The sequence below is a fragment of the Xanthomonas sp. MLO165 genome, assembly GCF_018831305.1.
GTDB classification, from domain to species: domain Bacteria; phylum Pseudomonadota; class Gammaproteobacteria; order Xanthomonadales; family Xanthomonadaceae; genus Xanthomonas; species Xanthomonas arboricola.
In genome coordinates, this window is the sequence record NZ_CP029263.1 from 3,738,567 (window position 1) to 3,853,909 (window position 115,343).

A 115,343-nucleotide genomic window follows, 5' to 3' on the forward strand; every position below is an offset into this window, starting at 1 on the left:
GTCGCCCGGCCGATGTGGTGATCGTCGGTGGCGAGCCGCCGCGGGTGATCTGAGCGATCGCGTGCAAGCACGCGCATACGCAGTTGCGGCCCGCGTTGCGAAGCGACAGCGGGCCGGACTCCTGTCACCTGCGATGACGGTACGACGCACCACAGCGGCTTGACGCACGCGGCCGCTTGGCAGATGGTGCGGCATCCCCACCCACTGGTATGCCGCATGCGCCGTCTTTGCTTCCTCCCCCTTGCGTTGTTGATCCTGCTCAGCGGCTGCGCCAGCAGCGGCGGCAGCTGGGTGGAACTGGCCGGCACGCGCTACCAGGTGGAGCTGGCGCAGAACGATGCCGACCGCGCCAAAGGCCTGATGTTTCGTGATGCCATGGCGGACGATCACGGCATGCTGTTCGTCCACGACCGCCAGGAACCGCTGGCGTACTGGATGAAGAACACCAAGATCGCGCTGGATATCCTGTATTTCGACAATGAGCGCCGGCTGGTGTCGCAGCAGCGCGACGTGCCGCCGTGTTCGGCCGGCGATGCCTGCCCGCCCTACCCCAGCAAGCGCCCGGCGCGTTACGTGCTGGAACTCAATGCCGGCCAGGCCGCCAGGCTCAACCTGCAGGACGGCGCCAGCCTGACCCTGAGCCCGGATATCCCAAAGCTCAAGTGAATCTCACGCGACAGGCCCTTCCTGTCAGGAAGTACCGGACTTGAACCACGCGCCGCTTGCCGACACTCTTGGCAACATGGTCGACATGCTCCCACTTCCCCATTGGACTGCGCTCGCCAGCCTGGACGACGACGCAGTGCCGTTGATGTCCACCGCGCTGCTGATCGCGCGCGACGAGTATCCGCAACTGGACGCCGAGCTGTACGACACGCTGGTGCAAAGCCATGTCGAGCATCTGCGCCGCGAGGTGGAGGCGATCGACCTGTGGCCGCTGAAGATGGCCGCGGTCAATCGCTACCTGTTCGACGAGCTGGGCTATTCGGGCAATCACGACGAGTACTACGACCCGCGCAACAGCTACCTCAACCAGGTCTTCGAACGCCGCCTGGGCAACCCGATCTCGCTGGCGATGGTGCAGATCGAAGTGGCGCGCCGGTTGGGCATTCCGCTGGCGGGCGTGTCGTTTCCCGGGCATTTCCTGGTGCGTTTGCCGGTGGACGACGGCGTGCTGGTCATGGACCCGTTCAACGGCGGCCGCCCGTTGGGCGTGGACGAGCTGCGCGAGCGCGCGCGTCCGCACCTGGGTGGCGAGATCCCCGACGACCGCGCCCTGGCGCAGATCCTCGACCCCGCACCGCATCGCGCGATCCTGATCCGCATCCTGCGCAATCTGCACGGCGTCTACGCCGATGCCGAACACTGGGACCGCGCCGCGCGCAGTGCCGACCGCATCCTGAAGCTGGTGCCGGACCAGCCCGAGGCGCTACGCGATCGCGGCATGGCCTATCTGCACCTGGGCCACCGCAACGGCGCACGCCACGATCTGTCGCGTTATCTGCAGCTCAATCCCAGTGCGCAGGACGCGGCCAATCTGCACGAACATCTGGTCGAACTGAACAGTCAGCGCGCGCGCGCGCACTGAAAACACAGCCTGCAAGGCCCTCGCCAGCACCATGCGAACGTGTGCCGGCGATGTTGTGGCGCGAAAAACGCAGCGACCCAGCCAGGACCTCAGTCGATCTCGACCATCTCGAAGTCGTCCTTGGTCACGCCGCAATCCGGGCAGGTCCAGGTGTCGGGAACGTCCTGCCAGGCGGTGCCCGGGGCGATGCCTTCTTCGGGGATGCCGTCGGCCTCGTGGTAGAGAAACCCGCAGACGACGCACATCCAGGTGCGGTAGGTGGTCGTGGATGTCTCGCTCATCGGATAATCGCGGTCACGCAACGGTGGGGCTGCATTGTCCCATCCCACCCACCGCTTCCGGAAGCGCTGCCATGCCCGACCTGCACAATGCCCGCGGCGTCTACCTCATCACGCCCGACGAACCCGACACCGCGCGCCTGATCGCGCGCACCTTGCCGCTGCTGCCCGCTGTCACCTGGCTGCAGTACCGCAACAAGCAGGCCACTGCGGCGCTGCGCCTGGAACAGGCCAGCGCGCTGCGCGAGGCGTGCGCTGCGCACGATGTGCCGTTGATCATCAACGACGATGCGCAGCTGGCACGACAGGTGGGCGCGCAAGGCGTGCACCTGGGCGAAGACGATGGCGAGGCGGCCGCGGCGCGTGCACTGCTGGGCGAACAGGCCATCATCGGGGTGTCGTGCTACGACGAGATTGCGCGCGCGCGCGCAGCGGTCGCGGCCGGCGCCAGCTACGTGGCCTTCGGCGCGTTCTTCCCGACCACCACCAAGGTGACGACACGTCGCGCCACGCCGGCGTTGCTGCAGCAAGCCGCAGCGCTGGGAGTGCCGCGCGTGGCGATCGGTGGCATCGCGGCTGCGCAGGTGCCCGAATTGGTGGCTGCAGGTGCCGAGTTGATTGCGGTGGTCAGCGGCGTGTACGCCGCGCCGGACTCGCTCGCGGCAGTGCAGGCATATCGGGCCGGGTTTGCACGCTAGCGTGGCTGGCAGACGACAGACGTTACCCGCGACACGCGCAAGCGAAGACTCAAGAGACCGAGACTCGAGTCGAAGCGTTGTTTATTAGATGCAGTCAAAAGTCTCGGTGGGTCGAGGGCGCAGTGCCCTCACCGCTCGCGGGACACGCCGTGAATCCGTCCGTGGAGGCTCCTTGGCGGCATCCATGCCGCCAAGGGTCCCGCAATCGGCAAGGACACCGCACCAGGAAATTTGCCGGCTATTTTCTTGAGAGCTTGTTGCGCGGCTTACAGTGGCAGATGAGGCGCTTGCAGGTCGCGTGTTGAAAGCTTGTCCACTGATCGGCTTGCGATAGGGAGGTGGCGGGAAGCTGGCTGACGCATAGTGATTCGACCAGCGCACGCCATGCCCTGCTTGCAACCACGCACACCGACCATCCCGACAGGTCCTTGCCCGCCCACCATCGCGGGACCTTACGCGGCATGGATGCCGCGTAAGAGCTACACGGACGTACTTGCGGCGTGTCCTGCGGTGGTGGGCGGGCAAGAGCCCCGCAGCCAAACTGCAGATCAACCGCTTTACGACTGATCTATGCGCGCGACCAATCCTCCATCAGCGCATACGAATGGCGACGTGACGTACAGACAACAAGGCAGCGACGCGTGCCATCACGCGTCGCTGCCTGGACCGACCTTACCGCCTGGCGCGATTAGAAGTCGTAGCTCAATGTCACCCGGCCCGAGCGCGGTGCCTGGTAGGCCACGACCTGATCCCAGAGCGGATTGGTGGTGTTGTCGGGCAACTGCGAGAACGGGTAGATGTTGGTTGCGGTCTGCTCGTTGGTGATGTTGAACACGTCAAAGCGCAGTGCCAGCTTGCCGGCGGCAAATGCCGGCTTGTAGGTCACGCCCATGTCGAGCTGCGCGATCCAGCCCAGCCGCCCCTGCGAGCCAGGAGGCGACGCCACGCCGGTGCCGGTCTCCGGGTTGTAGCAGTAGTGGTAAGGACCGCCGGTGATCGCGCTGCCACCGTAGCCGGCCGGGTCGGTGCCGGTGTAGTTGTCGCCGTAGTAGTTGCCCAGGCAATTGTGCGGCGCGCCCGAGATCAGGCTGAAGTTGGCCGACGCACCCCATTGCGGAGTGAACTGGTAGAAACCGAACAGCTTGAGCTGATGACGGTGATCGTTGGATTGATCGCCGTTGAAGTGTTCCATCAGCGCCGCGTGGTCCCAGCTCTGCGTGGTGGAAACCGAGGCCTGGCCCTGGTAGCTGCCCAAAGCGCCGCCGGTGCGCCACAGGTCAGAACGCACCTGACCTTCGGTGGTGCCGTAGCTATGCGACCAGACGTAGTTGACCTTGGCGTACCACTTGCCGTCGAACGGACGTTCCAGATTGAATTCGACCGCCGAGTAATTGCGCTTGAACTTCGGGAAGCCGGCCGCCTCGCGGCTCACCGACACCTCATGGAACTGGCCATCGGTGCCGATCACGCCCCAGGTGTTGGTCTGGCCCGGATTGATCAGCGATGCACCGGCAACCTGCGAGAAGTCGATGGTCACGCCCTGCGCGGCCGCAGCGGCGATCAACGCCGTATTGGAAACGTCGTAGTTCTGATCGTCGATCCCCGCATTGAGGCGGCGATGCGTGCCGCGCACGCCCAGCACCCAGCCGGTGTCCAGCTGCTTGGTGAAACCGAGGATGACCTCGTCCTGGTTCTCGCCCTCGATGTCCTTGACCACCGCGGTGCGCACGTCGGCGATGCGGCCGAAACGCGAGTTGGCCGACACGGCCGACCCCAGCTGCTGCGCCAGGATCGGCGTGCCATCGGCGTTGATGCCGCTGTAGGTGAAGTAGGTATCGGTGGTGGTGGCCGGGGTGAACAGGCTCACTGCCGACAACGGCAGGCCGAGGTAATAACGGCCCACGTTGCCGAACACCTTCAGGCTGGAATCGCCGTTGACGTCCCAGCTGAAGCCCAGCCGCGGCGCCCAGGCGTTATCCACTTCGATGTAGGGGTCGCCGAACGGGGTGTAGTTGGTGAACTCGTCCTTGCGCAGGCCGATGCTCAGCAGCAGGTTGTCGGTGACCTGCCACTTGTCTTCGATGTAATAGGCGCGTTGCTTGGCCTCGTACGAATACAGGCTGGTGTTGATGTTGCGCACCACGTAATAGCCGCTGGACCCGTTGACCGGATCGACCAGGCCCGGGCTAGGTGCGCCGATGCCGCCGGCTTCGTTGGCCGACTGGCTGACCAGCCCGCCCGTCCGCAGGCCATTGGGATCGTTGGTCTGGCCATAGGTCCATGCAAAGCCCGGGCCGGACAGCACCGAGCCCACATCGATACCCTCGGACTTCTGGTTATCGATACCGAAGTTGAGCGTGTGGTGGCCGATGCGCCATTCCAGATTCAGGCGTTGATTGTCTTTCTTGTATTCGCGATCCGGTGAACTGACCGAGGTGACCAGCTGATTGCCGATGCGCGGTGTGCCGCCGGTGTAGGCCGGATTCTGCAGCGCGGCACTGTTGATGACCGGCCCGCCGGCCGCGTTGTAGTTGAAGGGCGTCAGCTCATCGGGCGTTTTCATCTTGCCGTACAGCGCGGTCACGGTGAGGTTGTCGCTGAGGTAGCCGGTGTACTTGCCGGTGAACAGGGTCGGGCCGGTCTTCCAGGTGGACTCGTCGGTGAAATAGCTGCCACGCTGGCGATTGACGTAGTCGTAGCGGTAGATCGAACCGTTGGTCTCTGCCTCGTCGCTGGCGCCGGTCACCTCGATCAGGTGATTGTCGGTGATGTTCCAGTCCACCTTGGCGTACCAGCGCTTCTGCTTGTAGTCGTAGTCGGTGAGACCGCCGGTGCGGCCGTTGTCAGTGTCGCGATTGGTGCCGACGCGTACGCCGTCCGAATCCACCTGTTCGGCGGCCAGGAAGAAGAACAGCTTGTCCTGGATGATCGGCCCGCCGACGTAGGCGCTGTAGGTGGTCTGGTTGGCTTCGGCCTCGCTCGCCGGCTGATACAGGCCATTGGCCGAGCGCGCGTAGCGATAGGCGGCGTTGTTGATCGTGCTGCCCTGGCTGTCCGGGCGCCAATAGATGTCGCGCTGATTGGCCTTGAGACCGTTCGGCTCCCAGATCACCGCCGCGCCGAACTTCCACTCATTGGTGCCGCGCTTGCCGATCTGGTTGATCACGCCGCCATTGGCGCGGCCGTACTGCGCGCCGTAGCCGCCGGTGAAGATTTCCTGCTGGTCGATGGCGCCGTACGGCAGGGTCAGGCCGCCCAGATTGTTGCTGATGGTGGTGGTGTTGAAGCCGTTGAGGTAATAGGCGTTTTCGCTGGCGGCCGAGCCGCCGAAGCTGGGCAGCGAGCCACCGAGCGGGCCATTGTCGAAACCGCCGCTGTTGACCACCACGCCCGGTGCGAGCAGCGCGATTGCCTCGGCGGTGCGGCCCAGCGGCAGCTGCTGCAGCTGCTCGGCGGTGACCACGGTGCGGGTGTCCACGCTGCTGACGTCGATGGTGGTCAGGCCTGCGGCGGTGACGGTCACGCTGTCCAGGGTCTGCATGCCGCTGCCCGACGCGGCAGCGAACGAGACGTCGGTGTTGGCGCCGACGGTGATCGCGACGTTCTCGCGCGTCTCCACCACCGCGCCGTCGCGCTTGACGGTGACCTTGTAGGTGCCCAGCGGCAGGTTGCCGGCGGTGTAACGGCCGCGCGCATCCACCGGTACTTCGCGGCTGAACCCGCTGTTGTTTTCCACCAGCACGCTGGTGCCGCTGCTCTGCCCCACGCTGCCGACGATGCTGCCGCTGGTGGACTGCGCGTGGACGCTCCCCATGGCCATGACCAGCGCCAACGCCAAGGCACGCTTCTGGATACTACGGTTCATGCTGTCTCCCCCAAGTCTGGAACTGTCGGCAACGCGACAAAAATGAACGGCGCCAATGGCTACCGGAATCACACTCTCTGAACATCCGCCGCAGGAGGCCAATGACCGCAGGTCATCTGCTCATGCCAAACCGTCGATACCGTCCCGTTCGATCATAGGCAGCCGGGTTGCCCTACCCGCCCGCTCCGACGGGTAGGCAGGCACCTGGTGGGTAGGCGGACAGGGGCCGCAAGCCTGACAATGGCGAATGCGCTGCCCGCAGTCGGGCTGCGCCGCCCCCACTCGGTACCACTCAAGGATCTGCGCGCATGAACCACACCCGCTCCCACGCCCTGTTCGCCCAGGCGCAGACGCTGCTGCCCGGCGGCGTCAACTCACCGGTGCGTGCATTCAAGTCGGTCGGCGGCGAGCCGTTCTTCGTGGCGCGCGCCGATGGCCCGTATCTGTACGACGTGGACGACAACCGCTACATCGACTACGTGGGCTCGTGGGGGCCGATGATTGCCGGCCACAATCACCCGGCAGTACGCGAAGCGGTGGAGCGCGCGATCCGCGACGGCCTGTCCTTCGGTGCGCCGTGTGCGGCCGAAGTCACCATGGCCGAGACGATCCACCGGCTGGTGCCGTCCTGCGAGATGGTGCGCATGGTCAATTCCGGCACCGAAGCCACGCTGTCGGCGGTGCGCCTGGCGCGCGGCGCCACCGGGCGCAACCGCATCGTCAAGTTCGAAGGCTGCTATCACGGCCATGGCGACTCGTTCCTGGTCAAGGCCGGCAGCGGCATGCTGACCCTGGGCGTGCCGACCTCGCCGGGCGTGCCGTCCGGCCTCAGCGAGTTGACCGCCACCCTCAGCTTCAACGACTTCGAAGGCGCCACCGCCCTGTTCGACGAGATCGGCGCCGACGTGGCGGCAGTGATCATCGAACCGGTGGTCGGCAACGCCAACTGCATTCCGCCGCAGGCCGGCTACCTGCAGCATCTGCGCACGCTGTGCACCCGGCATGGCGCACTGCTGATCTTCGACGAGGTGATGACCGGTTTCCGCGTCGCGCTCGGTGGCGCGCAGGCGCATTACGGGGTCACGCCGGACCTGAGCACCTTCGGCAAGATCATCGGCGGCGGCATGCCGGTGGGTGCGTACGGCGGCCGGCGCGACTTGATGGAGCAGATCGCTCCGGCCGGCCCGATCTACCAGGCCGGCACCTTGTCGGGTAACCCGGTGGCGATGGCGGCCGGCCTGGCGATGCTGGAGCTGGTGCAGGAGCCCGGCTTCCACGCCCGCCTGAGCGAGGCCACCAGCGTGTTGTGCGAGGGACTGGAAGATGCCGCGCGCGCGGCCGGCATTGCCGTCACCACCAATCAGGTCGGCGGCATGTTCGGGCTGTTCTTCACCGACGAGATCGTGGAGAGCTACGCGCAGGCCACTGCCTGCGACATCACCACCTTCAATCGCTTCTTCCACGCGATGCTGCAGCGGGGCGTGTATCTGGCGCCGTCGGCGTACGAGGCCGGCTTCATGTCCAGCGCGCACGACGCGGCAGTGATCGAGGCCACACTGGCCGCCGCGCGCGAGGCGTTTGCGGAAGTGGCGCACTGAGGCGTCTTTAGATGTGGCGTTGCCTGCATGCTGGCACGGGCACGCTGACCTTGTGTGGCGTTGAAAGCCAGGCGTGATCGCGTGCCTCGCGATGCTCACCGATGGCGCTGGCCGCAAGGCTCGCGGCACCGATGATGCCTGATGTGTATCTCGACTCCGCGCCGACGCTGAACAGGCGCGGCGCCGGCGTCGTGTCCGGGCCCATGGCGTCCGGATGGACTCGGCTGTTGCCTGGCGCTTGCACGCACCCTGCGCCATCGCTTGCGCCATTCAGGCGGCGGCGCAACGACAAGCTTTGCTTTTGTCTTGTGGCTGTCATACCTTTCTGAAAGGTGTCCACGGATGGGCATGGGTGGGGACCCTCGAAGCAGCCGATATGACGTTGTCGCCGGTCACGGTGACGCCATCTGCATCGCCGCTGTTTCATCACGATCTGCAGCGTGTCGAGCCGGCGCGCTGCCGACGCTTGCCAGGGCCGCCCTCGCCTCATGCTCAAGCCTGTTGCGTTGCTCACACCGCGCCCCTCACCGTCGCGCGATTCCGCCCTTCCCGATTGGCTGCTTGCCAGCAAGCTGGAGCCGCCGCTGCCGCGTACCGGTGCGGTGGTGCGCGGCGCGTTGCTGGCGGCGCTGGATCAGGCCCAGGCCCGGCCACTCACCCTGCTGCTGGCACCGCCCGGATTCGGCAAGACCACACTGCTGGCGCAGTGGCATGCGCAGCTGCGCGCACGCGAGCACGCGGCCGTGGCCTGGCTGTCGCTGGACGAAGAGGACGCCGATGCCGCGCGCTTCCTTGGCCATCTGGCGTTGGCGATCCAGCACGCAGGTGCCGATCCGGCGCTGTGCGCCGCAGTGCTGCACAACCGCGACCAGGATCCGCGCGAGGCGGTGACGGTGCTGATCCGCGCGCTGCGCACGGCGCCACGGCGCATCAGCGTGATTCTCGACGATTACGACCGGCTCGGCAGCGGCATCGTCGACGAGCTGGTACTGCGCCTGGTCGAACACGGCGGCGGACGCCTGCACCTGTTGCTGGCCACCCGGCGCGTGCCGGCACTGCCGCTGGCGCGGCTGGACCTGCAGGCGCAACTTAGCCGTCTCGGCAGTGCGCAACTGGCGCTGGACGAGCACGAGGCGCAGGCATTGCTGGGGCCCCAGGTCCCGGCGCCGGTGGTGGACGAATTGCTGCGCTACACCGAAGGTTGGCCGGTGGCGCTGCATCTGGCGCGCCTGTGGCTGGAGGGCGGCGTGCAACGTCAACAGGAGGTGGCCGCGCGTTTCTCCGGCCGCAGCGCACAAATTGCCGCGTACCTGGCCGAACAGGTGGTCAACGACCTGGATGCCGACACGCGCGACCTGCTGTTGCGAACCAGTCCATTGGAGCGCGTCAACGCAGCGCTGGCCGATGCGGTGCGCCAGCGCGACGACAGCGGCCGGCTGCTGGCGCGGCTGGAACATTTCCACGGCCTGCTGGTGCCCATGGATGGCGAGCGCGAATGGTTCCGCTATCACCCCTTGTTTGCCGACTTCCTGCAGCAACTGCTCGATCGCGAACATCCCGGCCAGGCCACGCACCTGCATCAACGGGCCGCACGCTGGTTTGGCGAGCATCAGCATCTGGCCGAAGCGGTGCGGCACGCATCGCGTGCCGAGTGCGGCGACCTGGCCGCCAGCTACATCGCGCGCGCCGGCACCTGGCAACTGGTGCTAACCCACGGCACGCACGAGGTGCGCGCACTGCTCCGGCATTTCGAACACCGCACCATCCGCGACACCCCGGCGCTGAATCTCACCCAGGCGCATCTGCACGCAAGGCTCGGCGAATTCAGCCATGCGCGCCTGCTGCTGGAACGCTTCCGCGACTTTCCAGCGGCGCTGCGTGAGCCCTTGCAGCGCGACTACACGGTGGTGGTGGCGCTGTTGCGCGATCGCCTCGACGAAATCTGCGGCAATCCGCATGGCCTGACCCAGATCGCCGCGCAGGCATCCGCGCTGGACGAAGACGATCATCTAGGCCGCGGCATGCTGCTGTGTATCTGCGCCACCACCGCCATTGCGCAGGGCGCCTTTGCATTGGCCGAACGCTACGCCCTGAACGCACGCGACGCGATGCAGCGCGGTGGCAGCCAACCGGGCGCAAGCCAGGCGTTGCTGGCGTTGGGCCAGAGCTTTTTCTACCGCGGCCAACTCGGCGACGCCGAAGCCTGTTACCGGCAGGCCCTGAACTGGTGCGCGCGCACCCCGCAGCTGGATCGCGTGCTGGAGGCCGCCGGCCAGTGCCTGCTCGCGCAACTGCATTACGAACGCGGCCACCACGACGATGCGGCCGACCTGCTGCATCCGGCGCTGGAACTGCTGGAACAGCACGACGGCGGCATGGACGTGCTGGCCTCCGCCTACGACACCGCGCTGGGACTGGAGCGTGTGCGCGACCACAGCGGGCGCAGTGCATTGGCGCTGCTCGAACACGTCGAACAGATCGCACACGGGCGCAAGCTGACACGCCTGTCCGAGCTGGCGGCAGCATGGCGCTTGATGCTGTTGCTGGAACATCCAGGCAATGCCGCCATCGATGTGGTAATCGCCCGTACCGGCGGCGAATCCGGCCTGGCGCATACGTTGCGCTCGCCGCACCGCTGGCGCGATCGCGCGGCGATGGGCTTTGCGCTGGCACGCTGGCACCGGCTGGCCGGACGCAGCAGCGCCGCGCTGACCATCCTGGGCCAGATCGAACAGGCCTGCCTGGCCAATGACAATCTGTGCCACCTCGCGCGTACCCGCGCACGCATCGCCCTGGTGCTGCAGCAGCGTGGCGAACTGGCCGCGGCGCTGCCGCATCTGTACAGCGCGCTCGATCATGTAGCGCTGACGCAGAGCTGGCAGGCGATCGTCGAACTCGGACTGCCGGCCAAGGCGATGCTGCGCTCGCTGCGTCAACACGACCCGCAGACCGTCGGCGGCACCACCCGCGCACTCACCATCCAGGCCCTGCTCGAACGCCTCAGCGGCGACGAGGACCCGGCCGGCGACATCTTCAGCGAGCGCGAGCTGGAAGTGCTCGCGCAGCTGGCACGTGGGTATTCCAACAAGCAGATCGCACGCTGTCTGCACCTGTCGGAAAACACGGTCAAGTTCCACTTGAAGAACCTCTATCGCAAGCTCGATGCACGCAGCCGCGAAAGCGCGTTGGCGCAGGCCTTGCAACGCGGGTTGTTGCGCGCAGCGGCCCCGCCCGGCAGTGCGGAGACGTCGCCAGGCTGACCGCCAGCGCCGGCACTGGCTTCCGTCGATAAAAATACATCATGTATGATGTATTTTTATCGGGAGCTCACAGCATGGCTGCTCGTATCCTTGTCACTGGCGCCAGCGTTGCCGGCACCACCACGGCCTGGTGGCTTGCCAGGTATGGCCGCGATGTTGAAGTCGTGGAGCGCGCGCCGGCGTTCCGCGACGGCGGACAGAACGTGGACGTGCGCGGCACCGCGCGAGACGTGCTGCGCCGGATGGGCCTGGAGGCGTTGCTGCTCGAACGCAGCACCCGGGAGCGCGGCACCGATTGGGTCACCGAAGACAATCACGTGGTCGGCCGTTTCGAAGCGGCGCACTCCGACACCGACGGCGGCCCGACTGCGGAGATGGAAATCCGCCGCGGCGATATTGCCCGGATCATCTACGAGGCCGCAGCGGCGCAAGGAGTGCGCTTCCGCTTCGGTGACAGCATCGAACACGTTGAGCAGCACGACGGCGGCGTCCAGGTCACCTTTGCCGGCGGCCATCAGGAAACCTATGCACTTGTAGTGATCGCCGAGGGCGTCGGCTCGCACACCAGGGAGCTGGTTTTCCCTGCAGAGAATCGGCCGCGCTGGATGGACCTGACGATTGCCTACTTCAGCATTCCGCAGATCGCCAGTGACGGCGTCTATGCGCGGCAATACAACACGCTGGGTGGTCGGGGAGCGGTGGTGAAACCTGCACGCGACGGCAAGTTGGGAGTCTATCTTGGCATCCAGAAGCGACCCGGTCACGAGAACAGCTGGAGCGTGGCGCAACAGCGCGCCTTCATTCGTGCGCAGTTCTCTGCGCTGGGCTGGGAGTTTCCACGCATCCTGGATGCGATGACGGACGTCGACGACTTCTACTTCGATGTGCTGCGCCAGGTACGCATGGACCGCTGGTCCAACGGTCGGGTGGTCCTGACCGGCGATGCGGCATGGTGCCCGACCGCACTGTCCGGCATCGGCACCACGCTTGCGATCGTGGGTGCCTACGTCCTTGCCGGGGAGCTTGCCAGGTCGGACACGCCGGCAACCGCCTTCGCTCACTACGAACGCATCATGCGCCCCTTCGTCAAGCAGGGGCAGAACATTCCCAAGCTGGTCCCTCGCCTGCTGTGGCCGCATACCCGCTTCGGCCTGGCCGTGCTGCGCAACGCCATCCGCCTGGCCAGCCGGCCCGCACTCAGGTCGTTCATCAACAACCATTTTGCACGGGACGCCAATGCCATCGCCTTGCCAAGCTACGAGTAGACCAACCGATTGACCGGGAAAGCCCGTTAAAAACGCAGACTACATCGCGCTCGGCGAAAGACGCTGATGCGCCAACGCCGGAACCAGAAGCAGCGTCCACGACGCTGGTTGGCGCTGCCGTCCGCTCCGCTCACGATTGCCCTGGAGCACGCGGCGTGACCGCGTGCCAGCTCCCTCGCCTATCGCTCCTGCCGCGGCCACGCGCCTGCGGCAGCTGATACCTCATCCAAAACTCAGCGTGCCCTTCATCATCGCCCAGTGGCCGGGGAACGAGCAGAAGAAAGTGTAATCGCCGCCCTTGCTCAACTTGCTGGTGGGAAAGCTCACCGTGGTGCTGTCGCCGCCGCCGATCACCTTGGTGTGCGCGATCACGCGCGCGTCGGCCTTGGGCAGATAGCTGTCGGCAATGGTGGAGCGTATGCCGGCATTGGCCACTGCCTGGAAGTCGGCGGACTTGGTCAGCACCCAGTTGTGCCCCATCACCGTGGCGGCCATCTTGCCGGAGTGCTTGAGCGTGAGGTCCACCTGCGTGCAGTCGGGCGCCAGCTTGATCGCGCTCTGGTCGAACTTCATCTGATCGTTGCCGGTGATGGTGACGGCGCAGGTACGCGCCCATGCCGAAGGCGCCAGCAGCACCAGACCAAGCACGGCAAATGTCGAAAACACTTTCAAGGGAACACTCCTGCATTAAGGGATGCGCGACGCCCAGCGCGCCTGGCCACACCAGCGCGTTCGCATGCGCCGGTGGTGCCAGAGTAACGCCTCATGCGTAACGGAAAAAAGCATCCATCGGATCATGCACCGCTGCCGTGGCGTCCGGCAGCGGCAACGGGCCGCGCTTGCCGGCGATCACCTGCACGAAGGCCTGCTTGAAGCGTGCCATCTCCGCGTCGGTGCCGACGGTGATGCGCGACCAGGTCGGCCATACCGGCCAGCTACGCCCGATGAACACGCCATGGGTGGCCATGTCGTCCTTGAAGCCGGCGGCCGGGCGCTTCACATCGACCATGAAGCAGTTGCTCTCCGAGGCGGTGCAGGCGTAGCCCTGCTTGACAAGAAACTCCATCACGTCCTTGCGTGTGGCCGCGGTACGTGCGCGGCGCTGCGGCACCAGTGCGGGATCGCGCAGGCTGGCCAGGCCTGCGGCGGCGGCGGTCACCGGCAGGCTGTTGACGCTGTAGAACATCAGCTTGGCCAGCAGGTCCGGGCGCGCGGCCGCATAGCCCAGGCGAATGCCGGCCATGCCGTAGAGCTTGGAGAAGGTACGCAACACCACCACGTCCTCGCCCGCTGCGACCATGTCGACCACGCTGCTGGTGCTCTGCGCAAAGTGGATATAGGCCTCGTCCACCACCAGCACGCTGCCCTTGGGCTTGTGCGCCAATGCGTAGTCCAGATCCTTGCGTGCGGTGACCGAGCCGGTGGGATTGTTGGGATTGCAGATGTAGATCACGCCGGGGCTGGCGTCGGCGGCGCACATCGCCTGCACATCGTGCGAGAAGTCCTTGCGCAACGGCACCTTGATCAGTTTTGCGCCATTGCGGGTGGCGGCGCGCCAACCGGATTCGTAGGTGGGGTCGGCAGTGACCAGCGCGGCGCTGGGCGAGGTGAACGCCAGCATCGTGTAGTCCAGCGGCTCGGTGGAGCCGGCGTAGGCCATCAGGTGATTGACCGGCAGCTTGAGCTCGGCGGCCAGGGTATCCATCAGCTCCATCTGCACATCGCGCAGGTAGCGTCCGCCTTGCGGTGCGATCTGCGCGATGGCCTTGACCGCGGCCGCCGACGGGCCATCGGGAAATTCGTTGGAGCCGATCATCACCGGCGACAGCGCACTGGCCGGTGTCGGCGCGACGGCGGCGGAACGTTCGGCAGCGCTGGCCAGCAGCGGCAGCGCACTCGCACCGGCAGCGCCGGCAAACAGCGCGGAATCGCGCAGAAACATGCGGCGCGAAAGAGCAGTTTTCATGACAACCTCCAGCAGGACGGCACGACGGATTCAGGGACGAACGGCGACCACTTCGATTTCCACCCGATATAGCGGATTGCCGAGCGCGGCGATCTGGAAGGCCGAGCGTGCCGGCAGGTTGGGCTGCTCCTTGGTGCCGAAGAACTGGCGGTAACCCTCCATGAATCCGTTGAAATCCATCTTGCCGCCCATGGCCGGATCGCCGACCAGAAACACCTGCATCTTCACCACATCGCCCATCCCCAAGCCGAGCGCTGCGAGTTGCTGCTTGATCTGGTTCAACACGCTCACCGTCTGCGCCTTGGTGTCGCCATAGGCGGCAGCCGAATCCTTGGGCGCACTGGCATCCACCACCGCCGGCACCTTGCCGCTGACATAGACGGTGGCCTTGCCGGCGGGAATTTCCACGGCGGCAGCGATGGGGAAATCGCTGTTGGGGATCTTGTGGCGGATCACCTCGGCGGCGTGCGCAGCGGTGAGGCCCGCAGACCACAACAGGGCAGCGGTGAGGACGGCTGTCACTGGACGGGACATGGCAACTCCTTGCATGAGAGGAAAAGGGGGCATCAGTGGCGCAGCAATTTGACGTCGTCGACGGTGACGCGCTCGGCGTGGTCGTTGCCGAAGTGCGTGCGCACATAACTCACCACTTCGGCCACCTGGCGGTCGTTGAGCATCTCGCCGAAGCCGGGCATGCCGGCGTGGCCATCGAGCACCATCATGGTGACGTAGGGTCCAGCGGCCAGCTTGGGATTGCCGGCAAGTGCCGGGTATTCGCCGGCACCTTGCGCGCCGTGCCCGGCCGGCATGTGGCAGCCCTGGCAGATCGCCTGGTAGACATCCTGGCCGGATGCCTTGGCAAAGCCCTGTTGCGGGAACAGCTGGGTGGCATCGGAACTCTGCGCCCGCGCATCGTATGCGCCAGGCGGCACCAGCAAGGCAGCCATCGCAGCGACGAAGCTGGCCGCGGCCAATCGTGGTAACAGACTCATGCGCGACCTCCTCCGGCCAGCACTTTGCGATGCAGACGGCCGACGACATCGTGCGCGGACAAGATCGCGCCCTCCTGCCAGGCCGGAATATAGGAGACGTGTTCACCGGCCAGCGCCAGGCGCCCGTCGATCTGGCACAGCGGCGTGTAGTGCTCGGCACGCGCCTGCTCGCTCCACATGCCGAAACAGCCATGCGTGAACGGCACGCGGTGCCAACCGACCGAAATGCCGTTCTCGAACTCGCGTGGATACTGCGGATGCAACTGCGTGCCGTATTCGACCGCCTTGCGCACGCGCTGCTCCGGGGGCATCGAGGTGAACTGGTAGGCGTCCAGTCCCCAGACGTAGGCACCGAGCAGCACGCCCTTGCCGGGGCTGTGATAGTTGGTGCTGGGATAGCTGATCAAGGTGATCGGCAGATCGGTATAGCTGATGCCGCCGTAGATGGCCTCGTCCTCTTCCCAGAAGCGGCGCTTGAACTGCAGGCCCACCTTCACCGATGCCGCGTACGGCACCTGGCCGATCGCGGTGGTCATCGCGTCGCCGGCGGTGACCGGAATACGACTGAGCACCGACAGCGGAATCGTGCAGATGCACCAATCGGCGCTGGCGATGCGTTCTTCGCCGCCGTGCGCGGCATCCTGCCAGGACACACGCACGCCGTTGCCGTCCTGATCGATCCTGGTGACCTTGGCGTTGTAGGTGATGGCATCGCCAAGCTGCTTCGCGAACGCCTTGCCGATCTGGTCCATGCCGCCCACCGGCTGGAACATGGTGGTCTGCATTTCGTAGTTGTTGCCGGCCGCCAGCGTGGTCCACAGACGCGAGCGCAACACGTCCTGCACGCTGAAGGGATCGGAGAACTCCGGCTTGCCCGACAGGCCGCCGCCGGGATACCGCGCAAAGCCGCGCCGCTCGCTGCTGTCCTTGCCTTTGACGTAGCCGAACTTGTGGTCGAGCGCGCCCCAGGTGCGCAAGGACTCCAACAGCACCTCCTGGTCTTCGCGGCTCACGCTCTGGTCCAGCGCCTGCTGCTGCGTGCACTTGGCCAGCAACTCGGACACATGGCCCTTGTAATCGGCATCGATGGCGCGAAAGCGCTGCGGTTCGCCGCCAAAGCCTTGCTGGCTGTGCAACAGCGCGTTGTAGTTGACCTGGTTGAACGCCTCCAGGGCCACACCGAATTGCTTGCAGTAACTCAGCACCGCCTTGTGGTGATGCGGAATGCGCCACGGCCCCGGATTGAGGTACAGCCCGTCGTCGAACTGGCAATGCTGGGTCGCCCCGCCGAGTTCGGTATAACGGTCGCCGCCGCGCAGCGTCCAGTTACGCCCACCGGGGCGGTCGTTGTATTCCAGCACCTGCACGCGGTACCCCGCCTTGCGCAGTTCGAAGGCCGCAGCCATGCCGGCCAGCCCTGCCCCCAGGATCAGCACCGAGGCGCCCTTCGGGTCGCCATCCAGTTGCAGCGGCCCCTTGAAATCGGATTCGGCGGCCATGCCCAGGCTGCTCATCGCCTGGTACATCATCGCGCCGCCAGCGGTCATGCCGATGCGCGCCAGCAGTTGCCGCCGCGTCATCGCCCCAGAATGATTGCCTTGCATCAACGCGTAGTCCTTGCATGTCGTGGAACGAGTGCGACTGACAAAACGCATGACGCGGCCGGCAACGCAGCCGGCCGCGTCACCGCCTCAGAACTTGTAGGACAGACTGGCGAACAGCTGGCGCGGTGCGATCAACTGGTACGAGCCGGAACTTTCGTTCGGGAACACCGCACCGATCGCATCGTCCTTGTCGAACAGGTTGTAGACCGACAACTGCAGCCGCCCACCGGCCAGGAACCCGGCATCCTCGCCCTGGTAGCCGACGCTGCCGTTGACGATGAAGGTGGCATCCACCTGGTCGGTATTGAGCGTGTCGCCGTAGCGCTTGCCGGTGTATTTGGTGTCGAGGTTGGCGAAGAAATGCTCGCCCTCCCAACCGCCATTGAGGCTGAACATCACCTTGGGCGAGTCCGGCACTTCGTTGCCTTCCACCTGCACCAGGTTGCCGCTGACCGGGCCGAAATAGTTGTCCTGGAACTCGGATTTGTTCCAGGTCAGCGACGCCCCCAGCCGCCAACCCGGTGCCGGCTTCCACATACCCGACACTTCCGCGCCATAGGTCTGCACGTCGCCGACGTTGGCGTAGATGGTGGGTGCGACCACCAATGGATCCGGATCGGTCAGCGCGATGATGCGGTTCTCGTAATCGATCTTGTAGGCAGCGACGTAGCCGCTCCACTGGCTGGATTCGGCGCGGATGCCGATATCGATATTGGTGGATTCCTCCGGCGCGATATCCGGATTGAATGCGCCCGAGGTCAACGCCAGCCGCGGCGCCGAGCTGAAGTTCTCCGCGTAGTTGGCGAACACCTGCACGCCCTCGGCGAGCTGGAAGCTGGCGCCGACCTGCGGCTGGAACCAGTCGCTGTTCTTGATGGTGACATCGCGGCGCACGCCGACATTAAAGTCATCGAGATTGGCGATGCCGTTGTAGTCGCGTTTGACATCCAGCCCTTTGGCGCCGAACTCCATGGTGAGCCGGTCATCGAGCAGGCGCAGCGTGTCCTTGATGTAGAGCTGCTTCACCTCGGTGGAGAAGTGGTTGTCGTAGTAGATGACGATCGGCAGCGAGCCCTTGAGCAGTGCGCCGGTGGCCGGGTCAAGGTTGTACAGCGGGCGCACCTGATCGAAGTCGTAGTTCTCGTACCACGCACCGACTTCGAGCTTGTTGTGCTCGGTCTCCCACGACACCGCAGTGGTCACGCCGTAGCGATCGCCGCCCATGATTTCCTCGCGTCGCGTCATCGCACCGACGCGGGTGACATTGCCGTTGGCATCGACGATCTGCGGGTCGTTGATGGCGATGTCGGTGCGCCCTGGCGTACCGGCGATGGCATCGTTGTACAGGCCAGTGGCCGTGCTCGGCGGCGTGCCGCCGACGCCGTAACCATGCTTGTTCTCGTAGTAGCCGGTGAAGGTGAAACCGATCGCATCGTTGAACAGGAAATCGCCGTGCAGGCTGAGCAGCGAGTCGCGGCGGCCGTTCTGCCATTCGCTGTAATGCTCGGCATCCACTTCCGGATTGCCGGTGATGCGTTCGTGCAGATCCCACGCGACCGAGCCGTCGGAGTTGTACGACTGCACGTCGTAGTCCTTGCGGTTGTTGTAGATCCAGCCCAGGGTCAGGTGGCCCACGTCCCAGGCCTGGCGGATCTTGGCTTCGAAGTGATCGCTCTTCTGCGTGGCCGGTTCCATGTCCCACACCCCGCCCTGCGTGCGCGAGGCAGACAGGTACGCGCTGGGGCCGCCTTCCCACCAGTCCGGCGTATCCAGCCGCACGAAGCTGCGTACCAGATCGTCCGAGCCGATGGTCTGGGTGAGATTGCCGCTCCAGCTGTCGCCGCCCTTCGGGGGCAGGCTGGTGTAGCGGATCGCACCGCCGAGTGCGTGGTACGACGGCTGGGTGACATCGCCGGAGCCGGCCGACACGGTGACGTCGAGCAGGTTCTCACTGGACACGTAGCGGGTGATCGGGCCGCCTTCGCGGGTGTCGAAGGTTTCGATCGGGATGCCGTCCAGGGTCACGCCGATCTGGTTGGCGGAAAAGCCGCGGATGGTCATCGAGTCGCCGAACTCGTACAGCCCGAATGGATCGGTGGTCTGCACATTCACGCCGGGCAGGCTCGCCAGCAACTGCTGCGGTGCCACGCCGGGCACCTGGGCCTGGATCTCGGCAACGGAGATGGAAGCCGTGGTGCGCGTGGAGCCGGTACCGACCACGCTGACCGCGTCCAGCGTGCGCGCTTCCTGTGCCAGGACGGGCAGGCTGTGTGCACCAGCCAGCACCAAGGTCATCGAAGCCAGCGTGCGACCACGCGTGGCAGTGGTGAGAATGGCGGCGACCGACGCCGCCAGTTGATCGGTGTTCAAGCGCTTGCGCATGCAATCGACCCCCTGGATGGTGTGACGTGCTGAGTGACCGGGCCCGCTCCCCAAGACCGGCTGACACCGCGGATGCGGCATGCATCGACCATACCCAGCACAGTTCCACCGCAAGCGCCGCGCGGAGGGTAGGGGCGGCGCGGGTGGGTAGGTTGCTGCCGAATTCAACGATCTGAATGGGTACCATCCCTACCCACCTGCGTGGATCCGGACATATCAGGTCTTGCACGCTTGCCATCCCGTGGCGAATCGACAACGCTGCCCCGCCACATCCCGAGTCCACCCATGCCGCCTGCAGCACCGTCCCTGTTACTGCTCGATTTCGACGGCGTACTGGCCAGCTATTCGCGGCCGCGCCGTGTGGCGGCCCTTGCCAATGCGGCGGCGTGCACGCCGCAACATGTGCAACAGGTGTTGTTCGAGCAGGGCCTGGAGCGCGCCTACGACGCCGGGGTGATCGACACGCCGGCCTATCTGGCCCAGCTCAGCGACGGCCTTGGCTGTACGATCGATCGCGCCACCTGGATCGCCGCACGCGTGGCGGCATGCCGCGCCGACCCGGCGGTGCTGACGCAGGTGCTGGCGGTGGCGGCAACCACCTCGGTGGCGGTGCTCACCAACAACGGGCCATTGATGGCGGAAGCGATTGAGCGGATCGTGCCGCCGCTGTTTCCGCTATTGCAGGGCCGCGTGCTGTGCAGCGGCGCGCTTGGCGGCCGCAAGCCCGATGTGCAGGTGTATCAGCGCGCGCTTGCACAACTGGATGCTAGTGCTGCGCGCACGTTGTTTGTCGACGATCTATTCGTCAACGTCCGCGGCGCGCGTGCCGCCGGCCTGCATGCGGACACGGTGCGCGATGCGCGGGCGTTGCGGCGGGTGTTGAAACGGTATGGGCTGGGGTGAGGAGCCGGGATTGGGGATTGGGGATTGGGGATTGGGGATTGGGGATTGGGGATTGGGGATTGGGGATTGGGGATTGGGGATTGGGGAGTCGGGAATCGGGAATCGGGAATCGGGAATCGTTGAGCATCGCGAAGCACTGATCACCCTCAAGGATTACGCAAGACGCTGCTCGCAGCGTTGAACGCGTCGGCGTCCACGGTCAGGTACAGCGTTGGCGCTTTGAGTTCGTTTCGGGTTAATGACGAACGCAAAAGCGAGCCCCTCTCCCGCCGGGTGACTTAGCGCCAATCAAGAAACGCAACGACCCGCGCCGCTTACCCCACCGCGCTTACCGTCGCGGCACCCGCCACGACGGCGCAGAAAGCGCAGGACTCCATCACTTCTGCGCCACGTACTCGGCAATGGCCAGGTGCAGGCGTTCCAACCCATCGGCCAGCTCGGCATCGGTCAGATTCAGTGCCGGCACGAAGCGCAACACATCCGGCCCGGCCTGCAGCAACAGCAGGCCATGCTTGGCGGCAAAATCCAGGATCGCCCCGGCCTGCCCGGCATGCGCCGGCGCCAGCACCGCGCCCAGCATCAGGCCACGTCCGCGAATCTGTGCGAACAGGCCGAACTCGGTGTTGAGCGCCTCCAGGCCGGCGCGCAGCGCCGCCGACTGACGCGCTACGTTCTCGGCGATCTGCGGCGAGGCCAGCTTGCGCAGCGCCACGCGCGCCACCGCCGCGGCCAGCGGGTTGCCGCCGAAGGTGGTGCCGTGCGCGCCGAACTGCATGGTTTCGGCCACCTTGGGGCCGGCCAGCGTCGCGCCGATCGGGAAGCCGCCACCCAACGCCTTGGCCAGCGTCACGATGTCCGGCGTCACCTGCTCCTGCCAATGCGCGAACAGCGTGCCGGTCCGGCCCATGCCGCACTGGATTTCGTCCAGCACCAGCAGCGCATCGTGCTGGTCGCACAGCGCACGCACGCGGCTCAGGAAGCCCGGCGCGGCCGGCATCACCCCGCCCTCGCCCTGGATCGGCTCGACCATCACCGCGGCCACATCGCCCGCGGCCATGGCCGCTTCCAGCGCAGCGACATCGTTGAAGTCCACATAGCGAAACCCGCCGGGCAGCGGCTCGTAGCCTTCCTGATACTTGGGCTGCGCGGTGGCGGTGACCGCCGCCAGGGTGCGCCCATGGAAGCTGCCGCGGAAGGTCACGATCACGCGCTTGTCGGCCTGGCGGCCCTGACTGCTGGCCCACTTGCGCACCAGCTTGATCGCCGCTTCGTTGGCCTCGGTACCCGAATTGCACAGGAACACCTTGTGCGCGAAGCGCGAGGCGGTGACCAGCTCTTCGGCCAGCTTCAGCGGCGGTGCGCTGAAGAACACATTGCTGGTGTGCCACAGCTTGCCGGCCTGTTCGGTCAGCGCGGCCATCAGGTCCGGATCGTTATGGCCCAGCCCGCTGACCGCGATGCCGGCGGACAGGTCCACATACGCGCGGCCCTGGTCGTCCCACACGCGACTGCCCTGGCCACGCTCCAGCACCACCTGGCGCGGGCGATACACCGGCAGGTAGTAATGCGCGAGGGACAGGGGCGAATCGGCAGCGGTGCTCATGATGGTGGGTCACAGAAGCGGAGGGAGAACGCGCATTCTCGCGCATTCGCCGGCCTGCGGCACAATGCGCGAATGCGCCCCTTCTCCGATCCCCAGCTCACTCCCGCCACCGATCACGGCTGGCGCCGGCAATGGTTCGACATCATCTACCGGCACGACACCCGCCCATCGCGCAATTTCGACCTGATGCTGGTGGTGGCGATCCTCACCAGCGTGGTGGTGATCATGATCGACAGCGTGCCGCGCATCCATTCGCATTCGGCGCACTGGCTGGTGCCGCTGGAATGGGCGTTCACGGTCCTGTTCACCGTCGAATACGCGTTACGCCTGGCGGTGGTGCGGCGCCCGCTGCATTACGCATTGAGCGTGTGGGGCGTGATCGATCTGCTCTCGATCCTGCCCAGCTATCTGTCGTTCTTCGTGCCCGGTGCGCAGACGCTGCTGGTGGTGCGTGTGCTGCGCATCCTGCGCCTGTTCCGCATCCTCAAGCTCACCCGCTACATCGAAGAAAGCGGGCAACTGGTGGACGCGCTGTGGCGCAGCCGGCGCAAGGTGCTGGTGTTCCTGTTCAGCGTGCTCACCATCACCGTGATCGCCGGCGCCACGATGTATGTGATCGAAGGCCCCCAACATGGGTTCACCAGCATCCCGACCAGCATGTACTGGGCCATCGTGACCATGGCCACCGTGGGGTTTGGCGACCTGGTGCCGCAGACCACGCTGGGCCGCTTCATCACCTCGGCCCTGATCCTGATCGGCTACAGCATCATCGCCGTGCCCACCGGCATCTACACCGCCGAGCTGGCCAGCACGCTGCGCGAAGGTGGCCACACCGGCAAGCGCGATGCGCGCAATTGTCCACGTTGCGGGCTGGAAGGCCACGCGCCCGACGCACGCTATTGCCGCCAGTGTGCCGAGCCGCTGCCGGAGATCTCCAACGGCTGACGCGGTGCTGCCGACGCGACGCAACGCCTGCGCCCGCCGAGAAGCGGAGGCAGCCGGCTTTGCGGTTCCCATCGGCATGCAACAAGGCTGACATGTGCGGTGGTCTTATTGATTTCGGAACCCCTGGCGGCAAGGATGCCGCTACGGAGCCTGCTGGCACGGATTCACGGCATGTCCCGCAAGCGGTGGAGGCATCGCGCCGTCGACTCGCCGAACTTTTGATCTCAGCAGCTGATCGCGCCTAAACACGGTCACGCTTCGAGGTCTCGACTTCTTTATGTGGTGTGTTTCGATGGACCTGGATAGTGCTGATGGATCAACCGTAGAACGAATGATCTGTTGCTTGGCCGCGGGGCCCTTGCCCGCCCACCATCGCAGGACACGCCGCAAGTACGTCCTTGTAGGCTCTTACGCGGCATCCATGCCGCGTAAGGTCCCGCGACGATGGGCGGGCAAGGACCTGTCGAGATAATCGGTGTGCACGGTAAAAGCAGTGCGCGATCCGCTTACACAACGCGACAGGAATGCCTGCACAGCATCAATGCGACATACGGTTGCTCATGTCGATCAGATCGTTGTAGCTGGCCAGCACGGCCTGGCGGGTGCCGCCCGGCGGCATCGAACCGCTTTCCAGCAGCATCTGCTCGCTCTTGTTCAATGGTGTCTTGGTGCGGATACGTTCGACCAATCGTCCCGACTCGCGTGCCAGCTTGTCGGCAGAGCGTTCCATGTGGCCCCACATCGCATCGCCCTGGCCGATCTTGGCTTTCTGCGCCTCTTCCAGAATGCCTTGGTAACGCGCGAGCTGGGACTGCGCTGCGGCAAGATCCGGCGTGTCGCTGTCGAGCACCTGCACCAGCTGCTTGCCTTCGCCGATGATCTTCAGGTGATACCAGGAGGCGCTGCGACCTTCTTCCTTTTCGATCGCATCGATCTGCGCCTGGCGACGCATGTCTTCGTTACGTTCGAGTGCGGCATTCATAGCTTCGCCGGCTTCGAAGAAGGCCTGATAGGCCTGCATCAACGGCGCGTGCAGCGCCTTCATGCCCTTGCCGTCGTCGCGCAGATAATCCTCGCGGTCGTAGTAGCGCACCGCTTCGCCGATACGCTCGTTGAGTGCGGTGAACCGTTCCTGATAGGTCTTGGCCACCGGATCGAGCTCGGGGTTGGCCGGCGTTTGCGCCAGCGCCGCGGTCATCGGCGCACCACATTCGTCCACGTGATGCGACAGTACCGTGCCCGGTGCATGGATACCGCTTTCCTTGCCGGTCGGGCCAGCCTCGGGGTCCTGCATCCACTCGATGTATTGCTGGTAGCTCTCGTGGATCGGCTGCTCAACGCCGTTGAAGCACGTGATGTAGGCATTGATCTTGTCGGCACCTTCCACTGCGGCGGCGGGTGCGTCTTTCTGGCAGCCGGCAAGCATCGCGGCGAAAGTCATCGCCGCGGTGAGCGGCGCATAACGAAGTCGAAGGGTCATCTTGGGTTCCAGTGATGGGTTGAACGAGGTGACTGCCGCAGCGTGCGGCCGAATGACATCTGGCGCGGCGCACCCTCGGTACGCGCGCGGCGGGTGCAGCGCGGCAATTACTGACGATTGCTTTCGAACACCAGCGCGTTGTACGTGTTGAGCAACTTGCGTGGCGAACCCTCCGGCGCCAGCGAGGGGTTGTCCAGCCAGCCCTGTTCCATCTTGCTATAGGGCGTTCGTTCGACCACGCGTTTCACCCGCGCCTTGGCTTGTCTGCGGAAGGTTTCCGCAGCGGTCTCGAAACTATTCCAGTCCAGCCTGCCCGGTTCCTGATCGGCCACCTTGGCATGCGCCTCGTCGGAGAGGCGGTTGAAGCCGTCCAGCAGCGTATTGACCCGTGGCACGTCGAACTGCTGCTCTTCCAGCGCATCGGCGATCTCCTTGGCGTCAAGCATCATCGCCAGCCGGTAGTATTCGCGCGTGCGGCCCTCGCCCTGCTCCAGCATCTTGAGTTTTTCGCGTTGCGCCGCGTCGTTTTGGGTGTCCAGTTCGGCGCTGAAGGCGGTACTGGCATCGGCATAGGTAGCCAGCACCTCCATCAGCTCCGGGTGCAGCTGCTTGCCCTTGGCGAACTGGTCGTCTTCGTAGTCCTGACGCGTGTAGTAGTCGGCTACCGCGTGACTGATCGGCTGCAGCGCCTTCAATGCCGCGCGGTAGTCGCGCGCCGCCTTGTCCAATGCAGGCAGCGACGGGTTCGCCGCAGCGGCGGCGCTGACCGGCGCATCGCACTGCTTCATGTCGTAGGCGTCGATATCGTACGGACCGGTCATGCCGGATTCGCGACCGGTGGGGCCGGCGAACGGGTCCTGCATCCAGCCGGTGTATTGCCTGGCGCCGGCGTGCACCTTCGCGTCGATGCGGTTGAAGCAGTCGATGTAGGCGCCGAGCTTTGCGGTCACGCCTTGCAGGGAGTCCGGCTGTTTTTCACTCGTCTTGGCATCGGTTGCAGGCGGCGACTTGCCGCCGCAAGCGGCCACCAGGACGGACACGGACGCCGCCAAAACGACTACACGGAACATCGAAGACACGCGCTGTACATCCCTGTTGGAAACGGTTTCAGCCGCGCACGATAGCAAACACGACTGTGAACTCCCTGTGCTCACGCCCGGGCGCCGACGGCATGGCTGGCACGCCGGGGCGCGGCCACTGGTCCGCCGCATCGATTTTTTCGAATCGCGCTGGCCGCATGCGCCGCTGACGGCGTAGCCGTATCAGGCCGGCTGCGCGCGCGGGCCGTTGGCCGCGCTCAGTCGAGAAACAGGTCCGGCAACAACGCACGCGACGGGTCGACCGCGTAGCCGCTCAGGTCGGTGACGCCGGCCTCGGCCAGCACCTGGTCGTCGTTCAGGAACTGGCCATGAAATCCGGCCGCCTCGCGCGTCAGCACCGCATGTGCCGCGTCGGCCATGATCTCCGGCCGTCGACACGCGGCTGCGTCCACGCCATCGATCATCTTGATCGCATCGGTGGCGATCACGGTGCGCGGCCATAGCGCATTGATCGCCACGCCTTGCGGGCCGAACTCGGCTGCCAGCCCCAGCGTCACCAGGCTCATACCCATCTTGGCCAGCGTGTAGCCGGTATGCGCGCCCCACCACGCCGGGTTCAAGGACGGTGGCGGCGCCAGCGTGAGGATATGCGGATTGGGCGCCTGCAACAGATGCGGCAGGCACGCCTGCGCGCACAGAAAACTGCCGCGCGCGTTGACCTGCTGCATCAGGTCGAAGCGCTTCATCGGCGTCTCCAGCGCACCACGCAACCAGATCGCACTGGCGTTGTTGACCAGGATATCGATGCCGCCAAACGCATCGACCGTGGCGGCTACCGCGGCACGCACCTGCGCTTCGTCGCGGATATCGCACTTGAGCGCCAGCGCCTGCCCACCGGCCGCAGTCACCGCCGCGGCCGCGCTGTGGATGGTGCCGGGCAACTTGGGATTGGCCACTGCCGATTTGGCCGCGATCGCCACATTGGCCCCATCCCGCGCCGCCCGCAACGCAATCGCCAGGCCGATCCCGCGCGAGGCACCGGTGATGAGGAGGGTTTTGCCGTTTAGGGTCATTGGATTGGGGATTGGGGATTGGGGATTCGCAAAAGCTTACAACCCGAGCAAGAACGGTGCGGGATTCGGGATTCGGGATTCGGGATTCGGGATTCGGGATTCGGGATTCGCAAAAGCGTATCGCCTCCCCCACTTGCATCGACCAACCCGCAGGCCCAAGCCATACGCTCTTACGAATCCCCAATCCCCAATAACCATTCCCCGCCCCTCAGGGCCTCGGCCCCCGCCCCTCGTTGTCTTCCCAATGCAGCACGCGGCGGGTCACGAAGCGGTAGACCGGCTTGCCGGTGGCGAACCACAGCTTGCGGACCCAGGAGGTGCGCTTGAGCACGCGACGTTCCACCGGGGTGATCGCGGCCGGGCAGTACATGCGCTTGTGCTTGAGCAGGTGCCGCAGGTCTTCGCGTGCAAGCAGACGCATCCAGGGCGCGCGCGGATTGCCGCGTACCGCCAGCTGGAAATCGATCACCGCCGGGCTGCCGTCGTCCTGCACCAGCCAGTTGGCTTCCTTGGCCAGATCGTTGTGTGCCACCCCGCGGCGGTGCAACTGCTGCAACAACCTGCGCGCACGGCGGAAGTAGGCCAGATCGCCGCGCGGCGGGCGCTGGTACATCGCGTCGCCGGCCAGATAGCTGCGGTCCAGATGGCGTCCGTCCCAGTGCAACAGACGCGGTGTCCGCGCCAGGCCATCGAGCTGGCGCAGCGCCAGGGCTTCGCGCCGCGCCAGCCACCAGGCCACCCCGCGCAGCAGCCATGGTGCCGCGCTCAGGTCGCGCCGCACGAACAGGCGATCGGCGTTGCGGATCAGCAGGATGCGCCCGAAGGTATCGGACTTCAGCGGCAGGTTGCCGGCGGGTTCGTCACTCATCCCCCATTGTAGGCGGGGCGCCCGCATCGCCACAGCGTGCGTTGCCTGCATGCCACTGCGGCGTGCGGCGTTGCCAGCCCGCAACCTGAGGTGAAGCGGACCGGGCGATGTGACGAGGGCGCAAGTCACCTCATCGCCATGCCCACCTATAATCGCCGGATGAATTCATGGATCGACGCCACGCTGGAGTGGATCGGACACCACCCCACCCTGGCTGGCGTGGTGATCTTTGCCATCGCATTTTCCGATGCGGTGATCGTGCTTGGCGCCATCGTGCCGGCGCTGCCGTTGCTGTTCGCCATCGGTGTGCTGATCGGGCTGGGTCAGATCAACGGGCCGTATGCGGTGGCCTGCGCCACCCTGGGCGCCTTCATCGGCGATGCGCTCAGCTTCTGGGTCGGCCATCGTTGGGGCCATCAGTTGCACACCTACTGGCCGTTTCGCCGCTACCCGCAACTGCTGGAGCGCGGCGAGCTGCTGTTCCGGCGCAATGCCTTCAAGAGCATCCTGATCGCGCGTTACGTGGGCGCGGTGCGGCCGTTCGTGCCGGCCATCGCCGGCATGTCGCACATGCCGTTCAAGCGCTATCTGATCGCCAGCGGCCTGGCCTGCATCTCGTGGGCGCTGCTGTTCCTGGTGCCCGGCTGGGTGCTGGGCACTGCCTACGACGCGGTGGCTGCAGTCGCCGGCCGCCTGTTCGTGGTGGTCGCCTTGCTGGCCGCAGTGATCGGCCTGGCCTGGGCGATGGTGCTGTACTCGTACCGCTGGTCGGCCGGCCACCTGGACGCCTTGCTGGCGCGCCTGCTGGAGTGGTCGCATCGGCATCCGGTGCTGGGCAACTGGTCGGTGAGCGTATTCGACCCGCGCCGTCGCGAGTCGGTACCGCTGGCGATGATGGCGTTGATGCTGTTGCTGCTGGGCTGGGGCTGGTTCGTGTTGCTGATGGTGGTGCTGGCGCACGGTGAGCCGCTGCGCGTGGACCTGGCCGTGCACGATCTGATGCTGGCGCTGCGCAACCCGCTGGCCGACTACCCGATGGTTGCGCTGGCCTCGCTGGGCGACTGGCAGGTGCTGCTGCCGGCGATCGCGGCGGCAATGGGCTATCTGGCCTGGCGGCGCCGCTGGATGGCGGTGGCGCATTGGGTGATCGCACTGGCCTTCGGCCTGGCGTTGACACAACTGCTGGGCGCCACCGTGCAGGTGGTGCGCCCGCCGGCGGCCAGCAGCGGTTTCGGGTTTCCGTCGGTGGCGGTCACCATGGCCACGATCGGCTTTGGCTTCTTCGCGCTGCTGATCGCGCGCGAGCTGCCGGGCCGGCGCCGGGTATGGCCGTATCTGGTCAGTGGCGCGATCGTGTCGCTGATCGGCTTCGCGCGCCTGTATCTGGGCGCGCACTGGCTCAGCGACGTGGTCGGCGGCATGCTGTTCGGCATCTTCTGGCTGCTGGTGCTGGGCATCGCCTATCGCCGTCGTGCCACCCGTGCGTTCTGGGTCAAGCCGGTCTCGTGGATCTTCTACGGCGTGTTCCTGACCTGCGCGATCGTGTTCGCACCGCGCAACCTGGGCACCAAACTGGCCAGGTTCGAACCACCGCCACCGTTGCTGATGGAGTTGCCCGCCAGCGACTGGTGGGATGGCCAGTGGCGCCTGCTGCCGGCACGCCGCAACGAATTCGACGACGACCAGCGCTGGCCGCTGGACGTGCAACTGGCCGGCCCGCTGGCACCGCTGCAGCGCCAGCTGGAAGCACGCGGGTGGCGCATGCAGCCACAAGCCGGCTGGGAGCAGGCGCTGCATCTGCTGGATGTCGGCGGCCGCCCGGACGAGGTGCCGATCCTGCCGGCCACGCTGGACACGCAGGTCGAAGCGCTGCTGATGGTGCGTCACGCTGCGCCCGGCCATGTGCATGTGTTGCGCCTGTGGCCGGCGGCCGCACGCCTGCAGCCCGGCGCGCAACCCTTGTGGGTGGGCAGCACGCAGACGCTGCGCTACAGCCGCCACTTCAGCCTGATCGGCCTGTGGTATCCGCTGCGTGGGGTCGACCCGGCGCTAAGCGCATTACGTGAAGCACTCGGCCCATTGCCGCATCGCGTCGAACAGCGTCGGCGCTCGCAGGTCCCAGTGATATTGATCGACAGCACGTCGGCAAATGCGCTGCAGCGAGAGGACAAAGACAGCGCTGCATCACAAACGGAAACCACCGCGTCCGATCCGGCTGCATCGGATCCGTCACGACAGCGTCCTTGATCAATCGGGCAGCAGCGGCGGCCAGCGAACGCGCCCTTCTGTAGACAGCAGCCGCCAGGAGAACTTCTTGAACGCTGTACCGATGGCGGCAACGCGCTCGCGTCGCGTGGATGCGGCCGAATGTTCAGCTCAACAGCCTGGTTGGTCGAGTGCGCGTTGCCTCACCGCTCGCGGGACCTTACGCGGCATAGGTGCCGCGTCCGCGCAAGAACCTACATGGACGGATTTGCAGCGTGTCCCGTGACGGTAGGCGGGCAAGGCCCCCTGCAGCCAGTCTGCAGATCAGCCGCCCTACAACCGACGCATCCGCAGCGTTCGATCAGCTCTCGAGCTGACCGAGAGCCTGCGCCTCAACGCCGTCTGGATACGCACAAACCGCATTGATGCAGGCGCGATGCACTCACCACAGCACGCCATCCACCGGCTGCATCGGCTCGGGCGCCTGTTCGCCGATCGCCTGCAAGGCGTCGATTTCCACCGTCCGGCACATGCTGTCCAGCGGCAGGTCGTGGATGGCATTGGCGAACGGGTCGACCAGTTCGTCGCCGATCTTGAGTACTGCCAGGAACATCAGACCTGCCACCGTCGACCCCACCGGCGTCGCATATTGCAGCGTCTCCACCAGGCCGATCGGCAGCAGCACGCAGAACAGCCGCGTGAACAGGTTCGGGTAGAAGCGGTATTGGTACGGCAACGGCGTATTCTTCAGCCGTTCCATGCCGCCCTGCGCGTTGGCGATATCCACCAGGATGCGCTCGACACTGGCTTGTTGAATGCTGTCGATCCAGCCATCGCGACGCGCCTGCTCGACGCTGCGTCCGGTGGTGTCGAGCAGGCCATTGGCGACATTGGTGCGGGTGATCACCGCGGCCACTTCGTCGGCATGCAGACGCGGCTCCAGCGCCATTGCCACCGGCAGCCGCCGCAGCTGGCAGCGCAACGCATTGACGTAGGCGATCTGGCGCAGCGCGATGGTGCGGCCCAGTGCTGCCGCTTCCGGCGCGGACAGGATGCTGACGCTCAGGCGGACCAGATTGCGCGATGCATTGATCATCTGGCCCCACAGCACACGCCCTTCCCACCAGCGTTGATAGGTCGAGTTGGCGCGAAAGCCCAGGAACAACGCCAGCGCCGAACCGAAGATGGTCAACGGCAATGCGGGCGCGCGGAACGGCAGCACGTAGTAGATGATCGTGATCAACACGTCCCACACGAACAATACCGCCAGGGTCCGCCAGACCTGACTGAACACATCCGCCACACGCGGTTTGACATCGATGATCAAGGCACACTCCGTGGATCGAAAACGGGTGACGCCCATGCGCGCATCCACTGCATGGATGCCATCGTGAGCGCACTCAAGCGTGGCGAGTGTGCCGTTGCAGGGGTGCAAGCGCGGTGACGGGTTACGCGCGCGCTTGGTTCACCGCGTCACGGCATCCAGGCCAGCAACTGGTCCAGGCGCCGATGCGGATCGTCCAGCTGCAACAGCGACAGACGCTGCTGCTCGGTCAGCGGCAGCAGTTCGGCCAGGCGCCAGCCGACCCATGCCGCCTGGTCCAGCAGTTCCGGCCCGGCAGAGGCGAATTGGCCGCCGACCTGTTCGAGCATGCGCTCGAGCACGGTCGCCAGCAGGCCATGCTCGGGCCGCAGTTCGTCATCGCTGTCGGGCTCGCACCAACTCACCTCGCCAACCACCAACCCGTTGTCGCGGATGCGCGAGCGCTGCACACGGAAGCGACGCGTGCCACGCAGGCGCAGCACCAACACGCCGTCGGCACCGACATCGAAATCCTCGATACGCACTTCGGTACCGAACGCAGCCGGTGTGGCCGGCACGCCGACTTCGCTGCCATCCAGGATCAGGCACACACCGAAGCTGCTGCCGGCGCGGCCGCTCTCGCGCACCAGGTCCAGATAGCGGCGCTCGAACACGCGCAAACCCATTGCCGCACCCGGCAACAGCACGTTGTGCAGCGGAAACAGCGGCAAGGCGCTGGTGTCGGCGGCGGTCGTGAGGCCGGTCATGAGGACAATTGCGTCAGGAAGCGACGCGGCGCGCCATCGAAACCGCCATTGGACATGAACACCACATGGTCGCCCGGCTGCGCAATCGCGCCCAGTGTCTGCAGCAACGCCTCCACGTCATGCGCCACGTGCGCGTCGCCGCGCACCTGCGCGATGATCGGTGCGGCGTCCCAGGCCAGTTCGGGGCGATGCAGAAACACCACCGCATCGGCATCGCGCAACGACGGCGCCAATGCCTGCGCATGTGCGCCCAGCCGCATCGAATTGCTGCGCGGCTCCATTGCCACCAGCACGCGCGCCGCGCCGACCTTCGCACGCAGGCCTTGCAAGGTCGTCGCAATCGCGGTGGGGTGATGGGCGAAGTCGTCGTATACGGTGATCTCGCGTGCCTGCCCCAACCGCTCCAAGCGCCGTTTGACACTTTGAAAGCGCGCCAGCGCCGGCATCACCGTTGCCGGATCCACGCCTACCGCATGCACGGCGGCCAGTGCCGCCAATCCATTGAGCACGTTATGCCGCCCGACCAGCGGCCACTGCACCTGGCCGATCTCCACCCCACGCTGCAGCACCGCGAATGCACTACCGTCGGCGGCGATCAAGCGTGCGCTCCACTCGAGAGAGGCATCGAAACCGAAGCGCTCCACCGGGGTCCAGCAGCCCATCGCCAGCACCTCGGCCAGGCGCGCATCCTCGCCGTTGACGATCAGCCGCCCGCGCGCCGGCACCGTGCGTACCAGATGATGGAACTGGCGCTGGATCGCGGCCACGTCCGGAAAGATGTCGGCGTGGTCGTACTCGAGGTTGTTGAGGATCGCCACCAGCGGCCGGTAATGCACGAACTTGCTGCGCTTGTCGAAGAACGCGGTGTCGTATTCGTCGGCTTCCACCACGAATTCGCGTCCCTGGCCCAGCCGCGCCGAGACCCCGAAGTCTTCGGCCACACCACCGATCAGAAAGCCCGGCGCGCGCCCGGCAGCTTCCAGCAGATAGCTCAGGATGGTGGTGGTGGTGGTCTTGCCGTGGGTGCCGGCGACGGCCAGGGTGTCGCGGCCCGGCAACACCTGCTCGGCCAGCCATTGCGCACCGGAGCTATAGCGACGGCCGGCATCGAGCACTGCTTCGACCGCCGGGTTGCCGCGCGACAAGGCATTGCCGATGACGACGTCGCTGGCATCGGCCGAAATATTGGACGGCGCGTAGCCTTGTGCCAGCGCGATGCCGAGGGTTTCCAACTGGGTGGACATCGGCGGATAGATGGCCTGGTCGCTGCCCTCTACCTGCCAGCCCAGCTCGCGCGCAAGGGCGGCGACACCGCCCATGAAGGTCCCGGCGATGCCGAGGATGTGGAGTTTGGTCATGGGGCGCATTGTCGCCGATCGCCGGAGTTGCCGGCCATTCCGCCTCGTTGCCGAGCGCAGTGTCAGGAAAGACCTACCGTACTGTCGGGAATTTCCCGATATGCGAACTGCGTCACATCCATCACTATGCTGAACGCCAGTCGCAGCACCCCTTTGGTCCTACTCCCCAAGAGGCCAAATCCCCAGGGAGCTCATGCTGTGGAGCTCTGAGCAAGCTCATTGCTGGCGTTATTCTGCCCCGGGCGTCTTGTACGTCCGGGGTTTTTCTTTTGCGCAATCAATGCGTTACGCAAGCCGCGACGGCTTCCAGCGCGGCGGATGGACCGGGCGCACGGCCCGGCCCGAACCGTCTCAGCGACCGAGCGCGGTGCCGATACGTTCCAGCACTTCATCCAGCGAGCCCACGCCGTCCACGCGTGCCAGCTTGCCGCGCTGTTCGTAGAAACCGATCACCGGTGCCGTGGAGTCGGTATAGACCTGCAGGCGCTTGCGCACCGACTCGGGATTGTCGTCCTCGCGGCCCTCGGCCTTGGCGCGGCCGGCGATGCGCTCGACCAGCAATTCGCTGGCCACATCCAGCTGCACCACCGCATCCAGCGGCTGACCGATCTTGCCGAGCAGGTCGTCCAGCGCATTGGCCTGCGCCACGTTGCGCGGATAGCCGTCGAGGATGAAACCCTTGGCGACATCGGCCTGACCGAGCCGCGCCTCCAGCATGCCGAGCAGGATCTCGTCGGAGACCAGATCACCGCGTGCCATCACTTCCTTGGCCTTCAGGCCCAGCGGCGAGCCGGCGGCCACTTCGGCGCGCAGCAGATCGCCGGTGGAAATATGCGGGATCTCAAACTTGTCTTTGAGACGTGTCGCCTGGGTGCCCTTGCCCGAACCGGGCGGTCCCAACAGAACCAATCGCATCAGTGGACTCCACTTTCGAATAAAAACGCGTTGCGGTTGGCGGCGTTAGACTCAGGTCTTCGCCAGCGCTGACCGTATGGTCGTGCAGCTTACCGCATCCGGGGAATGTCCCGGCACTGTCCCCTGCGCCATGTCCCATCGAGGAGCCCGCCCCCCTATGTCTACTGGCAACTTGCTGTATGCCCAATCCGGCGGCGTCACTGCCGTCATCAACGCCACCGCCGCCGGCGTGATCACCGAGGCGCGCGCTCGCAAGATCAAGGTGCTGGCCGCACGCAACGGCATCCTGGGCGCATTGCGCGAGGAGCTAATCGACACCTCAAAGGAGTCCGCCGCCACGATCGCCGCACTGGCGCAGACCCCGGGTGGCGCGTTTGGCTCGTGCCGCTACAAGCTCAAATCGCTGGAAGAAGACAGCGCCAAGTACGAGCGCCTGCTCGATGTGCTGCGTGCGCATGACGTGCGCTGGTTCCTCTACAACGGCGGCAACGACTCGGCCGATACCGCCTGGAAGGTCTCGCAGCTGGCCAAGGCCTATGGCTACCCGCTGCACTGCATCGGCGTGCCCAAGACCATCGACAACGATCTGGCGGTGACCGATACCTGCCCCGGCTTCGGCTCGGCGGCCAAATACACCGCGGTGTCGGTGCGGGAGGCGGCACTGGATGTCGCCGCCATGGCCGACACCTCGACCAAGGTCTTCATCTACGAGGCGATGGGACGCCACGCCGGCTGGTTGGCCGCTGCCGCAGGCCTGGCCGGCCAGGGCCCGGACGACGCACCGCAGATCATCCTGCTGCCCGAGCGGGCCTACGACCAGGCCGCGTTTCTGGCCAAGGTCAAGCAGGTGGTGGAAAAGGTCGGTTGGTGTGTGGTGGTCGCAAGCGAAGGCATCCAGGACGCGCACGGCAGCTTCGTCGCCGATGCTGGCGGCGCGGCCGATTCGTTCGGCCATGCGCAACTGGGCGGCGTGGCTTCGTTCCTGGCCGCGCAGGTCAAGCAGGAACTCGGCTACAAGGTGCACTGGACCCTGCCCGATTACCTGCAGCGTTCCGCACGCCATCTGGCCTCCAAGACCGACTGGGAGCAGGCACAGGCCGTCGGCAAGGCCGCGGTGCAATACGCGCTCAAGGGCATGAACGCGGTGATCCCGGTGATCGAACGCGTCAGCGACGCGCCATACCGCTGGAAGATCGTGCCGGCCCCGCTGCACAAGGTGGCCAACCACGAAAAGAAGATGCCGCCCAGCTTCCTGCGCAAGGACGGCTTCGGCATCACCGAGCGCGCCCGCCGCTACTTCGCCCCGTTGATCAAGGGCGAAGCGCCGCTGGCCTACGGCAGCGATGGGTTGCCGAAGTATGTGACGTTGAAGAATGTGGCGGTGTCGAAAAAACTGCCGACGTGGGCGGGATGAGCGTCGGCGTGGGCGACCGGAAGCGCTAATGGGCGCTGCACGCCCATACACCCACTCGCACCTCTGCCACAGTGCTCATGCACCGCAACACGGCATGCGGTCATCGATACAGCGCCCCGCCTGGTCGTCCAGGTTTTTGACGACATTGACCGACGGATGCGCCGCTGCGACGACGCATGTGACCTTGTGAAGCGTCATGCAGACAACCCCGGCCTTGGCCGGGGTTTGTCGTTGAATAGAATGACTGAAGCGGACGCCTGAGTTACTGACAGTCCTTGCCTTCCACCGTCATCTGCGCAGCAAACATCGGCACCTGCGGAATCTTTCCGGCGGCAGCCTGTTGCTTGGCATCTTCCAGATAGATGCGCGACTGGCCTTGGCCATCGAGCTGCGGCTTGGCATCCACCGGCTTGCGCCAGATGCGCACTACTGCCTGCTGCGCCGGGCAGGCTGCGCTGGGGACGCGGATCACGTCGTTGTAGATCCAGCCCGATGCGACGCTGGGCGTGGCCTTGGCGAAATCCACGAAGCGGGCGCGTGGCTGGCAGGTGGGACTGCTGCGCACCACCGACAACGTATACGGCTGCGCAGCATTGCCGGTGAACACGCCTTCCAGGCGCGCACAGGCTTCTGGAATCTGGCGCAGGGTGTGCACGGCACCGACCGCTTGCGCGGTGCCGGCCGGGCGCTGTTTCAGCTCCGGCGTCGGGTCGGCAGCGAGCGCATGGGCGCTGAGCAGCACTGCAGCGATGGTCACGGCATATGTTGACGCGGCATGGTTGGACATCGTCACTCCTGGATCGGCTCGATCACGTTGGCCGCAGGCTGTCATGCCGCGACTGAACGACGCGCCAAAGCCGCAGTGGTGGCAGCGGCGCAGGCCGCGGCGCATACTCGCCCGCAATCCGGCCACCCGAACATCGCGACGCGCATTGCGGCCTCCATGGCCGTCGAGTCCGTATTCGCCACCCCACTCGCTGCGTGCATCGCCCTTGGTTCGTCCCGACCGGACGACATCCATTCTCTGGGAGGGGTCATGCTGGAACACTACGGGTTACCACTTGCGCTGGGATGTGCGGTCCTGGCAATCGTCTATGGCGGTGTATCGGCACGCTGGGTGATCGCGCAGCCGAGCGGCAACGCACGCATGCAGGAGATCGCCGCCGCGATCCAGGAAGGTGCACGCGCGTATCTCAACCGGCAATACCTCACCATTTCGATTGCCGGCGGCGTGCTGTTCGTCCTGGTCGGGCTGTTTCTGAGTTGGTACACCGCCATCGGGTTTGCGATCGGTGCGGTGCTATCCGGGTTGGCCGGCTATATCGGCATGAACGTGTCGGTACGCGCCAACGTGCGCACGGCCGAGGCCGCACGCCATGGCATCGGCCGTGCGATGGATGTGGCGTTCCGTGGTGGCGCCATCACCGGCATGCTGGTGGTGGGGCTGGGATTGCTCGGGGTAGCAGGCTATTACGCGGTGCTGCAAGCGATGGGCCTGCCGCTGGAGCGCAACCTGCATGCGCTGGTGGGGCTGGCATTCGGTTCGTCGCTGATTTCGATCTTCGCGCGCCTGGGTGGCGGCATTTTCACCAAGGGTGCGGATGTGGGCGCAGACCTGGTCGGCAAGGTGGAAGCGGGCATCCCCGAGGACGACCCGCGCAATCCGGCGGTGATCGCCGACAACGTGGGCGACAACGTTGGCGACTGCGCCGGCATGGCGGCGGATCTGTTCGAAACCTATGCGGTCACCGTGATCGCCACGATGCTGCTCGGCAGCCTGACGTTGAGTGAAACCGGGCCGCACGCGGTGCTGTACCCGCTGGTGCTGGGCGGCGTCTCCATCATCGCGTCGATCGTGGGCGCCTCGTTCGTCAAGGTCAAAGCGGGCGGTTCGATCATGGGCGCGCTCTACAAAGGCGTGGTTGTTTCCGGCGTCTTGGCCGCACTCGCCTACTGGCCGATCACCCAGTCGCTGATGCGCGACAACACGCATGGCGCCACGGCCTTATACGCCTGCGCATTGATCGGCCTGGTGCTTACCGGCCTGATCGTCTGGATCACCGAGTACTACACCGGCACCCAGTACAAGCCGGTGCAGCACGTGGCCGCCGCAAGCACCACCGGCCACGGCACCAACATCATTGCCGGCCTGGGCGTCTCGATGAAATCCACCGCGCTGCCGGTCATCGCGGTGTGCGCGGCAATCTGGGGCGCGTTTCATTTTGGCGGTTTGTACGGCATTGCAACCGCAGCGACGGCAATGCTGTCGATGGCCGGCATGATCGTGGCACTGGATGCGTACGGGCCCATCACCGACAACGCCGGCGGCATCGCCGAGATGGCCGAGCTGCCGCCGGAGGTGCGCAACATCACCGACCCACTGGATGCGGTGGGCAACACCACCAAGGCGGTCACCAAGGGCTATGCGATCGGCTCGGCCGCACTGGCCGCGCTGGTGCTGTTTGCCGACTACACGCACAACCTGCAGGCGGCCAATCCCGGCGAGGTCTTCGCCTTCGACCTGTCCGACCACAGCGTGATCATCGGCTTGTTGATCGGCGGCTTGATCCCGTATCTGTTCGGCGCGATGGCGATGGAAGCAGTGGGGCGCGCGGCAGGCGCCGTGGTCGAAGAAGTGCGTCGCCAGTTCCGCGAGATTCCCGGGATCATGGCCGGCACCGCCAAGCCCCAATACGACCGCGCAGTCGACATGCTGACCCGCTCGGCGATCCGCGAAATGATCCTGCCTTCGCTGCTGCCGGTGGTGGTGCCGGTGGTAGTCGGGCTGCTGCTCGGCCCGCGTGCCCTGGGCGGCCTGTTGATCGGCACGATCGTGACCGGCCTGTTCGTGGCGATTTCGATGACCACCGGCGGCGGGGCCTGGGACAACGCCAAGAAGTACATCGAAGACGGCCATTTCGGCGGCAAGGGCAGCGAGGCGCACAAGGCCGCCATCACCGGTGACACGGTGGGCGACCCGTACAAGGACACCGCCGGACCGGCGATCAATCCGCTGATCAAGATCATCAACATCGTGGCCCTGCTGCTGGTGCCGCTGCTTTGAGACCGACCTTTCGCAAGCCGCGGGTCGATCGAAGCTGATGGAGGCCGGCCCCGGAACGTGCCGACTCACGTTCCGGGGCCCAGGCGCCGTACCCCGGGGCCGTGCGCCGGTGTGCGCCGCGTGCCGGCCTGCTACTGACCCGCGACAGGCCTGCGGTAATGATCCCGCGTGCCGCATCGGCTCGCACGTGCCGACGCCGGGCAGGTCCGGCGCCCGCATGCAATCGCTGCACCGGGCAACACACCGCGCCACGGCTTGCGGTGCAAGCGTTCCTCAGAGGCAGCCGATCAAGCCGTCATAGATCGGTGGCGCCCCACCGGGCAGTGGCTCGAACAGCGGATTGTTCACCGCCAGGGTGCGGTACATCTCGTCCAGACGCGTCCCTGCCTTCAGCGGCGCCGTGCAGCGCCAGACCCGACTGTCCGAGCGCAGGTACCCGCTGCCGGGGTCGACGCTGACCTCGCTGGCCCCGAAGGTCCAGATGCAGCTGCGCACCACGCCGCTAACCCGGTGCACCGAGCAACGCAAGCGCAGCGGGTGGTAGTCGCTGAACTCGCCGCCGCAAAAGGTGTCGCCGCAGATGTTGTCGAAATCCTGCTCCAGCCGCTGCTCCAGATCGACAAAGGCCTCCCAGCCTTCGCCATTGGCGGGCCAGTCCACCGCATCGACGAAGGTCGGCGCCGGCGTCGCCGCAGAGGCGAGCTGGCAGGCACCGGAGAGCAGCAGCACAACGAGCAAACGCACAGGCTTGAACATGGCAGTTCCCGAGCAGTGGATGAGTCTGCAGCGTGCGCCGCGCCGCGGGCCGCAACGATCGGAGAGCTCCCCGGGATGAATGCGGGCTATGCCGCACACGGCGGTCAGAACATTGCCCATTCAGTGTCGCTGCACCGCAACAGCCGAACGCGTAGAATCGCGCTCCACACACTAGATGACGCCTCGGGAGTTACGCGCATGGGTCTTGAACTGGTCACCTCCGGCAAGAATCTGCCGGAAGAAATCAACGTCGTCATCGAAATTCCGAAGGATTCGGAGCCGGTCAAGTACGAGGTGGACAAGGCCAGCGGCGCGATCTTCGTCGACCGCATCCTGTCCACCCCGATGCGTTACCCCTGCAATTACGGCTATGTGCCCAACACCCTGTGCGGCGACGGCGACCCGGCCGACGTGCTGGTGGTGCTGCCGCTGCCGCTGGTGCCTGGCTCGGTGGTGCGTTGCCGTCCGGTGGGCGTACTGCGCATGAGCGATGAGGCCGGCAGCGACGAAAAGATCCTGGCGGTGCCGATCGAGAAGATCTTCTCCGGCTACGCGCATATCGAGGACATCAACCAGGTGTCCAGCCACTGGATGGAGCGCATCGGCCATTTCTTCGAGCATTACAAGGACTTGGAGAAGGGCAAGTGGGTCAAGCTGGATGGCTGGGGCGGCGCGGCAGAGGCCAAGCGCATCCTGGTGGAGTCGGTGGAACGCTATAATTCCGACGCACCCTGATCCAACGACCGTGACGCAGCCCCGCAACCGCGGGGCGATCGGGATCACGCTTCCGGCGTGATCCCGGTGACCGCCGGCGGCAGATTGGGTACATTGCCGACAGCGTTTGGCCGGTGTCTGTCACCGGTGACTCTTGGGGAAGTGTCTTGCGTATTCTGTTTGTTGGGGACGAAGCCAGTCTTCCGTCCGAATTGAGCGACTATGTCGCCGATCTGGGTGATCAGTGGCAGGTGCAGCAGGTGGCCGACGGCAATTCGGCGATCGAGGCGGCCGCGTTATCGCCGTTCGACGCGGTCATCGTCGCCCCCGTCCTGCCCGATCTCACGTCCGCCACGTTGCTGGGGCAGATCCGTACGCTGCGCCCGGACACCATCCGCATCGCCCTGATCGATGCCCAGGATGGTCAGCGCACCCCGCCGGCTCGCATCATTGGCGTGGCGCACCGCTTTCTGCCGGTGCCGCTGGCCCCGGAAGTCCTGCTCGAAGCCATCACCAGCCTGGAAGAACTGCGCGATCTGCTCGGCAATCCGCGCTTGCGCGCCGCCATCGGCCGGATCGAAAAACTGCCGTCGCCGCCGCATCTGTATCTGAGCCTGATGCATGCACTGGAAGAAGACGATGGCGCCGACGCGGCCGATATCGCCAAGCTGATCGCCGGCGATCCGGCGATTGCCGCCAAGGTGCTGCAGCTGTGCAATTCCGCATTCTTCTCCGGCGGCCGCAGCATCACCGATCTGCGCACGGCAGTGACCCGCCTGGGCGTGGCCACGCTGCGCGACCTGGTCCTGGCCAGCGAAGTGTTCTCGGTGCAGACGCTGACCCCGGCCGAGCGCAATGCGATGCAGCGCCGCGCCCTGCTCTCCTCGCGACTGGCCGCCAAGGTGTTGCCGCCGACCAGCGCAGAACTGGGCTCCACCGCCGCGCTGCTGGCCGATATCGGCTTGTTGCTGCCCGGCGTGCGCGACGAGCGCGAACCGCCGCTGGAAGGCGGCGACGACCGCCTGGGCCATACCGAAGCCGGTGCTTACCTGCTCGGCCTGTGGGGCCTGCCGATGCCGATCATCGAAGCGGTGGCCTTCCATCGCCACCCGCAGCGCTCCAGCCTGCGCAGTTTCTGGGTGACCGGCGCGGTGCATGTGGCGACCGCATTGGCCAGCGGCGAAACCGTGGACGAAGAGTACCTGTCCAAGGTCGGCGTGCTCGCCCGCCTGCCAACCTGGCGCGAACAGGCCGATACCTTGCTGGGGCTTGCCGAGGCTTGAGCTGCCTGTGAATGAAAAAAAACGCGGCGAAAGCCGCGTTTTTTTTGCCGCATCACTGCAACAAGGCCGCACTGAAACGCAGCCGCTGAAGTGCAGCCGGCACCTCCTTTCCGATCGGCGGCTCGCCACACCAGTGCAGATGTCATCAGTGATGGCAGTGGCGTCGGCTGACCGTCGCCACGGTCGCTTTGATCATGAGGGCCGCAGAGGCCTGCATCGCATCCACCTCACCATAAAAAAAGGACGGGCCTTGCGGCCCGTCCCTCATGCTACAGCGCGTCGATGGATCAGAAACGCTGGGTGTACTTCATGTACACGAAGCGACCGATTTCGAAGCCGCCGTAATAGGCAAAGCTGCTGTTCGGTGCCGAGTACTGCAGCGGACCGCGGTGATCGAACACGTTGTTCGCGCCGAGTGCGATCGTTGCGTCCCACGGTGCCTTCCAGTTGACCTGCAGGTCGTGGAAGGTGTTGGAACCGGTGTGGCGCAGCGGATCGGATTCGCCGTTGGCGAAATGGTCGGGGGCGTCGCAATAGCCCTCGGCCAGCGTGATGCAGCTTTCCTTCATGCCCGAGTAGTAACGCAGGGTGTAGTTGACGCCGAAATCACCCAGCGCCCAGTTCACGCCAACGTTGGAACGCACGCGGAAGATGCCCGGCTCGCCGACGCGGCCGATCATGATGGCGTTGCCCGCGCTGTCCTGGCCGGCTTCGTCGTACTTGCTGACGTAGCTGGTCTGCCAATCCAGGGTGAAAGAGCCGATTGCAGTTTCCGGCAAACGGTACTTCACGCCCAGGTCGTAGCCTTCGGTTTCCATCTGGCCGAGGTTGGCCACGCCGTAGGTCATCGAGGAGATATGGCCGTCGGCTGCACGCGTCACGCCTGCGCAGCGCTCCGAATTGCCCAGCACGTAGCAGTCGCGCAGGATACGGTCGACGCTATCGGCGATGATCATGTCGTTGATCTCGTAGCGGTACCAATCCAGCGAGATATCCAGGCCCTGCACCCAACGCGGGCTCCACACCAGACCAGCGGTCTTGCTGGTGGAGGTTTCCGGCTTCAGGTTCGGGTTGGCACCGCTGACGAATTCGTCAGGCGTCTGGCACGGGTAGGTCGTGCAAGGCACGAAGCCCTGACCCAGCTGGGTGTAGCCCAACGGTACGCCGGCATTGGTGCAGGCCGCATTGCCGTTGACGCTGTTCGGGGCACCGACGCCGCAGGGGTCGATGTAATCCTCGAAGCTGCTGCTCAGGCCGCCGTACAGATCGCTGATGGTCGGCGCACGGAAGCCTTCCGCATAGGTCGCACGCACCAGCAGGTCTTCCAGCGGACGCCAGGTCAGGCCGAACTTGGAGTTCAGCGTGTCGCCGAAGTTGCTGTAGTCCGAGTAACGCGTCGCAGCGTTGAAGGTCAGTTCCTTGGCGAATGCGACGTCGCTCAGCAGCGGCACATTCAATTCGAGGTAGACCTCGTCCAGCGAGTATTCGCCCTGCGTGGTCTTGGCACCCAGGCCCGTGCTCTCGCCCGACTGCGCGAATGCGTCAGGAGAGAAGCGACCTTCTTCCTTGCGGTGTTCATAGCCGACCGCAATGCCCAGGTCGCCAGCCGGCAGTTCAACGATCGAACCGGACAGGTTGGCAGTGAAGCTGGTGGTCTTGGTCAGGCCGGTGTCGGTGAAGGTGGGGAACAGGAATTCCTGCAACGCCGGATCGGCGAGCGAGCCCTGACCTGCAACGTTGTACGGCAGCAACGGGTTCCACGGACGGCACGCCGACAGCGGGGTCGGGTTGGCAGCGGTACCGCACTGTGCAACGCCCTGGCCGTTGATGAAGGACGGGCCCAGTGCCTGACGCGATGCGATCAGGCTCATGTCGCCACGGCTGCGCTTGGTGTTCTCGTTGCGATTCCACAACGCGCCAACGTCCCAGTCCCAGGTCTTGCCACCGAGATCGAAGTAGCCGCTCAAGGTCGGCGCAAAGCGCAGGGTCTTGAGCTGGTTTTCGGTGGCGCGCGGCACTTCCCAAAGGCGGCGACGGAAATCGACGTCCTGGCCAACCGGATTGAACGCGCTGCCGGCTTCCAGCGGCGTGCCGAACGAACCGGACTGGTACGGATAACCCGCGATCTGTCCGTCGGTCGTGCGCTCGTTGTAAGCGATGTCGGCGTTGAAGGTGATGGCATCGGCAACGTCGTAGTTGACGTTGGCAAACACCGACTTCCGCTCGATACCGGTCTGCACCATCATCTGCTGGTTCGAGTTGGCGTACTCGGCCGGGGTGATGGGGTGATAGTCGGCCGGGTTGTTCGGGTTACCACCGGCATTGAGGGTCTGCCACACCGCGGTGTCCGGATCTGCGCAGTCGACCTGCAGCGGATTGCACCACGAGCCGTTCTGGCTGATCGGGCTCCAGCTGTTCGGGGTGGAGTTGGGACCACGCGAGCCATCGCGGCTGAACCAGCGGTTCTTGGCGAACACCGGATCCTGCTTGGAGTACTCGGCCGACAGCGTCACGCCGCCGCGCTCGCCCTGCGAACCGACAGTGAAGGAGTACTGCGTGGTATCGCCGTCGCCCTGACCGAACTGGCCGAACTGCACACTGGCTTCAGCGCCGTCGAAACGCTTGCGGGTGATGACGTTGACCACACCGGCAATGGCATCGGAACCGTAGATGGACGAGGCGCCATCCTTCAGCACTTCGATACGCTCGATTGCCGACATCGGAATCTGGCTGAGATCCTGCAGACCGGAGGTCGATGCACCCAGACGCTTACCGTTCACCAGCACCAACGTACGCTGCGCGCCGAGGTTACGCAGATCGACGTAGTAACCGCCGACGTCTTCGCCCGACGACAGCGCATCAGCGCGCGAGATCGCCGGCGAACCAGCGGAGGTCAGGTTCTGCAGCACGTCGGCGACGGAGGTCAGACCCTGCTTTTCCAGTGCCTGACGGTCAAGCGTCAAAATCGGCTGCTGGGTCTCGACATCGGCGCTGCGGATGCGCGAGCCGGTGATCTCGATACGGTCCAGCGTGGTGGTCGATTCTTGCGCGACGGCAAATGCCGGCGTCAACGCGATCGCAATACCGGCGGGCAACAGGCCCAGCCGCACTGCGGAGGTGCGAAGGTTCATCAATCTCTCCAGGGTTCGTTAGTGGCGCGTTAAGCGCCCCTGTGCAAATTACGATTGCGTGAACATCGTCGCTTTGCGCGTCACGCTCCGTGGCTGTGCCGAATCTGGCGGATTTGTCGTTTGGTCGCGGTAATGCGATGCGGAGACACCGAAACGCGCACGAAATGCACGCGCAAAGCTGCAGCAATTGTCGAACCCGCTTGCGGCCGCAACCTCACCGATCATCATCGAGGTATCGCGCAGCAGATCGGAGGCGCGTTCCAGGCGCAGGCGCGCCGACAGGGCCTGCGGGCTTTCCTCGTACAGGCTCTGGAACGTCTTGGACACATACCAGCTGGAGAAGTTGGTCAGCTGCGCCAGCTCAGCGATGCGCACCACGCGGTCGCTGTTGCCTTCCAGATACAGCCGCGCGCGTTGCATGCGACCGAAGACCTGACGGCGACGGCTGCGCGAACGCCCAGGGCAGCGCTGCTCCTGCGCGATGAAGTCGCGCTGCATCGCAGCCAGATGCAGCAACAACGGGCGTGCCGATGCACCGCCGCTCTGCGCAGCCGCGTTACGCCACAGACGCAATGCAATGCGCAGATCGCCACGCGACAGCTGGCTGCGTCCCGGATACAACGTGGCGTCGGTCAACTCGGCCAGCGACTGCAGACTGTCGCCATCGAGGCTGACGCCGACACAGAGCGCGCTGCGGTCGGCCTGTACGGTGGGATGCGATTCCTTGTCGAAGGCGATCCAGTCGCCGGCGCGCAGACGGAAGCGCCCTTCCTTTGACTCCACCCAGGCGCGGCCGCGCAACTGCACCCACAGCGTGAACGTGGCCGCGGCGGTCCGGATGCTGCCCAGGCGGGAGACCGCCAGACAGGTCGTCGACGTCGGCTCGCTGGCACCGTCCAAGCAAAGTGCGAGCCCGCGATCTGCGGTGATGACCTGTTGCATGGTGGCAGCCCCCTGTACAAAAGAGGGCGTAGTGTTTTGCCGAATCTGGCGTCAGTCAGGAAGTTCCGACGAAGGTCTGCCGAAATTGCCACGAAGTCTTTCCGAAGAACTTACGAAGCGATTTTCCTCAACACGATCAACAGGTTGGATATCACACCCAACGGCGTGGCCAGGCGCTCCGGCAACGCCATGAAGGCAATCGAGCTGCCGTCTTCTTCTGCCAATGCCACATACAACGCGCCGCTGCGCTGATCCACGCTGAAACCATTGATGGTGGTGTACTTGGCCGCATCCATGCAGCGCCCGACACCGCCGCGCAGGTCGCTGTCATAGGTGGCACAGGCGTCGGTGGACGACAGGTAATGCAATTGCCCGCGCGCGCCGGGAGCCCAGCTGCGATAGCGCCAGCGCGATGGCTGCTGCGGATCGACCGGTCGCAAGGTGTCGGCGGCCAGCGACGGGGCGACCTGCCATAGCCCGCCGCCGGTCAGACGCGTCAGCAATACCTGGCCGCTGGCGCGGTCCAGCCGCAGCTGCGAGACGTCCTGCAGCGACGCCAGCGCGCGCCATGGAGCACTGCGTCTGTCGTAGAGCGTGGCAAAGGTGCGCCCGTCATCGGCGGCAGCCACCACCAACAACTGATCGGGATCGGGAACATGGATCGCCTGCAACGGTCGCGGCTGCGGCACCGGGAGCCGCAGCGCCTTGCCGGTACTCGGGGTCACTTCGAACAGTGCCGCATGCCCGTGCGCATCGCTGCCGCTGACCAGCACGTGTTGCGAGTCGGCCGACCAGTCGGCGGCCTGGCGCGCATCCGGCCGCAGGCCTTCGATCAGGCGCACCGAGCCGGGCTTGCCGACATCGCCCCACCACAGGCCGTACGCACCGGAGCGATTGGAGGCAAAGATCAACTGGCGCCCGTCCGGCGCAATCATCGGCTGATCGTCGCGCCCGCTGGAAGGAAACAGCCGGCGGCGAATGTAGCCGCCATTCATGGGGTCGTGAATGACCTGATACACGCCAAATTGCGGTTTGCGCTGCACGAAGACCAGATGACCATGCGCCACATCCGGTGCCTGCGCATCGTCCACACCGAAGTCATGCAGGCTGCGGTCGACCAGATCGAGCCGGTAGAGCCGCGCTTCGCTGTCCACACGACGCCCGAAGATCAGCCCGCTGCCGTCGGGCAACCAGCTCCAGCCACGGATATCGGCGTTGTCGTGGGTCAGCCGCTCGGCGGTTCCGCCGCTTGCCGGAATGCGCCACAGATCGCCAAGCTGCGGATTGCGCAGAAACACGATCCAGTGCCCGTCGGGCGAATAGCGCGGCGTGTAGTCGAAGTCGCTCGGTTGCGCGCTGTAGCGCAGCGGCTGCCATTGGCCGGTTTCCAGATCCAGCCGCCGCATGCGCGGCGACCCGTGCATGCCGGTCATGCTGCCGAACAGCAGGGCACGGCCGTCCGGCGACCAACTGAAACTCAGCATGTCCGCGCCATCGCAGCGCGCCACCTCGCGTGCGGCAGCCGGGCCGTTGGCAGCAGCGATCATGATGCGGCAGCTGCCATCGGGCGCCTGCCGCGAGAAGGCGATCTCGCGCCCATCCGGTGACCAGGCCGGCAGCCGATCGGAAATACCGGCCGCCGGCGTGTCCAGCACGCGCGGGTAGGCGTTGTTGGTGGTCTTGACCAGGATCGAGGTGCCTGCGCGATCGCTGGTCAGCGAGGCATAGGCCACCATCGCCCCGTCCGGCGACAGGCTGGGCATGAGATCGAATCCGCCGCCCGCGGTGATGATCTGGTACGGGCGCTTGGGGCTGCCGAGCACTGCCGAGGCCGCTGCCGCGTCGCGATCCGGCGCGCGCATCCACAGCGTCCGCGCCGCCAGTCCCAGCACCACCAATAAGGCCACGCTGGCCACTGCCAAGGCCATCCATCGGCGCTGCCGCACTGCAGCCGACGCAGGCGGAACCGATGCTGGAGGCTGCCGGGTGACCGGGCTGCGCTCCACTGCAGCAGTCGCGGTGACGCCGGCGGTGCGGTTGCGCTCGCCGGGCTCCTTGTCCGATGCAGTCACCGCCGTCGCGGGCGCGGCAACATCGGCCGGACCGTCCGACGGCTGCTCCCACGCAACCGGGGCCAGCAGCCGATAGCCGGTCTTGGCAATGGTCTCGATATGCTCGAAGCGCTGGCTGCCGTTGCTGGCCAATGCCTTGCGCAGTTGCGTGACCGCCTGGGTCACCACGTCGTTGGTCGGCAAGGTGTCGGGCCAGACCTCGGCCAGCAGTTGCTCGCGCGTCACCACCTGGCCCGGCTGCCGCGCCAGCGTCAGCAATACCGCCAGGGATTTCGGCGCCAGACGCGCGGCGCGCTTGGCGCCGGGCGCATGCACTTCGCGCGAGGCGACGTCGACCACGCATTGGCCGACACGTAACCGGCCCGATGGCAAGGCATTAGCGGGAGTAACACTCATCGGCAAGAAACACGCATCGGCATGCAAGGACTACAAAGAACGCAACACGCACTTCGCGCGAAACGCCAAATTCAGCAAAGGACCACAACCAACTGTGTCATGCATCCATTTGGTGCAAATTTTACTCTATGCCTCGTTGCTTCCCTACGACAGGTGGCGACGTCAGGCTCTCTCTCTCTCGCCGACGAATTCAAATAATTACGATGTCCCCTTCGCGCCTCTGGCGCGATTTTTTTATCTGCGATTCAGGAAAATGCCGCGAAATGCTTGCGGGCTGTAACCGCTTGCAACGCAGTCACCGCGCGGCACTTGCGTACCGCGCTGCGATCTGACTAAGCCGAAGCTGAATTTTTCCTAAGCAGCCAGTCGGTCTGCTGCAACGTGACGATGCTGCCGCATGTCACGTGGCGCGATACACCTGCGCGCCTTGCGCCAGAAACTGCGCCGACTTCTCTTCCATTCCCGCCGACAAGGCATGCGCCTCGCCCATACCGTGCTCGGCCGCGTAATCGCGCACGTCCTGGGTGATCTTCATCGAGCAAAAATGCGGCCCGCACATCGAGCAGAAGTGCGCCAGCTTGTGCGCCTCCTTGGGCAGGGTTTCGTCGTGAAACTCCCTGGCCTTTTCCGGATCCAGCCCGAGATGGAACTGGTCGTCCCACCGGAATTCGAAACGCGCCTTGCTCAAGGCGTTGTCACGCACCTGCGCACCGGGATGCCCCTTGGCCAGATCCGCAGCATGTGCGGCGATCTTGTAGGCCATGATGCCGTCGCGTACGTCCTGCCGGTTGGGCAGGCCCAGATGTTCCTTGGGCGTGACATAGCAAAGCATCGCAGTACCGAACCAGCCGATCATCGCCGCACCGATGGCGCTGGTGATGTGGTCGTAGCCGGGCGCGATATCGGTGGTCAGCGGCCCCAGGGTATAGAACGGCGCCTCGCCGCATTCGCGCAGCTGCTTGTCCATGTTTTCCTTGATCAGCTGCATCGGCACGTGCCCCGGACCTTCGATCATGGTCTGCACATCGTGCTTCCAGGCGATCCTGGTCAACTCGCCCAGCGTTTCCAGCTCTCCGAACTGGGCTGCATCGTTGGCATCGGCAATGCAGCCCGGGCGCAGGCCATCGCCCAGCGAAAACGCCACGTCATAGGCTTTCATGATCTGGCAGATGTCTTCGAAGTGCGTGTAGAGGAAGTTTTCCTTGTGATGGGCCAGGCACCACTTGGCCAGGATCGAGCCGCCGCGCGAGACGATGCCGGTGACCCGCTTTGCCGTCAGCGGCACATAGCGCAGCAGCACGCCGGCGTGGATGGTGAAGTAATCCACGCCCTGCTCGGCCTGCTCGATCAAGGTGTCGCGAAAGATCTTCCAGGTAAGCTCTTCCGCACGCCCGTCGACCTTTTCCAGCGCCTGATAGATCGGCACCGTGCCGATCGGCACCGGCGAATTGCGGATGATCCATTCGCGCGTTTCGTGGATGTGCTTGCCGGTGGACAGGTCCATCACCGTGTCGCCGCCCCAGCGGATCGACCACACCAGCTTTTCGACCTCTTCCGCAATGCCGGACGACACCGCACTGTTGCCGATGTTGGCGTTGATCTTGGTCAGGAAATTGCGACCGATGATCATCGGCTCGCTTTCCGGGTGATTGATGTTGTTGGGCAGGATCGCGCGGCCGCGTGCGATTTCGTCACGCACGAATTCCGGTGTGATGCGTTGCTGGATCGCGGCACCGAAGGCTTCGCCCGGATGCTGCTTGCGCAGCATCGCGTCGGCCACCGCTTCCAGGCGCTGGTTTTCGCGGATCGCCACGAACTCCATTTCCGGGGTGATGATGCCGCGCCGCGCGTAATGCATCTGGGTGACATTGGCACCCTCGCGCGCCACGCGTGGCAGGCGCCGCGCAGGAAAGCGCACCGCATCCAGGCGCGCATCGTGCTCGCGGCCGCGGCCGAAGCTGGAACTCAGGCCATCCAGTGCCACGGTATCGCCACGCTCGGCGATCCAGCGCGCGCGCAGCGGCGCCAGACCGACGGCAAGATCGATCGCGGCATGCGGGTCGGTATACGGCCCGGAGGTGTCGTAGACGCTGAGCGGCGCATTGTCCTCGCCACCGAACAGGGTTGGTGTGCGGGTCAATGCAATCTCGCGCATCGGCACCTGCAGGTCGGCGCGCGAACCCTGCACGAAGATCTTGCGGGAGCCTGGAATCGGCTGGGTCACAGCCTCGGACAGCGACTGGGCTTGTTGCTGCAAAACGGTCGGCGCGGCATTCATGGCGTTCGTCCTGTGTGCTGGAAGACCAGCACCCACGGCGCTGGCCCTGCGAAGGATTCGCAGGCGGACGAAGCGGCGGCGCTCAATGGCGATGCGCCCGTACAGGCACGGACCATCGCATCTAACGAAGCTTCCCTACGCCGGTATCAGCCGGATCAGGTTCGAAGGGACTATCTCAACCGCAGCGCACTGCGGTACCCCCACTTCGGCGGCGATTAAACCACATCGCACCCTGCGCGGCTGAAAAAAATATCGCGGGGCGTCGGCAACGCGCCCGCACCGACTGCGCCAGCGGCGCATGCCGTTCTGGGCAGCGAACGCTGCCCACCTGGCAGAGCGTGCAGCAGTAGCCTCGCCTTCCACAGCGACATATGTCTCCGCCTGCCACCGCAGGTCGGCGGTGCACATGCACGGCCTCGCCACGGCATTGCATGGCGCGCCCGCGCACTGTGCGCGACGGAGCGCAACAAGGCGCCGATTGGCGAAAAACGGTGGCGACACCCGCTCGTTAAATTCCCGCTAAGCCTGCGTGTCGTGTCGATGAAGACGTACATGCGCAGGTGCCATCCAACGGGGATCGCGCTGTCGTTCCTCCTCTACCGGGAATCGCCGTACACATGACTATGTCCACGCTCCACCCGACCCTGCGTCGGGGCTCGCTCGCGATCGCCATCGGCCTGTGCATCACCACCAGTGCCGTTGCCCAGGAACAGACCGACAAGAGTCCGACCAATCTGGACAAGATCGAAGTCACCGGCTCGCGCATCCGCTCTGTCGATGTGGAAAATTCGCAACCGGTGCTTGTGCTCACGCGTCAGGACATCGAGAAGCAGGGCCTGACCTCGGTGGCCGACGTGCTCAAGCGCATCCCCTCCAATGGCGCAACGATGAACTCCACCGTCAACAACGGCGGCGACGGCTCGGCCACCGTGAGCCTGCGCAACCTGGGTGCCTCGCGCACCCTGGTCCTGGTCAACGGACGGCGCTGGGTGTCGGGCCTGTCCGGCTCGGTGGATCTCAACACCATCCCGTCGGCCATCGTGGAGCGGGTGGAAGTGCTCAAGGACGGCGCCTCGTCGATCTATGGCTCCGATGCCATCGCCGGTGTGGTCAACATCATCACCCGCAGCGATTTCGATGGTGCCGAAGTCAATGCCTACGTCGGCCAGTACGGCCAGGGCGACGGTCAGCGCACCTCGTTCGATGCCACCGTGGGTGCCACCAGCGAGCGTGGCAACCTGGTGATCGGGCTGTCCAGCGTCAAGGAAGATGCGGTGATGGCAGGCGACCGCGAGATCTCGGCCGAGCCGGTGTATGGCGCAGGGTCGTCGGCATACAGCAGCTACTCGGCAAGTGGCCGTCTGCGTGCAGGTGGCAACAGCGGTGCCTGGACCGTGTTGCCCGGCAGCGCAACCGCCAGCGGCGACAGCAATTATCCGCGCTACGGTCTGGACCAGTACACCGCCTTCAATACCTCCGACTACGGCTACAACTACGCCAAGGACAATTACCTGGTCACGCCGCAGAAGCGCGATGCCTTGTACGTGCAAGGCAACTACGCACTCACCGACAACGTGCGCTTCAAGTTCGATGGGCTCTATAACCGCCGCCAATCGTCGCAGCAGCTGGCCGGCTTTCCGCTGGCCTCGGTCAACACCGGCATCCTGATGAGCGGCGACAGCTACTACAACCCGTACAACAGCGTCTACGGCGGCGACGGACGCGATGTGGGCTGGTCGCATCGGTTGACCGAATTCGCGCGCACCTACCAGCAGGACGTCAAGACCTCGCACGTGTATACCGGGCTGGAAGGCGACTTCCAGTTTGCGGACAGGCAGTTCAGTTGGGATGTGGGCTTTGCGCACAATCAGACCGACCAGACCGAAACCCAGTACGGCGACGTCAATCTGCTCAACCTGGGCAATGCGCTCGGCGCATCCGCCATCGTCAATGGCACCCTGTCGTGCCTGGACAGCGGCGGCGCAGTCATTGCCGGCTGCGTGCCATTCAACCCACTGTCGCCGGCCGGTGGCGTGACTCAGGAGATGCTGGACTACATCCTGTTCACCGCGCACAACACCTATCAGTACAAGAACAGCAGTTTCACCGCCAACCTCACCGGCGATCTGTTCGAGCTTCCTGCCGGCTGGATGAGCTTTGCCGCCGGCGTCGAGCATCGCGAGGAAAGCGGCTTCTCCTCGCCGGATGCGTTGATTTCGGCCGGCTACACCTCGGGCAATTCGTTTACGCCCACCTCCGGCTCGTACACGCTCAACGACTACTACACCGAAGTGGCGATTCCGCTGCTGAAGGATGTGGCCGGTGCGCAATTGCTGGAATTGAGCGCAGCCGTGCGTTACTCGGACTACAACACCTTCGGCAGCACCACCAACAGCAAATTCGGTTTCAAGTGGAAGCCGGTCGCCGACCTGTTGATCCGTGGCAACTACGCTACCGGCTTCCGCGCGCCATCGATCGAAAACCTGTACCTGGGCGCATCGGACAGCTTCGATACCTATTCCGATCCCTGCTCGACCAACAGCACCTCCTACACCGGCGCGATTGCCGCCGCGTGCGCGGCCGGCGGCGTACCGGCCAATTACGTGGCCGAGTACAACAGCGCCAGCGGCAACTCCGGCCAGACCATCTATCCGTTCACCTACACCAGCAACGCCAACCTGCAGCCGGAAAAGTCCAAGAACGCCACGCTCGGTTTCGTCTACAGCCCCGCCTCGGTGCAAGGCCTGGATGTGTCGCTGGACTGGTGGAAGATCAGGATCACCGACGCCATCACCGAATTCAGCGCCAACCAGATCCTGTCGCAGTGTTATCAGTTCAATGTCTCGGCGTTCTGCGACCTGGTCACCCGCGATGCCACCGGCGCCATCACCGGCCTGGTGATCCAGCCGGTGAACGTCGGCGAGCAACGCATGCAGGGCTACGATTTCACCGCGCGCTACAAGCTGCCGCAGACCGCGATCGGCCAGTTCATGCTGACGCTGGATTCGACCTACGTGGCCGTCAACGAGCAGAAGCAGGACGACAATTCGGCCTGGGAAAGCTACAACGGCATCTACCACACCGATAACCCGAACTGGCGCACGCGCGGCACGCTCACCCTGGACTGGAGCTACGGCAACCTGGCCGCCAACTGGGCCGTGCGGTACTACTCGGGCATGAAGGACTATGACTCGGAGCTGGACGACACCGGCAACTATCGCCACGTCGCGGCGACTGCGTTCAACGACATGCAGGTGTCTTACCAGCTGCCGTGGAATGCAACCGTGCGCGTGGGTTTGAACAACGTCTTCGACCGCGACCCGCCGGTGGCGCTCAGCGCTTCTGCCAATTCGTTCGATTCGGCCTATGCCATCCCGGGACGCTACAGCTACCTGCAGTACACCCAGCGCTTCTGATCGCGCGCCCTTGGGCCGCCGGGCCCGCTGGCTGGATACGCCGGTTGTCACAACGGCCTCCCTCGGGAGGTCGTTGTGCATGTGCCAGGGCTGACACGCAGGCGGCCGCCTGGCACGCAGCACGCCAGCGGCGCCATGCAGGGACATTTCCACGGCACATCACCCCGCTAGCCTGCAGTCACTACAACAAGAAACCCGCTCTCTCTCCCTGCCGCCGATCTTCGGCGGCTTTTTTTTTGGACCTACTTGCCACAGCCGTCGCCGGTTCGTTATCGTTCTGTGAAACAGGGGATGGACGACGCAGATGCAGGGGATGCACCGGTTTGGCTGGGCGGCAGTGCTGCTGACGGGAATATTTTCAGGGACCGCGCAGGCCGCCTCTGCGCCGCCTGTCGAGGCATTCGTCGAATCCGGTCCGATCACCTCGCCGGCGATGTCACCCGATGGAAAGCATCTGGCGGTCAGTGCGGATCTGGGCGATGGCAACTACGCGCTGGTGGTCTACCGCATCGCCGGCATGCAATCCACCACGATGCTGCGCTTGCCGCGCTATGAATTGCCGGTGCGCATTGCCTGGGTCAGCGACCGGCGGCTGGTGATCGGCAAGGGGCGCAAACTCGGCTCGCTGGAAGAACCCGTGCCGATGGGCGAGATCATCGCCACCGATCTGGATGGCAGCAATCAGCGCTATGTGTACGGCTACCTGCAAAGCACGCGCAATGCGGGCCTGGAGCGCGGATTCGGCTATATCGAGGGCCTGCCGAGTCGCCGCAACGGGCACTTCTACATGCGGCGTCTGTCACTGGACTCGCGCCACTCGATGCTCTACGACGTCGACGCCAACACCACCACCCATCGCCTGATGGCCGACATCGACGTCCCCGATCTGCGGTTCGTGCTCGACCACGATGGCGTGGCGCACTACGCGTACGGCACCGACGACAACGATAACCCGTTGCTGTTCCGCCGCTCGGGCAATGGCTGGTCGCCAATGACCCAGGTCCAGGCCAGCTGGCGACCGATCGCATTCGCGCGGCAGCCGGGCCGCCTCTATGGCTGGTACAGCGACGCGGGTGGCCCTGCAGTCCTGGTGGCCACCGATCCCGATGGCCAGCAGCGCAGCGTGCTTGCGTCGGACCCGTTCTACAGCGTGGATGACCTGCAGTGGGGTTCGGCGCCGCAAACGCCGTTTGCTGCACGGTTGGGGCCAGGACGGCCGACACTGCGCTATTTCGAGCAGGACACCGCCGAAGCGCAACTGCACCGGAGCCTGAGCCAGACCCTGGCCGGCCAGTACGTGGACTTCATCAATTTCACCGAGGACGGCAATGGCCTGCTGCTGAGGGCCTACAGCGACCGCGATGCCGGAGCCTGGTACATCTTCGACCGGCCGAGCAATACGCTCAAACTCGTCATCAAGGCACGCAATGCATTGCAGGCGGCGCAGATGAGCGAGCGGCGCATGGTGACCTTTCAAGCCAGCGACGGCTTGACCCTGGACGGCGTGCTCACCGTTCCCGGCAACGCCGCAAACGGGGTGCGCATGCCGATGGTCCTGCTGCCGCACGGCGGCCCGCACGCAGATGGCGATGGCTGGGCCTTCGATACCGACGCCCAGTTCCTGGCCAGCCGCGGGTATCTGGTGCTGCAGGTCAACTATCGCGGCGGCCTGGGTCGTGGCAACCGGTTCGAGCGCGCCGGGTATCGCCAGTGGGGCGAACGCATCCAGGACGATCTGATCGACGGCGTACGCTGGGCAGTGGGCCAGGGACTGGCCGATCAGACGCGCATCTGCAGCTACGGCGCCAGTTTCGGCGCGTATGCCGCCATGATGGTGCAGGTCAAGGCGCCGGAGTTGTTCCGCTGCGCGGTCGGTGTGGCCGGCATCTACGATCTGCAGATGATGTACAGCAAGGGCGACATCAATCGCAGCGAGTACGGCCTGAATTATCTGGAGCGCGCCATCGGCCGTGATGCCGCCGAACTGGCCGCGCACTCCCCGGTGATGTTGGCCGAGCGCATCAAGGTGCCGGTGCTGCTCGTGCACGGCGAAGAGGACGAACGCGCCCCGTTTGCACAGGCCAAGAGCCTGCGCGCGGCATTGACGCGCAGCGGCAACGCGCCGCAGTGGATGGCCGTTGCCAAGGAAGGCCACGGTTTCTACAAGGAAGCCAATCAGATCACCTTTTACCGCACCCTCGAACGCTTTCTTGCCGAGCAGTTGGGTGACACCACCACAGCGACGACGTCCAGTGCCGTATCCGCCGCGCCGCAGTGACCACGCAAGCTAGTCCAGCGTATAGCCCACCCGCAAACCACCCCAGTGCTTGCGGCCGACGTAGATCGGGGCCGACAGGTCGAACATGATCTGGCCGGTGTCGCGGCGGTAGACCTGCAGGCGATACGGGTCGGTGTGCGCGCCCACGCTGCGGCCGACGCGGTCGGTGAACTTGCGCTTGGTGCGGTTGCCGACCAGATCGCGCTTGGGATCGCCGGTCAGCGGCTGGGTGAAGCGCAGATTATGCGTGGGCACATAGCCGTCGGGATTGGCGCAGATGGCGAACACGATCCACGGATGCGCATCCAGCAGCGGCTCCTGCAAGGCCGGCAATACCTCGTCGCAAAGCGCATCGAAGTCGGTAGTGAACTTGGCCGGCTCCACGCCGGCAATCGGCGTGTAGGTGCGGGCGAACAGCGCCGCTTCGTCGATCTGGCCGCGTGCGATGGCCTGCGCCAGGGCAGTGCCGATACGAGCGGCGGTCGCCACGGCGAGTTCCTTGACGCGCGCGTGCCGAGGCACTGTCAGCGGGTCGGCCGGCAGACGGAACAGGCCCACGCAATCGCGCAGCGTTTCGGTACCGCGCTCCAGCGCCTCGCTGCGTTCGGCCACGTGCGCGGCATGCTGCAGGTTGCTGCGACCCAGCGCCACCACGCCATCGACGGCACGTTCGATGCCGCGAATCTCGCCGTCCTGCGCCTGGATCCGCCCGGCCACCGTGGTCATCGCGCTGCTGGCCTGGCCGAGCACGCGGGTGATGCCGTCGAGTACCGCTTCGGTGCCGCGCGCGGAGGCCGCACCCTCGCCCACCGCGGCGCTGGTTTCGGCCAGGATCGCGCGCACGTCGCGCGCAGCCGCTGCCGCCCGTTCGGCCAGGCGGCGGATCTCGGTGGCGACCACCGCGAACCCGCGCCCCGCATCGCCGGCATGCGCGGCTTCGATGCCGGCGTTGATCGACAGGATATTGGTCTGGAACGCCACCGAGTCGATGACTTCGATGACCTCGCCGGCACGCGCGGCGCGACGTTCCACTTCGTGCATGGCCTGGCCCAGCGCATGTGCGGCGGCGACGCCCTGACGTGCGCTGTCGTCGGCACTGGCGGCCAGCGCAATCACCTGCGTCAGATCGGCGTTGACGTCCTGCAGGCTCGAAGAGAGCCGCTGCACCGCCGTGCGGGCGCCATCCAGTGCATCGGCCTGCGCCTGCGACTGACGCACCATGCCGTCGTTTTCGGCCACCAGCGGCGGCACTTCGGCGGCGATCTGCACCGACAACGCCACGGCCTGGCGGATCGCTTCGGCCAGATTGCCGAAGCCGGCCTGCAGCCGGCGCCCCATGTCGGTCTCCGCCAGACCGGGCGGCAGCAGCAGTTCCAGTTCGCAACCGGCCAACGCGTTGGCGGTGCGCTCCAGCACGGTGCGGTCTTCGTGTTCGGCCTGCAGGCGCGCCACCAGCGGCTGCAGCAGCGGCGAGATCGGCACCGGCCGGCTGTCGTCGGCCAGGCGGGTGGCTTCGCGCAGCAGGATCGCGGTTTCCACATGCGGCAACGACAGCATCCAGCCACCGTGCTCGCGGTCGCGCACATAGCGCACGCGCCGGGCCGGGTCGTCGCCCGGGGCCGCCCAGACGCCGTCTTCGCCGATCAGATCGGCTGCGGACAATCCCCACAACACCGACGCCGGTGCGCCCTGCAGCTCGCCGGCGGTCTTGCCCAGGACATCCAGGCCTGCGCGGTTGCAGGCCACCACGCAGGCCTCGGCCGATAGCCGCAACAGCGCGACCGGTGCATCGGGGAGCAGCGCCGCATGCGTTTGCGACGGCGGATCGGGCTGTTGCATCGAGCTCATGGGCTTTCCTAATCCATCACCATCATTAGCGGCGCACTGCGGTTGCAATTGAGCGGCGCCACGCACCGCAAGCGCCCGCTCAGTAGCCGGCGGCCTGCCCGTCCTTGCGGCTTTCCGAAGCGCCGTAATACACCCCGCTGGCCGGGTCGCGCGCGATCGCCTGGTACCCGCCATACGGGCCATCGGCAAAGATCACCCGGTGGCCTTTGCGCATCAGCGCGCGAATGGTGTCGTAGGAGAAGCCGGTTTCCAGGTTGACCTCGCCGCCGTCGCTCATCGCGGTGGCCTGGCCGGTCGGCTCGGTGGAGCCTTCATGCTGGATGCGTGGCGCGTCGCCGGCCTCCTGCAAATTCATATGGAAGTCCACCAGGTTCATCACGATCTGCACGTGCCCCTGCGGCTGCATCGCCCCGCCCATCACCCCGAAGCTCAGCCACGGCTTGCCGTCCTTGGTGACGAAGGCGGGAATGATGGTCTGGAACGGCCGCTTGCCCGGCGCGTAGCCGTTGGGGTGATCCTTTTTCAGCACGAACATCTCGCCGCGGTCCTGCAGGATGAAGCCCAGCCCGGGCGGGGCCATGCCGCTGCCCATGCCGCGGTAATTGGACTGGATCAGCGACACCATCATGCCGTCGGCATCGGCCACGGTCATGTAGATGGTGTCGCCTTCTTCCAGCTGCTTGGGCGTGCCCGGCTGCACTTCCTTGAGCGCCTTGTCCATGGAGATCAGCGAACGACGCTGCGCGGCGTAGTCCTTGGAAATCAGCCTGGCCAGCGGCGCCGGCTGGAACGCCGGGTCGGCATAGAAGCGCGCGCGGTCGGCGAAGGCCAGCTTCTTGGCTTCGGTGAACAGGTGCACATGCTCGGCCGAGCCATACGGGATCTTGGAGAAATCGTAGCCCTCCAGGATATTGAGCATCTGCAGTGCGGCGATACCCTGGCTGTTGGGCGGCAACTCCCAGACGTCATAACCACGGTAGTTGGTGGACACCGGCTCCACCCACTCGCCGGTGTGGCTGGCCAGATCCTCGTAACTCAGGTAGCCGCCATTGGCCTTGAAATAGGCGCCGATGGTGCGGGCGATGTCGCCCTTGTAGAACGCATCGCGGCCGCCGTCGGCAATCTGCTGCAAGGTGTTGGCCAGGTTCGGGTTCTTCCACAGCTCGCCCTTGCGCGGGGCATGGCCGTCGATGGTGAACTGCTCCTTGAAGCCTGGGTACTGCGACAGCCGCGGCACCGAGCGGTCCCAGTAATAGGCGATGGTCTCTGCTACCGGATGGCCCTCACGGGCGTAGCGGATCGCCGGGGCCAGGTTCTGCGCCATCGGCTTGCGCCCGAAGCGCTCGTGCAGCGCGAACCAGCCATCCACCGCGCCCGGCACCGAGACCGGCAACGGGCCGGTCGGCGGTATGTCCTTCAGCCCACGGCGCTGGAACTCGGCCAGAGTCAGCGACCTGGGCGAGCGGCCCGAGCCGTTGTAGCCGTAGAGCTTGCTGGTCTTGGGGTCCCAGACGATCGCAAACAGATCCCCGCCGACGCCGTTGCCAGTGGGCTCCATCAGGCCCAGCGCGGCATTGGCAGCAATCGCCGCGTCCACCGCCGAGCCGCCCTCCTTCATCACATCCAGCGCGATCTGGGTGGCCAACGGCTGCGAGGTCGCCGCCATCGCATGCGGGGCGATGACTTCCGAGCGGGTGGCGAACGGCTGCCCGGTGATCCGGTCGGCAGCAGTGAGGGGCGGCGCGAGCAGCGCCAAGGCAGACATCAACAACACAGGTACGCGACGCATGACAGAAGATCCCCGGACACCACAGATAAGTGGCCAACCATACCAGCGGGTCGGGCCGCCTCGCTCGACAAGCGCTGCCTGTCAGCACAAATACCGCGCATTTAGTGACTCGCATCGCCCGTCACCACCCTGCAACGATGCGGTTTCAACAGCAACCATGCTGCTGCCACGCGGTTTCGCGCGGCACAGCGCCGATTGATGCGGCCGTTTCATGCGCAAGGGTTGACACCCCACCTGCAGCGATGGTTATCTCAGTCACATGTCGCACCGCCACACCACCTCGAACGCCCCAGTGTCCGCGCCGATCGGCGCGTCGGCAGCGTCGCTTCTCGTGCTCGTACTTATTACCTCGCCAACCGGTGCGGGACGGGACTTCGTGTAGGCAACAGACACACAAGGCTTCGATCAGACCCCGCACCGGCAACGGCGCGGGGTTTCGCGTTTCAGGGACCACCAAAAGTTTCGAATGACATGAACGACATCACCGACATCGCCACCATCTGCCCTACCCGCGCCGACCACTGCGCTGGTGCAGTGCCTGCGTGGCCGGTGCCGTCGTCCATCCCCGCTTTGCTCGGCCGGCCAGCCCCTGACGCTGCCGGCTGATCCTTTTCCCACTGCCAACCCCGCAAGGACTACTCCATGAGCAACGACACCCAACCGAAAATCGCGATCATCGGCTACGGCAGCCAGGGCCGCGCGCATGCGCTGAACCTGCGCGATTCCGGCTTCGACGTCACCGTCGGCCTGCGTGCCGGTGGCCCGACCGAATCCAAGGCTCAGGCCGACGGCTTCACCGTGGTGGCGCCGGCCGAGGCGGTCAAGAGTGCCGACCTGGTCGCGATCCTGACCCCGGACATGGTGCAGAAGAAGCTCTACGAAGAGGTCATCGCCCCGAACATGAAGCAAGGCGCCTGCCTGCTGTTTGCGCATGGCCTGAACGTGCATTTCGACATGATCACCCCGCGCGCCGATCTGGACGTGGTGCTGGTCGCGCCGAAGGGTCCGGGCGCGCTGGTGCGTCGCGAATATGAGATCGGCCGCGGCGTGCCGTGCATCTACGCGGTCTACCAGGACACCAGCGGCAAGGCCGAGCAGTTCGCGCTGACCTATGCCGGCGGCCTGGGCGGCGCGCGCGCCAACATCATCAAGACCACCTTCAAGGAAGAGACCGAAACCGATCTGTTCGGCGAGCAGGCCGTGCTGTGCGGCGGCGCCTCGTCGCTGGTGCAGGCCGGTTTCGAAGTGCTGGTGGAAGCCGGCTACCAGCCGGAGATCGCGTACTACGAAGTGCTGCACGAACTGAAGTTGATCGTGGACCTGTTTTACGAAGGCGGCATCACCCGCATGCTGGAATTCGTGTCCGAAACCGCGCAATACGGCGATTATGTCAGCGGCCCGCGCGTGATCGACGCCAGCACCAAGGCGCGCATGAAGGACGTGCTGACCGATATCCAGAACGGCACCTTCACCAAGAACTGGGTGGCCGAGTACGAAGCCGGCCTGCCGAACTACAACAAGTTCAAGCAGGCCGATCTGGAGCACCCGATCGAGGAAGTGGGCAAGAAGCTGCGCGCCAAGATGGTGTGGCTCAACGGTCAGCAGCAAGCCGCCGCCGCACCAGCGAATCAACAAGCGGCGTAATGGCGCCGCACCCCCACCGCTAACACCGAAGGTCCGCAACGCATGAACACCTCCGCACACAGCACGCCCCGCAACGGCGCGCGCTGGCTGACGCAGGCCCTGGAAGCCGAAGGCGTGGAAACGCTGTTCGGTTATCCGGGCGGCACCATCATGCCGTTCTACGACGCCCTGGTGGATTCCAGGCTCAAGCACATCCTGGTCCGTCACGAACAGGGCGCCGCCCTCGCTGCCAACGGCTACGCCCGTGCCAGCGGCCGGGTCGGCGTGTGCGTGGCCACCTCCGGCCCGGGCGCGTCCAATCTGGTCACCGGCATCGCCGATGCGATGCTCGATTCGGTCCCGATGGTGTGCCTGACCGGCCAGGTCGCCACGCCCCTACTGGGCACCGATGCGTTCCAGGAACTGGACGTGTTCGGCATGACCATGCCGATCGTCAAGCACAGTTTTCTGGTGCGGCGTGTGGAGGATCTTCCGGAGATGGTGCGCGAAGCGTTCCGCATTGCGCGCGAGGGACGCCCCGGGCCGGTGCTGATCGACCTGCCCAAGGACGTGCAGATCGCCGATGCCTCGCATCTGCCCGATCATGTGCCGGCGGCAGTGTTGCCGCCTCCGGCCCCGGAAGATGCGAAATTGGCCGAAGCGCTGGCGGCCATCGCCAGCGCCGAACGCCCGGTGGTGTACGGCGGTGGCGGCATCGCCCTGGCCGGTGCGGTGGAGGCATTTCGGCGCTTTGTCGAAGCCACCGGCATTCCCACCGCGCTGACCTTGCGCGGCCTGGGCGCGCTGCCGCATGCGCATCCGGATTATCTGGGCATGCTGGGCATGCACGGCACCCGCGCGGCCAATATGGCGATCCAGGAATGCGATCTGTTAGTGGTGGTCGGCGCACGCTTCGATGACCGTGCCACCGGCAAGTTGAGCGAGTTCGCACCATTCGCGCGCGTCATCCATCTGGATGCCGATGCGTATGAAATCTCCAAGCTGCGTACGGCCGACATCGCCGTGCCCGGCGATGTGGCGGTCAGCCTGAAAGCACTGAGCGCGGCACGTGGCAATTGCCAGGCATGGCGTACGCGCTGCTTTGCCAACCGCGAAAAATTCGGCGCGCGTTACGACGCGCCCGGCACCGATATCTACGCGCCGGCGCTGCTCAAGCGCCTGAGCGAAGTAGCCCCGGCCGACACCATCATCGCGTGCGATGTAGGTCAGCATCAGATGTGGGTGGCCCAGCATTGCCGCTTCAACGATCCGCGCAATCACCTCACCAGCGGCGCGCTCGGCACGATGGGCTTCGGCCTGCCGGCGGCGATGGGCGCGCAGTTCGCCTGCCCCGACCGCACCGTGGTGCTGGTCTCCGGCGACGGCAGTTTCATGATGAACGTGCAGGAGCTGGTGACGATCGCGCGCTGCAAGCTGCCGGTCAAAATCGTGTTGCTGGACAACAGCTCGCTGGGCATGGTGCGGCAGTGGCAGGAACTGTTCTTTGCCGAGCGTTACAGCGAAATCGATCTGTCCGACAACCCGGATTTTGCCGCCCTGGCGCAGGTCTTCGGCATCCCGGCCAAGCGCATCATCGCGCGCGGCGATGTCGATGCCGCGCTGGCCGAACTGCTGGCGCAACCCGGCCCCGGCCTGCTGCATGTGGCCATCGACGCGCGTGCCAACGTATGGCCGCTGGTGCCGCCCAACAACGCCAACAGCACCATGCTGGACAGCAATCCCGCACACGCGGCCAAGGAGACATCGCATGCGTTACCGGCTTGATCTGGTGCTGAAGCCGGCCGAAGGCGCATTGGTGCGCGTGCTCGGCATGACCGAGCGACGCGGCTTCCGCCCCTGCGCCATCCACGGCGCCAGCGCCCCGGACGATGCCGGCCGCTGGCATCTGCAACTGGACGTGGACAGCACCCGCCCGCCGGAGACGCTGCGCCTGCAGCTGGAGAAGGTGTACGACTGCGAGTCGGTGACGATCACCGCGCTGGACTCGGTCGAGGTCGCGGCGTGAACGCCCGGACCTCGCGCGAGCATGAAACTGCTGTCCGGAGGTGTCTTCTCCCGGATCGGCCGTGCGCGTGCCGCAATGCCTGATTCCGGCCGCCCCTCCCCGCAGGAGCCAGACGTAGGCGACGTGGCGGTCAGCGTGGCCGACGTTCTGGCCGCGCAGGCCCGTCTGCGCAAGTATCTGTCGCCCACGCCGCTGCATTACGCCGAGCGCTTCGGTGTGTGGTTGAAGCTGGAAAATCTGCAGCGCACCGGCTCGTACAAGGTGCGCGGTGCATTGAACGCCTTGCTGGCGGGGCTGGAACGCGGCGACGAGCGCCCGGTGATCTGCGCCTCGGCCGGCAATCATGCGCAAGGCGTAGCGTGGTCGGCGTACCGGCTGGGCGTGCAGGCCATCACGGTGATGCCCTACGGCGCGCCGCAGACCAAGATCGCCGGCGTCGCGCACTGGGGCGCCACCGTCCGCCAGCATGGCAACAGCTACGACGAGGCGTTTGCGTTCGCGCGCGAGCTGGCCGACCAGAACGGCTACCGTTTTCTGTCCGCCTTCGACGACCCGGATGTGATCGCCGGGCAAGGCACGGTCGGCATCGAGCTGGCCGCGCATGCGCCGGACGTGGTGATCGTGCCGATCGGCGGTGGCGGGCTGGCCTCCGGGGTGGCGCTGGCGCTGAAATCGCAAGGCGTGCGCATCGTCGGCGCGCAGGTGGAAGGTGTCGACTCGATGGCGCGCGCCGTACGTGGCGATCTGCGTGAAATCGCTCCCGTCCCCACCCTGGCCGACGGCGTGAAGGTCAAGATTCCCGGCTTTCTGACCCGCCGCCTGTGCGCGAGCCTGCTCGACGATGTGGTGATCGTGCGCGAGGCCGAATTGCGCGAAACGCTGGTGCGCCTGGCCCTGGAAGAACACGTCATCGCCGAGGGCGCTGGCGCGCTGGCCTTGGCCGCCGGTCGCCGCGTTTCAGGGAAACGCAAGTGTGCGGTGGTCTCTGGCGGTAATATCGACGCAACTGTTCTGGCCACACTCTTGTCCGAGGTGCGGCCGCGGCCGCCACGCAAGCCGCGTCGTCGCAACACCGAGCGACTTCGCAACGAACGCAGCGCCAAGTCACTTCCCGAAACACCCGTTCTTTCCCGCCCATCCGCAGTCGCTCCAACGCCTGTCACCGCCATCGCCGTAGAGGAGTCTTCCTGGTGAACACGACCGTATCCAACCAGACCCCGCGTATCCGAATTTTCGACACCACCCTGCGCGACGGCGAGCAATCCCCCGGCTGCAGCATGACGCCCCAGCAAAAGCTGGTAATGGCGCGCGCGCTGGACGAACTCGGCGTGGACATCATCGAAACCGGTTTCCCGGCCAGTTCGCATTCGGACCGCGAGGCCGTCGCGATGATCGGCCGCGAGCTGCGTCGCCCCACGCTGGCGGTGCTGTCGCGCTGCCTGCAGGCCGACATCGAAACCTCCGCACGTGCACTGGAGGCGGCCGCCAATCCGCGCCTGCATGTCTTCCTGTCCACCAGCCCGCTGCACCGCGAGCACAAGCTGCGCATGAGCCGCGAGCAGGTGTTGGAGTCGGTGCACAAGCATGTGACGCTGGCGCGCGGCTATATCGACGACATCGAGTTCTCCGCCGAAGACGCCACCCGCACCGAAGAAGATTTCCTGGCCGAGGTGGCGCGCGTAGCGATCGCCGCCGGTGCCACCACGATCAATCTGCCGGACACGGTGGGCTTTACCACGCCGGAAGAAATCCGCGGCATGTTTTCGCGCCTGATCGCCAGCGTGGAAGGTGCCGACACCGTGATCTTCAGCGCGCACTGCCACAACGATCTGGGCCTGGCGGTGGCCAACTCGCTGGCGGCGATCGAAGGCGGCGCACGGCAGGTCGAGTGCACCATCAACGGCATCGGCGAGCGTGCTGGCAACTGCGCGCTGGAAGAAATCACCATGGCACTGAAGGTGCGCGGTGCGTTCTACAACATCGACACCGACATCAACACCCCTCGCATCGTCTCCACCTCGCAGTTGCTGCAGCGCCTGGTCGGCATGCCGGTGCAGCGCAACAAGGCAGTGGTCGGCGGCAATGCGTTCGCGCACGAGTCGGGCATCCACCAGCACGGCATGCTGCGCCATCGCGGCACCTACGAAATCATGCGTCCGGAAGACGTGGGCTGGGAGTCCTCGCAGATGGTGCTGGGCCGCCACAGCGGCCGCGCGGCGGTGGAACAGCGCCTGCGTGCCTTGGGGTACCTGCTGGAGGAAGAAGAGGTCAAGCTGGTCTTCGAGCAGTTCAAGGCGTTGTGCGAAAAGCAGCGCGTGGTCACCGACGCGGATCTGCAGGCCTTGATGCAGGACGCCACCGTGCAGGAAGGCTATCGCCTGGCGTCGATGACCATCAGCGATGTCGGCAGCCGTGCCAATGCGCTGGTGGAATTGTCCGACCCGGAAGGCAATCGCGTGGCCGAAACCGCACAGGGCAATGGCCCGGTAGACGCGCTCTTCGGCGCGCTGGCGTCGGCCACCGGTGTGAAGCTGGAGCTGGACAGCTACCAGGTACACAGCGTGGGCATCGGCGCAGATGCGCGCGGCGAAGCCAGCCTGAGCGTGCGCCACGACGGTGTGGAATACGAGGGCACCGGCACCAGCAAGGACATCATCGAAGCCAGCGCCCTGGCGTGGCTGGATGTGGCCAACCGCCTGCTGCGTCAGCGCGAGCGCGGCGTGGTTGCCGGCAAGACGGCTGCGGTGGCGTAACACCGCTCATTCGCTGGACGATGCAAACCTGACGGCCGGCAGTGTGATCTGCTGGCCGTTCTGGTTTTGGTGTCCCAGCTTTCTTGCAAGGGCGTCGATTTGCTGCGGGCGCCTGTGCGCCTACCGTCACTGGATACGGCGCCGCGCCACCGATCTTGGGGGCGGCATCTGCGGGTTTTATACGAATGCATCGGGTTGCTGCAGACGCTTGCACGCGTACCGGTGTGGGACACGCCGCAAGTACGTCCATGTAGGCTCTGGCGCGGCATCCATGCCGCTCAAGGTCCCACGCCGGCACCCGCGCAAGCACCACCAATTGCTATCGGGTGCGGAAAGAAATGCAGAGCGCATGCCGGGCTGGAGGTCCTTCGGAGCGTCCATCCTGGCGACGTGAGCAGATAGATGGCTTGCTGATTACATCGGCCAGGAAGTCCGCAGGCATCAACACGTGCTTGACGCATTGCTTGCCGGTCAGCAGTAGCAATCTTGGGAGCGTGGTGCCGCGTCGGGGGGCGGGACCGTGTGGCGGCATGGATGCCGCCACCGAGCCTCCAGGGACGGATTGACGGCGCGTCCCGACATCGGATGCGGCGCCGCGCTACCGACCGACCCTGCATGCCGACCAGTCCTGCGCACGCCATCCGCAGGTTCATGCAGATGCTTCGGTTGAATGATGTGGTCACGGATGAGGCAGCCGCCAAACGAAAGTGGCTATCGTCAGAAGAACGATAGCCACCAGGACGGCCACCACGCATCAAGGAAGCGATCGCTGTTACAGCGCGGCCACCACTGCATCGCCCATTGCCACCGTGCCAACCTTGGTCGTGCCTTCCGACCAGATGTCGGCGGTGCGCAGGCCTTGGTCGAGCACCTTGCCGACCGCTTGCTCGATCGCATCAGCGGCAGCAGATTGCGCAAACGTATAGCGCAACATCATTGCCACCGACAGGATGGTGGCCAGCGGATTGGCGATGCCCTTGCCTGCAATGTCCGGCGCCGAGCCATGGCACGGCTCGTACATGCCCTTGCTGTTGGCATCCAGCGAGGCCGAGGGCAGCATGCCGATCGAGCCGGTGAGCATCGACGCCTGGTCGGACAGGATGTCGCCGAACATGTTGTCGGTCACGATCACGTCGAACTGCTTGGGCGCACGCACCAACTGCATCGCTGCATTGTCCACGTACATGTGCGACAGCGCGATGTCCGGATAGTCCTTGGCCACTTCTTCGACGACGGCACGCCATAGCTGGCTCGATGCCAGCACATTGGCCTTGTCCACCGAACACAGCTTCTTGCCGCGCAAACGTGCCATCTCGAAACCGGCCTTGGCGATGCGGCGGATCTCGCTTTCGCTGTATGGCAGCGTGTCGTAGGCCTGACACTCGCCGTTTTCCAGCGTGCGCGTGCCCCGCGGCTGACCGAAATAAATGCCGCCGGTGAGCTCGCGCAGGATCAGCAGATCCAGCCCGGACACCACCTCCGGCTTGAGCGTGGAGGCCTCCGCCAGCTGCGGATACAGCAGTGCCGGACGCAGATTGGCGAACAACCCAAGCTGCGAGCGGATCTTGAGTAGGCCCCGCTCCGGGCGCAACGATGGGTCGATGGTGTCCCATTGCGGCCCACCGACGGCGCCCAGCAGCACCGCGTCGGCAGCGCGGGCACGCTCCAGCGTTTCGTCGGCCAGCGGGCTGCCGTACTTGTCGTAGGCCGCGCCACCCAGTTCGTCGTACACCACGCTGAAACCCAAATCATGTTGCGCATCGATGCGCGTCAGCACCTTGACCGCTTCGGCCATGATCTCCGGGCCAATGCCGTCGCCAGGAAGAATCAGAATCTGCTTGCTCATGCAATCCTCGTCAGTTGGCGCCGCAGCGCCTTGGAAATCAACATCGCGCCACACACACCTGGCATGACCGGCTCATCGGTGACCGCCGGCGACCTTACTGCAGCGCGCCGAACAGCCACGGTTGACGCGCGCGATGGCCTTGCTCGAAGCGACCGATCGCATCGGCGTCCTGCAGGGTCAGGCCGATGTCGTCCAGGCCGTTGAGCAGGCAGTGCTTGCGGAATGCATCGATGTCGAAGCCGTATTCCACGCCATCGGGGCGGCGCACGCGCTGTGCGGCCAGATCCACAGTGAGTTGATAGCCCTCGGTGGCCAGGCATTGCTCGAACAGGGCGTCCACTTCCGCTTCGGCCAGCACGATCGGCAGCAGGCCGTTCTTGAAGCTGTTGTTGAAGAAGATGTCGGCAAAGCTGGGCGCGATCACGGTGCGGAAGCCGTATTCGTCCAGCGCCCAAGGCGCGTGCTCGCGCGAGGAACCGCAGCCGAAGTTCTCGCGTGCCAGCAGCACGCTGGCGCCCTGATAGCGCGGGAAATTGAGCACGAACTCCGGATTGAGCGGGCGCTGGCTGTTGTCACGGCCGGGCTCGCCGATGTCCAGATACCGCCATTCGTCGAACAGGTTCGGCCCGAAGCCGGTGCGCTTGATCGACTTGAGGAATTGCTTGGGAATGATCTGGTCGGTATCGACATTGGCGCGATCCAGCGGCGCCACCAGTCCGGTGTGTTGGGTGAAAGGGGTCATTGAGAGAGGCCGGGATTGAGGATTGGGGATTGGGGATTCGAAAAGGCTGGGGATGGCGGAGCGCTTTTTACGAATCCCGAATCCCTATTCCCGAATCTCCAAGGTCACGCACATCAACAAAATGCCCGCTGACCGCCGCCGCTGCGGCCATCGCCGGGCTGACCAGATGGGTGCGGCCGCCGGCGCCCTGGCGGCCTTCGAAATTGCGGTTGGAGGTGGAGGCGCAGTGTTCGCCGCTGCCCAGCTTGTCCGGGTTCATCGCCAGACACATCGAGCAACCCGGCTCGCGCCATTCGAAACCGGCGTCCAGAAATACCTTGTCCAGGCCTTCGGCCTCGGCCTGCGCCTTGACCAGGCCCGAGCCGGGGACCACCAACGCCTGCTTGATCGTGGAGGCGACCTTGCGGCCCTTCGCAACCGCAGCGGCCGCACGCAGGTCTTCGATGCGCGAGTTGGTGCACGAGCCGATGAACACCCGGTCCAGGCGGATCTCGGTGATCGGCTGGTTTGCGCGCAAGCCCATGTACTTCAGCGCGCGCTCGATCGAATCGCGCCGGGTCGGATCCTGTTCGGTTGCCGGGTCGGGCACCAGCTGATCCACCGCCAGCACCATTTCCGGCGAGGTGCCCCAGCTGACCTGCGGCTTGATGTCTTCGGCGCGCAGCTCCACCACCGTGTCGAAGTGCGCGTCGGCATCGGAGACCAGCGTGCGCCACAGCGCGACGGCCGCCTCCCAGTCGGCGCCCTTGGGCGCGAACGGGCGACCTTGCACGTAGGCAATCGTCTTTTCGTCCACCGCCACCATGCCCACGCGCGCACCGGCTTCGATGGACATGTTGCAAATGGTCATGCGGCCTTCCATCGACAGGTCGCGGATCGCGCTGCCGGCAAATTCCAGTGCATGGCCGTTGCCGCCAGCGGTGCCGATCCTGCCGATCACCGCCAGCACGATGTCCTTGGCGGTCACGCCGAACGGCAGCGTGCCTTCCACGCGCACCTGCATGTTCTTCATCTTCTTGGCGATCAGGCATTGCGTGGCCAGCACATGCTCGACCTCGGAGGTGCCGATGCCGTGCGCCAGCGCGCCGAACGCGCCATGCGTGGAGGTGTGCGAATCGCCGCAGACCACGGTCATGCCCGGCAGGGTGGCGCCCTGCTCCGGGCCGACCACATGCACGATGCCCTGGCGTGCATCGTTCATCTTGAACTCGAGGATGCCGAAGTCGTCGCAGTTCTCGTCCAGCGTCTGCACCTGCAGGCGCGAGACTTCGTCGGAGATCGACTCCAGCCCGCCCTGGCGCTCGGCACGCGTGGTCGGCACGTTGTGGTCGGGCGTGGCGATGTTGGCGTCGATGCGCCACGGCTTGCGCCCGGCCAGGCGCAGGCCTTCGAACGCCTGCGGCGAGGTCACTTCATGCAGGATGTGGCGGTCGATGTAGATCAGCGACGAACCATCGTCGCGGCGCGTGACCTCGTGCAGGTCCCACAGCTTGTCGTACAGCGTCTTGGCAGTCATTGCGGCGATCCGGTTGGCGGATGGTGGGAGCACCCACCTGGCTGCGTTCGATGCTAGGAGCTTGCCTTGGATAACGCAAATTCATATTGTTTATTCAACAAATGAAATTTGGGAATGGCAATGGATCTGGCAAGCCTCAGCGCCTTCGTGGCGATCGCCGAGAGCGGCAGCTTTTCTGCAGCCGGCGAGGCCTTGCATCTCACCCAGCCGGCGGTGAGCAAACGGATCGCCTTGCTGGAAGCGCAACTGTCGGCGCGGCTGTTCGACCGCCTTGGCCGCCAGGTGGTGCTGACCGAGGCCGGCCAGGCCCTGCTGCCGCGTGCGCAACGCATCCTGGCCGAGCTGCAGGACACCCGCCGCGTACTGGAGCATCTTGGCGCGGCGATCGGCGGGCGCCTGAGCCTGGCCACCAGCCATCATGTCGGCCTGCACCGCCTGCCCGCCCTGCTGCGCGGCTTCGCTGCGCAACACCCGCAGGCCGCGCTGGACATCCAGTTTCTGGACTCGGAACTGGCCTATGCCGCGGTGCTGCGCGGCGAGGTGGAGCTGGCGGTCACCACGCTGGCACCGGATACGCGTGCGCCGCTACGCGCGCAACCGATCTGGCATGACCGCCTGCAGTTCGTGGTGGCGCCGGATCACCCGCTGGCCGCATTGCGCGCGGTGTCGCTGGAAGATGTGGTGGCGCATCCGGCGGTGCTGCCGGACCCGGGCACGTTCACCCATCGCATCGTCGCCGGCCTGTTCGCCGAGCGCGCCCTGGTGCCGAGCCTGCGTATGACCACCAATTATCTGGAGACGATCAAGATGCTGGTGTCGGTGGGCCTTGCGTGGAGCGTGTTGCCGGAGCGCATGATCGACCATCAGATCGTGGCGCTGCCGCTGCCCGACGTGGCGCTGTCGCGCGAGCTGGGCTGCGTGACCCATGGCGGGCGCACCCTGTCGCGCGCCGCGCAGGCATTTGTCGCGTTGCTGCATGCGCAGGCGGACCAGTTGCAGACATGAGCGCGGCAGCTCCACGCAGCCGGCACACAGCAGCCTTATTGATCCACCAGCCGATCGCGCCCCAGCCGCTTGGCGTGGTACAGACGGCGGTCTGCCAGCGCCAGCAATTCGCGCCGGCTCGGTGCCTCATCGCTCATCGCCATGCCCATGCTGGCGGTGCAGCGCACCGTCGTGCCCTGCGTCTGGACAGCGATCGCGGCGAGCCGCTGGCGCATGCGCTCGAACAAGGCGCGCGCCTGTGCCGCGTCCACACCCACTGCCGCGAGCAGAAACTCTTCGCCACCGTGGCGCGCGGCAAAGCACTGCGCCCGATCCTGTTCACTGAGCGCTTCGCCGATCGCGGACAGCACCGCGTCACCGACCTCGTGGCCGTATTCGTCGTTGATGTGCTTGAAGTGGTCGATATCCATCAGCACCAACGCCAACGGGGCGCCACCGGCGTGCGCATCGTCGAACCATTGCTGCAGGACCCGCTCGGCCTCGCGCCGATTCGGCAGGTCGGTCAGCACGTCATGGCTGGCGCGGTATTCGAGCTGGCGCATCAGCGCTTCGCGCTCCTGGCTGGCCTGCTGCAGCGCGAGGTTCTTGTCGCTCAGCTCGCGTGTGCGTGCGTCGATCACCGTATTGAGCTGGCGCTGCCGGCGGCGATAACTGGCGGTACGCCACAGATAAAACCCGTAGATCAGGCTGCCCAGCCCGAGGATGCCCAGGGCGATCACTTCGCCACGCCGCCACCACGGCGGCGCCAGCGCGATCACTAGGCTGGATTCGCCCAACAGCGCGGTCTGTCGCCAGTCCACCGGCAGCGACATCGCCTGGACACGGAAGCGGAAGCGCCCCGGCGGCAGATTGGTGTAGACCGCCTCGCTGGCGCTGTCGGCGTCCACCCAGTCCGGGTCGAAGCCCTCCAGCCGGTAGCGGTAGCGCACCTTGTCCGGGCCACGGAAATTCAACCCGGCATAGCCGATGGCGATGCGCCGGGTCTCCGCACCGAAGCGATGCAGGCCAGTGAGCGGCTGCACCATGCCGTCGACCAGCAGGCGCTCGAACACGATCGGCACGCGATGGCCTTGCAAGGTGCCCACGCGCGCCGGATCGATCACGCCCAGGCCCGCAGCGGTGGGGAACAGCAGCTGCCCGGACTGCGTCATCCAGCCGGCCGGCGCGCTGCTGCCGTTGCCTTGATTGCCGGGCATGCCGTCGCTGCGATCCACCACCTCCACGCTCAACTGCTCGCGCGTCCCGGCATCGAGCTGGTCGAAGTCGCTGCGCGCGATGCGGAACACGCCATGGTTGCTCGACAACCAGAAATAACCGCGGCCGTCATCGATCACCCGGAACACCTTGTCGCGCGGCAGCCCGACCCGGTGGTCGTAGACGCGAAAGGTCTCACCACTCAGCCGCAGCAGGCCACGATCGCTGGCGATCCACAGGTCGCCCTTGGCATCGCGCAGGAAGTCGAAGGCGTTCTGTCCGGGAAAATCCTGCTCGCCCAGCCATGCGCGCGTGCTGCCGTTTGCCGACAGCGCGGTCATGCCGCGATCGGTGCCGATCCACACGGTGCCCAGCGTGTCGCGATACAGCACCTGCACCGAGCCATCGGGTACGCCGTCGGCGGCGGTGTAGCGGCGTGCCTTGCCATCGCGCCAGCGCACCAGCCCGGCCGTGGTGCCGATCCATAGCGTCTGGCCATCCGGCAACACCGCGCGCACCGACAGCGACGGCAGGCCGTCGGCCGCACCGATGCGCGCCACCACGCGACCTTGCGCATCCAGCCGCACCACACCCTGGCTGTAGGTGCCGGCCCAGACGCCGCCATCGCCGGCGTCGGCCAGGGCCAGCACCGACTGCTCCAGCACGCGTCCGCCCTGGTTCGGCACCACCGACACGCGACTGATCTGACGATTGCGCCAGCGGTCCAGGCCCACCGCGCTGCCCACCCACACGGTGCCGTCGCCGGTCTGCAACACCGTGCGCACATAGTCCGAGGCCAGCCCGTCCTCGTGGGTGACGCCGTGCGCGGCGCCCTCGGCAATGCGGAACAGGCCGTGCGTGCTGCCGACCCAGATCAGGCCCTCGGCGTCTTCCAGCAGCGCCGGGCTGGCCACTCCTGAAATGGCGATCTGTTCGTCGGGCGCATTCGCACCGCTGTGGACCACCAGCGTGCCCGAGGGCAGGCTCATCCACAGATGTCCGCGCCGGTCCAGCAGCAATGCATCCACGCGCTGGCCCTGGCGGAACCGCTGCAGGCCGCCGCCGCGGCTCCACCACCACACGCCGTCGTCGCCTGCAACGAGCAGGCCGCCCTGACGATCGCCGGCCAGCCGCCGCACCGGTGCGGCGCGCATCCCATGTGCCTTGCCCCAGGCCTCGGCTGCGCTGCCGTCGCGGGGCAGACGATAGAGCCCGACTTCGGTACCCACCCATAAATCGCCACTGCCCTCGGCCGCCAGCGCGGTGATGCGCGCGCGCGGCAGGCCGGCCTGGCGACCGACGTCCACCACCCGCCCATCCGGCTCGATGCGGTACAGCGTCTGCGGCGTGCCGACCCACAGCGCGCCGTCGGCGCGTCGCAGCAGCGCACTGACCGCCAGGTGCCGCGCCGAAGCGTCGCCCAGTTGCTGCCAGTGGCCGTCCTGGTAGTGATAGACGCCATCGAACGCGGTGCCGAACAGCATTCCGCCGGTGCTGTCGCGTATCACCACGAACACGCCCCCCAGCTCGACGCCCGGTGTGTTCTGGCGGTCATACACGGTGAAGTCGCGGCCGTTGAAGCGCGCCACGCCTTCCCAGGTGCCCAGCCAGATCAGGCCGTCGGCGCCCTGCGCCACCGCATGCACCAGATTGTGCGGCAGGCCGTCGTCCATGCTCCAGCGCGTGACGGTGTGATACGCGGTATGGGTCGGCGGCTGGGCGCCGGCCGGCCACACGCCGAGCAGGATGCAGGCCAGCAATGCCCATCGCCACAGCAGCCCGGTCCGCCGCACGCATGTGCTGCGGACGCAGCCTGTATGCGCATGCGCCCCGACCCTGTCCACGCTCTCCCATCCCCTCGTCGTGCCGGCAAAAGAGGCTGCCGACATGCGCCGACAGACCGTTAGTCAATCTATCACCGGGGGTTTTTCGGCGCCCTAGGTGGATTCCCCACAAGGATGGGACGCACCATGACACCGGGAGGCATTCAGTTGAAACAATTATTGGCCATCACCAAGCGGGGGCGCAGCTAACGCGGGGGCGCGATCTTTCCTGAGTGCTTCAAGGCGCAGCGCGGGCGGCGAGTATAAATATAGAACCCGATGGTCTAGTATTGGCGGCATGTCCAGCTCGCCCCCCCTCAAGTCCAAGGCCAAGAGCAACGGCCCTGGACGGCCCAAGGATCTTGGGAAACGCGCCGCCATCCTGGGCGCTGCCCGCACCATGTTCATGGAGCAGGGGTATGCCGGTGTCAGCATGGATGGCATCGCCGCGCAGGCGGGCGTGTCCAAGCTCACCGTCTACAGTCATTTTGGCGACAAGGAGAGCCTGTTTTCCGAGGCGATCCGTGCGCAATGCCAGCACATGATGCCGGACGACCTGTTCGACCACGCCCCCGAGGGCGCGTTGCGCGATCAGCTGATCGAAATCGCCGACGCATTTTTCGCCATGGTCAGCACCGACTCGGCCATCGCCACCCACCGCATGATGATGGCGCCCGGCACCGGCGACGTACATGTGCGTGAGATGTTCTGGGACGCCGGCCCCAAGCGAACCCAGCAGGCGCTGGCGGATTTCCTGTCCGCGCGCGTGGCCGATGGCCAGCTGAAGATCGACGACGTGGCGCGTGCGGCCTCGCAGTTCTTCTGCCTGCTCAAGGGCGAGCTGTATGCGCTGATGATGTGCGGCCTGCATGGCCAGCCCACCCGCGCGCAGGTGGACGAGCACCTGCAGGCCAGCGTGGATTTTTTCCTGAGGGCGTATGCGCCGCGCTGACCGCCCCCGGCCTTTGGTGGCGATGACTTCCGGCACTGCGCCGTTTGGCGGCGCGCAGCGATGCTAGATGCGCCAGTTGCCCCGTGCACCGGTAAAATGCCTGCCCCACCGCGTTGGATAACCGCACCATGACGATCGATTTCTCCCAGGCCCGCGAAAAGATGGTCGAACAGCAGATCCGGCCGTGGGACGTGCTGGACCTGCGCGTGCTCGAGGTGCTGGCGCGCCTGCCACGCGAAGCCTTCGTGCCCGAGGCCTACAAGACCCTGGCCTATGTCGATGTGGAAATCCCGCTGTCGGCCGGCCACAAGATGATGAAGCCGGTAGTGGAAGGCCGCATGTTGCAGGCGCTGGATCTGCAGCCGGGCGAAGACGTGCTGGAAATCGGCACCGGCAGCGGGTTTTCCACTGCCTGCCTGGCCGCGCTGGCCCGCGAAGTGCTGAGCCTGGAGATCGACCCGGCACTGGCCGCCGCTGCACGCGCCAATCTGGATAGCAGCGGCCTGGGCAGCAATGTGCGGATCGAGACCGCCGACGTGTTCGGCTGGCAGAGCGAGCGTCGCTTCGATGCCATCTGCGTGACCGGCGCGGTCGAGTCGCTGCCGACGCAGTGGCTGCAGTGGCTGCGCCCGAACGGCCGGCTGTTCGTGGTGCGCGGTCACGATCCAGTGATGGAAGCGGTCCTGGTCCGTGGCGACGTCAACGCGCCGCGCATCGAATCGTTGTTCGAAACCGACCTCGCCTATCTCCAGGGCGCCGCACCGACGCCCCGATTCCAATTCTGATTCCCAAGGAAGCTTCCCCGATGATCCGCCGATCCCTCGTCCTGGCGCTGGCCGCCGCCCTGTCTCCGATGGCTGCGAACGCCACCGATCTGCTGCAGGTCTACGAAATGGCCCGCAACGGCGATCCGCAGCTGGCAGTGGCCGAGTCCACTCGCCTGGTCAATCGGGAGGGCGAAGTGCAGGCGCGTGCGGCGTTGTTGCCGCAGCTGGACGGCACCGCCGGTTACACCCAGTCGCACCGCGAGCTGGAAGGCGTGGATGGCCGCTCGACCACCAAGCAGCGTCAGTACGCGATCCAGGGCAACCAGACCATCTTCAACTGGGCGCAGTTCGCCAATCTGCGTGCACAGCGCGAAGTGGCCAAGGCGGCGGACTTCACGCTGGAATCGGCCAACAACGACCTGATCACCCGCACCTCGGCGGCGTATTTCCAGGTACTGGTCGGCATCGAATCGCTGGCGGCGGCAGAGACCAACGAAGCGGCCGCCAAGAAACAGTTCGACTACGCCGACAAACGCCTGGAAGTGGGCCTGGCCCCGATCACCGACGTGCACGAAGCGCGTGCCCAGTACGACCAGGCGCGTGCCGACACGATCAATGCGCGCAACACGCTAAAGGATTACTACCAGGCGTTGACCGAGCTCACCGGCCAGCCGGTGGTCAGCCTGCGTGCACTGCCGGAAGAGTTCCGTCCGGAAGTACCGGCCGCCTATGCCAACGTCGATCAACTGGTGGCCACCGCCATCGCCGACAATCCGGCGTTGAAGGCGCAGCAGTTGCAGGTCAGCGCCGCCGAGGCGCAGGTCAATGCCGCGCGTGCGGGCCACTACCCCACCTTGAACCTTGGCGCCAATATCGGCCGCACCAACAGCTGGGGAGGCGCAGGCACCGTCGACCAGGCGGCCGGCAACTTCACCACCAGCGGCCGCGACATCGATACCGATTCGATCGGCATCACGCTGTCGATTCCGATCTTCGCCGGCGGCGCCACCCAGTCGGCCGTGCGTCAGGCGCTGTCGCGTCGCGATATCCAGCAGGACACCTACGAGCAGCAGAAGCGCGCGCTGGATCGCAACACGCGCAATGCCTACCAGACCGTGGTCGCCGGCATCAGCGAAGTGGAAGCACGCCGCCTGGCCGTGGTCTCCGCACAGGCCGCATACGACGCTTCGCAGGTGGGCCTGGAAGTCGGCACGCGCACCGTGCTGGACGTGGTGCAGAACCAGCGCACCTTGTTCCAGGCGCAGCTGAACTATGCGCAGTCGCGCTACAACTTCCTGCAGAACCGTCTGCTGCTGGGCCAGGCGATCGGCAAGCTCGACATCACCGACCTGCAGGACGTGAACCGCCTGCTGTCGCAGGATGCCGAGTCCAAGCTGCAGGGCAGTGGCTCGCTGCAGTAATGCGGGCCGATAGGTAACTAAAAAGGCGGGCGCAGGCCCGCCTTTTTTATGTCCGATGCACGCGCGTACCTAGCTGCCTGCGATCCCTGCGATGACTGCGGCATTAGCCGCTGATCTGCGACTTGGCTGCAGGGCCCTTGCCCGCCCACCATCACGGGACACGCTGCAAGTACGTCCCAGTAAGCTCTTACGCGGCCTCCATGCCGCGTCAGGTCCCGCGACGGTGAACGGGCAAGGACCAGTCGAGATGGTCGGCGTGCAGGTTTGCAAGCAATTTCGACAAAGCAACCGGCGAACTCTCTGCTGCGGTGTCCTCGCCGGTTGCGGGACCGTATGGCGGCAGGGATGCCGCCACAGAGCCTCCACGGACCGATTCACGGCGTGTCCCGCGAGCGGCGAGGACACCGCACGCTCGACCAATGCGGCTTGAGACTCTCCAGATGACGCCCAAAGCGGCTGATCACACGACTGCGCGATCGCCACGCCCTGTTGGCACTCCAAGGCCGTTGGCTGACGCGCATTAGCGTGACTGCGGCAGGATCACTGCAATGCTGCAGTGCAGGCGCAGTGACATCCTCAGGACGCCGCGCCCTCGCTCACCACCGGCGGCAGGTCCGGCGCGATCTGCACCAGCGTCCGCGCCACCGCGCCCTTGCCATTGGCGACCAAGGCCAGCCCCGCCGCGGCCATCGCCTCGCGTTGGGCAGGGTCGCCGAGCAGGCGCGCAAGATCGTGGTAGACGCTGTCGGCATCGTCGCAGATGGCCACCGCATCGGCCTCGCGCATGCGCCGCGAAATCTCCGAGAAATTGTGCAGATGCGGGCCGGTGACCGCCGGCGTGCCGACCGCCGCCGGTTCGAGCAGATTGTGCCCGCCTATCGGTTGCAGGCTGCCGCCGACGAAGGCGACCTGCGCGCAGGCGTAGAAGCTCATCAGCTCGCCCAGGGTATCGATGACAAACACCTTGTCGCGCGCCTGCGGCCATTGCTGGCTCTTGCGCGTGGACACGGCCCAGCCACGCTCGCGCGCCACGGCCTCGACCTTGGGAAAGCGCTCCGGGTGGCGCGGCGCCCATAACATCAACAAGTCAGGAAACTGCAGCAGCAGGCGCGCATGGATGTCGGCCACGGCCGCTTCCTCGCCTTCGTGCGTGCTGGCGGCAATCCACACCGGCCGCGTTGCCGGCACATGCGTATGGAACTGCGCGACCAGCGCCTGCAACTGCGCAGGCGCGGCGATATCGAATTTGAGATTGCCCAGTGCGATCACCTGGTCGGGCCGCGCACCCAGCGTGATGAAGCGTTCGGCATCGTCGTGCGACTGCGCCGCCACGCAGGTGACGCTGCGCAGCGCGCGGCTGATCAACGGCGCCAGCAGGCGATAGCCGCGTAGCGAGCGCGCCGACAACCGCGCGTTGAGGATGTACACCGGAATTTGGCGATCGCGGCAGCCGAACAACATGTTCGGCCACAGTTCGGTTTCCAGGATCAACGCCAGGCGCGGGCGGAAATGCTCCAGGAACCGGCCAACGCTGCCGGGTACGTCATAGGGCAGATACACGTGGTCCACCGCATCGCCCCAGACCGCGCGCACGCGCTCGGAGCCGGTGGGGGTGATGGTGGTGATGACCCAGCGAATATCCGGACGCTGCGCGCGCAAGGCGTTGACCAGCGGCGCGGCGGCATTGACCTCGCCCACCGACACCGCGTGCACCCATACGCGTGGGCGACCGCAGGCATGCGTGTAGGAGGCATAGCGCTCGTTCCAGCGGTTGAAGTATTCGCGCACGCGAAAACCGCGCCACACCAGGTGGTACACCGTCACCGGCAGCAACAGGTACAACAGCGCCGAGTACAGTCCGCGCAACAGCCATTCGATCGGGTCTTTCCGCATCGCTGCAGGATACGGGAGCGTTGCGGCGTGCGCATGTGCACGCCGACGCGCGCGCGTGATCCCTTAGAATTGACGCATGTCCGAACCCGCCAACGTCGCTGTCCGCCCTTCCCTGCGCAACCCCAGGCACTGGCCGATGTATCTGGCCCTTGCCGTCATGGTGATCGCCGGACGCCTGCCCTGGACGCTGCAGCGCGCGCTCGGCCGTGGCGTGGGCTGGATCGCGATGCGCCTGGCCGGCACGCGCCGGCGCGCTGCCGAGGTCAACCTCAAGCTGTGTTTTCCCGAACAGGACGATGCCTGGCGGGCGCGGCTGTTGCGCGACAGTTTCGATGCGCTGGGCGTGGGCCTATTCGAATTCGCACGTGCCTGGTGGGGCAGCATCGATGCCATCCGTCCGGGCGTGCAGGTCGAAGGGCTGGAACATCTGCAGCGTCTGCAGGAACAAAAGCGCGGCGTGTTGCTGGTGTCCGGCCACTTCATGACGCTGGAGATGTGCGGGCGGCTGCTATGCGATTACGTACCGCTGGCCGGCATGTACCGCAGGCATCGCAACCCGGTGTTCGAGTGGGCGGTCAAGCGCGGGCGGCTGCGCTATGCCACGCACATGTTCGCCAACGAAGATCTGCGCGCCACCATCAAGCACCTCAAGCGCGGCGGTTTCCTGTGGTACGCGCCGGATCAGGACATGCGCGGCAAGGACACGGTGTTCGTGCCGTTCTTCGGGCATCCGGCCTCCACCATCACCGCCACCCACCAGTTGGCGCGGCTGACCGGCTGCGCCGTGGTGCCGTACTTCCATCGGCGCGAAGGTGGCCGCTACATCCTCAAGATCGCACCGCCGCTGGCCGACATCCCCTCCGACGATGTGATCGCCGATACCGCGCAGGTCAATGCGGCGATCGAGGACATGGTGCGCGAGGCGCCGGACCAGTACCTGTGGATCCATCGGCGCTTCAAGCGCCAGCCGGGCGGGCGCAGCGAATTTTATCGCTGATGTCGGCCGGTCTCACGCCTGCGCTGCGTGCAGCCGCAGCAGCGCACGGATGTGCGGCGAGTCAGCGCGGCAGCGGCTGATCTGCGTCGTCGTTGAGCAAGGCACCGGCATACAGGCCGGCCAGCATCAGGCTCAGCCCGCCCCAGAAGCTGGAATAGAACGCCAGATGCGTATTGAGCGGGAACACGGTTGCCACCAGCGCGATCATTGCCGGGCGTGCCTGCGCGCGCGCGGCCAGGCTGGAGTAGCGCCACGCACGCCAGGCCTGGGCCGCACCGGCCAGCCACAGCAGCAAACCGATCACCCCGGTTTCGGCCAGGATTTCCAGCACGATCTGGTGCGCATGGAAGGCCGGCCCGTCGCCCCATGCCGGCGCCTGCGCGGGGGCCGGATTGCAGGCCGGATACGCCTGCCGAAATCCGCGTGCGCCCACGCCATTGAGCGGATGCGCGCGGATCATGCACAGCGCCGCGCCCCAGATCTGCGCACGCCCGGACAGGGCCTGGTCGACGCCCTGCTCGCCATCGCTGAAGGCCAGGGCGGTTCGCTGGATCCGCTCGCGCGCCTGCGGCGCCACCGCCACCACGCCGGCCGCCAGCAGCGCGCCGATCAGCGCCACTCCCAGCAGGCGACGGCCACCCAGCAACTGCCAGCCGGACAGCAGCACGATCACGCCATAGGTGATCCACGACGCCCGCGAACCGGCCAGCACCAACACCACCCCGACCGCCGCCGCAGCGCCTGCCCAGGCCCAGGCATGGCGCCGGCCCACCGCCAGCAACAGGAAGGGCGACAGGCTGGCCAGGGTCTGGCCGAACTTGAGGTTGCACGGCCCCAGCACGCCGCTGAGGCGGTCGACCAGGGCCAGCTCCTGCGGCGTGCACAGGCCATGCCCGCTGATCAGCTGCTTGATCTGATCCAGGCCGAAGAACAACGGGCTGTTGCCGAACGCGGCCTGCAGCAGCGCATCCAGCGTCCACACCGCGCCAATCACTGCCAGGCCGGTGAAGGTGCGCCGACGCCGCTGCGCATTGGCCACCGCGATCGCGCACAACCACATGAAAGGCAGATAGCGCAGATCGGTGGCCGACTTGCGCAGCGCGCGGCCCACGTCCACCGCATCGAACGCCGACAGCATCTGCGGCAACCAGTACGCGAAGAACAACACACTGGTCAGCGCCCAGGCCGCACCGCTGAGCAGCCGGGTGCCGCCGCGGAAGCGCGCATGCAGCAGGCGATACGCCGCAAACAGCGCGCCCAGCGACAACACCGTCTCGGCCAGCCCGGGCGTGGGCCACAGGGCCACGAACAGGATCACCCACAGCGGCGCCCAGCGACCGGCATCGGGCGTCAGCACGGACGCGGGAGGGATGGCCTCAGCGGCGGAGTTCGTCATAGACCTTCAGGGTGGCCGCTTGCATGGCCTGCAACGTGTAGGGAAGCACGGCGGGCGCTGTCGGCGCCTGCTGCAGCAAATGAAGCGCCTGGGTGCGCAAGGCAGCGGCATCGAAGGCCGGCACCGCGCCGCCGGGTTGCAACTCGGCCAGCAGCTCGCCGACGCCGCCATGCGCCCACCCCAGCACTGGCCGGCCTACCGACAAGGCCTCCACCACGGTGCGGCCGAAGGCCTCGGGTTTGCGCGACAGCTGCAGCACCAGATCGCTGGCGGCGTAGGCCTCGGCGATGCGTGCGGTGGGTTCGGTGAAGGCGACCGCCTCGGCCACGCCCAGCCTGGTGGCCTCGGCTTCCAGCTCGCGCAGATAGGTTTCGCGGCCCGGCTCGCGCGCGCCCGGCAGCCACAACCAGGCCGGCACGCCGGCAGCGCGCACGTCGGCGAGCAGTTGCAGACCGTCGGCATGCCCCTTCAGCCGGGTACCGCGCCCGGGCAGCAGCAGCAGTGGCGCATCGGCCGGCAGGCCGGGCAGCATGCTCTGTGCCCAGGTGCGCGCGCGGCGATCCGGATGCGGGCGACGCGGAAACTGCGCGATATCGACACCGCGCGGTATCGTGCGCAAGCGCGCGCTGTCGGTCTGCGGATAGTGCGTGCAGACGTACTCGCGCACCGTCTGCGACACGCAGATCACCCGCTCGCCGTAGGTCATCACCGCGCTGTAGCGGCTGGGCGAGTTGAGCCCGTGCACGGTGGTGACAAAGCGCGGCCGCGTGGCCTGCGGCATGCCGCGCAACGCGTACCAGCCCAGCCAGGCCGGCAGGCGCGAACGCGCATGCACGATGTCGGCGCCCAGTTCGGCGAACAGCCGGCGCAGGCCGACCACATGGCGCAAGGTCAGCAGCGACTTGCGCCCGATATCCAGGGTGAGATGTTCACCACCGGCCTCCAGCAGCGGCTGGACCAGGCGACCGCCGGCCGACACCACCACCGCGCGGTGGCCGGCGCGCACCAGCGCAGCAGCGATTTCCAGGGTGGAGCGCTCGACGCCGCCGGACTGCAGCGCCGGCAGCAGTTGCACCACGGTCAGGCGGTGCATCCGGCCAGGATCAGTCGGCGAGCACGAACAGCGCGCCGCAGTACGGGCACTTGGCTTCGCAGTTGGGCTCGTCTTCGATCGGCAGGTATACGCGCGGATGCGAGTTCCACAACGCCATCTGCGGTGTCGGGCAGCTCAGCGGCAGATCGCTGCGATGCACGGTGTAGCGCGATTCGGCATTGGCGGGCGCGGTGGCGGTCTGGCTCATGGCGGCACGATCGTAGAGGCAAAGGCAGAGCGCGGATTCTAGCAGCCTGCGTGGTGATCGGCCCATTGAGCGGGCGACGCCGGTTCGGGTGGCGATGGTCCCGGCGCCAGCGCGGGCGCCGGCAACCTCGAGAGATGCTAAAGATCCAGCAGAGCCTGGCCCCTACAGGCACGGCAGCGCCACCCCACCCGGACATCGCGCTTATCATCGCCTGACCATGGCGCACCGCCCCGTGCCTGCGCCCCGTGTCCGGATCGCCCGCAGCACTCGGCCGGACCTGCCCTGCGGCATCGCACCCTAAGGAGACATCGCCACGTGACCTCGTCTGTTGTGCTGTTGCACCCGCGTGAGCTGTGGCTCCGGCTGGTTGTCGCCCTGGGCTGCGCTGCGCCGCTGTCGGTGAGCGCGGCGATTGAGTTTTCGAGTTCGTTCGAGCCCGGGCAGCCGTTGCCGGTGAGCGCAGCGGCAGGCGATGTGCAGATTGCCATCGGCACCGGCCCGGCCGCGCCGTATGCGGCCAAGCCCAACGCCGGCTACAGCGGTGCGCATGCATTGCGGTATCAAGGTCATGCTGCAGGTGGGCGGCGCACCCTGTTTACCGCCGATGTCCCGATCGGTGCCGATACGACGCTGTCGTGGCTGGTATTGCCGGAGAGTGTGGGCGGCGAGCATGTGGCATCGACCTACGTGTCACTGGATCTGCTGCTGGACGACGGCACGCGCGTGTCTGCCAGCGCTGCGCGGGATCAGCATGGCGTCGCGCCAGCTGCGCAGGCGCAAGGCGAGTCGAAGACGCTGTATCCGCAGCAATGGGCGCGCAAGGCGGTGCGGCTGGGCGACGTGCCCGGCCTGCGTGGCCGCCGTGTGCGTGCGATCGAGCTGGACGTTGCGCCGCCCGCAGGCGCGACCAGTGCCGGTTGGATCGACGACATCGCGCTTGCCGAGGTGCCGCTGACGCCGGCAACGCGTCCGTCGGATTGGGTGCTGACCACGCGCGGCACGCAGTCCAATGGCACGTTCTCGCGCGGCAATAATTTCCCTGCAACGGCCGTGCCGCATGGCTTCAACTTCTGGACGCCGGTGACCGATGCGGGCACGCTGACATGGCTGTATCGCTGGAACGAACATAACGATGCGGACAATCGCCCGCGCCTGCAGGCGTTGTCGCTCAGCCATCAGCCCAGCCCGTGGATGGGCGACCGCCAGACCTTTCAGGTGATGCCGTCGTTGGCCGCGGGCGTGCCGCCAGCCGATCGCAAACAGCGTGCACTGGCGTTTTCGCACGCCAATGAAACTGCGCGCCCCTATCGCTACGCGCTGCGGTTGGACAACGGGATCCAGGCCGAGATCGCACCGACCGACCATGCCGCGCTGTTCCGCTTTCGCTTCCCGGTGCAGGGCGATGCCAATCTGGTGTTCGACAATGTGGACGCGCGCGGCGCGCTGCGCCTGGATGCGGCAACACAGACGCTCTCCGGCTACACCGATGTGCGTAGCGGGCTATCGACCGGCGCCACGCGCATGTATGTCCATGCCAGCTTCGACACGCCGTGGAAAACCAGCGGCCTGAGCGATACCGGCCGGCCCACCGGCTGGATCAAGTTCGATGCCGGCAGCACCCGGCAGGTGCAGATGCGCATTGCCACCTCGCTGATCTCGCTGGATCAGGCCAGGCACAACCTGGCCCTGGAAATCGCGCCGCAGGCAACATTCGAGCAGGTTGCCGCGCGTGCGCAGGACGCCTGGGATGCGTTGCTGGGACGCCTGGAGGTGCCCGATGCCACCGCCGACCAGAAGACCACGCTGTACTCCAACCTGTACCGCCTGCACCTGTATCCCAACTCCGGCCACGAGAACGTCGGCAGCGCCAGCGCACCGGACTGGCGTTACGCCAGCCAGAGCAGCTGGTCGGACGACAACATCGATGGCAGCGCGGTGCGCAGCTTTGCGCCGATCCGCGATGGCCGGGTCTATGTCAACAACGGCTTGTGGGACACCTTTCGCACCGCGTGGCCGGCGTACGCCTTGTTCGCGCCCGACGATGCCGGTGCGCTGGTGCAAGGCTTTCTGGAGCAGTCGCGCGCGGGCGGCTGGGTGGCGCGCTGGTCGTCGCCCGGCTATGCCGATCTGATGGTCGGCACCAGTTCCGACGTGGCCTTTGCCGATGCCTGGCTCAAGGGCGTGCAGGGCTTCGATCCGCTCGAGGCGTATGTTGCCGCACGCAAGAACGCCACCGTGGTGGCGCCCGACAGGCATGTCGGCCGCAAGGGCATGGCGCGTTCGACCTTTCGCGGTTATGCCGATACCGACACCCACGAAGGCATGTCGTGGTCGATGGAAGGCGCACTCAACGACTTCGGTATCGCCAACATGGCCGATGCGCTGGCCACGCAGGCGAAAACAGCCACGGCGCGCGAGCGTTACGCGACCGAGGCTTTGTATTTCCGTCACCGCGCGGCAGGCTATTCGGCACTGTTCGATCCGGCGATCGGGTTCTTCCAGGGCCGCACCCCGGACGGCACCTGGCGCGTGGACGCGGCACAGTACGATCCGCGCGTCTGGGGCCACGATTACACCGAATCCAGCGGCTGGACGTTTGCGTTCACCGCACCGCACGATGGGCAAGGCCTGGCCGCGTTGTATGGAGGACGCGCCGGTCTGGCAGCGAAGCTGGATACGTTCTTCGCCACCCCCGAGACCGCCGAGGCCAGGTTCGCCGGCTCTTACGGCTCCACCATCCACGAAATGACCGAAGCGCGCGACGTGCGCATGGGCATGTACGCGCACAGCAACCAGACCGCGCACCATATCCCGTGGATGTACCTGTACGCCGGGCAGCCGTGGAAGACGCAACGCCTGACCCGCGAGATCCTGGCGCGCCTGTACCTGGGCAGCGAGATCGGCCAGGGCTACCCCGGCGATGAGGACAATGGCGAAATGTCGGCGTGGTATCTGTTCGCAGCGATGGGCTTGTATCCGTTGCGCATGGGTACGCCGGACTATGTGATCGGCTCACCGCTGTTCACGCACGCCAGCCTGCGTTTGCCCAATGGCGGGACGCTGACGGTCAATGCGCCGCAGAATTCGCCGCAAAACGTGTACGTGCAATCGCTCAAGGTCAACGGCAAGCCCTGGCGCAAGACCTGGTTGCCGCATGCAGACATCGCCAGGGGTGCGACGCTGGACTTCGTCATGGGGCCGACGCCCTCGCGCTGGGGCACCGGGCCGGACGATGCGCCGCCATCGCTGACGCCTGCGGGTGAACGCCCTGCCCCCTTGCGCGATGTGCTCGGAGACACGGCGCGCATCACCCTGGCCGATGGTGGCGATGTCCCGGCACTGCATGACGACGATGCCGGGACGGTCGCTGCAGTTGCATCGGCATCGGCACTGACGTTCAGTGGCATGGCGCGCGGCACGCCGACGCTCTACACGCTGACCAGCGGCAACGCGGCGATTGCGGCAAGCGGATGGACGCTGGAAGCACGGACGGCCGATGGTGCGTGGAAGGTGGTCGATCAGCGCCGCGAGGAAACGTTTGACTGGCCATTGCAGACGCGGCCGTTTCGCATTGCCTCCCCGGGTGCATATGCCGAGTATCGGCTGCGATTCAGCGCACCTGCGAAACTGCAGCTGGCGGAGATCGAGTTGCTGGGGGCTGAGCCCGCGGCGCGTTGAGGCGCCGGTCTCGCATCGCTGATCGCGCTGCTTTCTGCAGGCAGGCGACTGCAGGATGCAGGCACCCGCTCACGCAATCGACGGAGTTACACGGGGGCTGCCGGAGCGGGGGTTTTACTGCAACGTCAGCAGCGCTGGTAACCGTACCCTCACCCCAACCCCCGCTCCGCGCCCCGGCCCGCGCTTGCGGCGCGGGCGCTTCAAGGCACGCGTGCCAGTGGCGCGCAAGCAGTGCCTTGTCGCCCCGATGGGAGAGGGGCGTTGGCGCGGCACGTGGGGTGCCGCTAACGGATCGGTCTTTGATGTTTCCCGGTGGGGGATCTCAATCGCTATTTCTTTCGCTGGCGGTCTTCTCGGCATCGCGCTGCCGGCGGATCTGCGCATCCACCGCCGCGATCGCGGTCATGTTCATCACCCGGCGCGAGGTGGCGCTGGTGGTGAGGATGTGCACCGGCTTGGAGATGCCCATCAGGATCGGGCCGATCGCCACGCCGTCGGTGAACACGCGTACCAGGTTGTAGGCGATGTTGGCCGCTTCCAGGTTCGGCAGCACGAACAGGTTGGCGCGGCCCTTGAGCGTGCTGTTAGGCATGATCTGCTTGCGCAGCGCCTCGTCCCAGGCGGTGTCGCCCTGCATTTCGCCGTCGATGTTGAGCTCGGGCTTGCGCTTGAGCAGGGCTTCGCGCACCTGGCGCATCTTCAGCGCATCGCGCGAGTCGTGGCTGCCGAAGTTGGAGTGCGACAGCAGCGCGATATTGGGCTCGATGCCGAACAGCTTGAGGCGGTACGCGGCCTGCAGCGTGGCTTCGACCACCTGCTCGACGGTGGGGTCTTCCTGCACATGCGTGTCCAGGAAGAAGAACACGCCCAGCTGGTTGATCACGCCGGTCATCGCCGAGGTGGAGCTGACCCGCGGCTCCAGCGGAATCACGCTGCGTGCGTAGCCTAGCTTCTTGTGGAAGCGGCCGACCACGCCGGACAGCATCGCATCGGCTTCGCCACGCGCCACCATTACCGCGGCGATCAGGGTCGGACGCGAGCGCATCAGTTCCTTGGCGGCGGTGACGGTCACGCCGCGACGCTCGGTGAGCGCGTGGTAGTACTGCCAGTATTCGTTGAAGCGGGGATCGTCGAGGATGTTGGTGATCTCGAAATCCACTCCGGCGGTCAGGCGCAGGCCCATGCGCTCGATGCGCGCCTCGATGACGTCCGGGCGGCCGATCAGGATCGGGAACGCCAGGCCTTCGTCGACCACGTTCTGCACCGCGCGCAGCACCACTTCCTCTTCGCCCTCGGCATACACCACGCGTTGCTTGTCGGCGCGCGCGCGGTCATAGACCGGCTTCATCATCAGGCTGGTGCGGTAGACGAACTGGCCGAGCTTGTCGCGGTAGGCCTCCATGTCGGTGATCGGGCGCGTGGCCACGCCCGAATCCATCGCCGCCTGCGCAACGGCGGACGACAGCTCCACCAGCAGACGCGGGTCCAGCGGACGCGGAATCAGGTATTCCGGGCCGAAGCTCGGGGTCTCGCCGCCGTAGGCCGCGCCCAGGTCGGAGGCCTCGCGCCGCGCCATCGCCGCAATCGCCTTGACGCAGGCGATCTTCATTTCCTCGTTGATGCCGGTGGCGCCCACGTCCAGCGCGCCGCGGAACAGATACGGGAAGCACAGCACGTTGTTGATCTGGTTCGGGTAGTCCGAACGGCCGGTGCCGATGATGCAATCCGGACGCACCGCCTTGGCCGCTTCCGGGGTGATTTCCGGGTTGGGATTGGCCAGCGCGAAGATCACCGGCTGGCGCGCCATGCTGGCGACCATCTCCGGCTTGAGGATGCCGGCCGCCGACAGGCCCAGGAAGATGTCCGCACCCTCGACGATCTCGGCCAGGGTGCGCTTGTCGGTGTCGCGCGCGTAGCGCTGCTTGTCCGGGTCCAGGTCGGTGCGGCCGGTGTGGATCACGCCGTCGCGGTCCAGCGCCAGGATGTTCTCCGGCTTCAGGCCCAGCGAGACCAGCATGTTGACGCAGGAGATGCCGGCCGCGCCCATGCCGGTGGTGGCCAGCTTGACCTCTTCGATCTTCTTGCCGGTGACCACCAGCGCGTTGAGCACGGCGGCGCCAACGATGATCGCGGTGCCGTGCTGGTCGTCATGGAACACCGGGATGTTCATGCGCTCGCGCAGCTTGCGCTCGACGATGAAGCACTCCGGCGCCTTGATGTCTTCCAGATTGATGCCGCCGAAGGTCGGCTCCAGGCTGGCGATGATGTCGACCAGCTTGTCCGGGTCGTTCTCGTTGATCTCGATGTCGAACACGTCGATGCCGGCGAACTTCTGGAACAGCACGCCCTTGCCTTCCATCACCGGCTTGGAGGCCAGCGGGCCGATGTTGCCCAGGCCCAGCACCGCGGTGCCGTTGGTGATCACCGCCACCAGATTGCCGCGCGCGGTGAGCTCGCTGGCCTGGGTGGGTTCCTCGACGATCGCTTCGCAGGCGAAGGCCACGCCCGGCGAATACGCCAGCGACAGATCGCGCTGGGTCAGCATCGGCTTGGTCGCGGTGACCTTGATCTTGCCGGCCGGCTGCTGGCGGTGGTAGTCGAGGGCGGCCTGTTTGAAGTCGTCGTTGGACATCGGCTGTGTGGGTCTCGAAGGCGCAGGAGGGCTGAATTCTACCCTCCTGCCTGAACAAGGGCCTGTCGCGCAGCTGTCGGCGCGGCAGGAAGATCGCAGGCTGCAGCGCGTCGTGCGCGGCGGCCAGGGTGGGCTGGAAGCGGAAACGGCCCTGCACCCCGCCGGCAGCGCCGACGGAATACAGGGCCGTAGGAAGCATCAGCGTGCGCTGATCGGGGCGACGACGTCGGTCGAGGCCACCGGTGCCTGCAGCGGCGGCGAGCCGCCATCCAGCACCAGTTTGAGCTGGCCGCGGTCCAGCGCATTTTCCCAGCGCGACACCACCACGGTGGCGACCGCGTTGCCGATGAAGTTGGTCAGCGAGCGGCACTCGCTCATGAAGCGGTCCACGCCCAGGATCAGCGCCATGCCGGCCACCGGCACGTCCGGCACCACCGACAGCGTGGCGGCCAGGGTAATGAAGCCGGCACCGGTCACGCCGGCCGCGCCCTTGGAGCTGAGCATCGCCACCGCCAGCAGGGTGATCTGCTGGCCCAGGCTCAGATCCACATTGGTGGCCTGGGCGATGAACAACGCGGCCAGCGTCATGTAGATGTTGGTGCCATCGAGATTGAACGAGTAGCCGGTCGGCACCACCAGGCCCACCACCGACTTCTCGCAGCCGGCCTTTTCCATCTTTTCCATCAGCGACGGCAGTGCCGACTCCGACGAGGAGGTCCCCAGCACCAGCAGCAGTTCGGCCTTGAGGTAGCGAATCAGCTTGAGCACCGAAAAGCCGCACAACCGGCACACGATGCCCAGGATCACCAGCACGAAGAACAGCGAGGTCAGGTAAAACGACCCCACCAGCCAGGCCAGATTGACCAGCGATTCCACGCCGTACTTGCCGATGGTGAAGGCGATCGCACCGAACGCGCCGATCGGCGCGGCCTTCATCAGCATGTGCACCAGGCGGAACACCGGCGCGGTCAGCGCTTCCAGGAAGCTCAGCACCGGGCGGCCACGCTCGCCGACCAGGGCCAGCGCGATCCCGAACAGCACCGCCACGAACAGCACCTGCAGGATGTTGCCGTCGACGAACGCGCTGACCAGCGTGGCCGGGATGATGTCCATCAGGAAGCCGACCAGGCTCAGCTCGTGCGACTTCTGCACGTAGGTATTGACCGCGCTCTGATCCAGCTCGGCCGGGTTGATGTTCATGCCGGCGCCGGGCTGCACCACGTGCGCCACGATCATGCCCACGATCAACGCCAGCGTGGAGAAGAACAGGAAGTAGGTCATCGACTTGGCGAAGACCCGGCCCACCGTCTTGAGGTGGGTCATGCCGGCGATGCCGGTGACGATGGTCAGGAAGATCACCGGGGCGATGATCATCTTCACCAGTTTGATGAAGGCATCGCCCAGCGGCTTCAGGCTTTCGGCGAAGGCCGGCTCGAAGTGGCCCAGCAGGGCACCCAGGACGATCGCCACCACCACCTGGAAATACAGCTGACGGTAAAACGGGACGGGCGCCGGCAAGGGGCCGGCAGGCTTGCTGATGTGCATGACGCCACTCCGAGGGAACATAGAGGGTGCCTGAGCAGGTACCCGGTGCGGGCATTCTGGCCGTACGTCACAGCCCGAGCCGATAGCCCATTGGTACTACGCACTGTCCCCGGGCTGAACGTCGCCTTACACTTCAGCCGCGCCACCACCGGCCGTTAATTCCGTTTAACGCAGACACCGATTCCTGTGTTGTTGGCCGTCCGGAACCTGCGCGCTTGCTGAAGCTGTTCAGTGCGACCGCCATGGCAGGACGCCCGGCCCCTTCTCCTTGCCGAAGACCACACCTATGCGCCTCAATCCGCTCGTTCTCGCGTTGGCCATCGCCGCCGCGCCCGCTGCCGCCAATGCGGCCACCTCGCTGGAAAACTGGCCCACCAAGTACACCTTCGGGGATGGCACCGAGCTCGGCCTGACCGGCAACTATGCCTACGACGACAACAACTTCTCCGGCGACGACCGCCTGGAAGACCGCACCGACTTCCGCCGCAAGGAATTCGGCGCCACCCTCAAGAAGAAGGGCGTCTACGACGCCATGGTGTATTTCGACTTCGAGTCCAAGCTGTGGCTGGACGTGTTCTTCCGCGTCGAGACCAAGGCGCTGTTCGGCCAGGACTACGGTCGCGTGCGGATGGGCTACATGAAGGTGCCGGTGGGTCTGGAAGCGGTGCAGAGCTCGCGTGCCGGCAGCTTCATGGAACTGGGCCTGCCGATCCAGGCGGTGTTCCAGGGCCGTCGTACCGGCGTGGAATGGACGCTGGAGCGCCAGCAGTACCTGCTGCAGGCCGGCGCCTACGGCGGCAAGGACCTGCAGGGCGACAACCCGGGCACCACCCAGGCCGTGCATGCCGCCTGGACCCCGTTCAAGGCCGAAGGCAACGTGCTGCACCTGGGCCTGGCCGGTTCGGTGGAAAACCCGCGCGGCTTCAGCGACGGCCGCGGCGTGTCGTTCAGCCCGCGCGTGCGCCTGCGTGCCCGCCCGGAAGCCGGCCTGACCGACGTGCGCCTGATCGACACCGGCACCATTCTCGATGTGGACCACGTGATCCGCGCTGGCGTGGAAGCGGTGTGGATCCACGGCCCGTTCTCGCTGCAGAGCGAAGCGCTGCGCGCCGAGGTGGCGCGTAACGACAACCTGCCGCATTACATCGCGCAGGGCCAATACCTCTATGGCACCTGGACGCTGACCGGCGAGTCGCGCAGCTATGCCGGCGGCGTACCGGGCAACATCAAGCCGGCGCACGACTACGGCGCGGTCGAGCTGACCGCCCGCTACAGCCGCCTGGATCTGGAAGACAACCGCGTCAGCGGCGGGCGCCAGCACGACACCACCATCGGCGCCAACTGGTACCTCACCAGCCACTTCAAGATGCAGGCCAACTACAGCTGGGTGGATGCCACGCGCAACGGCGTGCATGAAACCCCGCATGTGATGGAGCTGCGCGCGCAGGTGCAGTTCTAGCCTTATCGCGCAACGCTGACGCGGGTCTGGTCGGCCGCGGCTTGGCTTCGGTTGACCGCTTCAACGCAGTAACCTGGCTATTCAAGCCAGCATGCAGGCCCCTGCGGCCGCTTCCTTCCGGGGATGCGGCCGCAGTCGTTTTCGGGGGCGCCGTGGCCGCGATGGCTGCACGATGCATCGGCGCACCGCCATACTTGTCGGCATGTACGCCTCGCAACGCCGCCGTCTGCTGCTCACCCTGACCATCGTGTTGGGCGGCGTGCTGGTGGCCATGCTGGCGGCCGGGCATTTTGTCGAACAGAACGCCCTGCACGAGGAAAGCGCCACCGTGCGGCGCCAGCTGCGCCTGTACGCGCAGGCCCTGCAGCAACGCATCGATCGCTATCGCACGCTGCCGCAGATCCTGGCGCTGGACCCGGAACTGCGCGCGGCCGTTTCCGGCCCGTTGTCGCCCGCGCAGGTGGAGCGGCTCAATCGCAAACTCGAGCGCGCTAACAATGTCACCCAATCCTCCACGCTGACGCTCATCAACCGCGACGGCATTGCGCTGGCTGCCAGCAACTGGCGCGCGGCGCGCAGCAACGTGGGCGTGGACTACGCCTTCCGCCCGTATTACCAGCAGGCATTGGCCAACGGCAGCGGCAGTTTCTACGGCATCGGCATGACCACCAGCGAACCGGGCTACTTCCTGTCGCAGGCCATCGTCGATGCCGGCGGCCAGGTGCAGGGCGTGGTGGTGATCAAGATCGCGCTGGCCGCGCTGGAACGCGAATGGCTGCAAACCCCGGACATCGTGCTGGCCTCCGACGCGCATGCGGTGGTGTTCCTGGCCAGCCGCCCGCAGTGGCGCTACCGCATGCTGGCCCCGCTGAGCCTGCGCGACCGCAGCGAATTGCGCAGCACCCGCCAGTACGCCGACCAGGGCCTGCTGCCGCTGCGACGCCGGTTGATCGAGCAGACCGGCAACGGTGGCGTGCTGGCCGAGGTCAGCGACCCACCGCTCGCCGGCCAGGTGCTGTGGCAGACACTGGAGGTGCCCGAAAGCGGCTGGCGCCTGCATCTGCTGCACGACACCCGCGCCAGCGCGGCGGCCGGCCGCGCCGCGGCGATTGCCGCGGCCGGTGCGTGGTTGGCACTGGCCTTGCTGTGGTTGTTCGTGCAGCAGCGGCGGCGCCTGTCTGCATTGCGCCAGCGCAGCCGGCACGAACTGGAAACGCTGCTGCAACAACACGCCGAAGAACTGCGTACCGCGCAGGATGGCGTGGTCACCGCCGCGCAACAGGCCAATGCCGGTCTGAGCCGCAGCCTGGAACACCTGCCGCAGGGCGTGGTGGTGATCGACGAGGCGCTCAATCTGGTAGCGTGGAATTCGCGCTATGTGGAGCTGTTCCGCTTCCCGCCAGAACTGCTGAAGATCGGCCGGCCGATCGAAGACCTGTTCCGCTTCAACGCACGCCGCGGCCTGCTCGGACCGGGGCCGATCGAAGCGGCGATCGAACGCCGCCTCAATCATCTGCGCAGCGGCAAACCGCATATGCGCGAGAGCGAGAAGGAGGACGGCACCGTGCTGGAAATCCGCGGCAATCCGCTGCCCGATGGCGGATTCGTCACCAGCTATGCCGACATCACCAGTTACAAGAACGCCGCGCGCGAGCTGCGCTCGCTGGCCGATGCACTGGAACACCGCGTGGCCGAACGGACCCGCGACCTGGCCGCGGCCAAGCGCGAGGCCGAGAGCGCCAATCGCTACAAGACCCGCTTTGTCGCCTCGGCCGTGCACGACCTGCTGCAACCGCTCAACGCCGCGCGCATGTTCGTCTCGGTCCTGCGCGGACAGGTGGGCGAGGCCGGCAGCGCGCGCGTGGTCGACAACATCGAAGGCGCGCTCGCCGCGCAGGACGCCATCCTCAACAGCCTGCTGGATATCTCGCGGCTGGAGGCCGGCAGCCTGAAGACCCAGGTGCGCGATTTCGCCATCGCCCCGCTGCTGGAAACGCTGGCCCGCGAGTTCGGCATCCTGGCCGAAGACCGCGGCCTGCTGCTGGACTGGGTGCCCACGTCCGCGGTGGTGTTGAGCGATGAAAACCTGCTGCGGCGCATCCTGCAGAACTTCCTGTCCAACGCCATCCGTTACACCCCGCGCGGGCGGGTGCTGATCGGTTGCCGTCGTCGCGGCGGCTGGCTGCGCATCGAGGTGCACGACCAGGGGCCCGGCATTCCCGAGGCCTTGCAGGAAGAGATCTTCGAAGAATTCCGGCGCCTGGATGACGGCGTGGCTAACGATCGCGGCGCCGGTCTGGGCCTGGCCATCGTCGAGCGCATCGGCCGGCTGCTCGGCCACCGCATCGGCCTGCGTTCCACGCTGGGCAGCGGCAGCGTGTTTTCGGTAACCGTGCCGCTGGGCGAACGCGCTGCGATCGTCAGGCAATTGCCGCCGCCAACCACCACCACCGCAGAAAACGCCAACGACCCGATCCTGCACGGCTGCCGCGTGTGGTGCGTGGACGACGACCCGCGCGTGTGCGAGGCCAGCCGTGCCCTGCTGGAACGCTGGGAATGCCGCGTGGACTTTGCCGGCGGACCCGACGAGGCATTGGCCGCCGCCAGTCCCGACGAGGTGCCGGAGCTGTTGTTGCTGGATGTGCGCATGGGCGAGCACTACGGCCACATGCTGCTGCCGCAGCTGGTGCAACGCTGGCAACGCGAACCGCGCGTGATCCTGGTCACCGCCGAACCCGACCCGGCGCTGCGCGAACACGCGCTCGACCTGGGCTGGGGATTCCTGACCAAGCCGGTGCGCCCGCCCGCGCTGCGCGCACTGGTCACCCAGATGTTGTTGCGGCGCGGATAGGTTGCCCGGCTGCCGGCACGGCATGCTGCCTAGCGGTTGATGCAGAGCGGAAGCACACGCGCTGCTCAGGACCGATCTGCGCATCGGCAGCTCGAGACAGCGTTCGTTTCTACGCCCTGGATCGATAAACGCCCACGCCTCGCGGACGCCCTGCATGCACCTGCTGCGTGCCACGTTCGTCGCATCGCCGCCAGGTCGAGTCGAGCATTGCTCCGGCGTGGTTGATGTTCAACGCGCATCAGTCGATGAGAAAGCAGCAATTATCAATGCCGGCCCGCTCCACCAGAATCGATCGCCTCACCTATCAGACGCACGTGCATACCTATCGTGGAGGGCGATCTATGCAGACTTCGAACCTTGAGGCAACGCGACAGTCGAAACTGGGGATGGTGCTGAGGGTGACCTCGGGCAACTTCCTCGAGCAGTTCGACTTCTTCCTGTTTGGTTTCTACGCAACCCAGATCGCCGCGGTGTTCTTCCCGGCGAGCAACGAATTCGCCTCGCTGATGATGACCTTCGCAGTGTTTGGCGCAGGCTTTCTGATGCGCCCGCTGGGCGCGGTGATCCTGGGCGCCTACATCGACGATGTCGGGCGCCGCAAGGGCTTGATCGTCACCCTGGCGATCATGGCCAGCGGCACGGTGCTGATCGTGCTGGTGCCGGGCTATGCCAGCATCGGTTTGTGGGCACCGGCACTGGTGCTGCTCGGACGGCTGCTGCAGGGCTTCTCGGCGGGTGCCGAAATGGGCGGTGTGTCGGTGTATCTGGCCGAGATGGCCACGCCGGGGCGGCGCGGCTTCTATGCCAGTTGGCAGTCGGCCAGCCAGCAGGTGGCCATCGTCGCTGCGGCCGCCATCGGCTATGCGCTCAACCAGCTGATGCCGCCGCAGGATCTGGCGCAGTGGGGCTGGCGGATTCCCTTCGCCATCGGTTGCGTCATCATCCCCTTCATCTTTTTGCTGCGGCGGCGCCTGGAAGAGACTGCGGAATTCGCGCAGCGCACCCAGCGGGTGACGATGAAGCAGGTGATGCGCGGGCTGGCGAACAATGCCGGCACCGTGATTGCCGGCGGCTTGATGGTGGCGCTGACGACGACCGCGTTCTATCTGATCACCGTGTACGCACCGACCTTCGGCAAGAGCGTGCTCAAGCTCAGCACCGGCGACGCCTTGATCGTGACGCTGCTGGTGGGCATCTCCAACTTCCTGTGGCTGCCGATCGGCGGCGCGCTCAGCGACCGCTTCGGCCGCAAGCCGTTGCTGGTGACCATGGCGGTGGTGTGCGCACTGAGCGCCTATCCGGTGCTTGCGTTCCTTGCATCCGCACCGAGCTTTGCGCACATGTTGCAGGCGCTGCTGTGGCTATCCTTCCTCTACGGCATCTACAACGGCGCCATGATTCCCGCGCTCACCGAACTGATGCCGGCGCATGTGCGGGTGGCGGGCTTCTCGCTCGCCTACAGCCTGGCCACGGCAGTCTTTGGTGGGTTTACGCCGGTGATGTCGACCTGGCTGATCCATGTCAGCGGCGACAAGGCGGCCCCTGGGTACTGGCTGGTGTTCGCGTCGGTGTGCGCGCTGTTGGCGACGCTGTTCCTGTATCGCCGGCATGGCAACGCAGCGACAGCGACCGGCCTCGATCCGGCTGCGGGAGCGGCGAAATGATGCGAACCCTCTGGAGAAGATTGCTGGCTGCGGTTGTCGCCACGGCCTTGCTGTCGCCGGCCGCAGCCGCGCAGGATCTGACCGTGATGACCTCCGGCGGTTTCACCGCCGCCTTCGAACGTCTGGCGCCGCAGTACAGCAGGCAAGCCGGGGTGACGGTTGTGACACTGCACGGCCCTTCGATGGGGCAGACGCCGCAAGCCATTCCCAACCGGCTTGCGCGTGGCGAGCATGCCGATGTGGTGATCATGGTGGGCAGCGCGCTGCAGAAATTGATCGATGCAGGACTGGTGGATCCGGCATCGCGGGTGGAGCTGGCCGATTCCCGGATCGGCATGGTGGTGCGCAGCGGCGCACCCAAGCCGAAGATCGATACCGTCGAACAGTTCAAACACGCGTTGCTGCAGGCCGATTCCGTTGCCTATTCCGACAGCGCCAGTGGCGTCTACATCGAGACCACGCTGTTCAAGCAGCTGCAGATCCAGGGCCCGATGATGGCCAAGAGCCGCAAGATCGAACGCATCCCGGTGGGCTCGGTGGTGGCCGACGGCAGTTATCAGTTGGGCTTTCAGCAGGTGGCCGAACTGCTGCCGGTGGCAGGCGTGGATGTTGTCGGCAAGATCCCCGAGCAGTTGCAGTCGATCACGCGCTATGCGGCGGGTGTGCCGGTCAGCGCGGATCATCCCGCAGCGGCCAGGCGCCTGCTTGCCTACCTGCAGTCGGGTGACGCGCAGGCGGTTGCGCGCGCGACCGGCCTGGATCCGGTCTCACCGTGAGCGCGCGGGCATCCGTCGCACCAGTTCCGCCAGTTCGAGCGCGGTCGGTGTCAGCGTCCGCCCACGGCGTTTGAGGATCCCCACGTTGCGCAACACCTCCGGTTCGACCAGCGGTACCGCCGCCAGTACCGGATGCGGGCCGGAGGGCATGGCGATCGAAGGAACGGCGGCAATGCCGACGCCGGCCTCCACCAAGCCCAGCAATGTAGTGACGTGGCGGGTTTCGCAGATGCTCGGCTGCTCCGGCGTGAATGCAGACAGCGCCCGGTCCAGCACCAGCCGGTTGCCCGAGGTCTTGTCGAGCGTGATGTAGTCATGGCCATAGGCTTCCTGCCAGCTGACCTGCTCGCGCCCGGACAGGGGATGGTCCCGGCGGCAGGCAATCACATAGCGCTCCTGCAGCAACGGCTCGAACTCGACCTCCGGTGCCAGGTTGCCGCTGAAGCTGACGCCGAAATCCGCCTCGCCGGAGGCCACTGCCGCACTGACGTGACTGGCGCTGCCATCGAACAGCCTGATGCGGATCTTCGGAAACAGCTGATGCAACCCGTGAATCGCCTGGGGCATGAAGTAGTACGCCGCAGACGGCACGCACGCCACGGTGACCGTGCCCATCCGGCTGGATCCGGCATCGCCGATGCTCATCAGCGCCATGTCCAGGTCGTCGAGCATGCGCTCGACCTGCGGCATGAACGCCTGCCCGACTGTGGTGAGCGCGACCTTGCGCGTGGTGCGCTCGAACAGCTTGACGTTCAACGCCGACTCGAGCTTGTCGATCCTGCGGCTGAGCGCCGGCTGGGTGATGCGGATGCGTTCGGCAGCGCGGCGGAAGCTGCCGTTTTCGGCAACGGCACGGAATGCCTGTAGATCGTTGAGGTCGAATTTGATGGTCACGATGCCGCGGCTGCGATGTTCGATGGCGGTCGCCATAGCATAGACAGTTGCCTGCTGCGCTGCGTGCGCAGACGCGTGCAGATGCGGCGCGCGCGGCTTGCAACATTCGTGCAGGCGGTCATCGCCGCAGGAATGCACAGGCCTGTTTCCGACGCAGGTGATACCTGCACGCGCGGCGCATGGCTCGGGCATCGCCGCGATGCTGCCAACGCGCGCATTCGCAGCGCACGACGCTGCGACATGCCCAGCGTGGCGGCGCTCGCGCCTGCTAGAATGGCGATAATGATTCCCATTTAATCTTCACCTTTCGCGTTGCCGTGCACGTGCTGCGTCTGTGCCGACCGCGCCTTGGAGTTCCTTGCCCGATGAAGTCTCCCGTCTCCGGATCGGCCGGCATGCCGTTCGTTGCCACCCTCTGCCTGCTCGCCTCTGCCACCGCGTCCGCGCAATCGGACGTCACCGACACGCTGGACACCGTGGTGGTTGCCGCCTCGCGCTCCAACATGACCGTGGCCGAATCGCCGCAGACGGTGTTGATCATCGACAAGGCGCAGATCCAGCAGCAGCTGACGATCTCCAGCAACTCCTCCGACGTGCTCGCCAACCTGATCCCCTCGTACACGCCCAGCCGCGGCAAGATGAATGGCAGCGGCGAAACCCTGCGCGGGCGCACGCCGCTGATCCTGATCGACGGCGTGCCGCAGTCCAATCCGATCCGCCCCACCGGGCGCGAAGCGCACACCATCGACTATGCGATGGTCGAGCGCATCGAAGTCATCCAGGGCGCCAACGCCATCAACGGCCTGGGCGCCACCGGCGGCACCATCAACATCATCACCCGGCGCCCGCAGGACGGCTCGTTGAACCAGCACATCGACGTGCAGGCCACCGCACCTACCTCCGAAACGCGTGCGGAAACCAGCAGCGTCGAGACCCGCTACCGCGTGGACGGCCGCTCGGACAGGCTGGATTACCTGTTCTCGGCCAGCTACAGCGACCAGGGCCTGTATGTGGATGGACAAGGCCGGCCGATCGGCGCCGACAACACCCAGGGCGACCTGATGACGTCCAAGAGCTACGACGTGCTGGCCAAGCTCGGCTACGCGCTCACCGACACCCAGCGCCTGAGCGTCAGCGTCAACCGCTACCGCATCAAGAACGACAACGACTACATCGGCGTCGCCGGCAACCGCGCGCAAGGCCTGCCCACCAGCTCGGTGCGCGGCACCCCGCAGGGCACCGCGCCCTGGAACGATGTGCTGACCTCCAGCCTGTCGTACACCCATGACGATCTGGCCGGCATGCAGCTGAGCGCGATGGTGTTCAACCAGGAATTCGAAGGGCTGTTCGGTGCCGACAACTCGTCCACGTTTCAGGACCCGCGCATCGCCCCGGTCGGCACCTTGTACGACCAATCGCGTTCGGTCGCCTCCAAGTGGGGCAGCAAGATCAGCCTGACCAGGGACGACCTGCTCGACAGCCGGCTCAAGCTCACCGGCGGCGTCGACCTGCTGGCCGACACCGGCAAGCAGGATCTGTACGGCACCGGGCGCACCTATGTGCCCGAGTCGGACTACCGCAATCTGTCGCTGTTCGTGCAAGGCGAATACAAGCTGCTGCCCACGCTGACCCTGCACGCCGGCGTGCGCCGCGAAGAAGCCGAGTTGCAGATCGACAGCTACCAGACACTGTGGCGCTACAACCGGGTCGCTGTCGAAGGCGGCACGCTCGACTTCAACCAGACCCTCTACAACACCGGCCTGGTCTACACGCCGCTCGAGGGTGTGAGCTTTTTCACCAGCTATTCCGAAGGCTTTGGCATGCCGGACGTGGGCCGCGTGCTACGCGCGATCAACACGCCGGGCACGCGCGTGGCCAGCCTGAGCACGCTGGAGCCGATCCTGACCAAGAGCGTGGAAGCGGGCACCCGCCTCACGCGCGGCGCCTTCGACGCGGACCTGAGCTACTTCCAGTCCAACTCGGACCTGGGCACGCGCGTGGTGCCGATCAACGGCGCCTTCATGATGAGCCGCGAAAAGACCCGCGTGCAGGGCGTGGACGCCAGCCTGGGCTATCGCCTGGATGCGGCACATCGCTTGCGCCTGTCCTACGCCTACACCCGCGGCCGCTACGACAGCAATAACGATGGGCAGTTGGACGCACGCCTGGATGGGCTCAACGTGGCACCCAATCGGGTGATTGCCTCGTGGTCGACGCAGTGGACGCCGAAGCTCTCCTCGTTCGTGCAGGCCCAGCATGCCTTCAGCCAATCCTTCGACGAGGCCGACAAGCGCTTCAGTGGCTACACGCTGGTGGATGCGACCTTCAACTACGCGTTGCCGCATGGTGCAGTGCGCATGGGTGTGTCCAACCTGTTCGACAAGCAGTACATCACCTACTACTCGCAATCGGCCCTGGTCGAACCGCTGCGCTACTTCGCCGGGCGCGGCCGCACCATCACGCTGGGGTATTCGCTGGATTTCTGATGGCGTGGCGTGATTGTCAGCAGCGCGCGGGATACGCCTGTGCACGCGTGCTGCTGCGCATGGATGCCGATTCGTTGCGTCATTTAGATGCAATCAACAGCCTAGGCGGTCGAGGGCGCGGTGCCCTCGCCGCTTGCGGGACACGCCGTGAATCCGTCCGTGGAGGCTCGGTGGCGGCATCCATGCCGCCACACGGTCCCGCAAGCGGCAAGGACACCGCACAAACAGTTTGCTGGCTGTTTTATTGAAAGCCATGCGCACCAATCAACTCGACTGGTCCTTGCCGGCCCCACCGTCGCGGGACCTTACGCGGCATGGATGCCGCGTAAGAGCCTACACGGACGTACTTACGGCGTGTCCCGCGAGGGTGGGCGGGCAAGGGCCCTGCAACGAAGTCGCAGACATCAGCGTCTTGGTCGCTCGATCGCCTCCCAGTAGCGCGCATTCCTGCGTGACGATGCCGAGGTGACGATCCGGACGATCGGGCAAGGATGCCGGATCACCAGGCTCACGCAGGCCCGGCGGCCCGCGGCACAGTGCATCGCAACGCGCACAACGCCACTACCGGGAGACACACCGCATGAGTCAGAAACTGTCGCTGGACCACTATCGCCTGCTTGGCCGCTCCGGCCTGCGCGTCTCGCCGCTGTCGCTGGGCACCATGACCTTCGGCGAAGACTGGGGCTGGGGCGCGGACGCGGACGAAGCCAGGCGCATCTTCGATGCGTATGCAGACCGCGGCGGCAATTTCATCGACACCGCAGTCAACTACACCAACGGCGGCTCCGAGCGCATCCTCGGCGCGCTGCTCAAGCACCGCCGCGAGCGCTTCGTGCTGGCCACCAAGTTCACCATGGCGCGCGATCCGGACAACATCAACGCCGGTGGCAACCATCGTCTCAACCTGATCCGCTCGGTGGAGACCAGCCTTCGCCAGCTCGACACCGACCGCATCGACCTGCTGTACCTGCACGCCTGGGATTTCACCACCTCGCCGGAGGAGGTGATGCGCGGGCTGGAGCATCTGGTGCAATCGGGCAAGGTGCTCTATCTCGGCATCTGCAACACCCCGGCCTGGCGGGTGGCGCAGTTGCAGACACTGGCCGACCTGCGTGGCTGGTCGCCGCTGGTGGCGCTGCAGATCGAATACAGCCTGGTCGAGCGCAGCGTCGAACACGAGCTGCTGCCGATGGCACGCGAGCTGGGCCTGGGCGTGCTGCCATGGTCGCCGCTGGGCGGTGGCATCCTGACCGGCAAGTACAGCCGCGCCGATCTCTCCGACGACAACGCGGCCGAGGTCTCGACCAGCCGCAAGGGCGTGATCGCCTCGACCGGGCATCTCAATGCACGCTCGCTGGAGATCGCCGATGCGGTCGGTGCGGTCGCCGAAGAACTGGGTGCCTCGCGCTCGCAGGTGGCACTGGCCTGGACCTTGCGCAATCCGGCCGTGGTCTCGCCGGTGATGGGCGCGCGCACGCTGCAGCAGGCCGAGGACAACTTCGGTGCGCTGGAAATCGTCTTGAGCGATGAACACCTGGCTCGGCTGGATCGGATCAGCGCGCTGGCGCCGATCTTCCCGGAACGCTTTATCGGCCGGCCGATGGCGCAGCAGCTCATCTACGGGACGCACAAGCTGCAGCTGCGCAGCTGACCAGAGCGGAGTGCAGATGGGCAAGAATCTGCGCGCCACCGCTGCACCGCGCCTGCTCGCCGCAATCCGGCGCTGACCGGACTCCGCAAGGCGTTTGCCGGAGCGATCAGCCCTCGCCTTCCGGCTCCAGCGCCTTGACCAGCACTGCCGCCTGCGTGCGACTGTAGCAATCCAGCTTCTTCAGGATCGCGGTGACGTGCACCTTGACGGTGTTCTCGGCCAGCCCGAGTTCGTGCGCGATCTGCTTGTTGAGCAGGCCATCGGCCAGGCTCAGCAGCACGCGGAACTGTTGCGGGGTGAGCTGGGCGAGCTTGGAGGCCAGTTGCGCGTCGGCCTCCGAGCGCTCGGCGGTCATCGGCGGGAACCAGGTGCCGCCCTCCAGCACGCTGGCCACCGCAGTGCCGATCGATTCGGCCGGGGTGGATTTGGGAATGAAGCCGGCCGCGCCGAACTGCTGCGCGCGCCGGATCACGCGTGGGTGATCGTTGGAGGAGATCACCACCACCGGGATGTCCGGATGCTCGCCACGCACGTGCAACAGCGCAGAGAAGCCGCGTGCGCCCGGCATCGCCAGGTCCAGCAGCACCAGCTCGGCCTGTGGGTGCGAGCGCAGCATCGCGCTCAGCGTGGCGGCGCTGGAGGCCTCCACCACATCGGCCTGCGGCAGGGTCTGCTGCAGCACATGGATCACGGCGGCACGGAACAACGGGTGGTCGTCGGCGACGAGGATGGTGAGATCGGCCATGCGCCAAGTCTGGCACATGGCTGTGTCGGTTTCCCGCGTCAGGACATCCATCCCCGCCTCGCTGCGCGGGCATCCGGCCTGCCGGGCAGCCAGCATGGGCGTGGAAACCCCCGCGTCCACGCCCTGCACGCCAAGGCCGGCAGCGCGCGCCGCGCCGGCATGCAGCCGTTCGCGCAGCTCGTCAGCGCTCGCCTAGCGCGGCGGCTGCGTGCTGGCCCGCCAGGCATCCAGGAACTGCCGCCGTTTGAGCTTGTCCAGATACACCAGCAGGCCGGGGCCGAGCGGGATTGGCCGGAACGGCGGCTGCGCCGGGCCGCCACGGCCGCCGGCGGCAGGCAGGATCGGCATCAGCCGCGCCTCGCGCGAGAGCACCTGCTGGCCGCGTGGCGAGAGCAGGTAATCCAGGAACCTGCGCGCCTCCGGCGCATGCGGTGCTGTCCTGGGGATCACCGCAGTGCGCAACGCCACCAGCGTGTAGTCCTGCGGCTGTACGATGCCCAGCGGCGCGCCGGCGTCGATGCGCGTCTGCGCGTAGGAGCCGAGCACGTTGTAGGCCAGCAGCAGCTCGCCACGGCTGACGCGGTCGAGCAAGGTGCCGGTGCGTTCTTCCAGCCTGACCTGGTTGGCCCCCAACGCGGCCAGCAACGCGCCGGCAATACTGCCAACCTGCCCATCCTGGGTGGCGAACAGATAGCCCACGCCGCTGCGCTCGACATCGTAGGTGCCAACCCGGCCGCGTAGCGGCGCGTCGGGCGCGCGCAGCAAGGCCAGCAGCTGCCGGCGCGTGCGCGGCACCCGCGCGGCGGCCAGCTTGCGTGTGTTGTAGACGATCGCCACCGGCTCGTAGCTGATGCCGAACACTTCGTGCCGCCACTGCGCCCACGCCGGCAGCGCTTCGGTCTGCGCGGAGCGATGCGCGAGCGCGTGGCCGTCGTTCACCAGCTTGGTCTGCAGGTCCATGCTGGCGCTGATCAGCATGTCGGCGGCAGCCGTGGCCTTGCCCGGATGCAGATAGCGCTCGTAGATGTCCCAGGCGATCACGTCCTCGTAGATCACCTCGGTGCCCGGATGCAGGCGCTGGTAGTCCTGGATGACCGCGCCGAACACTTCCAGATCGGTGGAGCCTTGCACGCGTAATTGCGCCTGTTTCGGGCCGTGCGCAGGAAACACCCGCACATCGCCGGGCGCGGCACGCGCAACAACCGGCGCCAGCAAGACCACCATCAGCAACAGCACGCGCATCACCGCGTCCCTCCAGGAAAATGCAACGAGGCGATCAGCCCACCGCCGACGCGGTTGCTCAGATCGATGCGCCCGCCGTGCGCTTCGACCACGCGCTTGACGATGGCCAGCCCCAGCCCCGCGCCGCCGGCCGGTGCATCCGGCCCGCGGACGAAACGCTCGAACACGCGCTCGGCTTCGGCGGCGGGAATGCCGGGGCCGTGATCGGCGATGGTCAGCACGTGATGGCTGCCGTCGCTGGTGAGCGCCACCTGCAACGGCGCCCCGGCACCGTATTTGCAGGCGTTGTCGATCAGGTTCTTCAGCGCCTCGCGCAGCAGCAGTGCATCGCCGCGCACCAGTGCCGGTTGCGGGTCGATCGCCAGGTGCACGCGCGGTGCGCCGTCGCTGCGCGGCAAGGCCTCGTGCAAGGCCTGGTGCAGCACTTCGGCCAGGTCCACGGTGGCAAAGCGCTGCAGGTTGGCGCGGTGGATCACGCTGGCGTCGCTGAGCAATTGATTGAGCAGCCGGCTCATATGGCTGGCATTGCGCTCGATCGCCACCAGGCTGCGTTGCATCTCGCGCGGGTCGTCGTCGTCCATCGCCAGCTGCGCCTGCGCGCGCAAGGCGGCCAGCGGCGTGCGCATCTGGTGCGCGGCTTCGGCCATGAAGGCGCGCAGGGTTTCGTTGCTGGACGACAGCCGCGCCATGAAGCGGTTGAGCGCGGTCACCATCAACTGCATTTCCTGCGGCGCCGGCACGCTGAGCGGTTTCAGGTCGGAGGGCTCGCGCCGCGACAGGTCGCGCTCGATACGCTGCAACGGGCGCAGGGCGCGATACACGCCCAGCCACACCAGGCCCAGGGCGAGCAGCGACAGCACGCCGATCGCCACCAGCGCGTTGAGCACCACATCGCGTGCCACCGCATCGCGGGCGCGCCGGGTCTGACCGACCTGCACGCGCACCTCGCCCTGCCCGGAGGCCGATGCCACCCGATGCATCACCACCGCAAAGCGCACCGGCTCGCCGCTGTAGTCGGCATCGAACAGCACCGGGCGCTCGTCGCCGGGCGCGCGTGCCGGCAACGGCAAGCTCTCTTCGCCGGTGATGGTGCGGCCTTGCGCATCGAACACGCGGTAGAACACGCGGTCTTCCGGTGCCATGCCGAGCAGGTCCAGCGAGGCATACGGCAGGTCCACCTGCCAGTCGCCGCCGACCAGCGCCACGCTGTCGACGATGGACAGGGCCGAGGACACCAGCAGGTGGTCGTAGGAGCGGTTGGCGGCCCGCTCGCCATAGTCGCGTGCGGCAAAGAACAGCACCACCGCGCCCAGCACCGACAGGCTGCCCAGATACAGCAGCAAGGTGCGCCGGATCGACGGTGCCACCATGCGCGGCTCAGCCATCGACGCCCGGCTCCACCGGCGCATGCGGATCGGCTTCTTCGAGCTTGTAGCCGGCGCCGCGCACGGTGACGATGCGCAACGGCGCGCCCGCCAGCTTGCGACGCAGGCGGCCGACATACAGCTCAATCGCATTCGGCCCGGCATCGTCGTCGAAACCGAACAAGCCGTTGCCGATCTCGTCCTTGCCCACCACATGGCCCAGGCGCCCGATCAGGATCTCGAACAGGCGGTATTCGCGATTGGGCAACTCGATCGGCACCCCGTCCAGCACCAGCGTGTGCGCGGCGTTGTCGAACACGAACCCGCCGATCTGCACCACCTCGCTGGCCTGCCCGCGGTTGCGCCGCAGCAGCACCCGGCAACGCGCCTCGAACTCGCGGAAATCGAACGGCTTGCCCAGGTAGTCATCGGCCCCGACATCCAGCGCCTGCACGCGGTCTTCGATGCCATCGCGCGCGGTCAGCATCAGCACCGGCGTGGTATCGCCACGCTCGCGCATCCCGGCCAGCACGCGCAGTCCATCCAGCTTGGGCAGGCCGATATCCAGCACCACCAGATCGAAGCTCTGATAGCGCAGCACACTCGCCGCCGCCAGGCCATCGGACTGCCAATCCACCGCATGCCCGCTACGGCGCATGCGCCGCACGATGGCATCGGCGAGATCGGCGTTGTCTTCGACTAGCAGCAGGCGCATGGGCGGGGATTGGGGAGTCGGGATTGGGGATTCGCAAAGGCAATGCTCTCGCGGCCGGAAGGTAACAGGCCACGCAAACAAAAGCTTCTTTGGCTCTTGCCAATCCCCAATCCCGACTCCCCAATCCCCACCCAAACGACAGGTCCATGACAGCTTCACCGGACTAGGCTGCTGCCAACGCGCCGCAGCGTGCTTGTGCGGTGCATCGCTGAACGTGATTCACACATGTACCTGGGAGGGTCTGTGAGCAACGACACCTTGCGTCTGCGCGTCTTCACCACCTGCGCCGCGCTGTGCCTGGCACCGGCCGCGCATGCGGCCGACGGCGACGGCCCGGTCACCGCCGAGGTGGGTGGGCGCGTGCACTGGGACTTCACCGTGTTCGACAACGACGAACGCGGCACGCCCGAGCGCAACGACACCCAGTTCCGCCGCGTGTGGCTGGATGTGGCCGGCAAGTTCTACGGTTTCACCTACAAGGCCGAGGCGGAATTTGCCGGCCTGCAATACGAGTCCGGCAGCCGCGGCATCCTGGCGCGCGATGTGTACATCGCCAAGAAGTTTTCCGCCGGTACGCTGACCGTGGGCCAGTTCAAGCAGTACTTCTCGCTGGACGATCGCACCGGCTCCAACTACGGCCCGTTCCTGGAACGTGGCTATGCCTCCACCACACTGGCGCCGATCTATCGCAAGGCGATCTCCTGGCAGGCCAATCGCCCCGATGCGACCTGGTCCACCGCGGCCTACAGCCTGGAAAGCATCGACAATTCCTCGACCAAGGGCGGCGCGCTCGGCACGCGGCTGACCTTCGCACCGGAGATGGGCGAGGCACGGCTGCGCCACCTGGGCGTGTCGCTGGCGCACGAGCGCTATTCGCATCCGGGCAGCGGCGGCGCGGCGTCCCTGCTGATCCGTCCACGTCCCGAAAACGATCTGGCCAACAACAGCCGCATCACCCTGGCGCGCTTTGCCGATGGCCGCGATACCGATTTCGACAAATGGTCGCTGGAATACGCCGAAGTGCTGGGCCCGTGGTCGTGGCAGAGCGAATTCAGCGGCGGCCTGCTCGACGACGGCTCCCAGCATGCCAAGGTGTTGGCCAGCTACGGCCTGGTCAGCTGGTTCGTCACCGGCGAGTCGCGCGGCTACGACCGCAAGACCGGGCGTTTCAGCCGGATCAAGACGCCCAATCGCCCCTCCGGCGCGTTCGAGCTGGCCTTGCGTTACGACTACATGCGCGGCGATCAGCATCTGGATGGCCAACCCGACTTCATCAATGCCAGCACGCAGTCGTGGACGCTGGGCGGCAACTGGTATTTCAAGCCGAACCTGCGCGTGATGCTCAATGTGATCGACAGCCGCAACCGCGACCGCATGGCCGATGCGGTGGTCGATCACACGCTGGCGGTGACCGGCCGCTTCCAGTACGACTTCTGACCGTTTGCCTGACCTTCGCATGATGCGTCACCGCTGCCGCAATGCACCCGCCGCCGCGCGCTCCACTCTCCCCCTGCTGTACGCCTCAAAGGATTTGCCCGCATGCTGACCGCGCTCGGTTTCGGAATGGTGATCACCTTCATGTACCTGATCATGAGCAAGCGGCTGTCGCCGCTGGTGGCTCTGATCACGGTACCGATCGTGTTCGCGCTGCTGGGCGGCTTCGGCACCGGCATCAACGAGATGATGCTCGACGGCATCAAGAAGATCGCGCCCACCGGCGTGATGCTGATGTTCGCCATCCTCTACTTCGGCGTGATGATCGATGCCGGCCTGTTCGATCCGCTGGTCGGCCGCATCCTGCGCCTGGTCAAGGGCGATCCGCTGAAGATCGTCATGGGCACGGCGATCCTGGCAATGTTGATCTCGCTCGACGGCGATGGCTCCACCACCTACATGATCACCGTGTCGGCGATGCTGCCGCTGTACCAGCGCCTGGGCATGAACGCGCTCAACCTCACCTGCGTGACCATCCTGGCCAGCGGCGTGATGAACCTGACCCCGTGGGGCGGCCCCACCGCGCGTGCCGCCACCGCCCTGCATGTGGATCCGGCCGATGTATTCGTGCCGCTGGTGCCGGCGATGGCGATCGCAATCGCCGGCATCCTCACGCTGGCCTGGTATCTGGGCATGCGCGAACGGCGCCGCCTGGGCGTGGTGCGCCTGCCGGCCGACGGCAACTGGCTGGACACCAGCATCCCCGAGGAAAGCGATGCACTGCCGCGCGTGGAAGACACCGAGGACATGAAGCGGCCCAAGCTGCTGTGGGTGAACCTGCTCCTGACCCTGGCGCTGATGGCCGCGCTGGTGGTCGGCGTGCTGCCGATGCCGGTGCTGTTCATGATCGGCTTTGCGCTGGCACTGATGATCAACTACCCCAACCTGGCCGAGCAGCGCCGTCGCCTGGTCAATCACGCCGGCAATGTGCTGTCGGTGGTGTCGCTGATCTTCGCCGCCGGCATCTTCACCGGCATCCTGTCCAACACCGGCATGGTCGAAGCGATGTCGCGCAGCTTCCTGGCGGTGATCCCGGACAGCTGGGGCCCGTATCTGGCAGTGATCACCGCGATCGTCAGCATGCCGTTTACGTTCTTCATGTCCAACGACGCGTTCTACTTCGGCGTGCTGCCGATCCTGTCCGAGGCCGCCGGCCACTACGGCATCACTCCGGTGGAAATGGCGCGCGCCTCGCTGGCCGGGCAACCGGTGCATCTGCTCAGCCCGCTGGTGCCATCGACCTATCTGCTGGTCGGCCTGGCCAAGGTCGACTTCGCCGACCATCAACGCTTCACGCTGAAGTGGGCAGTGCTGATCTCCCTGCTGATGTTGGCGGGCGGGTTGTTGTTTGGCCTGTTTCCGTTGGCGCGCTGATCGCGCGCCGGGAATGGGGAATCGGGAGTGGGGAATCGTAAGGGCGGCACTGTGCTGTCATGTCGATTCCTGAGTTCCACATGGCGAACAGAAGCCGCAAAAGCGGCTCCTGCTCTACCAATTCCCCAATCCCGATTCCCCAATCCCGATTCCCCATTCCCAAACTCCGAAGGAGTTCAAGCAATGACACTTCGCATCGCATACGTCACCAGTGGCATGGGCAGTGTGGGTACCGCGATCTGCCAGAAGCTGGCGCGCAGCGGGCATACCGTGGTCGCCGGTTGCGGGCCCAATTCGCCGCGCAAGACCTCCTGGCTGCGCGAACAGCGCGAGCAGGGGTTCGAGTTCGTCGCCTCCGAAGGCAATGCCGCCGATTGGGATTCCACCGTGGCCGCGTTCGCCAAGGTCAAGGCCGAGGTCGGCGAGATCGATGTGCTGGTCAACAACGCCGGCGGTAGTCGCGACACCTTGTTCCGGCAGATGAGCCGCGACGACTGGAACGCGGTGATCGCCAGCAACCTGCATTCCCTGTTCAACATTACCAAGCAGGTGGTCGACGGCATGACCGCGCGCGGCTGGGGACGCATCGTCAACATCGGCTCGGTCAGTGCGCACAAGGGCCAGATCGGGCAGATCAATTTCGCCACCGCCAAGGCGGCGATGCATGGCTTCAGCCGCGCCCTGGCGCAGGAAGTGGCCTCGCGCGGGGTCACCGTCAACACCATCTCGCCGGGCTATATCGCCAGCGCCTCGATCAGCAGTTTCCCACCCGACGTGCTCGACCGCCTGGCCACCTCGGTGCCGATCCGCCGGCTCGGCAAACCGGCCGAAGTCGCCGGGCTGTGCGCCTGGCTCGCCTCCGATGAGGCCGCCTACGTGACCGGCGCCGACTATGCAGTCAACGGCGGTCTGTACATGGGTTGAGAGCCGCTGGCAGAACGGAGCGAGCAATCGTCAGCTCGATACAGACGGCGCGTCCGAGCAGGACTGTGCGGAGGAGACAAGCGGTTCCAGCGCCGAGCGCGCCGGCCGGGCGGTGAGCGCAGTCCTTGCTAGTGGCGGTGAAGCATCACCGCTCTGACGCAGCACTGCTCTGATGCTTGACTGCTCTGAAGCCTCATTCCCCTGAAGCCTCACCGCTCCACCCCCCGCTAGTCGTGGCCGCTGTCATGCACGCCACCTGCCGCTTGCATGCAGGTGCGTGATTGCGTTTGACCAGCGCGCACAAGCGGGCGCCACTACGTCGATCAACCCGCCTCCAGCGCGAACTGATTACACTCGGCGTTTTCCGCACTGCGCTGACATGGCCAAACCTTCAGAACGCGCCACGCCGGGTGCCCGCCCGCAGATGGCCGACATCGCCCGCATGGCGGGCGTGTCCGAATCCACCGTGTCGCGTGCCCTGGCCGGCAGCCCGGTGGTGGCCGAGCGGACGCGTGCGTACATCAAGCAGATTGCCGCCGATGCCGGCTACCAGGTCGATCCGATCGCGCGCAGCCTGCGCGCCAAACGCTCCAACACGGTGAGCGTGGCGGTGCCGATGATGCATGCGCTGGACCAGCCGCTGTCGGACCCCTTCATGATGACGATGCTGGCGCTGCTGGCCGAGGAACTGACCGGGCGTGGCTACAGCATGCTGCTGTCCAAGCTCGACCGGCATCAGGACGGGTGGGTGGAACAACTCGCACGCGGCAGCCGCTCCGATGGCGTGATCGTGCTGGGGCAAAGTTCCGAACATGCCGCGCTGGACGAAGCCGCGCGCGATGGCCTGCCGATGGCGGTCTGGGGCAGCCGCATCGACGGGCAGTCGTATATCAGCGTGGGCAGCGACAATTTCCAGGGCGGCGCGCTGGCCACCGAACATCTGATTGCCAGCGGCCGTCGCCGCATCGCCTTTCTCGGCGACGACCAGTTACCCGAGGTTGCACCGCGCTTTGCCGGCTATCGCCATGCGCTGCAGCGGCACGGGCTGGAGTTCGATACGCGCCTGCATGCGCGCAGCCACTTCCTCAGCGAAGACGCCTACCGCCTCACCCGCGCCATGCTCAAGAAGACCGATCCGCCGGACGGGTTGTTCGCCGCCTCCGATGTGATTGCGGTCGGCGCGATCCGCGCCCTGGTCGAAGCCGGGCATCGCGTGCCGCAGGACATCTCGCTGGTGGGCTTCGACGATATTCCGCTGGCCGCCTACAGCCAACCGCCGTTGACCACGGTGCGGCAGGACCTGGGCCTGGCCGCGCGCCTGCTGGTGGACCGGCTGCTGGCGTTGATCGGCGGCGAGGCGGTGGAGTCGGTGGAAATGCCGGTGAAATTAGTGGTGCGTGAGTCGGCTTGAGGCCGGGATTGGGGATTGGGGATTGGGGAATCGTAAGAGCGGGCGTGTTGGTGTGCGGCGCGTAACTGCGCGCTGCTGCCGGCGTGATCGCGGTCGGTTGTTTCAGTACGCAGCGACACAGACGTAACGCGTCGCGGTTACACCACTGCTGCCTTGGGCTTGCGCACGCGTACGCATAGCATCGCCACTGCGGCGGCCAGCATCAGTGCGCCGGCCAGGCGGATCACGTTGCGCGGGTCGCCGTGCAACAGCCACTCGTAGTACAGCGGCAAGGTGACGATCTGGATCAGCATGGGCAGCACGATGAACAGGTTGAACAGGCCCATGTACACACCGGTGCGCTCGGGCGGAATGCTGTCGGCCAGCATCAGGTACGGGTTGCCCATCATGCTGGCCCAGGCGAGCCCGATGCCGATCATCGGCAGCAGCATCAGCCAGCGGTCCTGGATACCCGGCAACACCCACATGCCCGCACCGGCCGCGACCAGGCAGGCCGCATGCGTGTACTTGGGGCCGATGCGGCGCACCACCGGCACCATCGCAAACGCGGCCAGAAACGCGACGAAGTTATAAAACCCGCCGATCTGCCCATTGACCAGGCCGGCCTGGCGGAAACCATGCGAGTCGGCTTCGGTGGTGCCGAACAAGCTGGTCGATAGCGACAGCACGATGTACTGCCAGTAGCAGAAGATCGCATACCACTGGAACAGCATTACCGGCGCGAGCTGGCGCATGGTCGGCGGCATTGCGCGCAGGGCGCCGTAGATTTCGCGCACTGTGGCGCCCAGGCCGGCACCGGTCTGGCGCATCCGCGCGATCTCTGCCGGCGCAAGCACCGGCTCGCGCACGCTACGCGCGGTGAGCAGGATCGAGGCCGCAGAAAATCCCGCACCGATCACGAAGGCGGCGATGGTGACATAGGGAATGTGGTGCGCATTGGCGGCGTCCTGGTTCATGCCCATCCACACCAGCAACGGCGGGGTGAGATAGGCCAGCGTCTGCGCAAGCCCGGTGAACGCGCTTTGGGTGAGATAGCCCAGCGGCCGCTGCGGTGGCGCCAGCACATCGCTGACCAGCGCACGGTATGGCTCCATCGCCACGTTGTTGGCCGCATCCAGGATCCACAGCAGGCACACCGCCATCCATAGCGCAGTGCTGAACGGCATCGCCAGCAGGCACAGGCTGCACACCAGCGCGCCCAGCACCATGTACGGCATGCGCCGGCCCCAGCGGGTGACCGAGCGGTCGCTCCACGCGCCGACGAACGGCTGCAGTACCAGCCCGGTGATCGGCCCGGCCAGCCACAGGTACGGCAGGCTCGCGTGATCGGCGCCCAGATAGTTGTAGATCGGGCTCATGTTGCTCTGCTGCAGGCCAAAGCTGTATTGCACGCCGAAGAAGCCGGCGTTGAGCGCCAGGATGCGCGCGAAGGAGAACGGAGTAGCGGTCGACGACATGCAGAACCCTGGGCATCGGTGCGGCTCCCAGTGGCCGCAGCGCACTGTACCCTGCCGTCTTTGCAATCGATTGTAACGCTGCGCCGCAACACGTTTCCGCTTGTCAAAACATGAGCGAGCGAGCCGAAAAATGATGCTGCAGCGCAAGATTGCAATCGATTGTATTGAGGCGTATTACTGCGCTCGCACTGCAGGCCACACGGCCACTCCCTGGGAGGGGACGATGCAGGCGTCGGCACACCACCATCCGTGAGAGAGAGAACCGCAATGTCCACCTTGCACACCCTGCGCCTGCATGCCCTGGCCTGCGCGGTCGTCTCCTGCCTGTGCGCGCCTGCCGCGCTGGCGCAGGACGCGACCACGGCCGCACCCGTCACCCCGCCGGCCGCCGACAGCGCCGCGGTCAATCTGGATTCGGTATTCGTCACCGGCACCTCCACCGCCACCACCAAGTTAAAGTCCAGCGTGTCGGTCAGCACCGTGGGCGCCGAGGCGATCGAACAGTCGGCGCCGCGCAGCACCGCCGAGATCTTCCGCAACATCCCCGGCATCCGCTCCGAATCCAGCGGTGGCGAAGGCAATGCCAACATCGCCGTGCGCGGCCTGCCGGTCGCCTCCGGCGGCGCCAAGTTCCTGCAGCTGCAGGAGGACGGCCTGCCGGTGATGGAATTCGGCGATATCGCCTTCGGCAACTCGGACATCTTCCTGCGCTCGGATTTCACCCTGGACCGCATCGAAGCCATCCGCGGCGGCTCGGCATCGACGTTCACCAGCAACGCGCCCGGCGGCATCATCAACTTCATCAGCAAGACCGGCGACACCGCAGGCGGCAGCGTCGGCGTGAGCCGCGGCCTGGATTACGACAACACCCGCGTGGACTTCGACTACGGCGCGCCGTTCGCGGAAAACTGGCAGTTCAACATCGGCGGCTTCTTCCGCCAGGGCGATGGCGTGCGCGATGCCGGTTACACCACCGACAAGGGCGGCCAGCTCAAGGCCAACCTGACCCGGCTGTTCGAGAACGGCTACGTGCGTGTCTACGGCAAATACCTCAACGATCGCGCCGCCGGTTATCTGCCGGTGCCGACCTCCGTGCGTGGCCGCGACGGCTCGCCAGACCTGGGTGGCTTTGCCGGCTTCGATCCGGGCAACGACACCTTGTACAGCCGCAACTTCCGCACCGATGTCGGCCTGGACGGCAACAACCAGCCGCGCCGCACCGACCTGGGCGACGGCATGCACCCGATCTCGCGCACCATCGGCGCCGAGGCCTGGTTCGACCTGGGCAGCGGCTGGAACCTGAGCGAGAAGTTCCGCATCGCCGACAACAGCGGCCGCTTCGTCAGCCCATTCCCGGCCGAGGTCACCGATGCCGCCACGCTGGCCGCGTCCATCGGCGGCGCCGGCGCGCAACTGGTGCAGGCCAGCGGCCCGGACGCCGGCCAGGCCTACACCGGCAACGCGATCCGCACGCATCTGTTCAACGTGGCGATCAACGACCTGGGCAACGTCACCAACGACCTCAGCGTCTCGCGCGAGTTCGGCGGCGACGGCCGCACGCTCAACCTGCGCATGGGCTATTACACCTCGCGCCAGACCATCGACATGGACTGGACCTGGAACTCCTACGTGCAGAGCCTGGGCCGCGATTCGCGCCTGCTCAACGTGGTCGATGCCGGCGGCGTGTCGCGCTCGCAAAATGGCCTGTATGCGTACGGCACCCCGTTCTGGGGCGATTGCTGCATCACCCGCAGCTACGACGTGCGCTACGACGTCAACGCGCCGTACGTCGCACTGACCTTCGACAGCGGCAAGTTCAGCATCGACGGCAGCCTGCGTTACGACATGGGCGATGCACGCGGCAGCTATGCCGGCACCGCGATCGCGCAGAACCTGGACGTCAACGGCGATGGCGTGATCCAGCCGGTGGAACAGCGCGTGGCCACGGTCGATACCGCCAACGCACGGCCGGTGGATTACGACTGGAACTACCTGTCGTATTCGCTGGGCAGCAACTACCTGATCAACGAGGACCTGGGCGCGTTCGCGCGCATCAGCCGCGGCGCACGCGCCAATGCCGACCGCCTGCTGTTCGGCGTGGTCCGCGACGACGGCTCGGTCTCCTCCGATGAAGGCGTCAACGTGGTCCGCCAGGCCGAAGCCGGCCTGAAGTGGCGCCGCGACGGCCTGAGCCTGTTCGCCACCGCGTTCTCGGCGCGCACCGAGGAACAGAACTTCGAAGTCACCAGCCAGCGTTTCTTCAACCGCAGCTACGAGGCGCACGGCGTGGAGCTGGAAGCCAGCTACCGCTACGAAGGCTTCACCGTCAACGGCGGCCTGACCTGGACCGATGCGGAGATTTCCAAGGACCAGATCACTCCGGAAAACA

80 protein-coding genes and 1 riboswitch (2 of these 81 cut by a window edge) are annotated in these 115,343 nt (G+C 66.0%); of the genes, 38 read left to right on the forward strand and 42 right to left on the reverse strand.

From position 1 onward, the window contains the following. The 3 genes from rpiA to DGN21_RS15715 all read left to right on the forward strand — a co-directional run. Window positions 1-53: the final stretch of a ribose-5-phosphate isomerase RpiA gene (gene rpiA, locus DGN21_RS15705; protein WP_184577541.1), read on the forward strand. The gene continues 595 nt to the left of window position 1, outside the view; the window shows 53 of its 648 coding nt (coding positions 596-648); its start codon lies beyond the left edge, outside the window; its stop codon occupies window positions 51-53. 163 nt (window positions 54-216) lie between these two features. Beyond that, complete coding sequence (locus DGN21_RS15710) at window positions 217-666, forward strand: DUF192 domain-containing protein (RefSeq protein WP_184577539.1); 450 nt, start codon at window positions 217-219, stop codon at window positions 664-666. 40 nt (window positions 667-706) lie between these two features. Beyond that, a complete protein-coding gene (locus tag DGN21_RS15715) occupies window positions 707-1,588 on the forward strand; it encodes a SirB1 family protein (RefSeq protein ID WP_065032792.1) in 882 nt (293 codons plus the stop codon). A gap of 89 nt (window positions 1,589-1,677) precedes the next feature. Here the strand turns inward: DGN21_RS15715 and DGN21_RS15720 are convergent, their stop codons facing one another. Then, a complete protein-coding gene (locus DGN21_RS15720; RefSeq protein ID WP_024938106.1) occupies window positions 1,678-1,917 on the reverse strand; it encodes a rubredoxin in 240 nt (79 codons plus the stop codon). 23 nt (window positions 1,918-1,940) lie between these two features. Here DGN21_RS15720 and thiE point away from each other — a divergent pair, with 23 nt between their 5' ends. Beyond that, window positions 1,941-2,564 carry a thiamine phosphate synthase gene (gene thiE / locus DGN21_RS15725; RefSeq protein WP_215824987.1) on the forward strand — a complete coding sequence of 208 codons (624 nt, stop codon included), beginning with the start codon at window positions 1,941-1,943 and terminating at the stop codon, window positions 2,562-2,564. Window positions 2,565-3,252: 688 nt separating this feature from the next. Here the strand turns inward: thiE and DGN21_RS15730 are convergent. After that, window positions 3,253-6,429 (reverse strand): TonB-dependent receptor, encoded by a 3,177-nt coding sequence (locus DGN21_RS15730; protein ID WP_160955201.1) that lies wholly within the window; start codon window positions 6,427-6,429, stop codon window positions 3,253-3,255. Window positions 6,430-6,737: 308 nt separating this feature from the next. Here DGN21_RS15730 and hemL point away from each other — a divergent pair, with 308 nt between their 5' ends. The 3 genes from hemL (at window position 6,738) to DGN21_RS15745 (ending at window position 12,552) form a co-directional block, all read left to right on the forward strand. Continuing rightward, entirely contained in the window at window positions 6,738-8,027 is a 1,290-nt protein-coding gene (hemL, locus tag DGN21_RS15735; protein WP_024938103.1) for a glutamate-1-semialdehyde 2,1-aminomutase, read from the forward strand. 488 nt (window positions 8,028-8,515) lie between these two features. After that, entirely contained in the window at window positions 8,516-11,287 is a 2,772-nt protein-coding gene (locus DGN21_RS15740) for a LuxR C-terminal-related transcriptional regulator (RefSeq protein ID WP_215824988.1), read from the forward strand. 74 nt (window positions 11,288-11,361) lie between these two features. Then, window positions 11,362-12,552: an FAD-dependent monooxygenase gene (locus DGN21_RS15745; protein ID WP_126966759.1), complete on the forward strand. Its 1,191-nt coding sequence runs from the start codon at window positions 11,362-11,364 to the stop codon at window positions 12,550-12,552. Between the two features lie 222 nt (window positions 12,553-12,774). On the opposite strand, the gene azu is transcribed toward DGN21_RS15745, so the two are convergent. The 6 genes from azu to DGN21_RS15775 form a co-directional block, all read right to left on the reverse strand. Further along, a complete protein-coding gene (gene azu, locus DGN21_RS15750) occupies window positions 12,775-13,224 on the reverse strand; it encodes an azurin (protein WP_016903022.1) in 450 nt (149 codons plus the stop codon). 91 nt (window positions 13,225-13,315) lie between these two features. Continuing rightward, window positions 13,316-14,518 (reverse strand): pyridoxal phosphate-dependent aminotransferase, encoded by a 1,203-nt coding sequence (locus tag DGN21_RS15755; RefSeq protein ID WP_126966758.1) that lies wholly within the window; start codon window positions 14,516-14,518, stop codon window positions 13,316-13,318. Between the two features lie 30 nt (window positions 14,519-14,548). Beyond that, window positions 14,549-15,052: a RidA family protein gene (locus tag DGN21_RS15760; RefSeq protein ID WP_039519172.1), complete on the reverse strand. Its 504-nt coding sequence runs from the start codon at window positions 15,050-15,052 to the stop codon at window positions 14,549-14,551. 32 nt (window positions 15,053-15,084) lie between these two features. After that, window positions 15,085-15,510, reverse strand: a complete 426-nt coding sequence (locus DGN21_RS15765) for a cytochrome c (RefSeq protein WP_126966757.1) — start codon at window positions 15,508-15,510, stop codon at window positions 15,085-15,087. Continuing rightward, the gene (locus tag DGN21_RS15770) at window positions 15,507-17,114 is read right to left on the reverse strand and encodes a flavin monoamine oxidase family protein (RefSeq protein WP_160955200.1); all 1,608 of its coding nucleotides are present in this window, start codon (window positions 17,112-17,114) and stop codon (window positions 15,507-15,509) included. Before DGN21_RS15770 ends, DGN21_RS15765 begins: the two co-directional genes overlap by 4 nt. Before the next feature lie 87 nt (window positions 17,115-17,201). Continuing rightward, window positions 17,202-19,484: a TonB-dependent receptor gene (locus DGN21_RS15775; RefSeq protein WP_184577604.1), complete on the reverse strand. Its 2,283-nt coding sequence runs from the start codon at window positions 19,482-19,484 to the stop codon at window positions 17,202-17,204. 297 nt (window positions 19,485-19,781) lie between these two features. Here DGN21_RS15775 and DGN21_RS15780 point away from each other — a divergent pair, with 297 nt between their 5' ends. Continuing rightward, the gene (locus tag DGN21_RS15780; protein WP_126966754.1) at window positions 19,782-20,399 is read left to right on the forward strand and encodes an HAD-IA family hydrolase; all 618 of its coding nucleotides are present in this window, start codon (window positions 19,782-19,784) and stop codon (window positions 20,397-20,399) included. A 376-nt stretch (window positions 20,400-20,775) separates the two neighbouring features. Here the strand turns inward: DGN21_RS15780 and DGN21_RS15785 are convergent, their stop codons facing one another. Then, the gene (locus DGN21_RS15785; protein WP_126966869.1) at window positions 20,776-22,002 is read right to left on the reverse strand and encodes an acetylornithine transaminase; all 1,227 of its coding nucleotides are present in this window, start codon (window positions 22,000-22,002) and stop codon (window positions 20,776-20,778) included. 72 nt (window positions 22,003-22,074) lie between these two features. Between DGN21_RS15785 and DGN21_RS15790 the strand changes: the two genes are divergently transcribed. Then, the gene (locus DGN21_RS15790) at window positions 22,075-22,947 is read left to right on the forward strand and encodes an ion transporter (RefSeq protein ID WP_024938093.1); all 873 of its coding nucleotides are present in this window, start codon (window positions 22,075-22,077) and stop codon (window positions 22,945-22,947) included. Between the two features lie 538 nt (window positions 22,948-23,485). On the opposite strand, the gene DGN21_RS15795 is transcribed toward DGN21_RS15790, so the two are convergent. The 4 genes from DGN21_RS15795 to DGN21_RS15810 form a co-directional block, all read right to left on the reverse strand. Next, the gene (locus tag DGN21_RS15795; protein ID WP_184429081.1) at window positions 23,486-24,427 is read right to left on the reverse strand and encodes a YiiG family protein; all 942 of its coding nucleotides are present in this window, start codon (window positions 24,425-24,427) and stop codon (window positions 23,486-23,488) included. 107 nt (window positions 24,428-24,534) lie between these two features. Continuing rightward, the gene (locus tag DGN21_RS15800) at window positions 24,535-25,497 is read right to left on the reverse strand and encodes a YiiG family protein (RefSeq protein ID WP_184429115.1); all 963 of its coding nucleotides are present in this window, start codon (window positions 25,495-25,497) and stop codon (window positions 24,535-24,537) included. A 227-nt stretch (window positions 25,498-25,724) separates the two neighbouring features. Next, window positions 25,725-26,540 carry an NAD(P)-dependent oxidoreductase gene (locus DGN21_RS15805; protein WP_126966872.1) on the reverse strand — a complete coding sequence of 272 codons (816 nt, stop codon included), beginning with the start codon at window positions 26,538-26,540 and terminating at the stop codon, window positions 25,725-25,727. 208 nt (window positions 26,541-26,748) lie between these two features. After that, window positions 26,749-27,408 (reverse strand): serine/threonine-protein kinase, encoded by a 660-nt coding sequence (locus tag DGN21_RS15810; RefSeq protein ID WP_104555305.1) that lies wholly within the window; start codon window positions 27,406-27,408, stop codon window positions 26,749-26,751. Window positions 27,409-27,567: 159 nt separating this feature from the next. Here DGN21_RS15810 and DGN21_RS15815 point away from each other — a divergent pair, with 159 nt between their 5' ends. Beyond that, a complete protein-coding gene (locus tag DGN21_RS15815; RefSeq protein WP_024938089.1) occupies window positions 27,568-29,655 on the forward strand; it encodes a bifunctional DedA family/phosphatase PAP2 family protein in 2,088 nt (695 codons plus the stop codon). Between the two features lie 400 nt (window positions 29,656-30,055). Here the strand turns inward: DGN21_RS15815 and DGN21_RS15820 are convergent, their stop codons facing one another. The 4 genes from DGN21_RS15820 to DGN21_RS15835 all read right to left on the reverse strand — a co-directional run bounded on the left by DGN21_RS15820 (window position 30,056) and on the right by DGN21_RS15835 (window position 33,956). Further along, window positions 30,056-30,940, reverse strand: a complete 885-nt coding sequence (locus DGN21_RS15820) for a bestrophin family ion channel (RefSeq protein ID WP_024938088.1) — start codon at window positions 30,938-30,940, stop codon at window positions 30,056-30,058. Window positions 30,941-31,086: 146 nt separating this feature from the next. Then, window positions 31,087-31,683, reverse strand: a complete 597-nt coding sequence (locus DGN21_RS15825) for an LON peptidase substrate-binding domain-containing protein (RefSeq protein ID WP_126966873.1) — start codon at window positions 31,681-31,683, stop codon at window positions 31,087-31,089. Then, window positions 31,680-33,050: a UDP-N-acetylmuramate:L-alanyl-gamma-D-glutamyl-meso-diaminopimelate ligase gene (gene mpl / locus DGN21_RS15830; RefSeq protein WP_184429083.1), complete on the reverse strand. Its 1,371-nt coding sequence runs from the start codon at window positions 33,048-33,050 to the stop codon at window positions 31,680-31,682. Before mpl ends, DGN21_RS15825 begins: the two co-directional genes overlap by 4 nt. Before the next feature lie 342 nt (window positions 33,051-33,392). Beyond that, entirely contained in the window at window positions 33,393-33,956 is a 564-nt protein-coding gene (locus DGN21_RS15835) for an adenylate kinase (RefSeq protein WP_024940086.1), read from the reverse strand. A gap of 157 nt (window positions 33,957-34,113) precedes the next feature. On the opposite strand from DGN21_RS15835, the gene DGN21_RS15840 reads away from it, so the two are divergent. Continuing rightward, the gene (locus DGN21_RS15840) at window positions 34,114-35,370 is read left to right on the forward strand and encodes a 6-phosphofructokinase (RefSeq protein WP_126966875.1); all 1,257 of its coding nucleotides are present in this window, start codon (window positions 34,114-34,116) and stop codon (window positions 35,368-35,370) included. Between the two features lie 262 nt (window positions 35,371-35,632). Here the strand turns inward: DGN21_RS15840 and DGN21_RS15845 are convergent, their stop codons facing one another. Next, entirely contained in the window at window positions 35,633-36,157 is a 525-nt protein-coding gene (locus tag DGN21_RS15845) for a hypothetical protein (RefSeq protein ID WP_126966876.1), read from the reverse strand. Window positions 36,158-36,406: 249 nt separating this feature from the next. Between DGN21_RS15845 and DGN21_RS15850 the strand changes: the two genes are divergently transcribed. Continuing rightward, window positions 36,407-38,434, forward strand: coding sequence for a sodium-translocating pyrophosphatase (locus tag DGN21_RS15850; RefSeq protein WP_046344188.1), 2,028 nt, complete (start codon window positions 36,407-36,409; stop codon window positions 38,432-38,434). 273 nt (window positions 38,435-38,707) lie between these two features. Here DGN21_RS15850 and DGN21_RS15855 read toward each other — a convergent pair whose 3' ends face one another. Then, entirely contained in the window at window positions 38,708-39,190 is a 483-nt protein-coding gene (locus tag DGN21_RS15855) for a hypothetical protein (RefSeq protein WP_126966896.1), read from the reverse strand. A gap of 198 nt (window positions 39,191-39,388) precedes the next feature. Here DGN21_RS15855 and ppa point away from each other — a divergent pair, with 198 nt between their 5' ends. Together ppa and DGN21_RS15865 are read left to right on the forward strand one after the other, a co-directional pair. Then, on the forward strand, window positions 39,389-39,925 hold the full coding sequence (gene ppa, locus DGN21_RS15860) for an inorganic diphosphatase (protein ID WP_005990841.1): 537 nt from the start codon (window positions 39,389-39,391) through the stop codon (window positions 39,923-39,925). Window positions 39,926-40,038: 113 nt separating this feature from the next. After that, a complete protein-coding gene (locus tag DGN21_RS15865; RefSeq protein WP_024940091.1) occupies window positions 40,039-41,187 on the forward strand; it encodes an HDOD domain-containing protein in 1,149 nt (382 codons plus the stop codon). 287 nt (window positions 41,188-41,474) lie between these two features. On the opposite strand, the gene DGN21_RS15870 is transcribed toward DGN21_RS15865, so the two are convergent. The 4 genes from DGN21_RS15870 to thiC form a co-directional block, all read right to left on the reverse strand. Then, the gene (locus tag DGN21_RS15870) at window positions 41,475-44,318 is read right to left on the reverse strand and encodes a TonB-dependent receptor (protein ID WP_024940092.1); all 2,844 of its coding nucleotides are present in this window, start codon (window positions 44,316-44,318) and stop codon (window positions 41,475-41,477) included. Window positions 44,319-44,366: 48 nt separating this feature from the next. Next, on the reverse strand, window positions 44,367-45,260 hold the full coding sequence (locus tag DGN21_RS15875) for a helix-turn-helix transcriptional regulator (protein WP_184577530.1): 894 nt from the start codon (window positions 45,258-45,260) through the stop codon (window positions 44,367-44,369). Between the two features lie 110 nt (window positions 45,261-45,370). After that, the gene (locus tag DGN21_RS15880; protein ID WP_126966897.1) at window positions 45,371-47,704 is read right to left on the reverse strand and encodes a winged helix-turn-helix domain-containing protein; all 2,334 of its coding nucleotides are present in this window, start codon (window positions 47,702-47,704) and stop codon (window positions 45,371-45,373) included. Window positions 47,705-48,128: 424 nt separating this feature from the next. Next, on the reverse strand, window positions 48,129-50,006 hold the full coding sequence (thiC, locus tag DGN21_RS15885) for a phosphomethylpyrimidine synthase ThiC (RefSeq protein WP_126966878.1): 1,878 nt from the start codon (window positions 50,004-50,006) through the stop codon (window positions 48,129-48,131). A gap of 114 nt (window positions 50,007-50,120) precedes the next feature. Continuing rightward, window positions 50,121-50,218: riboswitch (TPP riboswitch) on the reverse strand. A 432-nt stretch (window positions 50,219-50,650) separates the two neighbouring features. On the opposite strand from thiC, the gene DGN21_RS15890 reads away from it, so the two are divergent. Both DGN21_RS15890 and DGN21_RS15895 read left to right on the forward strand, forming a co-directional pair. Beyond that, complete coding sequence (locus tag DGN21_RS15890; RefSeq protein WP_160955120.1) at window positions 50,651-53,422, forward strand: TonB-dependent receptor; 2,772 nt, start codon at window positions 50,651-50,653, stop codon at window positions 53,420-53,422. Window positions 53,423-53,726: 304 nt separating this feature from the next. After that, window positions 53,727-55,700 (forward strand): prolyl oligopeptidase family serine peptidase, encoded by a 1,974-nt coding sequence (locus DGN21_RS15895; RefSeq protein ID WP_126966879.1) that lies wholly within the window; start codon window positions 53,727-53,729, stop codon window positions 55,698-55,700. A gap of 9 nt (window positions 55,701-55,709) precedes the next feature. Here DGN21_RS15895 and DGN21_RS15900 read toward each other — a convergent pair whose 3' ends face one another. After that, a complete protein-coding gene (locus tag DGN21_RS15900; RefSeq protein ID WP_160955118.1) occupies window positions 55,710-57,548 on the reverse strand; it encodes a methyl-accepting chemotaxis protein in 1,839 nt (612 codons plus the stop codon). Window positions 57,549-57,627: 79 nt separating this feature from the next. Beyond that, window positions 57,628-59,337: a gamma-glutamyltransferase gene (ggt, locus tag DGN21_RS15905; protein WP_126966880.1), complete on the reverse strand. Its 1,710-nt coding sequence runs from the start codon at window positions 59,335-59,337 to the stop codon at window positions 57,628-57,630. A 642-nt stretch (window positions 59,338-59,979) separates the two neighbouring features. Here ggt and ilvC point away from each other — a divergent pair. The 5 genes from ilvC to DGN21_RS15930 all read left to right on the forward strand — a co-directional run bounded on the left by ilvC (window position 59,980) and on the right by DGN21_RS15930 (window position 65,739). After that, the gene (gene ilvC / locus DGN21_RS15910; RefSeq protein ID WP_039519112.1) at window positions 59,980-60,981 is read left to right on the forward strand and encodes a ketol-acid reductoisomerase; all 1,002 of its coding nucleotides are present in this window, start codon (window positions 59,980-59,982) and stop codon (window positions 60,979-60,981) included. A gap of 42 nt (window positions 60,982-61,023) precedes the next feature. Then, on the forward strand, window positions 61,024-62,745 hold the full coding sequence (gene ilvG, locus DGN21_RS15915; protein WP_016902671.1) for an acetolactate synthase 2 catalytic subunit: 1,722 nt from the start codon (window positions 61,024-61,026) through the stop codon (window positions 62,743-62,745). Then, window positions 62,729-62,986 (forward strand): ACT domain-containing protein, encoded by a 258-nt coding sequence (locus DGN21_RS15920; RefSeq protein ID WP_054591287.1) that lies wholly within the window; start codon window positions 62,729-62,731, stop codon window positions 62,984-62,986. Before ilvG ends, DGN21_RS15920 begins: the two co-directional genes overlap by 17 nt. A gap of 75 nt (window positions 62,987-63,061) precedes the next feature. Next, window positions 63,062-64,180 carry a threonine dehydratase gene (locus DGN21_RS15925; RefSeq protein WP_046344200.1) on the forward strand — a complete coding sequence of 373 codons (1,119 nt, stop codon included), beginning with the start codon at window positions 63,062-63,064 and terminating at the stop codon, window positions 64,178-64,180. Then, window positions 64,177-65,739, forward strand: coding sequence for a 2-isopropylmalate synthase (locus tag DGN21_RS15930; protein ID WP_024940104.1), 1,563 nt, complete (start codon window positions 64,177-64,179; stop codon window positions 65,737-65,739). The genes DGN21_RS15925 and DGN21_RS15930 overlap by 4 nt, the downstream gene beginning before the upstream one ends. 772 nt (window positions 65,740-66,511) lie before the next feature. Here the strand turns inward: DGN21_RS15930 and leuB are convergent. From leuB to leuC, 3 genes are all read right to left on the reverse strand, one after another. Continuing rightward, on the reverse strand, window positions 66,512-67,585 hold the full coding sequence (leuB, locus tag DGN21_RS15935) for a 3-isopropylmalate dehydrogenase (RefSeq protein WP_126966881.1): 1,074 nt from the start codon (window positions 67,583-67,585) through the stop codon (window positions 66,512-66,514). A gap of 94 nt (window positions 67,586-67,679) precedes the next feature. Further along, window positions 67,680-68,327 (reverse strand): 3-isopropylmalate dehydratase small subunit, encoded by a 648-nt coding sequence (gene leuD / locus DGN21_RS15940; RefSeq protein ID WP_046344204.1) that lies wholly within the window; start codon window positions 68,325-68,327, stop codon window positions 67,680-67,682. A gap of 67 nt (window positions 68,328-68,394) precedes the next feature. Beyond that, complete coding sequence (gene leuC, locus DGN21_RS15945) at window positions 68,395-69,843, reverse strand: 3-isopropylmalate dehydratase large subunit (protein WP_126966882.1); 1,449 nt, start codon at window positions 69,841-69,843, stop codon at window positions 68,395-68,397. A gap of 120 nt (window positions 69,844-69,963) precedes the next feature. On the opposite strand from leuC, the gene DGN21_RS15950 reads away from it, so the two are divergent. Beyond that, window positions 69,964-70,848, forward strand: a complete 885-nt coding sequence (locus tag DGN21_RS15950) for a LysR family transcriptional regulator (protein ID WP_126966883.1) — start codon at window positions 69,964-69,966, stop codon at window positions 70,846-70,848. Window positions 70,849-70,883: 35 nt separating this feature from the next. Here the strand turns inward: DGN21_RS15950 and DGN21_RS15955 are convergent, their stop codons facing one another. Beyond that, on the reverse strand, window positions 70,884-73,835 hold the full coding sequence (locus DGN21_RS15955) for a ligand-binding sensor domain-containing diguanylate cyclase (RefSeq protein ID WP_241235275.1): 2,952 nt from the start codon (window positions 73,833-73,835) through the stop codon (window positions 70,884-70,886). 328 nt (window positions 73,836-74,163) lie between these two features. Between DGN21_RS15955 and DGN21_RS15960 the strand changes: the two genes are divergently transcribed. The 3 genes from DGN21_RS15960 (at window position 74,164) to DGN21_RS15970 (ending at window position 77,005) form a co-directional block, all read left to right on the forward strand. Further along, complete coding sequence (locus tag DGN21_RS15960; RefSeq protein WP_065032828.1) at window positions 74,164-74,817, forward strand: TetR/AcrR family transcriptional regulator; 654 nt, start codon at window positions 74,164-74,166, stop codon at window positions 74,815-74,817. Between the two features lie 128 nt (window positions 74,818-74,945). Continuing rightward, window positions 74,946-75,602: a protein-L-isoaspartate O-methyltransferase gene (locus DGN21_RS15965; protein ID WP_024938983.1), complete on the forward strand. Its 657-nt coding sequence runs from the start codon at window positions 74,946-74,948 to the stop codon at window positions 75,600-75,602. Between the two features lie 20 nt (window positions 75,603-75,622). Continuing rightward, on the forward strand, window positions 75,623-77,005 hold the full coding sequence (locus DGN21_RS15970; protein ID WP_102251311.1) for a TolC family outer membrane protein: 1,383 nt from the start codon (window positions 75,623-75,625) through the stop codon (window positions 77,003-77,005). 576 nt (window positions 77,006-77,581) lie between these two features. On the opposite strand, the gene waaA is transcribed toward DGN21_RS15970, so the two are convergent. Further along, window positions 77,582-78,898: a lipid IV(A) 3-deoxy-D-manno-octulosonic acid transferase gene (waaA, locus tag DGN21_RS15975; protein ID WP_184550721.1), complete on the reverse strand. Its 1,317-nt coding sequence runs from the start codon at window positions 78,896-78,898 to the stop codon at window positions 77,582-77,584. Window positions 78,899-78,974: 76 nt separating this feature from the next. Between waaA and DGN21_RS15980 the strand changes: the two genes are divergently transcribed. After that, window positions 78,975-79,895: an LpxL/LpxP family Kdo(2)-lipid IV(A) lauroyl/palmitoleoyl acyltransferase gene (locus tag DGN21_RS15980; RefSeq protein ID WP_046344209.1), complete on the forward strand. Its 921-nt coding sequence runs from the start codon at window positions 78,975-78,977 to the stop codon at window positions 79,893-79,895. Window positions 79,896-79,956: 61 nt separating this feature from the next. On the opposite strand, the gene DGN21_RS15985 is transcribed toward DGN21_RS15980, so the two are convergent. Genes DGN21_RS15985 through DGN21_RS15995 form a run of 3 tightly spaced genes read right to left on the reverse strand, consistent with a single transcriptional unit; the run spans window position 79,957 to window position 82,592 of the window. Then, window positions 79,957-81,291 carry an O-antigen ligase gene (locus DGN21_RS15985; protein WP_184550719.1) on the reverse strand — a complete coding sequence of 445 codons (1,335 nt, stop codon included), beginning with the start codon at window positions 81,289-81,291 and terminating at the stop codon, window positions 79,957-79,959. Further along, a complete protein-coding gene (locus DGN21_RS15990) occupies window positions 81,272-82,384 on the reverse strand; it encodes a glycosyltransferase (protein ID WP_184550717.1) in 1,113 nt (370 codons plus the stop codon). The genes DGN21_RS15985 and DGN21_RS15990 overlap by 20 nt, the downstream gene beginning before the upstream one ends. A 10-nt stretch (window positions 82,385-82,394) precedes the next feature. Beyond that, window positions 82,395-82,592, reverse strand: a complete 198-nt coding sequence (locus DGN21_RS15995) for a zinc-finger domain-containing protein (RefSeq protein ID WP_016902555.1) — start codon at window positions 82,590-82,592, stop codon at window positions 82,395-82,397. Window positions 82,593-82,907: 315 nt separating this feature from the next. Between DGN21_RS15995 and DGN21_RS16000 the strand changes: the two genes are divergently transcribed. Beyond that, window positions 82,908-86,270 carry a GH92 family glycosyl hydrolase gene (locus DGN21_RS16000; RefSeq protein ID WP_184550715.1) on the forward strand — a complete coding sequence of 1,121 codons (3,363 nt, stop codon included), beginning with the start codon at window positions 82,908-82,910 and terminating at the stop codon, window positions 86,268-86,270. 322 nt (window positions 86,271-86,592) lie between these two features. On the opposite strand, the gene DGN21_RS16005 is transcribed toward DGN21_RS16000, so the two are convergent. Together DGN21_RS16005 and DGN21_RS16010 are read right to left on the reverse strand one after the other, a co-directional pair. Beyond that, complete coding sequence (locus DGN21_RS16005) at window positions 86,593-88,902, reverse strand: NADP-dependent malic enzyme (protein ID WP_104542332.1); 2,310 nt, start codon at window positions 88,900-88,902, stop codon at window positions 86,593-86,595. Window positions 88,903-89,100: 198 nt separating this feature from the next. Further along, window positions 89,101-90,447, reverse strand: coding sequence for a dicarboxylate/amino acid:cation symporter (locus DGN21_RS16010; RefSeq protein WP_104567994.1), 1,347 nt, complete (start codon window positions 90,445-90,447; stop codon window positions 89,101-89,103). Between the two features lie 286 nt (window positions 90,448-90,733). Here DGN21_RS16010 and DGN21_RS16015 point away from each other — a divergent pair, with 286 nt between their 5' ends. The 4 genes from DGN21_RS16015 (at window position 90,734) to DGN21_RS16030 (ending at window position 97,197) form a co-directional block, all read left to right on the forward strand. After that, complete coding sequence (locus tag DGN21_RS16015) at window positions 90,734-91,906, forward strand: porin (RefSeq protein ID WP_016902551.1); 1,173 nt, start codon at window positions 90,734-90,736, stop codon at window positions 91,904-91,906. A gap of 202 nt (window positions 91,907-92,108) precedes the next feature. Then, a complete protein-coding gene (locus DGN21_RS16020; RefSeq protein ID WP_215825246.1) occupies window positions 92,109-94,757 on the forward strand; it encodes a PAS-domain containing protein in 2,649 nt (882 codons plus the stop codon). Window positions 94,758-95,071: 314 nt separating this feature from the next. Next, window positions 95,072-96,421, forward strand: coding sequence for an MFS transporter (locus tag DGN21_RS16025; RefSeq protein ID WP_215825247.1), 1,350 nt, complete (start codon window positions 95,072-95,074; stop codon window positions 96,419-96,421). Then, on the forward strand, window positions 96,418-97,197 hold the full coding sequence (locus DGN21_RS16030; protein WP_184550711.1) for a substrate-binding domain-containing protein: 780 nt from the start codon (window positions 96,418-96,420) through the stop codon (window positions 97,195-97,197). The genes DGN21_RS16025 and DGN21_RS16030 overlap by 4 nt, the downstream gene beginning before the upstream one ends. Here the strand turns inward: DGN21_RS16030 and DGN21_RS16035 are convergent. Together DGN21_RS16035 and DGN21_RS16040 are read right to left on the reverse strand one after the other, a co-directional pair. Continuing rightward, entirely contained in the window at window positions 97,189-98,091 is a 903-nt protein-coding gene (locus DGN21_RS16035) for a LysR family transcriptional regulator (protein ID WP_026064333.1), read from the reverse strand. The genes DGN21_RS16030 and DGN21_RS16035 overlap by 9 nt on opposite strands. After that, window positions 98,088-98,384 (reverse strand): hypothetical protein, encoded by a 297-nt coding sequence (locus tag DGN21_RS16040; RefSeq protein ID WP_155758305.1) that lies wholly within the window; start codon window positions 98,382-98,384, stop codon window positions 98,088-98,090. The genes DGN21_RS16035 and DGN21_RS16040 overlap by 4 nt, the downstream gene beginning before the upstream one ends. Window positions 98,385-98,456: 72 nt before the next feature. On the opposite strand from DGN21_RS16040, the gene DGN21_RS16045 reads away from it, so the two are divergent. Both DGN21_RS16045 and DGN21_RS16050 read left to right on the forward strand, forming a co-directional pair. Next, on the forward strand, window positions 98,457-100,577 hold the full coding sequence (locus DGN21_RS16045; RefSeq protein ID WP_252374670.1) for a TonB-dependent receptor: 2,121 nt from the start codon (window positions 98,457-98,459) through the stop codon (window positions 100,575-100,577). A 580-nt stretch (window positions 100,578-101,157) separates the two neighbouring features. Further along, window positions 101,158-102,228 carry an aldo/keto reductase gene (locus DGN21_RS16050; RefSeq protein ID WP_184550709.1) on the forward strand — a complete coding sequence of 357 codons (1,071 nt, stop codon included), beginning with the start codon at window positions 101,158-101,160 and terminating at the stop codon, window positions 102,226-102,228. 106 nt (window positions 102,229-102,334) lie between these two features. On the opposite strand, the gene DGN21_RS16055 is transcribed toward DGN21_RS16050, so the two are convergent. The 4 genes from DGN21_RS16055 to DGN21_RS16070 all read right to left on the reverse strand — a co-directional run bounded on the left by DGN21_RS16055 (window position 102,335) and on the right by DGN21_RS16070 (window position 106,294). Then, complete coding sequence (locus tag DGN21_RS16055) at window positions 102,335-102,973, reverse strand: response regulator transcription factor (protein ID WP_024938967.1); 639 nt, start codon at window positions 102,971-102,973, stop codon at window positions 102,335-102,337. Window positions 102,974-103,165: 192 nt separating this feature from the next. Then, window positions 103,166-104,215: an ABC transporter substrate-binding protein gene (locus DGN21_RS16060; RefSeq protein ID WP_047124705.1), complete on the reverse strand. Its 1,050-nt coding sequence runs from the start codon at window positions 104,213-104,215 to the stop codon at window positions 103,166-103,168. Beyond that, window positions 104,215-105,600 carry a sensor histidine kinase gene (locus DGN21_RS16065; protein WP_102251304.1) on the reverse strand — a complete coding sequence of 462 codons (1,386 nt, stop codon included), beginning with the start codon at window positions 105,598-105,600 and terminating at the stop codon, window positions 104,215-104,217. The genes DGN21_RS16060 and DGN21_RS16065 overlap by 1 nt, the downstream gene beginning before the upstream one ends. Further along, window positions 105,593-106,294 carry a response regulator gene (locus DGN21_RS16070; RefSeq protein WP_016904741.1) on the reverse strand — a complete coding sequence of 234 codons (702 nt, stop codon included), beginning with the start codon at window positions 106,292-106,294 and terminating at the stop codon, window positions 105,593-105,595. The genes DGN21_RS16065 and DGN21_RS16070 overlap by 8 nt, the downstream gene beginning before the upstream one ends. A 243-nt stretch (window positions 106,295-106,537) precedes the next feature. On the opposite strand from DGN21_RS16070, the gene DGN21_RS16075 reads away from it, so the two are divergent. From DGN21_RS16075 to DGN21_RS16090, 4 genes are all read left to right on the forward strand, one after another. Continuing rightward, window positions 106,538-107,731: an OprO/OprP family phosphate-selective porin gene (locus tag DGN21_RS16075; RefSeq protein ID WP_054591301.1), complete on the forward strand. Its 1,194-nt coding sequence runs from the start codon at window positions 106,538-106,540 to the stop codon at window positions 107,729-107,731. 102 nt (window positions 107,732-107,833) lie between these two features. Then, window positions 107,834-109,162, forward strand: a complete 1,329-nt coding sequence (locus DGN21_RS16080) for a CitMHS family transporter (protein ID WP_065032384.1) — start codon at window positions 107,834-107,836, stop codon at window positions 109,160-109,162. Between the two features lie 183 nt (window positions 109,163-109,345). Continuing rightward, complete coding sequence (gene phbB / locus DGN21_RS16085; protein ID WP_024938962.1) at window positions 109,346-110,086, forward strand: acetoacetyl-CoA reductase; 741 nt, start codon at window positions 109,346-109,348, stop codon at window positions 110,084-110,086. Window positions 110,087-110,465: 379 nt separating this feature from the next. Beyond that, a complete protein-coding gene (locus DGN21_RS16090) occupies window positions 110,466-111,497 on the forward strand; it encodes a LacI family DNA-binding transcriptional regulator (RefSeq protein WP_024938961.1) in 1,032 nt (343 codons plus the stop codon). Between the two features lie 137 nt (window positions 111,498-111,634). On the opposite strand, the gene DGN21_RS16095 is transcribed toward DGN21_RS16090, so the two are convergent. Next, window positions 111,635-112,954, reverse strand: a complete 1,320-nt coding sequence (locus tag DGN21_RS16095; RefSeq protein ID WP_184550707.1) for an MFS transporter — start codon at window positions 112,952-112,954, stop codon at window positions 111,635-111,637. A gap of 267 nt (window positions 112,955-113,221) precedes the next feature. On the opposite strand from DGN21_RS16095, the gene DGN21_RS16100 reads away from it, so the two are divergent. Beyond that, window positions 113,222-115,343: the 5' portion of a TonB-dependent receptor gene (locus tag DGN21_RS16100; protein WP_184550705.1), read on the forward strand. Its footprint extends 335 nt past the window's final position; 2,122 of the gene's 2,457 nt are visible here — the first part of the coding sequence; the start codon lies at window positions 113,222-113,224; its stop codon lies off the right edge, out of view.

Bases quoted from the DNA above. Each gene is read 5' to 3' on its own strand.
- thiC (WP_126966878.1), bottom strand. From the start codon at position 50,006: ATGAATGCCGCGCCGACCGTTTTGCAGCAACAAGCCCAGTCGCTGTCC.
- DGN21_RS15900 (WP_160955118.1), bottom strand. From the start codon at position 57,548: ATGAGCTCGATGCAACAGCCCGATCCGCCGTCGCAAACGCATGCGGCG.
- DGN21_RS15770 (WP_160955200.1), bottom strand. From the start codon at position 17,114: ATGCAAGGCAATCATTCTGGGGCGATGACGCGGCGGCAACTGCTGGCG.
- DGN21_RS15740 (WP_215824988.1), top strand. From the start codon at position 8,516: ATGCTCAAGCCTGTTGCGTTGCTCACACCGCGCCCCTCACCGTCGCGC.
- DGN21_RS15780 (WP_126966754.1), top strand. From the start codon at position 19,782: ATGCCGCCTGCAGCACCGTCCCTGTTACTGCTCGATTTCGACGGCGTA.
- DGN21_RS15810 (WP_104555305.1), bottom strand. From the start codon at position 27,408: ATGAGTGACGAACCCGCCGGCAACCTGCCGCTGAAGTCCGATACCTTC.
- DGN21_RS16050 (WP_184550709.1), top strand. From the start codon at position 101,158: ATGAGTCAGAAACTGTCGCTGGACCACTATCGCCTGCTTGGCCGCTCC.
- DGN21_RS15960 (WP_065032828.1), top strand. From the start codon at position 74,164: ATGTCCAGCTCGCCCCCCCTCAAGTCCAAGGCCAAGAGCAACGGCCCT.
- DGN21_RS16060 (WP_047124705.1), bottom strand. From the start codon at position 104,215: ATGCGCGTGCTGTTGCTGATGGTGGTCTTGCTGGCGCCGGTTGTTGCG.
- mpl (WP_184429083.1), bottom strand. From the start codon at position 33,050: ATGCGCCCCATGACCAAACTCCACATCCTCGGCATCGCCGGGACCTTC.
- DGN21_RS15745 (WP_126966759.1), top strand. From the start codon at position 11,362: ATGGCTGCTCGTATCCTTGTCACTGGCGCCAGCGTTGCCGGCACCACC.
- DGN21_RS16010 (WP_104567994.1), bottom strand. From the start codon at position 90,447: ATGCACATCAGCAAGCCTGCCGGCCCCTTGCCGGCGCCCGTCCCGTTT.
- DGN21_RS16020 (WP_215825246.1), top strand. From the start codon at position 92,109: ATGTACGCCTCGCAACGCCGCCGTCTGCTGCTCACCCTGACCATCGTG.
- waaA (WP_184550721.1), bottom strand. From the start codon at position 78,898: ATGCGGAAAGACCCGATCGAATGGCTGTTGCGCGGACTGTACTCGGCG.
- DGN21_RS15970 (WP_102251311.1), top strand. From the start codon at position 75,623: ATGATCCGCCGATCCCTCGTCCTGGCGCTGGCCGCCGCCCTGTCTCCG.
- DGN21_RS16040 (WP_155758305.1), bottom strand. From the start codon at position 98,384: ATGGGAATCATTATCGCCATTCTAGCAGGCGCGAGCGCCGCCACGCTG.
- DGN21_RS15980 (WP_046344209.1), top strand. From the start codon at position 78,975: ATGTCCGAACCCGCCAACGTCGCTGTCCGCCCTTCCCTGCGCAACCCC.
- DGN21_RS15845 (WP_126966876.1), bottom strand. From the start codon at position 36,157: ATGTCCAACCATGCCGCGTCAACATATGCCGTGACCATCGCTGCAGTG.
- DGN21_RS15965 (WP_024938983.1), top strand. From the start codon at position 74,946: ATGACGATCGATTTCTCCCAGGCCCGCGAAAAGATGGTCGAACAGCAG.
- DGN21_RS15835 (WP_024940086.1), bottom strand. From the start codon at position 33,956: ATGCGATTGGTTCTGTTGGGACCGCCCGGTTCGGGCAAGGGCACCCAG.
- ilvG (WP_016902671.1), top strand. From the start codon at position 61,024: ATGAACACCTCCGCACACAGCACGCCCCGCAACGGCGCGCGCTGGCTG.
- DGN21_RS15730 (WP_160955201.1), bottom strand. From the start codon at position 6,429: ATGAACCGTAGTATCCAGAAGCGTGCCTTGGCGTTGGCGCTGGTCATG.
- DGN21_RS15785 (WP_126966869.1), bottom strand. From the start codon at position 22,002: ATGAGCACCGCTGCCGATTCGCCCCTGTCCCTCGCGCATTACTACCTG.
- DGN21_RS15990 (WP_184550717.1), bottom strand. From the start codon at position 82,384: ATGCACCGCCTGACCGTGGTGCAACTGCTGCCGGCGCTGCAGTCCGGC.
- leuB (WP_126966881.1), bottom strand. From the start codon at position 67,585: ATGAGCAAGCAGATTCTGATTCTTCCTGGCGACGGCATTGGCCCGGAG.
- DGN21_RS16095 (WP_184550707.1), bottom strand. From the start codon at position 112,954: ATGTCGTCGACCGCTACTCCGTTCTCCTTCGCGCGCATCCTGGCGCTC.
- DGN21_RS15795 (WP_184429081.1), bottom strand. From the start codon at position 24,427: ATGACCCTTCGACTTCGTTATGCGCCGCTCACCGCGGCGATGACTTTC.
- phbB (WP_024938962.1), top strand. From the start codon at position 109,346: ATGACACTTCGCATCGCATACGTCACCAGTGGCATGGGCAGTGTGGGT.
- DGN21_RS15805 (WP_126966872.1), bottom strand. From the start codon at position 26,540: ATGACCCTAAACGGCAAAACCCTCCTCATCACCGGTGCCTCGCGCGGG.
- leuC (WP_126966882.1), bottom strand. From the start codon at position 69,843: ATGACTGCCAAGACGCTGTACGACAAGCTGTGGGACCTGCACGAGGTC.
- ggt (WP_126966880.1), bottom strand. From the start codon at position 59,337: ATGCGTCGCGTACCTGTGTTGTTGATGTCTGCCTTGGCGCTGCTCGCG.
- thiE (WP_215824987.1), top strand. From the start codon at position 1,941: ATGCCCGACCTGCACAATGCCCGCGGCGTCTACCTCATCACGCCCGAC.
- DGN21_RS15825 (WP_126966873.1), bottom strand. From the start codon at position 31,683: ATGACCGGCCTCACGACCGCCGCCGACACCAGCGCCTTGCCGCTGTTT.
- DGN21_RS16065 (WP_102251304.1), bottom strand. From the start codon at position 105,600: ATGGCTGAGCCGCGCATGGTGGCACCGTCGATCCGGCGCACCTTGCTG.
- DGN21_RS15840 (WP_126966875.1), top strand. From the start codon at position 34,114: ATGTCTACTGGCAACTTGCTGTATGCCCAATCCGGCGGCGTCACTGCC.
- DGN21_RS15800 (WP_184429115.1), bottom strand. From the start codon at position 25,497: ATGTTCCGTGTAGTCGTTTTGGCGGCGTCCGTGTCCGTCCTGGTGGCC.
- DGN21_RS16030 (WP_184550711.1), top strand. From the start codon at position 96,418: ATGATGCGAACCCTCTGGAGAAGATTGCTGGCTGCGGTTGTCGCCACG.
- DGN21_RS15875 (WP_184577530.1), bottom strand. From the start codon at position 45,260: ATGCAACAGGTCATCACCGCAGATCGCGGGCTCGCACTTTGCTTGGAC.
- DGN21_RS15850 (WP_046344188.1), top strand. From the start codon at position 36,407: ATGCTGGAACACTACGGGTTACCACTTGCGCTGGGATGTGCGGTCCTG.
- DGN21_RS15790 (WP_024938093.1), top strand. From the start codon at position 22,075: ATGCGCCCCTTCTCCGATCCCCAGCTCACTCCCGCCACCGATCACGGC.
- DGN21_RS15760 (WP_039519172.1), bottom strand. From the start codon at position 15,052: ATGTCCCGTCCAGTGACAGCCGTCCTCACCGCTGCCCTGTTGTGGTCT.
- DGN21_RS15920 (WP_054591287.1), top strand. From the start codon at position 62,729: ATGCGTTACCGGCTTGATCTGGTGCTGAAGCCGGCCGAAGGCGCATTG.
- DGN21_RS15815 (WP_024938089.1), top strand. From the start codon at position 27,568: ATGAATTCATGGATCGACGCCACGCTGGAGTGGATCGGACACCACCCC.
- DGN21_RS15950 (WP_126966883.1), top strand. From the start codon at position 69,964: ATGGATCTGGCAAGCCTCAGCGCCTTCGTGGCGATCGCCGAGAGCGGC.
- DGN21_RS16005 (WP_104542332.1), bottom strand. From the start codon at position 88,902: ATGTCCAACGACGACTTCAAACAGGCCGCCCTCGACTACCACCGCCAG.
- DGN21_RS16055 (WP_024938967.1), bottom strand. From the start codon at position 102,973: ATGGCCGATCTCACCATCCTCGTCGCCGACGACCACCCGTTGTTCCGT.
- DGN21_RS16070 (WP_016904741.1), bottom strand. From the start codon at position 106,294: ATGCGCCTGCTGCTAGTCGAAGACAACGCCGATCTCGCCGATGCCATC.
- DGN21_RS15925 (WP_046344200.1), top strand. From the start codon at position 63,062: ATGCCTGATTCCGGCCGCCCCTCCCCGCAGGAGCCAGACGTAGGCGAC.
- DGN21_RS15710 (WP_184577539.1), top strand. From the start codon at position 217: ATGCGCCGTCTTTGCTTCCTCCCCCTTGCGTTGTTGATCCTGCTCAGC.
- DGN21_RS15985 (WP_184550719.1), bottom strand. From the start codon at position 81,291: ATGACGAACTCCGCCGCTGAGGCCATCCCTCCCGCGTCCGTGCTGACG.
- DGN21_RS15855 (WP_126966896.1), bottom strand. From the start codon at position 39,190: ATGTTCAAGCCTGTGCGTTTGCTCGTTGTGCTGCTGCTCTCCGGTGCC.
- hemL (WP_024938103.1), top strand. From the start codon at position 6,738: ATGAACCACACCCGCTCCCACGCCCTGTTCGCCCAGGCGCAGACGCTG.
- DGN21_RS15870 (WP_024940092.1), bottom strand. From the start codon at position 44,318: ATGAACCTTCGCACCTCCGCAGTGCGGCTGGGCCTGTTGCCCGCCGGT.
- DGN21_RS16045 (WP_252374670.1), top strand. From the start codon at position 98,457: ATGAAGTCTCCCGTCTCCGGATCGGCCGGCATGCCGTTCGTTGCCACC.
- DGN21_RS15895 (WP_126966879.1), top strand. From the start codon at position 53,727: ATGCAGGGGATGCACCGGTTTGGCTGGGCGGCAGTGCTGCTGACGGGA.
- leuD (WP_046344204.1), bottom strand. From the start codon at position 68,327: ATGACCCCTTTCACCCAACACACCGGACTGGTGGCGCCGCTGGATCGC.
- DGN21_RS16080 (WP_065032384.1), top strand. From the start codon at position 107,834: ATGCTGACCGCGCTCGGTTTCGGAATGGTGATCACCTTCATGTACCTG.
- DGN21_RS15995 (WP_016902555.1), bottom strand. From the start codon at position 82,592: ATGAGCCAGACCGCCACCGCGCCCGCCAATGCCGAATCGCGCTACACC.
- DGN21_RS15765 (WP_126966757.1), bottom strand. From the start codon at position 15,510: ATGAGTCTGTTACCACGATTGGCCGCGGCCAGCTTCGTCGCTGCGATG.
- ilvC (WP_039519112.1), top strand. From the start codon at position 59,980: ATGAGCAACGACACCCAACCGAAAATCGCGATCATCGGCTACGGCAGC.
- DGN21_RS16090 (WP_024938961.1), top strand. From the start codon at position 110,466: ATGGCCAAACCTTCAGAACGCGCCACGCCGGGTGCCCGCCCGCAGATG.
- DGN21_RS16015 (WP_016902551.1), top strand. From the start codon at position 90,734: ATGCGCCTCAATCCGCTCGTTCTCGCGTTGGCCATCGCCGCCGCGCCC.
- DGN21_RS15755 (WP_126966758.1), bottom strand. From the start codon at position 14,518: ATGAAAACTGCTCTTTCGCGCCGCATGTTTCTGCGCGATTCCGCGCTG.
- ppa (WP_005990841.1), top strand. From the start codon at position 39,389: ATGGGTCTTGAACTGGTCACCTCCGGCAAGAATCTGCCGGAAGAAATC.